Source organism: Caulobacter sp. GW821-FHT12A07 (genome assembly GCF_058807655.1).
In genome coordinates, this window is record NZ_JBXAQX010000004.1 from 1 (window position 1) to 109,971 (window position 109,971).

General features: G+C 69.7%; 109 protein-coding genes and 1 pseudogene (1 of these 110 only partly in view). 55 read left to right on the plus strand and 55 right to left on the minus strand.

The features are described from left to right. The first annotated feature begins 73 nt into the window (after nt 1-73). A complete protein-coding gene (locus AC1RRS_RS09450; protein WP_492854941.1) occupies nt 74-562 on the plus strand; it encodes a MerR family transcriptional regulator in 489 nt (162 codons plus the stop codon). A gap of 159 nt (nt 563-721) precedes the next feature. Here the strand turns inward: AC1RRS_RS09450 and AC1RRS_RS09455 are convergent, their stop codons facing one another. Then, on the minus strand, nt 722-1,900 hold the full coding sequence (locus AC1RRS_RS09455) for a vWA domain-containing protein (RefSeq protein ID WP_492854942.1): 1,179 nt from the start codon (nt 1,898-1,900) through the stop codon (nt 722-724). A 150-nt stretch (nt 1,901-2,050) separates the two neighbouring features. Here AC1RRS_RS09455 and AC1RRS_RS09460 point away from each other — a divergent pair, with 150 nt between their 5' ends. After that, the gene (locus AC1RRS_RS09460; protein WP_492854943.1) at nt 2,051-3,496 is read left to right on the plus strand and encodes an MFS transporter; all 1,446 of its coding nucleotides are present in this window, start codon (nt 2,051-2,053) and stop codon (nt 3,494-3,496) included. A 141-nt stretch (nt 3,497-3,637) separates the two neighbouring features. Here AC1RRS_RS09460 and AC1RRS_RS09465 read toward each other — a convergent pair whose 3' ends face one another. The 7 genes from AC1RRS_RS09465 to AC1RRS_RS09495 form a co-directional block, all read right to left on the minus strand. Then, nucleotides 3,638-4,699 carry a Leu/Phe/Val dehydrogenase gene (locus AC1RRS_RS09465; RefSeq protein WP_492854944.1) on the minus strand — a complete coding sequence of 354 codons (1,062 nt, stop codon included), beginning with the start codon at nt 4,697-4,699 and terminating at the stop codon, nt 3,638-3,640. 134 nt (nt 4,700-4,833) lie between these two features. Further along, on the minus strand, nt 4,834-5,868 hold the full coding sequence (locus AC1RRS_RS09470; RefSeq protein ID WP_492854945.1) for an alpha/beta hydrolase: 1,035 nt from the start codon (nt 5,866-5,868) through the stop codon (nt 4,834-4,836). Further along, complete coding sequence (locus tag AC1RRS_RS09475) at nt 5,865-6,449, minus strand: uracil-DNA glycosylase family protein (RefSeq protein ID WP_492854946.1); 585 nt, start codon at nt 6,447-6,449, stop codon at nt 5,865-5,867. The genes AC1RRS_RS09470 and AC1RRS_RS09475 overlap by 4 nt, the downstream gene beginning before the upstream one ends. A 48-nt stretch (nt 6,450-6,497) precedes the next feature. Then, nucleotides 6,498-6,881 (minus strand): hypothetical protein, encoded by a 384-nt coding sequence (locus tag AC1RRS_RS09480; RefSeq protein ID WP_492854947.1) that lies wholly within the window; start codon nt 6,879-6,881, stop codon nt 6,498-6,500. Between the two features lie 63 nt (nt 6,882-6,944). Continuing rightward, the gene (locus AC1RRS_RS09485; protein ID WP_492854948.1) at nt 6,945-7,601 is read right to left on the minus strand and encodes a glutathione S-transferase family protein; all 657 of its coding nucleotides are present in this window, start codon (nt 7,599-7,601) and stop codon (nt 6,945-6,947) included. Nucleotides 7,602-7,701: 100 nt separating this feature from the next. Further along, entirely contained in the window at nt 7,702-8,004 is a 303-nt protein-coding gene (locus tag AC1RRS_RS09490; protein ID WP_492854949.1) for a DUF3253 domain-containing protein, read from the minus strand. Next, nucleotides 8,001-8,855, minus strand: a complete 855-nt coding sequence (locus AC1RRS_RS09495; RefSeq protein WP_492854951.1) for a DUF1444 domain-containing protein — start codon at nt 8,853-8,855, stop codon at nt 8,001-8,003. Before AC1RRS_RS09495 ends, AC1RRS_RS09490 begins: the two co-directional genes overlap by 4 nt. A gap of 131 nt (nt 8,856-8,986) precedes the next feature. On the opposite strand from AC1RRS_RS09495, the gene AC1RRS_RS09500 reads away from it, so the two are divergent. Then, nucleotides 8,987-9,445 (plus strand): PaaI family thioesterase, encoded by a 459-nt coding sequence (locus tag AC1RRS_RS09500; RefSeq protein WP_487291669.1) that lies wholly within the window; start codon nt 8,987-8,989, stop codon nt 9,443-9,445. Here the strand turns inward: AC1RRS_RS09500 and phaH are convergent. The 3 genes from phaH to rlmJ form a co-directional block, all read right to left on the minus strand. Then, a complete protein-coding gene (phaH, locus tag AC1RRS_RS09505; protein WP_492854952.1) occupies nt 9,442-10,173 on the minus strand; it encodes a phasin PhaH in 732 nt (243 codons plus the stop codon). The genes AC1RRS_RS09500 and phaH overlap by 4 nt on opposite strands. 90 nt (nt 10,174-10,263) lie before the next feature. Continuing rightward, on the minus strand, nt 10,264-11,538 hold the full coding sequence (gene chrA / locus AC1RRS_RS09510) for a chromate efflux transporter (protein WP_492854953.1): 1,275 nt from the start codon (nt 11,536-11,538) through the stop codon (nt 10,264-10,266). Between the two features lie 4 nt (nt 11,539-11,542). Next, entirely contained in the window at nt 11,543-12,367 is an 825-nt protein-coding gene (rlmJ, locus tag AC1RRS_RS09515) for a 23S rRNA (adenine(2030)-N(6))-methyltransferase RlmJ (protein ID WP_492854954.1), read from the minus strand. A gap of 105 nt (nt 12,368-12,472) precedes the next feature. On the opposite strand from rlmJ, the gene AC1RRS_RS09520 reads away from it, so the two are divergent. Continuing rightward, nucleotides 12,473-13,480, plus strand: a complete 1,008-nt coding sequence (locus AC1RRS_RS09520) for a DNA topoisomerase IB (protein ID WP_492854955.1) — start codon at nt 12,473-12,475, stop codon at nt 13,478-13,480. A 175-nt stretch (nt 13,481-13,655) separates the two neighbouring features. On the opposite strand, the gene AC1RRS_RS09525 is transcribed toward AC1RRS_RS09520, so the two are convergent. Then, a complete protein-coding gene (locus AC1RRS_RS09525; protein ID WP_492854956.1) occupies nt 13,656-14,633 on the minus strand; it encodes a helix-turn-helix transcriptional regulator in 978 nt (325 codons plus the stop codon). A 75-nt stretch (nt 14,634-14,708) separates the two neighbouring features. On the opposite strand from AC1RRS_RS09525, the gene AC1RRS_RS09530 reads away from it, so the two are divergent. Next, nucleotides 14,709-15,053 carry a hypothetical protein gene (locus AC1RRS_RS09530; protein WP_492854957.1) on the plus strand — a complete coding sequence of 115 codons (345 nt, stop codon included), beginning with the start codon at nt 14,709-14,711 and terminating at the stop codon, nt 15,051-15,053. A gap of 318 nt (nt 15,054-15,371) precedes the next feature. Beyond that, entirely contained in the window at nt 15,372-16,193 is an 822-nt protein-coding gene (locus AC1RRS_RS09535) for a flagellin (RefSeq protein ID WP_487287583.1), read from the plus strand. Nucleotides 16,194-16,256: 63 nt separating this feature from the next. Here the strand turns inward: AC1RRS_RS09535 and AC1RRS_RS09540 are convergent, their stop codons facing one another. The 12 genes from AC1RRS_RS09540 to AC1RRS_RS09595 all read right to left on the minus strand — a co-directional run bounded on the left by AC1RRS_RS09540 (nt 16,257) and on the right by AC1RRS_RS09595 (nt 29,727). Next, nucleotides 16,257-16,820, minus strand: a complete 564-nt coding sequence (locus AC1RRS_RS09540) for a GNAT family N-acetyltransferase (protein ID WP_492854959.1) — start codon at nt 16,818-16,820, stop codon at nt 16,257-16,259. 181 nt (nt 16,821-17,001) lie between these two features. After that, complete coding sequence (locus AC1RRS_RS09545; RefSeq protein WP_492854960.1) at nt 17,002-17,991, minus strand: hypothetical protein; 990 nt, start codon at nt 17,989-17,991, stop codon at nt 17,002-17,004. Nucleotides 17,992-18,064: 73 nt separating this feature from the next. Further along, the gene (locus tag AC1RRS_RS09550; protein ID WP_492854961.1) at nt 18,065-18,439 is read right to left on the minus strand and encodes a Rieske (2Fe-2S) protein; all 375 of its coding nucleotides are present in this window, start codon (nt 18,437-18,439) and stop codon (nt 18,065-18,067) included. Next, nucleotides 18,436-19,440, minus strand: coding sequence for a fumarylacetoacetate hydrolase family protein (locus AC1RRS_RS09555; RefSeq protein WP_492854962.1), 1,005 nt, complete (start codon nt 19,438-19,440; stop codon nt 18,436-18,438). The genes AC1RRS_RS09550 and AC1RRS_RS09555 overlap by 4 nt, the downstream gene beginning before the upstream one ends. A gap of 25 nt (nt 19,441-19,465) precedes the next feature. Beyond that, nucleotides 19,466-20,743, minus strand: a complete 1,278-nt coding sequence (gene hmgA, locus AC1RRS_RS09560; RefSeq protein ID WP_492854963.1) for a homogentisate 1,2-dioxygenase — start codon at nt 20,741-20,743, stop codon at nt 19,466-19,468. Nucleotides 20,744-20,886: 143 nt separating this feature from the next. Beyond that, nucleotides 20,887-21,948 carry a 4-hydroxyphenylpyruvate dioxygenase gene (gene hppD / locus AC1RRS_RS09565; RefSeq protein WP_492854964.1) on the minus strand — a complete coding sequence of 354 codons (1,062 nt, stop codon included), beginning with the start codon at nt 21,946-21,948 and terminating at the stop codon, nt 20,887-20,889. 29 nt (nt 21,949-21,977) lie between these two features. Further along, nucleotides 21,978-23,093 (minus strand): histidinol-phosphate transaminase, encoded by a 1,116-nt coding sequence (gene hisC / locus AC1RRS_RS09570; protein ID WP_492854966.1) that lies wholly within the window; start codon nt 23,091-23,093, stop codon nt 21,978-21,980. 293 nt (nt 23,094-23,386) lie between these two features. After that, entirely contained in the window at nt 23,387-23,857 is a 471-nt protein-coding gene (locus AC1RRS_RS09575) for an Lrp/AsnC family transcriptional regulator (protein ID WP_487287592.1), read from the minus strand. A 302-nt stretch (nt 23,858-24,159) separates the two neighbouring features. Continuing rightward, entirely contained in the window at nt 24,160-25,704 is a 1,545-nt protein-coding gene (ftsZ, locus tag AC1RRS_RS09580) for a cell division protein FtsZ (RefSeq protein ID WP_492854967.1), read from the minus strand. 362 nt (nt 25,705-26,066) lie between these two features. Further along, the gene (locus tag AC1RRS_RS09585) at nt 26,067-27,374 is read right to left on the minus strand and encodes a hypothetical protein (protein ID WP_492854968.1); all 1,308 of its coding nucleotides are present in this window, start codon (nt 27,372-27,374) and stop codon (nt 26,067-26,069) included. 85 nt (nt 27,375-27,459) lie between these two features. Continuing rightward, nucleotides 27,460-28,785 (minus strand): cell division protein FtsA, encoded by a 1,326-nt coding sequence (gene ftsA / locus AC1RRS_RS09590; protein WP_487287594.1) that lies wholly within the window; start codon nt 28,783-28,785, stop codon nt 27,460-27,462. Between the two features lie 33 nt (nt 28,786-28,818). Continuing rightward, nucleotides 28,819-29,727: a cell division protein FtsQ/DivIB gene (locus tag AC1RRS_RS09595; RefSeq protein WP_492854969.1), complete on the minus strand. Its 909-nt coding sequence runs from the start codon at nt 29,725-29,727 to the stop codon at nt 28,819-28,821. A 424-nt stretch (nt 29,728-30,151) separates the two neighbouring features. Here AC1RRS_RS09595 and AC1RRS_RS09600 point away from each other — a divergent pair. Then, nucleotides 30,152-30,220: pseudogene (locus AC1RRS_RS09600) on the plus strand (hypothetical protein); the annotation flags it as partial. 90 nt (nt 30,221-30,310) lie between these two features. On the opposite strand, the gene AC1RRS_RS09605 reads toward AC1RRS_RS09600, so the two are convergent. Beyond that, entirely contained in the window at nt 30,311-31,720 is a 1,410-nt protein-coding gene (locus tag AC1RRS_RS09605) for a M20/M25/M40 family metallo-hydrolase (protein ID WP_492855299.1), read from the minus strand. A gap of 119 nt (nt 31,721-31,839) precedes the next feature. Beyond that, on the minus strand, nt 31,840-32,922 hold the full coding sequence (locus AC1RRS_RS09610; RefSeq protein ID WP_492854970.1) for a serine hydrolase domain-containing protein: 1,083 nt from the start codon (nt 32,920-32,922) through the stop codon (nt 31,840-31,842). Between the two features lie 148 nt (nt 32,923-33,070). On the opposite strand from AC1RRS_RS09610, the gene AC1RRS_RS09615 reads away from it, so the two are divergent. The 12 genes from AC1RRS_RS09615 (at nt 33,071) to spt (ending at nt 44,704) form a co-directional block, all read left to right on the plus strand. Then, nucleotides 33,071-33,736 (plus strand): TetR/AcrR family transcriptional regulator, encoded by a 666-nt coding sequence (locus AC1RRS_RS09615; protein ID WP_110118109.1) that lies wholly within the window; start codon nt 33,071-33,073, stop codon nt 33,734-33,736. A 199-nt stretch (nt 33,737-33,935) separates the two neighbouring features. After that, entirely contained in the window at nt 33,936-35,210 is a 1,275-nt protein-coding gene (locus AC1RRS_RS09620; RefSeq protein ID WP_492854971.1) for a D-arabinono-1,4-lactone oxidase, read from the plus strand. 10 nt (nt 35,211-35,220) lie between these two features. Beyond that, nucleotides 35,221-36,369: a DSD1 family PLP-dependent enzyme gene (locus AC1RRS_RS09625; protein ID WP_492854972.1), complete on the plus strand. Its 1,149-nt coding sequence runs from the start codon at nt 35,221-35,223 to the stop codon at nt 36,367-36,369. A gap of 44 nt (nt 36,370-36,413) precedes the next feature. Beyond that, nucleotides 36,414-36,608, plus strand: a complete 195-nt coding sequence (locus AC1RRS_RS09630) for a hypothetical protein (RefSeq protein WP_110118113.1) — start codon at nt 36,414-36,416, stop codon at nt 36,606-36,608. 68 nt (nt 36,609-36,676) lie between these two features. Next, entirely contained in the window at nt 36,677-37,216 is a 540-nt protein-coding gene (locus AC1RRS_RS09635; protein ID WP_492854973.1) for a hypothetical protein, read from the plus strand. Between the two features lie 101 nt (nt 37,217-37,317). Next, nucleotides 37,318-37,926 carry an LPS export ABC transporter periplasmic protein LptC gene (gene lptC, locus AC1RRS_RS09640; RefSeq protein ID WP_492854974.1) on the plus strand — a complete coding sequence of 203 codons (609 nt, stop codon included), beginning with the start codon at nt 37,318-37,320 and terminating at the stop codon, nt 37,924-37,926. A 12-nt stretch (nt 37,927-37,938) separates the two neighbouring features. Then, nucleotides 37,939-39,093, plus strand: coding sequence for a CDP-glycerol glycerophosphotransferase family protein (locus AC1RRS_RS09645; protein WP_492854975.1), 1,155 nt, complete (start codon nt 37,939-37,941; stop codon nt 39,091-39,093). Beyond that, on the plus strand, nt 39,090-40,487 hold the full coding sequence (locus tag AC1RRS_RS09650; protein WP_492854977.1) for a lipopolysaccharide biosynthesis protein: 1,398 nt from the start codon (nt 39,090-39,092) through the stop codon (nt 40,485-40,487). Before AC1RRS_RS09645 ends, AC1RRS_RS09650 begins: the two co-directional genes overlap by 4 nt. Next, nucleotides 40,484-42,196 (plus strand): fatty acyl-AMP ligase, encoded by a 1,713-nt coding sequence (locus tag AC1RRS_RS09655; protein WP_492854978.1) that lies wholly within the window; start codon nt 40,484-40,486, stop codon nt 42,194-42,196. Before AC1RRS_RS09650 ends, AC1RRS_RS09655 begins: the two co-directional genes overlap by 4 nt. A 1-nt stretch (nt 42,197) precedes the next feature. Continuing rightward, complete coding sequence (locus AC1RRS_RS09660) at nt 42,198-43,154, plus strand: NAD-dependent epimerase/dehydratase family protein (RefSeq protein WP_492854979.1); 957 nt, start codon at nt 42,198-42,200, stop codon at nt 43,152-43,154. Between the two features lie 80 nt (nt 43,155-43,234). After that, nucleotides 43,235-43,486 carry an acyl carrier protein gene (locus AC1RRS_RS09665; protein WP_198575767.1) on the plus strand — a complete coding sequence of 84 codons (252 nt, stop codon included), beginning with the start codon at nt 43,235-43,237 and terminating at the stop codon, nt 43,484-43,486. A 3-nt stretch (nt 43,487-43,489) separates the two neighbouring features. Next, nucleotides 43,490-44,704 carry a serine palmitoyltransferase gene (spt, locus tag AC1RRS_RS09670; RefSeq protein WP_110118121.1) on the plus strand — a complete coding sequence of 405 codons (1,215 nt, stop codon included), beginning with the start codon at nt 43,490-43,492 and terminating at the stop codon, nt 44,702-44,704. A 187-nt stretch (nt 44,705-44,891) separates the two neighbouring features. On the opposite strand, the gene AC1RRS_RS09675 is transcribed toward spt, so the two are convergent. The 6 genes from AC1RRS_RS09675 to AC1RRS_RS09700 all read right to left on the minus strand — a co-directional run bounded on the left by AC1RRS_RS09675 (nt 44,892) and on the right by AC1RRS_RS09700 (nt 50,247). Then, complete coding sequence (locus AC1RRS_RS09675) at nt 44,892-46,106, minus strand: MFS transporter (RefSeq protein ID WP_492854980.1); 1,215 nt, start codon at nt 46,104-46,106, stop codon at nt 44,892-44,894. A 134-nt stretch (nt 46,107-46,240) separates the two neighbouring features. Beyond that, nucleotides 46,241-46,582: an endonuclease domain-containing protein gene (locus AC1RRS_RS09680; RefSeq protein WP_492854981.1), complete on the minus strand. Its 342-nt coding sequence runs from the start codon at nt 46,580-46,582 to the stop codon at nt 46,241-46,243. 203 nt (nt 46,583-46,785) lie between these two features. Then, the gene (locus AC1RRS_RS09685) at nt 46,786-47,331 is read right to left on the minus strand and encodes a helix-turn-helix domain-containing protein (RefSeq protein ID WP_492854982.1); all 546 of its coding nucleotides are present in this window, start codon (nt 47,329-47,331) and stop codon (nt 46,786-46,788) included. A 32-nt stretch (nt 47,332-47,363) separates the two neighbouring features. Then, nucleotides 47,364-48,290, minus strand: coding sequence for a hypothetical protein (locus AC1RRS_RS09690; RefSeq protein ID WP_492854983.1), 927 nt, complete (start codon nt 48,288-48,290; stop codon nt 47,364-47,366). Further along, on the minus strand, nt 48,287-49,198 hold the full coding sequence (locus AC1RRS_RS09695; RefSeq protein WP_492854984.1) for a diacylglycerol/lipid kinase family protein: 912 nt from the start codon (nt 49,196-49,198) through the stop codon (nt 48,287-48,289). Before AC1RRS_RS09695 ends, AC1RRS_RS09690 begins: the two co-directional genes overlap by 4 nt. Beyond that, complete coding sequence (locus AC1RRS_RS09700; RefSeq protein WP_492855301.1) at nt 49,198-50,247, minus strand: CDP-alcohol phosphatidyltransferase family protein; 1,050 nt, start codon at nt 50,245-50,247, stop codon at nt 49,198-49,200. The genes AC1RRS_RS09695 and AC1RRS_RS09700 overlap by 1 nt, the downstream gene beginning before the upstream one ends. A gap of 150 nt (nt 50,248-50,397) precedes the next feature. Here AC1RRS_RS09700 and AC1RRS_RS09705 point away from each other — a divergent pair, with 150 nt between their 5' ends. Further along, nucleotides 50,398-51,285 carry a metallophosphoesterase family protein gene (locus AC1RRS_RS09705; RefSeq protein WP_492854985.1) on the plus strand — a complete coding sequence of 296 codons (888 nt, stop codon included), beginning with the start codon at nt 50,398-50,400 and terminating at the stop codon, nt 51,283-51,285. Nucleotides 51,286-51,325: 40 nt separating this feature from the next. On the opposite strand, the gene AC1RRS_RS09710 is transcribed toward AC1RRS_RS09705, so the two are convergent. Beyond that, nucleotides 51,326-51,811: a DUF2141 domain-containing protein gene (locus tag AC1RRS_RS09710; RefSeq protein ID WP_492854986.1), complete on the minus strand. Its 486-nt coding sequence runs from the start codon at nt 51,809-51,811 to the stop codon at nt 51,326-51,328. 72 nt (nt 51,812-51,883) lie between these two features. Between AC1RRS_RS09710 and AC1RRS_RS09715 the strand changes: the two genes are divergently transcribed. The 6 genes from AC1RRS_RS09715 (at nt 51,884) to AC1RRS_RS09740 (ending at nt 57,621) form a co-directional block, all read left to right on the plus strand. Then, nucleotides 51,884-52,321, plus strand: a complete 438-nt coding sequence (locus AC1RRS_RS09715; protein WP_492854987.1) for an HIT family protein — start codon at nt 51,884-51,886, stop codon at nt 52,319-52,321. A gap of 32 nt (nt 52,322-52,353) precedes the next feature. Further along, entirely contained in the window at nt 52,354-53,547 is a 1,194-nt protein-coding gene (locus tag AC1RRS_RS09720) for an LptF/LptG family permease (RefSeq protein ID WP_492855302.1), read from the plus strand. Next, nucleotides 53,544-54,605, plus strand: a complete 1,062-nt coding sequence (locus AC1RRS_RS09725) for an LptF/LptG family permease (RefSeq protein WP_487287614.1) — start codon at nt 53,544-53,546, stop codon at nt 54,603-54,605. The genes AC1RRS_RS09720 and AC1RRS_RS09725 overlap by 4 nt, the downstream gene beginning before the upstream one ends. Further along, nucleotides 54,605-55,759, plus strand: a complete 1,155-nt coding sequence (gene bcerS, locus AC1RRS_RS09730) for a ceramide synthase (RefSeq protein ID WP_492854988.1) — start codon at nt 54,605-54,607, stop codon at nt 55,757-55,759. The genes AC1RRS_RS09725 and bcerS overlap by 1 nt, the downstream gene beginning before the upstream one ends. Then, nucleotides 55,663-56,517 (plus strand): NTP transferase domain-containing protein, encoded by an 855-nt coding sequence (locus tag AC1RRS_RS09735; RefSeq protein WP_492854989.1) that lies wholly within the window; start codon nt 55,663-55,665, stop codon nt 56,515-56,517. The genes bcerS and AC1RRS_RS09735 overlap by 97 nt, the downstream gene beginning before the upstream one ends. A gap of 183 nt (nt 56,518-56,700) precedes the next feature. Beyond that, nucleotides 56,701-57,621, plus strand: a complete 921-nt coding sequence (locus tag AC1RRS_RS09740) for a phosphodiester glycosidase family protein (protein ID WP_492854991.1) — start codon at nt 56,701-56,703, stop codon at nt 57,619-57,621. A gap of 12 nt (nt 57,622-57,633) precedes the next feature. Here the strand turns inward: AC1RRS_RS09740 and AC1RRS_RS09745 are convergent, their stop codons facing one another. The 7 genes from AC1RRS_RS09745 to AC1RRS_RS09775 all read right to left on the minus strand — a co-directional run bounded on the left by AC1RRS_RS09745 (nt 57,634) and on the right by AC1RRS_RS09775 (nt 65,224). Next, a complete protein-coding gene (locus AC1RRS_RS09745) occupies nt 57,634-58,077 on the minus strand; it encodes a hypothetical protein (RefSeq protein ID WP_492854992.1) in 444 nt (147 codons plus the stop codon). 147 nt (nt 58,078-58,224) lie between these two features. Then, complete coding sequence (locus AC1RRS_RS09750) at nt 58,225-58,986, minus strand: phosphocholine cytidylyltransferase family protein (protein WP_492854993.1); 762 nt, start codon at nt 58,984-58,986, stop codon at nt 58,225-58,227. A gap of 338 nt (nt 58,987-59,324) precedes the next feature. Further along, nucleotides 59,325-60,143 (minus strand): DJ-1/PfpI family protein, encoded by an 819-nt coding sequence (locus AC1RRS_RS09755; protein ID WP_487287620.1) that lies wholly within the window; start codon nt 60,141-60,143, stop codon nt 59,325-59,327. Further along, nucleotides 60,140-60,553, minus strand: coding sequence for a hypothetical protein (locus tag AC1RRS_RS09760; protein WP_110118139.1), 414 nt, complete (start codon nt 60,551-60,553; stop codon nt 60,140-60,142). Before AC1RRS_RS09760 ends, AC1RRS_RS09755 begins: the two co-directional genes overlap by 4 nt. Nucleotides 60,554-60,596: 43 nt before the next feature. Continuing rightward, nucleotides 60,597-62,315 (minus strand): tyrosinase family protein, encoded by a 1,719-nt coding sequence (locus tag AC1RRS_RS09765; protein ID WP_492854994.1) that lies wholly within the window; start codon nt 62,313-62,315, stop codon nt 60,597-60,599. A gap of 77 nt (nt 62,316-62,392) precedes the next feature. Next, a complete protein-coding gene (locus AC1RRS_RS09770) occupies nt 62,393-64,429 on the minus strand; it encodes a multicopper oxidase family protein (RefSeq protein ID WP_492854995.1) in 2,037 nt (678 codons plus the stop codon). A gap of 174 nt (nt 64,430-64,603) precedes the next feature. Beyond that, entirely contained in the window at nt 64,604-65,224 is a 621-nt protein-coding gene (locus AC1RRS_RS09775; protein ID WP_492854996.1) for a TIGR02466 family protein, read from the minus strand. 22 nt (nt 65,225-65,246) lie between these two features. Between AC1RRS_RS09775 and AC1RRS_RS09780 the strand changes: the two genes are divergently transcribed. From AC1RRS_RS09780 to AC1RRS_RS09800, 5 genes are all read left to right on the plus strand, one after another. Further along, entirely contained in the window at nt 65,247-65,606 is a 360-nt protein-coding gene (locus AC1RRS_RS09780; protein WP_492854997.1) for a hypothetical protein, read from the plus strand. 3 nt (nt 65,607-65,609) lie between these two features. Continuing rightward, complete coding sequence (locus AC1RRS_RS09785) at nt 65,610-65,891, plus strand: type II toxin-antitoxin system RelE/ParE family toxin (protein WP_492854998.1); 282 nt, start codon at nt 65,610-65,612, stop codon at nt 65,889-65,891. 19 nt (nt 65,892-65,910) lie between these two features. After that, a complete protein-coding gene (gene uvrC, locus AC1RRS_RS09790) occupies nt 65,911-67,821 on the plus strand; it encodes an excinuclease ABC subunit UvrC (protein WP_492855303.1) in 1,911 nt (636 codons plus the stop codon). Between the two features lie 158 nt (nt 67,822-67,979). Then, nucleotides 67,980-69,332: a lipocalin-like domain-containing protein gene (locus AC1RRS_RS09795; RefSeq protein WP_492854999.1), complete on the plus strand. Its 1,353-nt coding sequence runs from the start codon at nt 67,980-67,982 to the stop codon at nt 69,330-69,332. Between the two features lie 49 nt (nt 69,333-69,381). Then, the gene (locus tag AC1RRS_RS09800) at nt 69,382-70,497 is read left to right on the plus strand and encodes a hypothetical protein (RefSeq protein ID WP_492855000.1); all 1,116 of its coding nucleotides are present in this window, start codon (nt 69,382-69,384) and stop codon (nt 70,495-70,497) included. A 180-nt stretch (nt 70,498-70,677) separates the two neighbouring features. Here AC1RRS_RS09800 and AC1RRS_RS09805 read toward each other — a convergent pair whose 3' ends face one another. From AC1RRS_RS09805 to AC1RRS_RS09815, 3 genes are all read right to left on the minus strand, one after another. Then, complete coding sequence (locus AC1RRS_RS09805; RefSeq protein WP_492855001.1) at nt 70,678-72,354, minus strand: sensor histidine kinase; 1,677 nt, start codon at nt 72,352-72,354, stop codon at nt 70,678-70,680. Between the two features lie 147 nt (nt 72,355-72,501). Next, nucleotides 72,502-73,779: an MFS transporter gene (locus tag AC1RRS_RS09810; protein WP_492855002.1), complete on the minus strand. Its 1,278-nt coding sequence runs from the start codon at nt 73,777-73,779 to the stop codon at nt 72,502-72,504. A 177-nt stretch (nt 73,780-73,956) separates the two neighbouring features. Continuing rightward, nucleotides 73,957-74,700 carry an SDR family NAD(P)-dependent oxidoreductase gene (locus AC1RRS_RS09815; protein ID WP_492855003.1) on the minus strand — a complete coding sequence of 248 codons (744 nt, stop codon included), beginning with the start codon at nt 74,698-74,700 and terminating at the stop codon, nt 73,957-73,959. Between the two features lie 129 nt (nt 74,701-74,829). Here AC1RRS_RS09815 and pgsA point away from each other — a divergent pair, with 129 nt between their 5' ends. Beyond that, nucleotides 74,830-75,447, plus strand: a complete 618-nt coding sequence (gene pgsA / locus AC1RRS_RS09820; protein WP_492855004.1) for a CDP-diacylglycerol--glycerol-3-phosphate 3-phosphatidyltransferase — start codon at nt 74,830-74,832, stop codon at nt 75,445-75,447. A 77-nt stretch (nt 75,448-75,524) separates the two neighbouring features. Further along, nucleotides 75,525-76,616, plus strand: a complete 1,092-nt coding sequence (locus AC1RRS_RS09825) for an alpha/beta hydrolase-fold protein (RefSeq protein WP_492855005.1) — start codon at nt 75,525-75,527, stop codon at nt 76,614-76,616. Nucleotides 76,617-76,620: 4 nt separating this feature from the next. Here AC1RRS_RS09825 and AC1RRS_RS09830 read toward each other — a convergent pair whose 3' ends face one another. Together AC1RRS_RS09830 and AC1RRS_RS09835 are read right to left on the minus strand one after the other, a co-directional pair. After that, nucleotides 76,621-76,767 (minus strand): hypothetical protein, encoded by a 147-nt coding sequence (locus AC1RRS_RS09830; RefSeq protein ID WP_199228314.1) that lies wholly within the window; start codon nt 76,765-76,767, stop codon nt 76,621-76,623. Between the two features lie 145 nt (nt 76,768-76,912). Further along, complete coding sequence (locus AC1RRS_RS09835) at nt 76,913-77,113, minus strand: hypothetical protein (RefSeq protein WP_110118154.1); 201 nt, start codon at nt 77,111-77,113, stop codon at nt 76,913-76,915. Between the two features lie 277 nt (nt 77,114-77,390). Here AC1RRS_RS09835 and AC1RRS_RS09840 point away from each other — a divergent pair, with 277 nt between their 5' ends. Together AC1RRS_RS09840 and AC1RRS_RS09845 are read left to right on the plus strand one after the other, a co-directional pair. Then, nucleotides 77,391-77,600 (plus strand): cold-shock protein, encoded by a 210-nt coding sequence (locus tag AC1RRS_RS09840; RefSeq protein WP_110118155.1) that lies wholly within the window; start codon nt 77,391-77,393, stop codon nt 77,598-77,600. A gap of 158 nt (nt 77,601-77,758) precedes the next feature. Further along, nucleotides 77,759-78,937 carry a patatin-like phospholipase family protein gene (locus AC1RRS_RS09845; protein ID WP_492855007.1) on the plus strand — a complete coding sequence of 393 codons (1,179 nt, stop codon included), beginning with the start codon at nt 77,759-77,761 and terminating at the stop codon, nt 78,935-78,937. Here the strand turns inward: AC1RRS_RS09845 and AC1RRS_RS09850 are convergent. After that, entirely contained in the window at nt 78,934-79,692 is a 759-nt protein-coding gene (locus AC1RRS_RS09850) for a LytTR family DNA-binding domain-containing protein (protein WP_492855008.1), read from the minus strand. The genes AC1RRS_RS09845 and AC1RRS_RS09850 overlap by 4 nt on opposite strands. A 118-nt stretch (nt 79,693-79,810) precedes the next feature. Here AC1RRS_RS09850 and AC1RRS_RS09855 point away from each other — a divergent pair, with 118 nt between their 5' ends. From AC1RRS_RS09855 to AC1RRS_RS09885, 7 genes are all read left to right on the plus strand, one after another. Further along, nucleotides 79,811-80,431 (plus strand): DUF2306 domain-containing protein, encoded by a 621-nt coding sequence (locus tag AC1RRS_RS09855; RefSeq protein WP_492855009.1) that lies wholly within the window; start codon nt 79,811-79,813, stop codon nt 80,429-80,431. Nucleotides 80,432-80,632: 201 nt separating this feature from the next. Continuing rightward, entirely contained in the window at nt 80,633-81,397 is a 765-nt protein-coding gene (locus AC1RRS_RS09860) for a ribonuclease E inhibitor RraB (protein ID WP_492855010.1), read from the plus strand. A gap of 2 nt (nt 81,398-81,399) precedes the next feature. Continuing rightward, complete coding sequence (gene carB / locus AC1RRS_RS09865) at nt 81,400-84,696, plus strand: carbamoyl-phosphate synthase large subunit (protein ID WP_492855011.1); 3,297 nt, start codon at nt 81,400-81,402, stop codon at nt 84,694-84,696. 217 nt (nt 84,697-84,913) lie between these two features. Continuing rightward, nucleotides 84,914-85,546 carry a hypothetical protein gene (locus tag AC1RRS_RS09870; protein WP_492855012.1) on the plus strand — a complete coding sequence of 211 codons (633 nt, stop codon included), beginning with the start codon at nt 84,914-84,916 and terminating at the stop codon, nt 85,544-85,546. Between the two features lie 233 nt (nt 85,547-85,779). Next, nucleotides 85,780-86,229 carry a hypothetical protein gene (locus AC1RRS_RS09875; protein WP_492855013.1) on the plus strand — a complete coding sequence of 150 codons (450 nt, stop codon included), beginning with the start codon at nt 85,780-85,782 and terminating at the stop codon, nt 86,227-86,229. Then, nucleotides 86,226-86,507 (plus strand): DUF1294 domain-containing protein, encoded by a 282-nt coding sequence (locus AC1RRS_RS09880; RefSeq protein ID WP_233245151.1) that lies wholly within the window; start codon nt 86,226-86,228, stop codon nt 86,505-86,507. Before AC1RRS_RS09875 ends, AC1RRS_RS09880 begins: the two co-directional genes overlap by 4 nt. 57 nt (nt 86,508-86,564) lie before the next feature. After that, on the plus strand, nt 86,565-87,668 hold the full coding sequence (locus tag AC1RRS_RS09885; protein WP_492855014.1) for an HPP family protein: 1,104 nt from the start codon (nt 86,565-86,567) through the stop codon (nt 87,666-87,668). 181 nt (nt 87,669-87,849) lie between these two features. Here AC1RRS_RS09885 and AC1RRS_RS09890 read toward each other — a convergent pair whose 3' ends face one another. After that, on the minus strand, nt 87,850-90,063 hold the full coding sequence (locus AC1RRS_RS09890) for a methyl-accepting chemotaxis protein (protein ID WP_492855015.1): 2,214 nt from the start codon (nt 90,061-90,063) through the stop codon (nt 87,850-87,852). 114 nt (nt 90,064-90,177) lie between these two features. Here AC1RRS_RS09890 and AC1RRS_RS09895 point away from each other — a divergent pair, with 114 nt between their 5' ends. The 5 genes from AC1RRS_RS09895 to AC1RRS_RS09915 all read left to right on the plus strand — a co-directional run bounded on the left by AC1RRS_RS09895 (nt 90,178) and on the right by AC1RRS_RS09915 (nt 94,698). Further along, nucleotides 90,178-90,843 carry a glutathione S-transferase gene (locus AC1RRS_RS09895; protein WP_487287641.1) on the plus strand — a complete coding sequence of 222 codons (666 nt, stop codon included), beginning with the start codon at nt 90,178-90,180 and terminating at the stop codon, nt 90,841-90,843. A gap of 243 nt (nt 90,844-91,086) precedes the next feature. Further along, nucleotides 91,087-91,350: a hypothetical protein gene (locus AC1RRS_RS09900; protein WP_492855016.1), complete on the plus strand. Its 264-nt coding sequence runs from the start codon at nt 91,087-91,089 to the stop codon at nt 91,348-91,350. Beyond that, the gene (locus AC1RRS_RS09905; protein ID WP_492855017.1) at nt 91,347-92,960 is read left to right on the plus strand and encodes a methyl-accepting chemotaxis protein; all 1,614 of its coding nucleotides are present in this window, start codon (nt 91,347-91,349) and stop codon (nt 92,958-92,960) included. The genes AC1RRS_RS09900 and AC1RRS_RS09905 overlap by 4 nt, the downstream gene beginning before the upstream one ends. Before the next feature lie 165 nt (nt 92,961-93,125). Continuing rightward, nucleotides 93,126-93,599, plus strand: a complete 474-nt coding sequence (greA, locus tag AC1RRS_RS09910) for a transcription elongation factor GreA (RefSeq protein ID WP_110121313.1) — start codon at nt 93,126-93,128, stop codon at nt 93,597-93,599. 97 nt (nt 93,600-93,696) lie between these two features. Beyond that, nucleotides 93,697-94,698 carry a mitochondrial fission ELM1 family protein gene (locus AC1RRS_RS09915; RefSeq protein WP_492855019.1) on the plus strand — a complete coding sequence of 334 codons (1,002 nt, stop codon included), beginning with the start codon at nt 93,697-93,699 and terminating at the stop codon, nt 94,696-94,698. A 320-nt stretch (nt 94,699-95,018) separates the two neighbouring features. On the opposite strand, the gene AC1RRS_RS09920 is transcribed toward AC1RRS_RS09915, so the two are convergent. Genes AC1RRS_RS09920 through AC1RRS_RS09940 form a run of 5 tightly spaced genes read right to left on the minus strand, consistent with a single transcriptional unit; the run spans nt 95,019 to nt 97,549 of the window. Next, nucleotides 95,019-95,501, minus strand: a complete 483-nt coding sequence (locus AC1RRS_RS09920) for a hypothetical protein (protein ID WP_492855021.1) — start codon at nt 95,499-95,501, stop codon at nt 95,019-95,021. Between the two features lie 13 nt (nt 95,502-95,514). Next, nucleotides 95,515-96,570, minus strand: a complete 1,056-nt coding sequence (pseI, locus tag AC1RRS_RS09925) for a pseudaminic acid synthase (protein ID WP_492855022.1) — start codon at nt 96,568-96,570, stop codon at nt 95,515-95,517. A 54-nt stretch (nt 96,571-96,624) separates the two neighbouring features. Next, on the minus strand, nt 96,625-96,957 hold the full coding sequence (locus tag AC1RRS_RS09930; RefSeq protein ID WP_492855023.1) for a glycine zipper domain-containing protein: 333 nt from the start codon (nt 96,955-96,957) through the stop codon (nt 96,625-96,627). 17 nt (nt 96,958-96,974) lie between these two features. Next, the gene (locus AC1RRS_RS09935) at nt 96,975-97,307 is read right to left on the minus strand and encodes a DUF5615 family PIN-like protein (protein WP_492855024.1); all 333 of its coding nucleotides are present in this window, start codon (nt 97,305-97,307) and stop codon (nt 96,975-96,977) included. Next, nucleotides 97,304-97,549 carry a DUF433 domain-containing protein gene (locus AC1RRS_RS09940; RefSeq protein ID WP_492855025.1) on the minus strand — a complete coding sequence of 82 codons (246 nt, stop codon included), beginning with the start codon at nt 97,547-97,549 and terminating at the stop codon, nt 97,304-97,306. Before AC1RRS_RS09940 ends, AC1RRS_RS09935 begins: the two co-directional genes overlap by 4 nt. 27 nt (nt 97,550-97,576) lie before the next feature. Between AC1RRS_RS09940 and trxB the strand changes: the two genes are divergently transcribed. After that, nucleotides 97,577-98,584 carry a thioredoxin-disulfide reductase gene (trxB, locus tag AC1RRS_RS09945; protein ID WP_492855026.1) on the plus strand — a complete coding sequence of 336 codons (1,008 nt, stop codon included), beginning with the start codon at nt 97,577-97,579 and terminating at the stop codon, nt 98,582-98,584. Between the two features lie 199 nt (nt 98,585-98,783). Here the strand turns inward: trxB and AC1RRS_RS09950 are convergent, their stop codons facing one another. Then, nucleotides 98,784-100,013, minus strand: coding sequence for a cell wall hydrolase (locus tag AC1RRS_RS09950; RefSeq protein ID WP_492855027.1), 1,230 nt, complete (start codon nt 100,011-100,013; stop codon nt 98,784-98,786). Between the two features lie 15 nt (nt 100,014-100,028). Continuing rightward, complete coding sequence (locus tag AC1RRS_RS09955; protein ID WP_487287652.1) at nt 100,029-100,505, minus strand: Dps family protein; 477 nt, start codon at nt 100,503-100,505, stop codon at nt 100,029-100,031. Nucleotides 100,506-100,703: 198 nt separating this feature from the next. Between AC1RRS_RS09955 and AC1RRS_RS09960 the strand changes: the two genes are divergently transcribed. From AC1RRS_RS09960 to AC1RRS_RS09985, 6 genes are all read left to right on the plus strand, one after another. After that, nucleotides 100,704-102,977 (plus strand): hybrid sensor histidine kinase/response regulator, encoded by a 2,274-nt coding sequence (locus tag AC1RRS_RS09960; protein WP_487287653.1) that lies wholly within the window; start codon nt 100,704-100,706, stop codon nt 102,975-102,977. A 216-nt stretch (nt 102,978-103,193) separates the two neighbouring features. Then, the gene (gene nadA / locus AC1RRS_RS09965) at nt 103,194-104,279 is read left to right on the plus strand and encodes a quinolinate synthase NadA (protein ID WP_492855028.1); all 1,086 of its coding nucleotides are present in this window, start codon (nt 103,194-103,196) and stop codon (nt 104,277-104,279) included. A 159-nt stretch (nt 104,280-104,438) separates the two neighbouring features. Further along, nucleotides 104,439-105,965 (plus strand): L-aspartate oxidase, encoded by a 1,527-nt coding sequence (locus AC1RRS_RS09970; RefSeq protein ID WP_492855029.1) that lies wholly within the window; start codon nt 104,439-104,441, stop codon nt 105,963-105,965. A 29-nt stretch (nt 105,966-105,994) separates the two neighbouring features. Then, nucleotides 105,995-106,621, plus strand: a complete 627-nt coding sequence (locus tag AC1RRS_RS09975) for a Uma2 family endonuclease (protein ID WP_492855030.1) — start codon at nt 105,995-105,997, stop codon at nt 106,619-106,621. A 14-nt stretch (nt 106,622-106,635) separates the two neighbouring features. Continuing rightward, nucleotides 106,636-107,478 carry a carboxylating nicotinate-nucleotide diphosphorylase gene (gene nadC / locus AC1RRS_RS09980; RefSeq protein ID WP_492855304.1) on the plus strand — a complete coding sequence of 281 codons (843 nt, stop codon included), beginning with the start codon at nt 106,636-106,638 and terminating at the stop codon, nt 107,476-107,478. A 35-nt stretch (nt 107,479-107,513) separates the two neighbouring features. Beyond that, complete coding sequence (locus AC1RRS_RS09985) at nt 107,514-108,110, plus strand: hypothetical protein (RefSeq protein ID WP_492855031.1); 597 nt, start codon at nt 107,514-107,516, stop codon at nt 108,108-108,110. A gap of 221 nt (nt 108,111-108,331) precedes the next feature. On the opposite strand, the gene AC1RRS_RS09990 is transcribed toward AC1RRS_RS09985, so the two are convergent. After that, nucleotides 108,332-109,450 carry an acyltransferase family protein gene (locus AC1RRS_RS09990; protein ID WP_492855032.1) on the minus strand — a complete coding sequence of 373 codons (1,119 nt, stop codon included), beginning with the start codon at nt 109,448-109,450 and terminating at the stop codon, nt 108,332-108,334. Nucleotides 109,451-109,642: 192 nt separating this feature from the next. Here AC1RRS_RS09990 and ygiD point away from each other — a divergent pair, with 192 nt between their 5' ends. After that, on the plus strand, nt 109,643-109,971 hold the 5' end (the start) of the coding sequence (ygiD, locus tag AC1RRS_RS09995) for a 4,5-DOPA-extradiol-dioxygenase (RefSeq protein WP_492855033.1). The gene runs 442 nt beyond the window's last position; the window shows 329 of its 771 coding nt (coding positions 1-329); it begins with the start codon at nt 109,643-109,645; its stop codon lies off the right edge, out of view.

Below are 109,971 nucleotides of genomic sequence, written 5' to 3' on the forward strand. Positions count from 1 at the left end.
ACGCCACGGTGAAAGCCGTCAACGCCAAGGCCGGCGATCCCGTCGCCGCCGACCAGGTGCTGGTGGAGTTCGGATGAACCTCCACGACCTCTCCATCCCCGGCCCGCGGACAAAGGCGGCCATCGCCCTGGCCGAGCGCCGCCGCCGCGCCCAGACGAGCCTTCGCAAGGGAGTTCCGATGCCTTCGATACCCCATGGCGGCGTCCACACCGCCGTCGCTCAACCCGCCCCGCGCTTCACCGTGCGCGCCTCGGAGATCCCGATCGGCGTCGTCGCCGAGCAGTTGGGCCTGACCCTGCGGGCCATCCGCCACTACGAGGAGATGGGCCTGATCGCCTGCGGCCGCGGGCCGAAGAACGTCCGCACCCTGGGCCAGGCGGCGCGCGTCCGGCTGGCCGCCATCGCCGACCTCAAGGCCCTGGGCCTGCCGATCTCGGAGATCGCCGAACTGCTGGGCGAGGACGGGGCGTGCCCGGACAGGCTGAAGGCGCGGCTGCGGGCGCAGCTGGAGGCGCTGGACGCGCGCCGGACGGCGATCGCGGGGTATTTGTCGGGGCTGTGAGATCGGGAAACCTCCCCCCGTGGGGGAGGCGGCCGAAGGCCGGTGGGGGGACGTTTTCAACCGCCGCCGAACTGGCCGATCAATCAGCCACTCCCCCCTCCGTCGGCTTCGCCGACACCTCCCCCACAGGGGGAGGTTCCTTCAAGTTGGGCTTCGCCTCTAGCCCCGCACCAGTTCCCGCATGGCCTTGTCCAGCCCGTCGATGGTCAGCGGGAACATGCGCTCGTTCATCAGCTGCTTCATGACGCCGATCGACTGGGTGTAGTCCCAGTGGCGCTCGGGGGTAGGATTGAGCCAGATGCAGCTCTGGTAGATGTCGGTGACCCGGCTCATCCAGATGGCGCCGGGCTCCTCGTTCCAGTGCTCGACGCTGCCGCCCGGGTAGGTGATCTCGTAGGGGCTCATGGTGGCGTCGCCGACGAAGATCACCTTGTAGTCGGCCGGGAACTTGTGGAGCACCTCCCAGGTCGGGACCTTCTCGGTGTGCCGGCGCTTGTTGTCCTTCCACACGCCCTCGTAGAGGCAGTTGTGGAAGTAGTAGAACTCCAGGTTCTTGAACTCGGTCTTGGCGGCGGAAAACAGCTCCTCGCAGAGCTTGATGTGGCCGTCCATCGAGCCGCCGATGTCGAAGAAGATCAGCACCTTGATGGCGTTGCGGCGCTCGGGGCGCAGCTGGATGTCGAGATAGCCCTTCTCGGCCGTGCCGCGGATGGTGCCGGGCAGGTCCAGCTCCTCGGCCGCGCCCGTGCGGGCGAACTTGCGCAGACGGCGCAGCGCCACCTTGATGTTGCGGGTGCCCAGTTCGACGCTGTCGTCGAGGTTCTTGTACTCGCGCTTGTCCCAGACCTTCACGGCCCGGCCGTGACGGCCCTTGTCCTGGCCGATGCGCACGCCTTCGGGATTGTAGCCATTGTTGCCGAAGGGACTGGTGCCGCCCGAGCCGATCCACTTGTTGCCGCCCTGATGGCGTTCCTTCTGCTCGGCCAGGCGCTCGCGCAGGGTTTCCATCAGCTTCTCGAAGCCGCCCAGGGCCTCGATCTGGGCCTTCTCCTCGTCGGTGAGGAACTTCTCGGTCAGGGCCTTCAGCCACTCCTCCGGAATGTCGGCCGTGATCCCCTCGCCCACCGTCTCCAGCCCCTTGAAGACGTGGCCGAACACGCGGTCGAACTTGTCGAGGTTCTTCTCGTCCTTCACCAGGCTGGCGCGCGACAGGTAGTAGAAGTCGTCGATCGAGCGGTCGATGACGCCCTTGTCGAGGGCCTCCATCAGCAGGAGGTATTCGCGCAAGCTGACCGGCACCTTGGCCTGGCGCAGCTCGGAGAAGAAGCGAAGGAACATCGGCCGGGTCTCGGGGAGTCTCTGGGGAGGTCTCGAACGTCTGTTTGGCAGAATGAAGCCTCGAGGCGTTCGGCGCAACGGCGACCTCCGGGGACCGAAGTTATCCACTCTTTCCTTGAGCCGGCCGCCGGCCGGGCGTAACTGGCGCCCGTGTCCGATCTCGCCTCAGATCCGCGCCCGGCGCCCTCCCTCGAAACCGAAGCGCCCGATCCATCCCCCTGGACCACCCGGCTCGTATCCCTGGCCGTCGCCAGCGCGCTGCTGATGGAGTTCATCGACTCCACGGCGCTGTCGACCGCCCTGCCGCGCCTGGCCCAGGCCTTCTCGGCCGATCCTATCCACCTGAAGCTGGCGCTGACCTCCTACATTCTCGCCCTGGCGGTGTTCACCCCGGCCAGCGGCTGGGCGGCCCAGCGCTATGGGGCGCGGCGGGTGTTCCTGCTGGCCATGCTGGTGTTCCTGGGCGGCTCGGCCCTGTGCGGCCTGTCGCAGAGCCTGGCCCAGCTGGTCGGCGCGCGGGTGATCCAGGGCATAGGCGGGGCGATGATGACGCCGGTGGCGCGGCTGATCGTCGTCAGCTCCACGCCCAAGGACAAGCTGATCAGCGCCATGGGCTGGTTCACCATGCCGGCCATGATCGGGCCGCTGATCGGACCGCCGATCGCCGGCTTCGTGCTGTCGATCGCCGACTGGCCGTGGATCTTCTACCTGAACCTGCCGATCGGTCTGGTCGGGGCGATCGCCGTCCGCCGCTTCGTGCCCAAGGGCGCGCCCGACCGCGAGGCCGGCCGCTTCGACACCCCCGGCTTCATCATGAGCGCCATCGCGCTGTCGGGCCTGATCGGCCTGGCCGAGACCGCCGGCCTGCCGCTGCTGCCCCCGCCGTTGCAACTGGCCCTGCTGGTCGTGTCGCTGGGCGCGGGCTGGCTCTATCTGCGGCGCTGCAAGGTGGTGAGCCGCCCGATCCTGGACCTGACCCTGCTGCGTTTCCCGACCTACCGGGCCAGCCTGCTGGGCGGCGCCTTCGTGCGGCTGGGCATCGGGGCCAGCCCGTTCCTGATGCCGCTGCTCTTGCAGGTCGCCCTGGGCTGGAGCCCGCTGAAGGCCAGCGCCGTGACCATCGCCACCGGGGCCGGCGTGCTGGTGGCCCGGCCGTTCGCCAGCGCCCTGCTCAAGCGCTACGGCTTCCGCTCGGCCCTGGCGGTGTTCGTCGTCGCCACGGCGATCATGACGGCCGTCCCGGGCCTCTTCACCGCCTCGACGCCGATGTGGCTGATGATCGGCCTGCTGCTGGTGGGCGGCTTCGCGCGGTCCAGCCAGTTCATCGCCGCCAACACCATCGCCTATGCCGACGTGCCCCAGCCGCGCGTGGCGGCGGCCTCGACCCTGGCGGCGGTCAGCCAGCAGGTCGGCCTGGCCCTGGGCGTCAGCTTCGGTGGTTTGATGCTGCACCTGACCCGCGACGTCGGCGCCGGCGGCCTGACGCCCGCCAGCTTCACCCTGCCGTTCGCGGCGATCGGGCTGGTGACCCTGCTGGCCCTGCCGGTCTATCTGCGGCTGGACAAGGACGCGGGCGCGAGCCTGAGCGGGCGGTAGAGAACCTCCCCCCGTGGGGGAGGCGGCCGAAGGCCGGTGGGGGGCCGTTTTCAGCCGCCGAAAAGGTGGTCTATCTGGCGATCACTCCCCCCACCGATCGCTTCGCGATCACCTCCCCCACAGGGGTAGGTTCCTTCAGGATCAGGGACGCGCCGCCGAAATCCGCGCGCGGGCGATCTCGTCGGCGACGAGGTTGGCGGGGCGGCCCTCGGCCTTGGACTGGTCGAGCACCTCGGCCAAGGTCAGGGCCAGGCGGTCGAGCTTGGTCGCCACCCAGGCCGGGTCGAAGGCGCCGCCGGCTTCCAGGGCGCGGATCTCGGCGGCGACGTTGATGATGCCGCCGCCGTTGATGACGTAGTCCGGGGCGTAGAGGATGCCGCGGTCGAACACGGTCTGGCCGATCAGGGCGTCGGCCAGCTGGTTGTTGGCGCCGCCGGCGATGACCTTGACCTTCAGGCGCGGCAGGGTCGTCGCCGAGATGGCGCCGCCCAGCGCGCACGGCGCGAACACGTCGGCCTCGACGTCGAAGATGGCGTCGGTCGAGACGATCTGCGCGCCCGTCTTGGCCGCCACCTCATTGAGGGCGACCTGGTTGACGTCGGCAATGATCAGTTGCGCGCCGGCGGCGTGCAGCTTCTCGGCCAGGTAGGCGCCGACATGGCCGACGCCCTGGATGGCCACCTTCACGCCCTTGAGGTCGCGGCCCAGGGCGCGCTCGACGCACAGGCGCACGCCGCGAAACACGCCCTCGGCGGTGACCGGCGAGGGATCGCCCGAGGCGGCCGCGTGGCCTTCCAGGCCGGCGACGTAGCGGGTGGTCTTGCGGGTGTTTTCCAGGTCGGCCGGCGAGACGCCGACGTCCTCGGCCGTCCAGTAGCTGCCGCCCAGGCTGTCGACCGCGCGGCCGAAGGCCTCGAACAGTTCAGGCGTCTTCTGGCTGCGGCTGTCGCCGATGATCACGGCCTTGCCGCCGCCGAAGTCGAGGTCGGCCATGGCGTTCTTGTAGGACATGCCGCGCGACAGGCGCAGGGCGTCGGTCAGGGCCGCTTCGCTGCTGGCGTAGTCCCACATGCGGCAGCCGCCGGCGGCGGGGCCGCGCGCGGTCGAGTGGACGGCGATGATCGACTTGAGGCCCGTCTTCTCGTCGTAGAACGAATGGACGCCTTCGTGTCCCTCGAAATCGGGGAGATCGAACAAGGTCATGCCGTGCCTCAGCCTGAAAACAGTGCGCCGGGATGTACGCCCCAACGACCGTCGCCGCAAGGATCACTTCATCGGCCTTTTGTCACATAGGCCGATGATCGTTCTTTTCGCACTGCAATACGCCGGACGTTCAACTAGCGTCCGGCCGGAACACCCTGAACTTTGACGATATTCGGCGCGGTCGGCGCGCCCGGGATCGGCGGCGCGCCCGACGGCAGGTCGGCCTGCGGGTCCTTGAGGAACGCCGCCGCGTCGCGCCAGACGACTTCCGCCTGCTTGTCGACCAGAAGAAGATGGTAGCCGTTGGCGTAGAACGCCGAACGATCGTCAGGCTTCAGCCGGCGGGCGGCCTGCTGCGTAGGCTCGTCGGGGATGATCTCGTCGTGCTCGCCGTAGAAGTAGGCGACCGGGACCTTCACCTTGCCCAGCGACGCCCAGGCCCGCTCCATCAACCCGACCAGGCCGTAGAGGGTGTCGGACCGCGCGCCCCAGATCATCAGCGGGTCGCGGCCCATGCGGCGCAGCTCGTCGATATTGTCGGTGGGCTGGACCTTGGAGACCAGCCATTCGGGCGGCTTGACCACCCAGCTGCGGGCGGTGTGGGCGGTGATCCACAGGCTGGTCTTGTAGGGCAGAGGCTGGTTCGACCAGCCCCAGACGGCGGGAGCGAACAGCAGGAGCGAGTCCGCCGCCGGCGGGTTGTCGGTCGCCATGGCGGCGATGGCCAGGCCCCCTCCCATGCTGACCCCGGCCAGCGAGACCTTGGCCTCGGGATGGGCCTCGCGCACCAAGGCGACCAGGGTGCGGACGTCCTCGATCATCAGATCGCTCGAGGCCCAGACGCCCCGGGCGGGCGAGCGGCCAAAACCGCGCAGGTCCAGCGCGTAGGTGGCGATCCCCTGCTGGGCCCACCACGGCGCGGCCAGGTGATAGGCGTTGGAATAGTCGTTCATGCCGTGCAGGCCGACAACCACATGGGTCGGCGCGCCGCCCTCAGGCAGCCAGCGCTTGATGCCCAGCTTGGCGCCGTCGAAGCTGACCAGCCAGTCGTCTTCCAGGCGGGCGCCGCGCAGGCCCAGCGGGGCGAGGTCCGGGCGCTGGGTGATGGGGGCGCAGGCGGCGGCGAGGCCGGCGGCCCCGACGGTGAGGAGGAGGCTCCGGCGGTTCATGGGGCCAACATGCCCGCGACACGGCGGCGAAGATAGGGCGTCACCTCGTCCTCGAACCAGGGATTGCGCTTGAGCCAGGCGGTGTTGCGCCACGACGGGTGCGGCAGGGGCAGAACGCCGTACCCGACGTATTCGCTCCAGGCGGCGACCGTCTCGGTCATGGTCGGCTTCATGGCGTCGCCCAGCGCCCAGGCCTGGGCGTAGCCGCCGACCAGCAGGGTCAGCTCGACCTTGGGCAGCAGGGCCAGCAGGTCCTTGCGCCACAGCTCGGCGCAACGCGGCGGCGGCGGATAGTCTCCGCCCTTGGGATTGGTGCCGGGAAAGCAGAAGGCCATGGCCGCGACGCCGATCTCGGGCCGGCCGTAGAAGGCGCCACGGTCGATCCCCATCCAGTCGCGCAGGCGGTTTCCGGACGGATCGTTGAACGGCAGGCCGGTCTCGTGCACCAGCCGCCCCGGCGCCTGGCCGCAGATCAGCAGGCGCGTCCCCTCGCCCACCCGCACCACCGGCCGGGGTTCGGGCAGGTCGCCGACGCAGGCCCGGCAGGCGCGGATCTCGGAAAGCAGGGCGTCGAGCGACATGGTCCCGCAGTTAGGCGGCCGCCGGTCCCGCGCCAAGGGCGTGCGGCCTTACGACCTGGCCACCGGAAAGTGGAAAGGCACAGCGATGAGCTTGCCGGGCGCGTCGAGAGCAAGGGCTGTATCGAGCCGCAAGACGAGTGCGAGCGGACCAGAGGCCGGGTTGTTGCTCGCGTCGCAGGTGACCTCGAAAGCCTCCTGGGCCGTCGCCCCGAACAGCGAGCCATGCTCCCAGAGCTGGGTCAGAAAATTCGTCGCCTGGGCCTTAGCCTCGACCATCATCGCGTCCGACAGCGGCTGGGTCGCCGTCCAGGCCAGCATGAGCTTGAAGTTGGCCTCGATCACCCGCAGCAGGCGCAGGCGATCCTGCGGGCCGGCCGCCAAAGAGAGCGCCTCCTCGTCGGTGAGGAGGTCGGGTGGCGACGGGTTGGTCATGACGGCTGGCTCTCCCCGCGCTTGCCGCTCAATCTCCGCTGGCAAGCGCGGCTTGGCAAGCGGTCAGGCCGCGGTCGGGGCCGCGAACATGGCCAGCAGGCCCTCTTCCCTGGCGATCAGCTCGGCGAACGACGGCCGGGCCAGGATCGCGTCGGTATAGGCCTTGGTGCGCGGCCAGCGCGACAGGTCCAGCCCCAGGTGGCGCAGGTTGGCGAAGGGGCTGGCAACGGCGATGTCGGCCAGGGTCAGGCGATCCTCCAGCAGGAAGCCGCCGACGTCGGGCACGATGGTCTCCAGATAGTCGAGCACCGGCGGCAGCTCTTCGGCCTGCGCCTTGGCGGCGATCGCCTCGTCGCCAAGCTTGCGCATGAAGCGCGGAGCGACGATGCGGTTGAAGAAGATCTTGCCGCCGGCCGCCACCAGGATGGTGTCGGCGTACTCCTCGAACCACACCGCCCGGGCGCGAGCGCGCGGCTCGGCCGGGATCAGGTTGGGCTCCGGATGCAGGGCTTCGAGATAGGTGATGATCGCCGTGGAGTCCGAGATGCGGAAGTCGCCGTCCTGGAAGGCCGGGATCTTCCGGAACGGGCTGCACTCGGCGAAGTCGGGATCGAGGGTCCCGGGCGGCGACACCCGGTTCTCGAGCACGAGACCCTTCTCGGCCCCGAAGGCCAGGGTCTTGCGCACATAGGGGGAAAGCGACGAACCGAAGACGATCATGACGAACCTCCCGATGTATTTGAGAGGCTCATAGGTTCATCGATCCAGTTGCATTTCAAGACCCACTCGCCGACGTCGTCGGGGCGGGTCCTGAAGCAGCTCAGGCCTCGGCGTCGTCGGCCCCGTCGTCGGCCACATCGGGGAAGCTGGTCGGATCGCCTTCCAGCGGCAGGCGCAGGCGATAGACGCCCCGGAACTTCTCGGGATTGACCGGCTTGTTGTGGCGCAGGATGACGATCTTGCCTTCCTTGGCCAGTTCGACGGCGTCGGTGCGGACGTGGCCGAGCAGCCGCTGCCAGCGCTCGGGCTGAATGGCCTTGGCCACCGACATCGGGTCGATGGACTTGCCGGCCGGCAGATCAGCCAGTTGCGAAAGGATGGTGTCTTGGATCGGGGTGGTCATTTGCTCGGCTCTAGCACCGACCAGTTTCCGTGGCGATAAAGGAAAACGCTCGTCGAGAAGACCTCGGGCTCGCCCTGATTGGCCTTCACGAACTTCACGAAGCGCGAAAGCCGCGCCGGATCGGCGGTGTCGGCGATCAGAAGGACGTTGCGCTGCAGGAAGACGACGGCGGCCTCGTCCTTGATCTGGATGCCCTGCGCGGCCCAGCGTTCGGGCATCGACACCAGGTTCAGCGCCAGGCTGGCGCCGTCGGTGACGAACCAGACGCCGGGCTCCATCGACTCGACCTCCAGGGGCCCGATCTTCTCGCCGGTGTTCTTGCGCGCGGCGGCCCAGGCGTCGGCGGTCTCGATCCTGGCCTTGGTCAGATCGTCCTTGGTGGCCAGACGGAAGCTCTCGCTCTCGTCGACAGCCACGACCTCGATGAAGTCGCCGACCAGCGGCCTGTAGACCAGTTCGGCGCCCGGCATCGCCTGGAGGTATTCGACGGGCCGGATCAGCACGACCAGCTTGTCGCGTTCCAGCGCGGCCTTCTCGCCGCTCGAGGCCATGACCCGCGCCAGCTGCCCGATGATCGTGTCCAGATCCCCGGGCGCATTGCGATAGCGGCCGTAGGCGTTGTCGAGGAACAGCGACATGCCGTCGTCGTCCTTGACGGCCTTGGCCTGGCGGATCTTCAGACTGTCCTCGCCGACCAGCTCGATGCGAAGCGTGGGATCGACCTTGAGCAGCGCCGCCCGCACCTCCAGCTGGAACTCCGACATCGGCATGATCATCGGCGCGTCCTGCGCGCACGCCGAAGTCGCCAGGATCATCGCCGCCAGACCGGCCGCGATCGCTCCACCCCACATTGCCACCCCTCTCGCTGAAGGCGAAGACCCTGCCCTAGTTCGCGTGATGCGGCCAGACGCCGACTTGCTTCGGCGTCCGCCGGGGTCTTAGCTGAACAGCAAAACAACGAGAAAGTACGGGAGCGCAGGGCATGGACGGCGGCAACGAGATCGTCAGCGGGCCGATGCTGGTCGAGGACGGCGAGTGGGCGGGCTGGCGCACCTGGACGGGCCAGGACCCCTTCGAGGACACGGCCGGGCCGTTCTATTTCCGCGAGGAGGACGGCAAGGTGCGCTGCGCGTTCCGGGCCGAGCCACGCCACATGAACGGCGGCGGCTTCATGCACGGCGGCTGCATGCTGACCTTCGCCGACTTCTCGCTGTTCGCCATCGCCTGGCGCGAGCTGGACAACGCCAAGGCCGTGACCGTGTCGCTGAACGGCGACTTCGTCGGCCCGGCCAAGCCAGGCGACCTGATCGAAGCGACCGGCGAGGTGATCCGCGCCGGCGGCTCGATGATCTTCGTGCGCGGCCTGCTCAGCACCGGCGGCCAGCCGATGTTGAGCTTCTCAGGCGTGATCAAGAAGATCTGGACGATGGGCGGCGCCTAGCCGCCCGTCGAGCCCGCGCCCTCGGCCAGACGCTTGGCCTGGGCGACCCAGGCGTCGCGCTCGGCGCGGCCCTTGAGGCTGAGCAGCTTGTCGAAGCTTTCCAGCTCGTCGGCGCTCCAGTCGGCGATCTGACGGAAGCGGGTGACGCCCAGCTCGGCCAGCGAGGCGGCCAGCTTGGGGCCGATGCCGACCAGCAGGGTCAGGTCGTCGGCGACGTCCTTGGCGGAGGCCACGACCTTGGAGGCGACGTCGTTGGCGGGCGCGACGACCTCTTCGACGACCGTCTCGACCGGCTCGGCGATCGCCTCGACCACAGGTTCGGGCGCCGTTTCGACCACGGCCTCGACCACCTCGACCGAGGCTTCGGCGAGCGCGGCGGGGACCTCGGCGGCGGTCTCGACGATTTCGGCCGTGGCGGCGGCGACCGTCTCGACGATCGGCTCGACCTCGGCGACGGCGGCCTCGACCACTTCGGCGGGCGTGGCGATCAGGGCCGGGGCCGGCTCGTCGAGCACGCCGCGCGACACCGGTTCGGGCGCCAGGGCGATCAGGGCCTCGATATTGACGGCTTCACGCCATCGGTTGGACCACCACCACCAGGCGGCGCCGGCGACGGCCGCGCCGCCGAACACAGCCCACAGGGGCGATGCGGCCCCGATGAGGAGGTTCGGCGCCGACGGTGTTTCGGGACTCTCGGAAGACAGGGGCAGGAAGGACGAGGAAGCCATGGCCGTTCACTCCGTCGATCGCGATTGTGCGGCGCAGCATAACACAGAACGCCGGTTCGCAAGCGCAAAAATGCTGACCTTAAGTAACCTTCAGAACAAAGCCGAACAGGCCAGGCCCGCCAGCGTCATCACCCCCACCAGGGCTAGGATCGGCAGCCGCAGGGCGAAGGTCAGGCCGCAGGCGAGGACGGTCAGGCCCAGCGCGACGGGATCGAGGCTGAAGAGGTCGGGCAGCGTGGTGCGGAACGGCCCCCAGGCGGCCTCGTTCCCGCTGCGAAACAGCAAGTGAACGGCGAACCACAGCGCCAGGCTGGCGATCACCCCGACCACCGCCGCCCCCACCCACGACAGGGCCGCCGCGGCGCGAGCGTGGGCGCGCAGGCGCTCGACGAAGGGTCCGCCGGCGAAGATCCACAGGAACGACGGGGCGAAGGTCGCCCAGGCCGCCATCAGCCCGCCGGCGATCGCGGCCGGCCAGGCCAGGGCCGGATCGGCGTCGCGCCAGGCGGCCACGAAGCCGACGAAGACGAAGGTCAGCACCAGCGGTCCCGGCGTGGTTTCGGCCAGACCCAGGCCGTCGAGCATCTGGTTGGGCGTCAGCCAGTTCAGTTCGCCCGCCACCTGGCCGACATAGGCCAGGGCCGCATAGGCCCCGCCGAAACTGACCACCGCCAGGCCGCTGAACACCGCCCCGATCTGGGCCAGGGCGGAGCGCGGAGCCAGGGCGAAGGCCAGGGCCACCGGCGCCAGCCAGACGGCGAGGCAGATCAGGGCCGCCCTCCCCGCGCCCTTCAGCGGCGCATGCTCCGCCGAGGCGTCGAAAGCGGCGTCGCGCGCGCCGAAGAACCAGCCCGCCAGACCGGCGACGAGAATGACCAGCGGGAACGGCGCGATGGTGAAGCTCAGCGCCAGGAAGGCCAGGACGGCGGCGATCTTGCCCGCCCGCCCCCGCGCCGCCCGGCCGGCCATCCGGATCAGGGCCTGCAGCACCAGGGCGACCACCGCCGCCTTCAGTCCCAGCAGGGCCGGCGCGGCCCAAGTCGCCTGGCCATGGACGACATAGAGCGCCGACAGCGCCAGCATCGCCGCCAGACCCGGCAGCACGAACAGCAGCCCCGCCGCCAGGCCGCCGCGCACGCCGTGCAGCCGCCAGCCCAGCCAGGTCGCCAGTTGCTGGGCCTCGGGCCCCGGCAGCAGCATGCAGAAACTCAAGGCATGGGCGAAGCGGTCCTCGTCGACCCAGCCGCGCTTCTCGACCACCTCGCGGTGCAGCAGGGCGATCTGCCCGGCCGGCCCGCCAAAGCCCAGGCAGCCGACCTTCAGCCAGACGGCGCAGGCCTGACGGAGGCTGGGGGCCTGGCTCACGCGGTCAGGCGCGCCAGACGCGGGCGGCCGCGCCCGCATCGCCCAGGCGCTGCGCCAGGAAGGTCGTGATCTCGCGGACCTGCGGCTCGATCGCCGCCGGGGCGTCGACCAACACCATGGCGCTGCCGTTCATCTTCATCGGGTCTCTCAGAGGCCGCAGGCGGAGCTCGGCGACTAGCGCGTCGTCCGTGACGTTTTCTAGCGCGCGGATGAAGGCGTCGAAGGTCTCCAGGTCCTTCAGCGGGGTCCAGATCGCCAGCACGGCGGCCGGATCGACCTTGCGCACCGCCCGCACCGTGGCCACGCACTGGGCATAGTCGTCGGGCCGCTCGAACGGCGGGTCGATCAGCACGAAGGTCCGCCCGCCCCGCCCGGCCCGGGCCTCGGCGGTGGCGTAGCCGTCGGCCTGCAGGGCCTGGGCGAAGGCGTAGGGGCCCAGCACCTTGCGCAACTGGTCGAAGTCGTCGTCGCGCAGTTCGCAGGCGGCGTAGCGGTCGCCCCGGCGCAGGGCGCGGGCGATCAGCAGCGGCGAGCCGGGATAGAGCGGCGCCTCGGCGTCGCCGACGTTCAGCTCCTCGACCGCCTTAAGCAGCGGCGCGAACGGCGCGGGGGCGTCGCCCTCGGCCAGCAGGCGGCCGATGCCGGCGGCGGCTTCCTTGGACTTCTGGGCCATGTCGCCGCGCAGGTCATAGGCCCCGGCGCCGGCGTGGGTGTCGATCACCGCCAGCGGCGACTCGTCGGCGGTCAGGCCCGCGAGCAGGGCCAGCAGGATCGCGTGCTTCTGCAGGTCGGCGAAATTGCCGGCGTGGAAGGCGTGGCGGTAGTTCATCGAAGCTCCCCGGAACGGACGAACCGTCTACCACGTTGGCCGGGATTGGGTTGGGAGCGAACGCATGACCCGGCATTTTTCCGTCTTCGGCGCGCGGTGAGCGCCATGGCCCGCGACACCAGCGAGACGCCCGCCGCCGAAAAGACCCTGCTGGCCTATGTCAACGACCAGGAGCAGGGCCTGACCCGCCTGGGCGAGCCCGGCCGGTTCTCCTACGCCGACGCAGACGGCCGGACGGTGAAGGACGAGGCGACGCTGGAGCGCATCCGCGCCCTGGTCATCCCGCCGGCCTGGACCAGCGTGTGGATCTGTCCCGACCCCAACGGCCACATCCAGGCGGTCGGCCGCGACCAGAAGGGGCGCAAGCAGTATCGCTATCACCCCGACTGGCGGGCCGACCGCGACGCCCGCAAGTACGAGCGCATGGCCGCCTTCGGCCGCGCCCTGCCCCGCCTGCGAAAGCGGGTCGACGCCGACCTCGCCCGCCGCGGCCTGCCGCGCGAGAAGGTGCTGGCCGCCGTCGTGCGCCTCTTGGAACTGACCCTGATCCGGGTCGGCAACGACGAGTACGCCAAGACCAACAAGAGCTTTGGCCTCACCACCATGCAGAAGCGCCACCTGAAGCTGGCCGGCGGCGGGGCGGTGTTCGAGTTCAAGGGCAAGAGCGGCAAGGTGCACCACACGGGTTTCCGCGACCGGCGCCTCGCCCGCATCGTCGCCGCCTGCCAGGAACTGCGCGGCCAGCGCCTGTTCCAGTATCTCGACGAGGATGGCCAGCGCCGCTCGATCGAGAGCCACGACGTCAACGACTACATCCGCGCCGTGGCCGGCGAGGACTTCTCGGCCAAGGACTTCCGCACCTGGTACGGCTCGCTGGCGGCGCTGGAGGCGCTGAGCCTGCAACCGGAGCCGGCGACGAAGACCGAGGCGAAGAAGGCGCTGAACCTCTGCATCAAGGCGGTGGCCGGCCTGCTGGGCAACACCCCGGCCGTCTGCCGGGCGGCCTATATCCACCCCCGCGTGCTGGAGGCCTTCGAGACCAGCGCCCTGCCGAAACGGCGGGCGAGTTCGGCGCGGGCGCGGGAGCTGGCGTTGCTGAGGCTGGTGGCCTGAATCTCCTTCTCCCCTTGCGGGAGAAGGTGGCGGCGAAGCCGTCGGATGAGGGGTCTCTCAGATGGGAGACGCTCCGCCCGGCCTGACCGCTGCACGCGGTGTTGAGGTCTGAGAGACCCCTCACCCGATCTCGCTCCGCGAGGCCACCCTCTCCCGCAAGGGGAGAGGGATCACGCTACCGATGCGCCGCCAGCGCCTTCTCCAACTCCCGGACCATGATCGTCTTCAGATCCTCCGGCGAGACGATCTCGACCGCGTCGCCCCAGGTGAAGAGGTGCCAGGCCAGTTCCAGCATGCCGCTGGCCCGGAAGCGCACGGTCACAGCGCCGTCCTCGCCCTGCTCCACCACCTGGTTGGAGTGGAAGCGCCAGCGCAGGGCGTCTTCCGCCCGTTCAGGGCTGATGCGCAGGACCACGTCCTCGATGTCGCCGTGATAGATGCCGAAGCTCTCGTCGGCGAAGGCCTGCAGCGAGAAGTCGGCCGGCGGCGAGGCCGGCTTGTCCAGCGCCTGGACGTCGCTCATCCGGTCGAGGCGGAAGGTGCGCGGCCGGGGGCTGCTTCCCTCCAGCGAGACCAGATAGTTGCTGCGGCCAAACAGGATGCCCAGCGGCGTCACCGTGCGGGTGCGCCCCGGCTGACTGCCGCCGTCATAGCGGAACGACAGGGCCGTCAGCCCCTTCACCGCCGAGCGGATCTGCGCCAGCACGTTCTGGTCCTCGTGCGGACGCGGGCCGGCGTGGACGGCGATGGTCTCGGCCTGGACCAGGGCCTCGACGTCGGGCGCCACGCGCCGGCGGGCCGAGCCCTTCAGCGCCGACAACAGCTTGCCCTCCAGGGCGTACAGCGCCGCGGCCCGGCCATGGGCGCCGGCCGTCTGGTTGGAGTCCGCCGCCGTGCGCAGGGCCGCCAGTTCCTCGGCGGTCGGGGTCTGGAACAGGCTGTCCAGGCCCGAGGGGATGCGGAAGCGGCGGGTCGGCGGGTCCTCGATCGACTCCATCTGCGGGAAGGCCGCCCAGACCGCGTCGCGCATGCGTTCGGCCGTACGCCGCCCCACCTCCATGGCCTGGGCCATCTCGTCGAGCGTCAACCCTTCGGAGGAACTGGCCAGCCGGCGGGCCAGGTCGAGCAGCTTCGTCGCCTTCTCATGTCTCATCCCGGTTCATTACGACCGTTTTTGACGCAACGCACGTGGAAAAGGAGTCATCGCAATTCGTTCGGAGAAACCGACATGAGCCGCCTCGCCTGCCAGCCCTGGCACGTTCGCCCGGTCAGCGCCGCGATGATCTCGGCCGTGCTGGCCTTCGCCGACATCCACCGCGACATGGGCGCGGGCCGCACCCTGATGCGGCTGAGCCCCGAGCGCGCGGCCAAGGCCGACGTCATCCTGCTGCTGGGCGCCGACGCCGAGCGGGCCACGGACCTGGGCCTGGTGTGGAACGACCGCGAGGACCAGCTGATGCGGGTGGTCGACGACGCGGCCCTGCGCGAGACGAGGCTGGCGGCCTGGGAAGAGGCCTTCGACCTGTTCGAGGCCGAAGAGCCGGCGCTTGAACCGGCCCGCCTCTGCGCGTGACTCTAGCGCCGGCCGCAAACGCCAAGAGAGCTTGAATCTTCGCGCGCGAGAGCCCGGCCCGACACTTGGGCTTCGCGCCCTTCGCCAAGTCTCCAGAGTCCAGTCGCGGGTCGCCAAGAGTCTCCAGGACTCAGGCCTAGAGGACTGGCGATTCAGTCGCGCGGCTGCGTCAATCTAAGTTAACGGAAGCTTACAATGAACGCGCCGGTAACCGCGACATTTTCACTCAATGATAACGAGATTACGAAATATTGCAGGAGGGCAAAACGCCCTCCGGGGTCAAAATGACGCCGGACACCTCAAGAAGGAGTCTTCGTTATGGCGCTGAACAGCGTGAACACGAACTCGGGCGCGATGATCGCCCTGCAAAATCTGAACTCGACCAACAGCGACCTTCAGATCACTCAACAGCGCATCAACACCGGCAAGAAGATCGGTAGCGCCAAGGACAACGGCGCCATCTGGGCGACCGCCAAGAACCAGTCGGCCACCGCCTCGTCGATCAACGCCGTGAAGGACTCGCTGCAACGCGGCCAGTCCACCATCGACGTCGCCCTGGCCGCCGGCGACACCGTCACCGACCTCCTGGGCAAGATGAAGGAAAAGGCCCTGGCCGCTTCCGACACCTCGCTGAACACCGCTTCGTTCAACGCCCTGAAGTCGGACTTCAACTCGCTGCGCGACCAGATCACCAAGGCCGTCAGCAACGCCAAGTTCAACGGCGCCAGCATCATCGACGGCAAGACCGCCAAGCTGACCTATCTGGCCAACTCGGACGGTTCGGGCATCACGGTGAACTCCAAGACCCTGTCGCTGGCCGGCATCGGCCTCAGCGCCGGTACGTCGTTCACCGACGCGGCCGCGGCCAAGACGATGATCTCGACCATCGACACCGCCCTGCAGACGGCCACCAACAAGCTGGCCTCGCTGGGCACCAGCTCGACGGGCCTCGACACCCACCTGACCTTCGTCGGCAAGCTGCAAGACAGCCTCGACGCCGGCGTGGGCAACCTGGTCGACGCCGACCTGGCCAAGGAAAGCGCCAAGCTCCAAGCTCTGCAGACCAAGCAGCAGTTGGGCATCCAGGCGCTCTCTATCGCCAACCAGTCGTCGAGCTCGATCCTGAGCCTGTTCCGCTAAGCGGAACCGACGACCGCGACTACGAGGGGCGGGCCGAAAGGTCCGCCCCTTTTTCGTGGGCGCTCAGCGCGCCGGCGCCGGCTCCAGCGCCTTGCCCATGCGGGCCAGCGGCACGTCGTAGCCCTTGGAGGTCGGGGCCGTGAACGGCTCGATCAGCGTATAGCCGCAGGCCTCGTACAGCGGCACGCCGCCCATGGTCGCGGCCATCTCGGCGCGGGAGAAGCCCTCGCCCGCCGCCGCCCGCTCGCAGGCCGCCAGGATCATCCGGCCGACGCCTTTCCGGGTGTGGTCGGGGTGGGTGTACATGGCCCGCACCCGCGCCGCGTCGCGCGCCGGGTCCAGCATGGCCGCGTCGCGCCCGGCCGAATGGTCGCCGCCGAACAGGGTGGCCCGCCGGCTCCAGCCGCCGCAACCGGCGATCGCCTCCCCGTCCTGGACGACGAAATAGGTGCCGTCGGCGATCAGCTGGCTGTCCAGCCCCATCACCTCGAACGACGCGGCCACGCCCTCGGGCGGCAGGAACGGCGTCAGCAGCTCGGCGATCGCCGCGTTCATCAGCACGGTCAGGGCGGGGATGTCCTCGGGCGTGGCGAGGCGAAGCGTCAGGCTGGTCATGTCGTCCGACATAAACGCCCCTCCCCCGCGGCGCGACGGCAGGCTCGAAAACTTTTTTCCGAAAAAGTTCATGACAACGTTGTCACGACGTCAGGAAGCGGCTATAGAGGTCTCAGCCCTTCTGGGCGTTTCCTCCCAATGACTTGGCCGCCTTCTTCTCCTGGAGGGCGGCTTTTCTTTTGGGCGAAGGCCCTCAGGGCACGCCGAGCAGCGGCTTCAGCGCCGCCACGGCGATCGGCACGGCCACCTTCTCGGCCACGCTCAAGGCCCACTTCCCCGCGCCCTTCAAAGCTTTCAGCGCGCCCTTCTCGTCGCCCTGCTGGGCCGCGGCCTGGGCGGTCGCCACCGCGCCGATCGCCACGTCCTCCTCCGCCGTCCCGGCCGCCTGGGCCTTCATTTCCGCGCGCAGCTTATTGAGATCCTGCGCCAGGGCCGCCAAGTCGAGACCCGCGCCCTGCTGGATATGGATGTCGCCGGTGGTCGCCCCCGCCCCCACCAGGACCGAGTTGTCGCCCGTCGAGTAGGTATGCTGCTGCCTCTGATCGACCATGACCGAAATCTCCCTGACCACCATCGACTGCGGCCGCCCGTCCCTCAGCATCTCGACCAGTCCCGCCCGGCCGCTGAGGCCCAGGATGCGGTTGGTGAAGGTGGTGAGGTCGGACAGGTCGCGTTTGATCTGCCGGGCCGCCTCGCCGGCGATCTCGCGCAGCGCCTCCAGGTCGGCCGGCCCCTTCACCGTGTCCAGGGTCTGCGACAGCCGCCAGAGCTCGTCGCGGATCATCATGACGATCCGGCTTTCACGGTCGTTGATCAGGTTGAACAGGCCGGCCCACTGGCCGCTGTCGCCCGGGCCGACCATGGCCTGCAATTCGTTTTCATAGACGTCCTTGAGCGTCCGCAGACGGCTGCAGATCTCCTCGGCGTCGCGATAGTGGCTGATTTCCAGGATCTGCTCGGCCCGGCGCTGGAAGTCGCGGATCTCGCCGGCCGACAGCGCGTCGTCGCCGACATATTTCACGTCGATCAGCAGGGCCAGGACGTCGCGATAGGCCTGATCGACGACATGGGCGACCTTGGTCAGGAAGGCCAGGATCCGGGCCGAGACCACGGGCGGCTGGTTCTGCACCGCCTCGAGGGCCACGCCTTCGAGATCATCGACAATCCCCGAAAGTCCGCCCATGCCCGTCTCCCGATCGCGGGCCACGAAACCACCGACGACGGGGCAAATCAATCCAGACTTGTCTTTCCGGAATTTACGCGGTCAGCAGGTGCCCGTCGTCCACCCGCACCGGCCACGGCGTCAGGCGCGCGCCGGCGCAGGGGCCGCCGAGGCAGGCGCCGTCCTCGACGGAGAACACCGCGCCGTGCCAGGAGCAGGCGATCATGCCGCCGTCAGGCGTGAGATACTGGTCCAGCGCCTGGGCCAGCGGCAGGCCGGCGTGCGGGCAGCGGTCGACATAGCCGAACGCCGCCTCGCCCCGCCGCACCACGAAACCATGGAAGCGGTTGGCCCCGATCTGCAGGACGTAATTGCGGGCCGCCCCGTCGGCGATCAGGTCGAGCGGGCCGAGATTGACCCCGGCCGGCGTCGACCAGACCCTTCCGACGGTTGCGACCTCTTCTGTCAAACCCGCTCGACCTGCTGCTCGATGGCGCCGAAGATGGTGTGCCCCTTGGCGTCCTTCATCTCGATGCGCACGGTGTCGTCGCCCAGCAGGAACGGCGTCTTGGCCGAGCCATGCAGGATGGTCTCGACGGTGCGCAGTTCGGCCAGGCAGGAGTAGCCGAGACCGCCCTCGGCGATCGGCTTGCCGGGCCCGCCGTCGGCGTCGCGATTGGAAACCGTGCCCGAGCCGACGATCGTGCCGGCGCTCAGGGCGCGGGTCTTGGCCGCGTGGGCCACCAGGGTTCCGAAGTCGAAGGTCATGTCGACGCCGGCGTCGGCCGTGCCGAAGTCCTTGCCGTTCAGCTCGATCAGCAGCGCGCCCGACAGCTTGCCGTCGCTCCAGCCCGGCAGGGCGTCGGGCGACACCGCCACCGGCGAGAAGGCGCTGGCGGGCTTGGACTGCACGAAGCCGAAGCCCTTGCCGAGCTCGGCCGGGATCAGGTTGCGCAAGCTGACGTCGTTGCACAGCATCACCAGGCGGATGGCCGCCAGGGCCTCCTCGCGACTGGCGCCCAGCGGCACGTCGCCGACGATCACGGCGATCTCGCCTTCCAGGTCGCAGCCCCAGGCCGCGTCGGCCAGCGGAATGGTGTCGCGGGGGGCCAGGAAGCCGTCCGACGCGCCCTGGTACATCAGGGGATCGGTCCAGAAGCTCTCGGGCATCTCGGCCCCACGGGCCTGGCGCACCAGTTGCACGTGATTGACGTAGGCGCTGCCGTCCAGCCACTGGAAGGCGCGCGGCAGGGGGCTGAGGGCGTCGTGTTCGTGGAAGCGATCCTTGGGCACGCCGCCGTGCTCCAGGCTCTCGGCCAGCCCGCGCAGCAGCGGCTCGCAGCGTTCCCAGTCGTCGAGCGCGGCCTGCAGCGTCGGCGCGATCGTCCCGGCGTCGGTGCACCAGGCGACATCGTTCGACACCACGACCAGCCGGCCGTCGCGGCCGCCCTTCAGAGACGCGAGCTTCATTCGGCGCTTCCTCTCATTGTTCTGGTTACGGCAGGCGGGCCTTGGGGAACCCGTCCCAGCACGCATCATAGTCGGCCTGAAGCGCGCGATGCTCCAGCGCGAACTTCGTCGGCGCGATCACCCAGCGGCTCTCGAACATGAAGGCCAGGGTGTTGTCGATCTTGTGCGGCCCCAGTTCGGCGTCGGTGGCCTTGCGATGGCTGGCCACGTCGGGGCCGTGATCGCTCATGCAGTTGTGCAAGCTCGCCCCGCCGGGGGCGAAACCGCCCTCCTTGGCGTCGTAGGCGCCGTGCACCAGGCCCATGAACTCGCTCATCACGTTGCGGTGGAACCAGGGCGGGCGGAAGGTGTGCTCGGCCACCATCCAGCGCGGCGGGAAGATCACGAAGTCGACATTGGCCGTCCCCGGCGTGTCGCTGGGCGAGGTCAGCACCGTGAAGATCGACGGGTCGGGGTGATCGTAGCTGACCGTGTTGATGGTGTTGAAGCGCGCCAGGTCATAGCGATAGGGGGCGAGGTTGCCGTGCCAGGCCACCACGTCCAGCGGGCTGTGATCCCACTCGGCGGCCCACAGCGCGCCCTGGAACTTCTGGATCACCTGGGTGGGCGCATCGACGTCCTCGAACGCGGCCACCGGGGTCTCGAAGTCGCGCGGATTGGCCAGGCCGTTGGAGCCGATCGGCCCCAGCTCCGGCAGGCGCAGGGCCGCGCCGAAGTTCTCGCAGACATAGCCGCGCGAGGGCCCGGAAAGCTCGACCCGGAAGCGCACGCCGCGCGGGATGACGGCGATCTGGCCTGGACCGGCCTTCAGGCGCCCCATCTCGGTGACCAGGGTCAGCACGCCCTGCTGCGGCACGATCAGCAGCTCGCCGTCGGCGTCGTAGAACACCCGGTCCTTCATCGAGACGTTGGCCAGGTAGAGGTGAACGCCCATGCCGGCCTGGGCCGCGACGTCGCCATTGCCGGCGAGGGTGACGAGGCCGTCGACGAAGTCGGTGGGCTCGGCGGGGATCTCGATCGGGTCCCAGCGCAGGCGGTTGGGCGTGACGGGCGCGTCGAAGGCGCTGGTCAGGCGCGGCTGGGCGTAGGGCTTGTAGGGTCCGTGCCCGGCGCTGGGCCGCAGGCGGTAGAGCCAGCTTCTGCGGTTCTCGTGCCGGGGCGCGGTGAAGGCCGTGCCGGAGAGCTGCTCGGCATAGAGGCCGAACGGAACATGCTGCGGCGAGTTCTGCCCCACTGGCAGGGCGCCGACCACGGCCTCGGTGGCGAAGTGGGCGCCGAAGCCGGTCTGGTAGCGGAGGTCCATGCGTTTTCCCGTGCCTTTGCCAGCACTTTTTGTCTCGTCATCCCGGACGCCTCGAAGAGGCTATCCGGGACCCAGGGGCGGTGCGCACGGCCCCTGGGTCCCGGCTCTACGCTACGCTTCGGCCGGGATGACGAAAGATATTTTTACGCGTCGACCGTGATCACGCCGCGACGGATCTGGTCGAGCTCGATGCTCTCGAACAGGGCCTGGAAGTTGCCGTTGCCGAAGCCCTCGTTGCCCTTGCGCTGGATGATCTCGAAGAAGATCGGGCCGAACAGGTTCTCGGTGAAGATCTGCAGCAGCAGGCCCTCGTCGCCGACGGCGCCGTCGATCAGGATGCGGTTCTTGCGCAGGCGCTCCAGGTCCTCGCCATGGCCGGGCACGCGCTTGTCGACCAGCTCATAATAGGTCTCGATGGTGTCCTGCAGCTTGACGCCCCGGGCGCGCAGCTTCTCGACCGTGCCGTAGATGTCGGCCGTGGTCAGGGCCAGATGCTGGATGCCCTCGCCGTTGTACTGGCGGATGAACTCCTCGATCTGGCTCTTGTCGTCCTGGCTCTCGTTAAGCGGGATGCGGATGGCCTTGTCGGGCGCGATCATCGCCTGGCTGAACAGGCCCGTGGCCTGACCCTTGATGTCGAAGTACTTCTGCTCCTCGAAGCCGAAGACCTGATTGTAGAAGGTCGACCAGGTGCGCATCTGGCCGCGCTTGACGTTGTGGGTCAGGTGGTCGAGCAGATCGAGGCCCACCGAATTGGCCGCTTCAGCCTCGGCCGCGCCGGGAACCGGGGTCCAGGCGTCATAGATCGAGCCCTCGCCTTCCACCAGATAGAGCAAGCTGCCGCCGATGCCTTCCAGCACCTTGGCGCCGTCGCCCAGCACCGAGCGGCTGGCGTCGGCGGCCTTGGCGCCGCGCGTCAGGGCGTCGGCGAAGGCCTGCTCTGCGTCATCGACGCGGAAGGCCATGCCGTTGGCCGACGGGCCGTGGGCCTGGCGGAAGTCGGCGACCTGGCCGGCGGCCTCCTCGTTGACCAGCAGGTTGATGCGGCCCTGCTTGTAGCGGGTCACGGCCTTGGTCGGATGGGTCGCGGCGGGCACGAAGCCCAGTTGCTCGATGATCGCCTTCATCGCCGCCGGATCAGGACTGGTGAATTCGACGAACTCGAAGCCATTGAGGCCGAGGGGGTTGTCGGTCGTGACGGGCATGCGGGCCTCCCTAAGGCTCGTGATGTTTCTTACGGGACCAGCGCGGCCGGCAGGCCGGCGATCAGGCGGTCGTTGTCGGCCGGCCGGCCGATGGTGATGCGCACCCAGCCGCCCTTGACGGGCGTCGGGCGGACGATGAGCCCTTCGTGCAACAAACGCATGGCGGTGGCTTCGGGGCCGGCCGGCGTGCGCAGGAAGACGAAATTGGCTTCCGAGCGGGTGTGTTCGACGCCCATCTCGTCCAGCGCCGCCTCGACACGAGCGCGCTCGGACAGGGTCAGGGCGACGGTCGAGGCCAGGTGCTCGTGGTCGTCCCAGGCGGCCAGGGCGGCGGCCTGGCTGACGGCGGTGACGTTGAACGGCGGGCGCAGGCGGTCGAGATAGGCGATCAGCTCTTCGCTGGACGCGACGCCATAGCCCACCCGCATGCCGGCCAGGCCATAGGCCTTGGAGAAGGTGCGCGCGGCGATCCACGGACCGCCCCAGGCCTCGAGCACGGCCAGCATGTCGTAGGCCTCGAAATATTCGCGATAGGCCTCGTCGACGAACACCAGGGTGGTCTTCGGCGTGGCGGCCAGCACCGTCTCGACGGCTTCCTTGGAGAGGGCGTTGCCGGTCGGGTTGTTGGGCGTGCAGAGGATCAGGAGCTTGGGCCCCTTGGCGGCCGCGGCGGCGACCGCCGGGACGTCGAGGTCGAAATTGGCCAGGCGCGGCACGTCGACGATCCTGGCCTCTGCGCAGCGGGCGAAGATGTCGTAGGCCGGGAAGGTCGGCGAGGAGAGCAGGATCTCATCGCCCGGCGCCAGCACGGCGCGGAACACGTAGTCGATCAGGGCCTCGGAGCCCGGCGACACCAGGATCCGGTTCGACGAGACGGAGAGGCGCTGGCCGATGGCTGCGCGCAGGGTCTCGCAATAGGGGTCGGGATAGATCTGCGGCTCGGCCACGGCGGCCATCACCGCGTCGGCGACCCTGGGGCTGGCGCCCAGCAGGTTCTCGTTGCTGGCCAGCTTGGCGAAGTCGGAGAGGCCGGTGCGCCGCCCGGCCTCGGCCAGGGTCATGCCGGCCTTGTAGGCGACGACGCCGTCGAGCGCGGCGCGCATGGGCGTCTGAGGCGCTTGGGGCTTGCGATCGAGAACCAGCATGACGGCCGCTCCGGGAGTCGGGGATACGGACGTCAGGATAGGTCAGGCACGGAGACGCGTTGTGGCGATTATGACCGGTGATATGGTCATATGGGTCACTTTATGACCTAAAAATCTCACTGCCCCCTCTCCCCTTGCGGGAGAGGGTGGCCCGCGAAGCGGGTCGGGTGAGGGGTCTCTCAAACCTCAAAGCTGCGAGCAGCGGTCAAGCCGGGTGGGGCGTCTCATGTTTGAGAGACCCCTCATCCGTCGGCCTTCGGCCGCCACCTTCTCCCGCAAGGGGAGAAGGATTCTCAGTCCAGATAGTCCAGCGGCAAGGCGGTGGAATCCTTGATCGTCTCCAGCACGAAGCTCGACTGGATGTCCTTGACCGCCGGCATCTTCAGCAGGCGCTTCATGGTGAACTCGGCATAGGCGTCTAGATTGGGAGCCACCACCCGCAGCAGGTAGTCGTAGCTGCCGGTCATGGCGTGGCAGCCCACCACCAGCGGCTCGCGCAGTATGGCCTCCTTGAAGGCCTCAGCGGCGGTCTCGTTGTGGCGGTCGACGGCGACCTCGACATAGGCCAGCAGGTCCAGCCTGGCCTTGCGGCGATCCAGCACCGCCACATAGCCGCTGATCAGGCCGGCGGCCTCCAACTGCTTGACCCGGCGCAGGCACGGACTGGGCGACAAGCCGACGCGCTCGGCCAGCTCGACGTTCGTGACCCCGCTGTCGCGCTGCAGGACGTCGAGGATCTTCTTGTCGGTGCGGGTGAGCTTCATCGTGACCGGATCAGGTGATTTGCCGGCAGTATATGACGCAACCCCCTCGTCCTGAAGGGGGAGCTGATCCGCCTTCGCTCCTCCCTCGCTTTAGCGGGGGAGGTGGCGCGCTGCGGATACGCAGCGTGACGGAGGGGGCGACGGCCGGCACTGAGCCCAGTCTCGCCCCCTCCACCGCTTCGCGGTCCCCCTCCCCCGCAAGCGGGGGAGGAGCAGACAGCAAAACGCCCGGGCCAGAGGACCCGGGCGCTTCGACTTACGCGGTACGCTTACTGTTACGCTTACTGGTACTAACTCGGTGTTCAGTTGGCCAGGCGGCGCAGGAACGACGGGATCTCCAGATCCTCGCCGTCGTCGGCCTGGGGCTCGATCGGCTGCAGTTGCGGGCGAACCGAGCTGGTCTGGCGCGCCTGGGGCTGCGGGGCCGGCTCGTAGCGTTGCTGGCGACCGCCGCCGAACAGGCTCATCCAGCCGCCGCTCTTCTGCTGACGGCGATCCTCGTAATGATCGCTGTACAGCGGCTCGTCATCGGCTTCGGCGACCATCGGGTCGACGATGCGGGTGACGCGCGGCGCGGGGGCCGGCTCATAGATCGGTTCCGGCTCGTAGGCGGCTTCCGGCTGGGCGTAGAGGTCGGCCTGGGCCTGGACCGGCTGCGGGGCCGGCTCGTAGGCGGGCTCCGGATAGGCCGAGGTCGGGCGCTCGATCGGACGGGCCTCGTAGCGCGAACCCGGGCGGATTTCCGGCTGGGCCGGAGCCTGGGCGACCGGCTGCGGGATCGGGGCGGGAGCCGGCTGCGGCGCGGGACGCGAGGTCTCGGCGAGCAGCGGCGGAGCCTGGACGTTGCGGGCGACGGGCTTGGGCTCGATCTGCTGGATCGAGGCGCCGTCCATGCCGGTGGCGACCACCGACACGCGGATCACGCCGTCCAGCGACGGATCGAAGGCCGCGCCGAAGATGATGTTGGCTTCCGCGTCGACCTGGTCCGAGATCGCGTTGGCGGCCTCGTCCACTTCGAGCAGGGTCATGTCCATGCCGCCGGTCACGTTGACCAGCACGGCCTTGGCGCCCTTCAGCGACACTTCGTCGAGCAGCGGGTTGGCGATGGCGTTCTGAGCGGCCATCAGGGCGCGGTCTTCGCCGGTGCCCTCGCCGGTGCCCATCATCGCCTTGCCCATCTCGGTCATGACCGTGCGGACGTCGGCGAAGTCGAGGTTGATCAGGCCCGGCAGGACCATCAGGTCGGTGATCGAGCGGACGCCCGAGTGCAGCACCTGGTCGGCCATGCCGAAGGCTTCGGCGAAGGTCGTGCGTTCGTTGGCGACGCGGAACAGGTTCTGGTTCGGAATGACGATCAGGGTGTCGACGTAGCGTTGCAGCTCCTGGATGCCGGCGTCGGCCAGGCGCATCCGGTGGCGGCCTTCGAAGTGGAAGGGCTTGGTCACCACGCCGACGGTCAGGATTCCGCGTTCGCGGGCGCACTTGGCGATGATCGGGGCCGCGCCGGTGCCGGTGCCGCCGCCCATGCCGGCGGTGATGAACACCATGTGAGCGCCTTCCAGGTGCTCGCCGATCTCGGGGAAGCTTTCCTCGGCGGCGCTCATGCCCACTTCGGGGTGCGCGCCGGCGCCCAGGCCCTGCGTGACCTGCACGCCGAGTTGGATGCGACGGTCGGTCTTGGCGAACTGGAGCTGCTGAGCGTCCGTGTTGGCGACGACGAACTCGACACCCTCGAGGCCCGCCTCGATCATGTTGTTTACGGCGTTGCCGCCCGCGCCGCCGACGCCGAAGACCACGATGCGCGGCTTCAGCTCAGTGGTGCGCGGCGCCGAAAGTGAAATAGCCATGGGGACCCTCGCGTCCTTACGCCGAATTCGTCAAATGAACCGACCGCAAGTCGGTAACGCCTCGACGATCGGGTTAACAGAACAACCACCATCGTTAACTGGCGGTTAAAGCCATAATCTGAGTCGGCTGCAGGTCGATCCCGCTTACAGGGAAAAAAGCGAGTTATCCAAAGGAATTGCTTGGAACTCCTTGGTTTCCAAGCTGGGCCGAAACCCCTGTGCGACGGAACGCCGCGAGCCGTTTTTTCCGGTCAAACCCGTTGGATTCGGGGGCGCGAAACTACACTGTTCGGCCTTTCAGGCACTTAGAAAGTTAAGCGACAGGGTTAATTCACCTGTCGGGTGATTTGGCTGGACGCCCTTCACCGGTAAAGCTCACGGGCAAGATCGGCGGGCAGGACGCGGCCGTAGCGCTCCACGGCCGCCTTCACGTCGGGACGGGCGAAGAGCGCCGCCCTCGCCTTCCGATATTCGACGTCGCGGCGACCATATACGGCCGTCGCCGGCCACAGGTTCGCGGCCGTGATCGCACCGCTTCTGGCCTCCGGATCGCGCAAGGTCGCTATCAACCGGGCAGCGACGTCGTCCTCCGGCGCGCCGCAGTCGAGGGCGACCGTCCAGACTTCGATGCCCGAGGGCGCGCCTGCTCCGTCGGCGCAGACGCGGTAGAGGGCTAGGTCGCTCAGGTTGGCGGGGTCCGTGTCGCCAATGGCCAGTTCCGCGTCCAACAGCCGGCGAACGTCGGCGGATCGATCCGCGCGCAACAGCGCCGGGACGAGCACCATCAAGGCCGTGCGACGATACGACCCCGCGCGTTCTTCACGCCAGTCGGCCGTCGCGGCGTCGTAGGCCGCGAGCGCGGCGTCGATCCGTCCCATCTCCACGAGATGGACCACTAGCCACTGCCGAGCGTACCAGCCATGGCCGTCATAGCGAAAAAGAGCCTCGCCCACCTCGGCCGTCTCCAACTCGACCTGGCGGCGGGCGATGGCCACGGCGTCCTCGTCGCGCCCAGCGTTCACCGCCCTCGCGAAGTGGTCGAACCAGTCAGCGTCCGCCGGCAACGGCGCCGGCCGCCGGTCGCGGAGCGCGATCGACAGCGCCTCGGGCGACTTCCATAGAGGTTCGTAACGCCGATCCATCTGGATAGATGGCAGCAAGGCCTGCGGATCGCCGCCGAAGGCCGCGCGCCCCTCCTCTACACGCCCGGCCGCGAAGAGCGTCAGGGCGTGCGTCGAAAGCAGCGGCCGCGCCATGCCCTTGGGCGCCAGCACCACCATGATCTGATCCAGTATTCGAGCGGCCACCGGCCCGCCGCCCGGAGCATCGGCGACCAAAATCCCGTATCGCCGTCCCAAGACGTAGAGCATGGCGTCACCGATCGCCGGCTCGGCCGCGACCAGTCGCCGCCCGTGCCGCTCAGCCAGTTCCAACTGCCCCGCCCGCGCCGCGCAGGCGCCGGCCGCGACGGCGACCCAGGCTTCGGTGTCGGTATCGGTGCGCGAGGCCAAGGCCTTGGCTCCGATCGCCTCGTAGCCGGTGCAATCGCCGCGCAGAGAGGCCCTGTAGAAGGCTTGAGCGGGGGTCTGCTCTGGCGCCTGCTCAGGTATCTGCGCCCATGCGCTCGTGGCCACGGCGCAGACCAGCGCAACCACCGCAAAAATCCGCATCGAACGCCCCCTAACCGAGGCGTCCGTTGTGGCAAGCGGCCGCGACCGGCGCAACCGGCGAGCGGCGTCGCGATGCGGGAAAAGCCTAGAGGTTGTCGCGCAGCCAGGCGGCGGCCTTGGCCACCGGCGAGGCGTTGGGGTCCATCGGGCGCTTGCGCACCTGGCCGCCGGTCAGGGCCTTGGGCGAGACCACCTCGCGCGGACCGAAAGCGGCGCGGTGCAGCACGCCGGCGGCGGCGCAGAAAGCCGGACCCGAGGCGGCGTCGGCCAGATGCGGCACCCGGCGCGGACGGCCCAGGCGGACCGGACGGTCGAACACCCGCACGGCCACTTCGCGCACGCCGGCCAGCTGGCTGGCGCCGCCGGTCAGGACGATGCCCGCGCCCGGTTCCACGGGCGCGCCCGAGGCCTTCAGGCGCTCGCGCAGCAGTTCCAGCGTCTCTTCGACGCGCGGCTGGATGATGCCCTTCAGCAGGCTCCGAGGAGCGATGACGGGGCCAGCGCCCGGATCGTCGCCGCGCGGCGGGGCCTCGATCATCTCGCGGTCCTCGTTGGCCGAGGCGATGGCGCTGCCGTGCAGGGTCTTGATGCGCTCGGCGCCGGCGACCGAGGTCTGCAGGCCGCGGGCGATGTCCTGCGTCACGTGCCCGCCGCCGACGGCCAGGCTGTCGACGTGGCACAGGGCGCCGTTGTTGAACACCGCCACCGAGGTCGAGCCGCCGCCCATGTCGATGCAGACGGCGCCCAGGTCCATCTCGTCCTCTTCCAGGGCCGCCAGGGCCGAGGCGAAGGGCGCGGCGACCACGCCTTCGAACGACAGGTGGGCCCGCTCGACGCAGTGGGCCAGGGTGTGGAAGATGTTCTCGTTGACCGAGACGACCAGCAGCTCCAGGCCCAGCGCGCGGCCGAACATGGCGCGCGGATCCCGGATGCCCTTCTGGCCGTCCACCGACCAGGCGATCGGCAGCAGGTGGATGGGCTTGCGGCCCGGCAGGCGAACCTGGGCCAGGGCCGAGGAAATGGCACGCGACAGATCACCGTCGGCGATCGGACGGGCGCCCAGCGAAACCTGGGTGTGGACGCGGTGGCTGGCCAGCTGGCCGCCGGCGGTGCAGACGCTGACGCCCTGGACGTTGACGCCGGCCACGGTCTCGGCGCGCTCCACGGCTTGCGCGATCGCCTGGGCGGCCTCGTCCAGATTGACGATCGCCCCGCCGCGCACGCCGCGCGACTGCACGTAGCCGACACCGGCGGTCGTCAGGGTGCGGTTGTCGCGATGAATGCCGTCGCCCTTCATGATGAAGCACGTGACCTTCGACGCGCCCAGGTCCACGGCCGCGACCGCGGGCTGACGCACGAGCGTCGCCTTCAGGCCGTCACGGGCCTGTCTCCGGTCCTCAAGTCGCGACATGGTCAGGGTCACCTCAGTCCATCACTTTTGTTCTTAAGCCCCGTTGGCCACCGGCTGCCCGGGCAGCACGGAGTCACGGGGCCGGATCGCCACCATCTCGGGATCGCGCAGGTCGATGCGCGCGAAGCCGAGATCGAGGATGCGTTGCCGCTGGTCCAGTTGATCCAATTGAATCAACGCGGATTCTTCGTCAATGGCCGGCAGCTGGATCAGGGATCCATCTTTCAGCCGCAGGTCCCAGCGGCGGTCGTCGACGCGCACCAGCGCTTCCAGACGATCGCGCAGGCGCGGCCGGGCGTTGACCGCCGGCAGGATGTTGCCCGCGGCCTGGTCGGCGCCCTGCCCCACCACCAGCGGCAGGTGCGGGAAGCGCGCGGCGTCGGCCTCGCGGATGATGCGGCCCTCGGCGTCGATCACCTTCAGGCGGCCCGAGTGCTGCCACACGGCCAGGGCCGGGCGCTCCTCGACGGCGATCATCACGGTGTCGGGCAGCAGGCGGACCACCTTGGCCGACTTCACCCAGCCCACGGCCTCGACGCGGGCCTTGAGATCGACGAGGTCCATGCCCAGCGTCGGCTGGTCTTGGTAGAGGCCGGTGGCCTTGAGAATGTCGGCCTGGGCGGTGGCCGAGGCGCCGGTGACGTGGACGGTCTTCAGCTTGAAGCCGAGATTGGCGAACTCGCTGTCGACGCCGCCCACCATCGCCTCGCCCAGACGCTGGGCGCGGTGGCCGGTGGCCAGGGTGACGACAAGCGCCAGCGCAAGCGCGCCGCTGGCGACGCTCAGGGCCAGGCTCGGCGAGACGCCCACCCCGCCGCGCGCGGCGTGCAGCTTCCCCGCCGGCTGCTGTTGCTGAGCCGGGCGAGCCTTGTTCGGACTTGCGGGCGCTTCGGCCCGGGGGCGCGCTGGCTTGCGCGGTCCCCCCCGCACTGCCGCGGGCATAAGCGTCCTCCACCATCAGACACTAGAGAAAAAGGAACCCTTCGGCGCCGCGCCGGACCCGACCGTCGTTCGACGACGGGGGCAGGTTCGGACGAAGCGCCTATGGAGGCGTAGAAAGGCCCGAAGGTCGTTAATGTCGTCATAACGAAGGGGCCGCCGTATTACGGTCCGGCAACCAAGACGTGCGCCATTTCGGCACGGTCGTTAACCCTGCCGCGCCCTTGCGGCGCCAGGGTTTGCGGCGGTTTTTCCTTGCTCGGGCAAGGCCTGGCGCAAGCTATGCCGCGGCGCCGCAAATCTGTGGATGAGCACATAAAGTATGAACGGCCGCGCGCTTCGCGACCTTTTGACTCACCCGTCGGTCGCGGCGACGCGCCGCACGCGCGGGGAGTGTCTGGATATTGGGACCTCCTCACCCGTCATCGGCCGAAGCGCAGCGTAGAGCCGGGACCCAGGGGCCGCCGCACTGCGTCGGCGGCCCCTGGGTCCCGGGCGCTTGGTCGATCCTCCGAGCCCAGTCCCCTGGGTCCCGGATAGCCGCTGCGCGGCTTCCGGGATGACGGTGGAGGGTAGGTTGGAGAGGCTAGTGCCCCGCCGGAGCCGCCGGCGCAGCCGCGCTGAGCGCGCGGAAGTCGATGTCGCTGTCGGCCACCAGGTAGACGAAGCTCGTCCAGGCGGCGACGTTCTGGGCCAGCTGGATCGGGTCCACCTTGTCCAGGGTGTCGTCGGCGGTGTGGTGGTAGTCGAAGTAGCGGCTGGCGTCCTGGTTCAGGGCGATCACCGGCACGCCGGCGCCCTCGATGCCGCTGATGTCGGCCCCGCCGTGGGCGGCCGGTGCCCTGTCGAAATAGACCTTCAGCGGGCTCAGCACCTGGAAGGCCGCCTTCATGGCCGGGTGGCCCTCGGCGCCCTTGGGCAGTTGCAGGCTGTAGATGCGGTCGGCGCCGGTGTCGCTTTCGCCGGCCAGGACCAGCTTTTCGATATTGGCCTTGTTGGCGGCCAGGAAGGCCTCCGACGAGCCGCCGCTCTCCTCCGAGCCCCACATCACCACGCGGATGGTGCGCTTGGGATGCTTGGGCAGATCGCCGATCAGCTTGGCGGCGGCCGTGGTGATGGCGATGCCCGCCGCGTCGTCGAAGGCGCCGGTGCCGACGTCCCAGCTGTCGAGGTGGCCGCCGATGACGATCACCTCATCGGGCTTTTCCGAGCCCTTGATGTCGGCCGAGATGTTCCAGGCCACGTCGCCGGCGTCGAGGCTGGAGGCCAGCTTCAGCTTGATGCGCAGCGGGCCCTTCTTGGCCAGGCGCTCCAGCTGCTCGGCCTCGGGCACGCCCAGGGCGGCGGCCGGGATGGTGATCACGTCGGGGCCGTTGGTGGTGACGCCGGTGTGCGGCACGGTCGAGCTGGAGGTCGAGATCGAGCGGATCAGCAGGGCCACGGCCCCGCGCTTGGCGGCCTCGACCGGACCCGAGCGACGCGAGATTCCGGCGATCCCGTAGCCGGCGCCGTCCTGGGCGCGGACCATCGGTTGGGTGATGACGACGATCTTGCCCTTGATGGCGCTTTCCGGCGCGGCGATCATCTCGGCGTAGGTGGTGAACAGCGCCACCTCGGCCTCGACGCCCTCGGCGGGCGTCGGGATGGTGCGGCCCAGACCGACGATCGACAGCTTCAGCGGATAGGGCGCGACCAGCTCGGCGCTCTCCTCGCCGCGGGTCCAGGACGGCTTGGCGAAGGTGTCGACCTTGATGTTGGTGAAGCCGAGGGCCTTGAACTTGGCGACGCTCCAGTCCTTGGCGCGCTCCATGCCCGGCGAGCCGACGAGGCGCGGGCCGATGGTGGTGGTCAGGTCCTCGGTGATGTCCCAGGCCAGCCGGTCGGTCAGGGCCTTGTCGCGCAGCGCCTCGGCGGTCTTGACGTCTTGAGCGTGAGCGGCGCCCGCCAGCAGGGCGGAGGCGGCGACGGCGGTCAGCAGGCTGCGGAACATGAGCAGGATTCTCCCCTAAGGCGGGCTTTTCATAGCACTGCTCTTCGACCCGAGAACCCCGCCCCGCGCCCACTTTTGTCAGCAGCGTGCAGGAGGCGCGAAAATCGCCCTACCCAGGCCCCAAGTCAGATTCTGGGAGCCGCCCCGAACAGCTTGTCGGCGAAGAGGTCCAGCGCCTTCTGCGACAGGTCGGTGTTGTTGAGGATCACCACCGTGTCGCCGGTGTCGAGCCGGTGGCCCAGCACCGAGCGGAAGCCGGCCGTGCGTCCGGTCTCCCAGGCCGCCAGCTTCACCTGACCGTCGATGGTCAGGGTCCGCGTCCGGCCACCCAGGGTGTAGTCCTGCTCGGGCACGCGGATCGTGGTCAGGGCCTTGCGCGAGGCCTCGCTGAGGAACGGCGTGTCGAAGACCACGTGGGCGGCGACCAGCAGATCGTCGACCGTGCTGAAATAGCCGCCGCTGGCCGCCATCACCGACAGCCGCGGATTGGTCCGGGGGGCCAGCGGCGGGCCGGCGTAGTAGGAGCGCGCCACGCCGGGATCGGTATCGATCATGCCGGCCTGGGTGTGGCGCATCTTCAGCGGGTCGGTCGTCAGCTCCCGCACCACCGCCTGGAACGGCTTGCCGGTCGCCGCCTCGACGATGGCCGAGACGATGAACCAGTTGACCGGGTGGTAGTCGAACTTCGTCCCCGGCGGGAACAGCGGGTCGCCCTGGCCGAACAACTTCACGGCCTGCGCCGGCGTGACCTCGCGCTTGAGGATCTCGGGATCGGCCTTCAGCATGGTCATGAAGGTGTTGGGAATGCCGCTGGTGTTGGACAGCAGGTGGGCCAGGGTCACGGTCTTGCCGGTGTCGGGCCGCTGGTCGGGCAGCCAGGTCGCGATCGGGGCGTCGAGCGACAGCTTGCCCTGCTCGACCAGCCTCAGCACGGCGATGGTGGTCAGCCACTTCGAGATCGAGGCGACGCAATAGATGGTGTCGCGCGTGGCGGGCTTGTTCGCCTCGATGTCGGCCGAGCCGAAGGCGCGGACGTAGGACGGCTTGCCCTTGCGCCCGATCATCACCACGCCCTGAAACTTCTGCTCGGCGACGAAGGCGTCGACGATCGGGTTGGCAGGCCCGAGCTGAGCCGGCGACGCAAAAGAAAGGCCGGGAGCGGCGCACAGCGCCCCGGCGGCGGCGAACAGACCGCGACGATCGATCATGCAACTAACCCCACGAAATCGCCGCCCCCAGCGATGGCGCGACCCTGGCGCACGCCGCGGGCGAAGTCCCGTTAAGCTTTGGCAATGAGCGAACATTGGCATTCGACGAGAAGCGCTCTAGGTCTGGTCGGGACTTCAGGAGACCTCGATGCCCAAGCCGACGGCCGAGACGGCCGCCGCCGACATCCCCCTCGACGCCAAGCTGCGGCCGACCCAGGCCCGCGCGCAGGACACCTACGAGGTCGTCCTGGCCACGGCCGGCGAACTGCTGGTCGAGTCCGGCTTCGAGCAGCTGACCACCAACGCCATCTGCAAGCGCGCGGGCCTGACCCCGCCGGCGCTCTATCGCTACTTCCCCAACAAGTACGCGATCCTCAAGGAGCTGGGCGACCGGCTGATGCGCCTGCAGGACGAGGCGGTGTTCGAGTGGATGGCGGCCGGCGGCCTGGAGGGCGACACTCCGGCTGAGCGCGTGGGGAAAGTGGCCGACCTGCTGACCGGCGTCATCGACATGACCCGCGCCTTCCCCGGCGGGGCGGCCATCGGCCGGGCCCTGCGCGCGGTGCCGATGCTGCAGCAGCTCCGTTTTGCTTCACGCGACATGGTCGCCGGCCAGTTCGCCGAGGTTTTGGCCGCGCGCTTCCCCACCGTGCCGGCCGCCCGCATCGGGGTGGCCACCCGGATGATGGTCGAACTGACCTACGCCGCCACCGAGATGGCCGTCGAGGAGCCCGAGCAGGACGCCGGCGCCCTGTCGCAGGAGATCGGCCGGCTGTTCGACCGGTATTTCGAGACGTTCGATTTGGCGCTTTGACAATCTCCTCCCCCGCTTGCGGGGGAGGGGGACCGCGAAGCGGTGGAGGGGGCGAGACTGGGCTCAGCGCCGGCCGTCGCCCCCTCCGTCACGCTGCGTATCCGCAGCGCGCCACCTCCCCCGCTAAAGCGAGGGAGGAGTAGACTTGCAATAACGATAGTTTTTACTATCGTCAGTCCATCGCAGCGGGGGAACGCCGATGGAGGGCTGGAAGAACTGGTCGGGCAGCGTCACGGCGACGCCCAGCAGGATCGCCCGACCGAGGACGATCGAGGAGCTTTCCACCCTGGTGACCCAGGCCGGCAAGGTCCGCGTCACCGGGGCCGGCCACTCGTTCATGCCGCTGTGCCAGACCGACGACCTGCTGCTGAACCTGTCCGAGCTGGAAGGCGCGGTCGAGATCGCGCCTGATCGCAAGACCGTCTGGGCCCCGGCCGGCTGGAGCCTCAAGCGCCTGACCGCCGCCCTGTGGGCCGAGGGCCTGTCGCTGATCAATCAGGGCGACATCAATCCCCAATCCCTGGCCGGCGCCGTCTCGACCGGCACCCACGGCACGGGCGCGGCGCTGGGCAGCCTGGCCACCCAGGCCTGCGGCTTTCGCCTGCTGACCGCCGACGGCCGTCTCGTGGAATGCAGCCCCGACCTCGAGCCCGAGCTCTACCAGGCCCAGCGCCTGTCGCTGGGCCTGCTGGGCGTCGCCGTCGCCATCCGCATCAACGTCGTCCCGGCCTATCATCTTGAGGAGCGGATCAGCCGCCTGCCCCTGGCCGAAGTGATCGAGCGCTTCGACGAGCTGGTCGCCGCCACCCGGCACATGGAGTTCTGGGTCTTCCCCTACAGCGACCAGGTGATCTTCAAGACCCTGCACCCGGTACCGGCCGAGGCCGCCGACGAGAAGCCCGGCAAGGGCGGCGAAGGCGACGAGGCGATCTTCAAGGCCGTCTGCGACCTCTGCGCCGCCGCCCCGGCCCTGACTGGACCGATGCAGCGCCTGCTGATGAAGCTGGCCGGCGCGCCCAGCCGCCGCTCGGCCCCGGCCTATGAAATCTTCCCCTCCGAGCGGAACGTCCGCTTCGAGGAGATGGAATACGAGATGCCGCGCGAGACCGGCCTGCCGACCCTGAAGGCGGCGATCGCCCATATCCGCAAGCGCCGCCTGCCGATCACCTTCCCGTTCGAGTTCCGCCTCGTGGCCGGCGACGATATCTGGCTGAGCCCCTTCAACATCGGCCCCGGCGCCTCGATCTCGTTCCACCAGTACGCCAGGATGGACTGGAAGCCGGCCTTCGCCGAGGTCGAGCCGGTGCTGGCCAGCGGCGGCGGCCGGCCGCACTGGGCCAAGCGCCACAGCTTGACCCCCGCCGACGTCCACCGGCTCTATCCCCGCGCGGCCGACTTCCTGCGCGTGCGCCAGGCCTGGGACCCGACCGCCAAGTTCGCCAACGCCCACATGACCCAGCTGTTCGGTATTTAAGGGACCATCGATGACGGATATCGCCCTGCACGCCGATCTGGTCGGCCAACAAGGCTCGCGCGAGCAGCTGAACACGCCTGTCCTGGTGCTCGACCGCGCCGCGCTCACGGCCAACATCGCGACCATGGCCGCCTTCGCCGCGAGCAAGGACCTGAAACTTCGCCCGCACGCCAAGACCCACAAGAGCGCCGACATCGCCCGGCTCCAGATCGAGGCCGGGGCCGTGGGCCTGTGCTGCGCCAAGATCGGCGAGGCCGAAGCCCTGGCGGCGCAGGGTGTGACCGAAGGCCTGCTGATCACCTCGCCCGTCGTCTCGGCGCCGGCCATCGCCCGCCTGGCGGCCCTCAACCTTGCGACCACCGGCCTCAAGGTCGTCGCCGACCATCCCGACAACGTCGCCGCCCTGGGCGCGGCGGCCGCCGCGGCCGGCAAGTCGCTGGAGGTGGTCATCGACCTCGACCCGGGCATCCACCGCACGGGCGTCGCCTCCCCCGAAGCCGCCGTGGCGCTGTTCGAGGCCATCCAGGCGCAGCCCGCCCTCACCTACGCCGGCCTGCAGTGCTATTGCGGCGTCCAGCAGCACATCGAGGCCTTCGACCTGCGCAAGGCGGCCCTGGAGGATCGCGGGGCCTATATCCGCGAGGTCATCGCCGCCCTGACCGCCGCCGGCGGCGCGCCGCCGATCGTCAGCGGCTCGGGCACCGGCTCGCACCGCATCGACGCCGAGCTTTCGATCTTCACCGAGCTGCAGGTCGGCTCCTACGTCTTCATGGACGACCAGTACCTGGCCTGCGACCTGGCGGGCGAAGGCGCGGAAGCCAGCCCCTACCAGCGCTCGCTGGTCATCGACGCCCGGGTGGTCAGCGCCAACAGCCCGGGCATGGTCACGGTCGACGCCGGCTTCAAGTCGATGTCCACCGACGCCGATCCGCCCCAGGTCGTGGCCGGCGCGCCGGAAGGCTCGCGCTACTTCTTCATGGGCGACGAGCACGGGGCCCTCGTGCCGATGTCGGGCTCGCCCCCGCCGCTGGGCGCGCGGGTCACCCTGGCCGTGCCGCACTGCGACCCGACCGTGAACCTCTACGACGCCTATCACGTGGTCGAGGGCGGAACGCTGGTGGCGATCTGGCCGGTCACGGCGCGCGGGCGCTCGCGCTGACCCGCGAGCGAGGCTAAGCTCCGGCGACGCCGGAGGTTGAGCCCATGTACGACGCCCCGATCCTCGATCGCCAGGAGCAGACCGCCGTCGCCGAGTTCGAGGCCGGCCCGCTGCGCTACCGGGCCGAGGTCCGGGTCACCCCGGCGGGCATCCTGGCCGTCGGGGCGCTGCTGACCGGCATGCTGCTGTCGTCGGCGGCGATCGTCTGGGCGGCCAAACGTCACCTTTCGCGGCGCTAGCGCCGACATAGGCGAACGCCGCGATCGATCCATGGTGGAGTTTGCAGGACCGGTGTAGGCAGGCGTGCATGTGCCACTTCATCACCCTGGTCGCACCCACCGACGACGTCGCCGCCTTGCAGGCGGTCATGAAACGGCATGGCCGCGGGGCCGCGCCGGTCGACAACGCGTCCATCCGCAAGGTGCTGGGCGACGACGACCGCCAGTTCCTGACGACGCGCAGCCACTGTGATTGCGGAACCGTCCTGGCCTCCGGTCCGGACGATCCCGACGCGGCCGAAGAGGGCTTCGCCAAGGAAGCCGAGCGCCTGAAGCGCAAGGGCTGGTCGGCCGCGAAGATCGCGCGGGCCATGGAGGGCCGGCGCAAGGCCGAAGCCCGGCCGGACGATCGCGCCCCCGACAGCATCGACCTCTGGGCGGCCGTGCTGCGCGACCTGGGCGAGGAACTGAAGCTTCCCCATGCCGGGCTGGTGGTCAGGCTCTATTCGGGCTCGATCGAGGCCGAAACCTTCGACGCCCGGCGCCGCGAGGCGTCGGCGGGCGCGCCCCTGAACGAGACCCTGGCGTCCATGCGGCAGGACGAGGTGACCGTCTTCCGGCTGAAGTGAACCTCCGCCCGCCTTCGACGCGAACCTTTGTCCAGAAAAACCCCTTTGGCCTGCGGCGCGTTGAAGACTATCCATGGCGTCCGTTCTGGATCGTCCGCCGCATGACCACCGCCGCCCTCTCGACCGCCGCCAAGAAGCCCCGCCGCAACCGGCGTCGGCCTTCCGCGCGCTGGACGCGGGCGGGCCTCTTGGTATTCGCCGTCGGGGTCAGCGTCGCCGTGATCGGCCAGACGACGTATCGGATGATCGACGCCCGCAACGCCACCAAGGCCGCGACCGCCGCGCCGCTGGCCATGGACAATCCGCGCTTCACCGGCGCCATGCGCGACGGCCGCGCCTTCCTGATCACCGCCCGCCGCGCCGAGCGCGACGCGGTCGATCCCAACAAGGTCAAGCTGGTCGATCCGACCCTGGTGCGCGGCTACGGCCAGCCCGACGCCACCCGGGTGACCTCGAAGGACGGCGTCTACCAGGAAGCCCAGAACCTGCTGGTGCTGACCAAGGACGTGAAGATCGACAACGGCCAGGGCTACCAGTTCGCCTCGCAGGAGGCCCGTATCGACACCAAGACCGGCGAGGCCGTGGGCGGCGCGCCGATCGCCGGGGCCGGGCCGCAGGGCAATGTCCGCGCCGACAGCTACAGCGTCAGCGACAAGGGCGACCGCGTGGTCTTCAAGGGTCGCGTCCGCACCCGCGTCCAGACCCAGTAGGCTCCGCACGTCATGACCGGCCTCGGACTCCTGGACCGCGCCCGCGCGACCCGCATCTGCTTCCTCTACATCGCCCAGCCGCACCAAGTCTGGCACAGCCTGTCGACCGCCGTGGCCCTGGCGCGCGGCTGGCCGCAGATCCAGGTCGAGATCGCCGCGACTTCGGCCGGCCACCTCGACTACATACAGGGCATGCTCGACGGGCTGGGCGGCGCGCCGGTCACCCTGCGCCTGCTGCCGCCGGCCTGGCTGCGCAGGCTGTCGAAGAACGCGCCGCCGCCCAAGGCCCTGATGCTGGCCCTGAACGCCGCGCGCCTGTCCAGCTACGACGCCGTGGTCACGCCCGAGCGCACCACGGCCATGCTGCGCAAGCTGGGCGTGCGGCGCACGGCGCTCGTCTACACCCAGCACGGCGCCGGCGATCGCGGCGGGCCGTTCGAGCCGCGCCTGCGGGCCTTCGACCTGGTCATGGCCGCCGGCCCCAAGCAGCGCGACCGGATGGTCGACGAGGGGTGGGTGCGCCCCGAAGCCTGCGCCATGGTCGGCTATCCGAAGTTCGACCTCGTGGACGCCCTGCCGCCCAGCGCCGTCCCGGCTTTCGAAAAGCCGCTGCCGACCGTGGTCTACAACCCGCACTTCCACGAGACCCTGGGCTCGTGGCCGGCCTTCGGCCTGTCGATCCTGGAGCAGTTCGCCGCCGACGAGCGGTTCAACCTGATCTTCGCGCCCCACGTCCGCCTGTTCGAGACCGCCTCGGAGGCCGACCACCGCGCCGTCGCCCGCTTCACAGGGCATCCGCGCATCCACATCGACCTCGGCGGCCCGGCGGCCTTCGACATGACCTACACGCGCTCGGCCGATCTCTATCTCGGCGACGCCTCCAGCCAGGTCTACGAGTTCCTGCGCACGCCCAAGCCGTGCCTGTTCCTCAACCCCGCCCACGCCGACTGGAAGGGCGATGAGAGCTTCCATCACTGGCGCTACGGCCCCGTGCTGGAGACCGCCGACAGTATCTGCGACGCGACCGCCGCCGCCTTCGCCGGCCATGGCGGCTATCTGGACGCCCAGACGACCGGCGTCGCCGAGACCTTCGACCTGACCGACGAGGCCTCGTCGCTGCGCGCCGCCCGCGCCATCGTCGACCGTCTGGCCGCTCTCGACCGATGAGCCCGCAAAAGGCCAATCCCCTGGCCCGCGTGCTGGCCAACGCCGGCGCCCTGCTCGGCGGCCGGGGGGTCAACGCCGTGGTCGGCCTGGCCTACATGGCGCTGGCCGGACGGAGCCTGGGCCTGGCCCTGTTCGGCGCCCTGACCCTGATCAACGCCTTCGCCCAGACCCTGGGCGACATGGCCAAGTTCCAGTCCTGGCAGACCGTCGTGCAGTATGGCGCGAAACCCCTGCTCGACGGCGACAAGACCACCTTCCAGCAGGTGCTGCGGTTCGCCCTGGTGCTCGACCTCGTCGGCGCGCTTGTCGGCGTCACCCTGGGAGTCGGCGGCGCCCTGCTGTTCAGCCGCTGGCTGGGCTGGTCGCAGGACCTGGCTCCGGCGGCGGCGCTCTATTGCCTGTCGATCGCCGCCATGACCTCGGCGACAGCGGTGGGCCTGCTGCGCCTGTTCGACCGCTTCAAGGTGCTGGCCGGCGAGCAGGCGATCTCCTCGACCGTGCGCCTGATCGGCTGCGCGATCGCCGCCGCCCTGCATGCGCCCGTCGAGGGTTTCCTGCTGGCCTGGGCGGCGGGCACGGTCGCCTCCTTCACCTACGTCGCCGCCGTCGCGGTGTGGAGCCTGCACGGGCGCGGCCTGCTGCAGGGCTTCTCGCTCCGGGGACCGCTCGGCGAAGGCCTGCCGGGCGTCTGGCGCTTCGCCTGGGCGACCAATTTCAGCAGCACCATCGACGTCGGCTTCACCCACGTCCTGACCCTGGCGGTCGGCGCCCTGGTCGGACCCGGTCCGGCGGCGCTGTGGCGCGTGGGCCGGCAGGTGGCCGACGGCATGGCCAAGCCCGCCCGCCTGATGCTGCCGGCCCTGCATCCCGAGTTCGCCAAGCTGCGCGCGCAAAAGAACGACGCGGCCATGCTGCGCCTGGCCCGCCAGATCGGCCTGATCGGCGGCGGGGTGGCCGGCCTGCTGCTGCTGGTCTGCCTGGTCGCCGGCCAGTGGCTGCTGACCATCGTCATGGGCGCGGAGTTCGCCCCCGCCGCCGGCATCATGACCTGGCAGGTGGCCGCCGCCGCCATCGGCGTCATGGCCCTGCCGATCGAGCCGATGCTGGTGTCGATGCGCGCGGCCGGCGCGGCCCTGCGCGTGCGGATCGTCGTCAGCGTCGCCTACCTCCTGGCGCTCGCCCCGCTGCTGAAGACCTTCGGCCTGACGGGGGCCGGCGCGGCCCTGGTCCTGGCCATGGCCGGCATGGCGCTGGGCATGTTCATCACCCTCAGATCGAAGCTCCGACAGGAAGCCGCCGCCGAGCGCGAGGCCGAAATCCTCGCCGCGAGCGCCCCCGCGCGCGAACAGGCTTGCGTGGAACCCCGGAACGAGCGCAAAGGCGATCCGCAATGACTACGCCCACCGCTTCCGGCCGGACCGTTCGGTTCGCCGACTTTCCGACCCTGACCGCCGCCCTGGATTTCGCCGCGACCGGCGAGACCGGGATCAACCTGCATTCGCTGCGTGGCGAACTGGTCGAGGCCCTGTCCTACGCCCGCCTGCGCGAGCAATCCCTCGAGCTCGCCCGCCGCCTGTTGGCGCTTGGGGCCAAGGTCGGCGACAGCGTGGCCCTGATCGCCGAGACCGACGGCGACTTCGTGCGCGCCTTCTTCGCCTGCCAGTACGCCGGCCTGGTGCCAGCGCCCCTGCCTCTGCCCGCGCCGCTGGGCGGCCGCGAGGCCTATATCGAGCAGATCGCCCGCATGTGCGCTTCGGCCCATGCTAAGATCCTGATCGGCCCGGCCGGCATGGCCGAGTGGCTGAAGGACATCGGCGCGGCCGGCGATCTGGCCTTTTCCGGTTCGCTGGCTCAGTTGCCGGAAGACGCCAGCGCGGCCCTGCCCGACATCACGCCCGAGCATCCGTGCTACCTGCAGTTCTCGTCGGGCAGCACCCGCTTCCCGACCGGCGTGCTGGTGACGCACAAGGCCCTGATGGCCAACGCCGTGGCCATCACCCGCGACGGCCTGCAGGTGAAGCCGGAAGACCGCGCCGTCTCGTGGCTGCCGCTCTATCACGACATGGGCCTGATCGGCTTCCTGCTCAGCCCGCTCACCAGCCAGATGAGCGTCGACCTCTTGCCCACCGGCGCCTTCGTGCGCCGGCCGCTGCTGTGGCTCGACCTGATCAGCCGCAACGGCGGCACCATCGCCTACAGCCCGACCTTCGGCTACGAGCTCTGCGCCCGTCGCGCCGAGGCCGCCTCGATCGAGCACCTGAACCTGTCGCGCTGGCGCAGCGCGGGCCTGGGCGGCGACATGATCCGCACGGCCCCGGTCGAGGCCTTCGCCGAGCGCTTCGCGTCCGTCGGCTTCTCCGAGAAAGCCTATGTCGCCAGCTACGGCATGGCCGAGGCCACCCTGGCGCTTTCCATGGCTCCGCTGGGCCAGGGCCTGAAGCTCGAGATCCTCGACATCGAACGGCTGGAGCGCGACGACCTGGCCGTGACCGTCGGAAGCGACGCCCCGCGCGCCCGCGCCTTCGCCCGCTGCGGCCCGGCCCTGCCCGACCACGAGCTGGAAGTGCGCGACGCCGACGGCGCGGTGCTGGCCGAGCGCCAGGTGGGCCGCATCTTTGCGCGCGGCCCCAGCCTGATGGGCGGCTATTTCGAGCAGCCGGAAGAGACCGCCCGCGTGCTGGCGCCCGACGGCTGGCTCGACACCGGCGACATCGGCTTCCTGGTCGAGGGCGAGATCGTCATCACCGGCCGCGCCAAGGACCTGATCATCCTCAACGGCCGCAACATCTGGCCGCAGGACCTGGAGTGGACCGCCGAGCGCGAGATCCCCGGCCTGCGCAGCGGCGACGTGGCCGCCTTCTCCGTCCCCGGCGACGCCGAGGAGGAAGAGATCGTCACCATCCTGGTCCAGGCCCGCGGCGGCGACGCCGAGACCCGCGCGGCCCTGGTCGAGAACGTGGCCGGGGTGCTGCGCGCCCGCCACGGCGTCGAGACCCAGGTCAAGCTGGTCGGCGCCCACGCCCTGCCCCAGACCTCGTCGGGCAAGCTCAGCCGCTCCAAGGCCAAGGCCGCCTACCTGGCCGGCGCCTACGAGCGCGCCTGAGGTGGCCAAGGCCGGAAATCGCGTCGTCGCCGTCACCGGCGCGACCGGCTTTCTCGGCCAGCACCTGATCCGGGCCCTTGCCGAGCGAGGCTACGTCCCGCGCATCCTGTCGCGCCGCGACCCGGTCTCGCCGTTCTGGCGCGGGATCGAGCCGCAGGTGGTGCTGGGCGACCTCGGCGGTACCGAAGCCCTGAAGCGCCTCTGCGACGGCGCCGGCGCGGTGATCCACGCCGCGGGCCTGATCAAGGCCGCCTCTCGCGCAGGGTTCGACAAGGTCAATGTGGCCGGCGCGGTCGCGGTGGCCGAGGCGGCCCGTGACGCCGGCGCCCGACTGGTGCTGATCTCCAGCCTCGCCGCCCGCGAGCCGCAACTCTCCGACTACGCCGCCAGCAAGCGGGCCGGCGAAGAGGCGGTTCTGAGCGCCCTGCCCTGCGCCCTGATCGTCCGGCCGCCGGCCATCTACGGCCCCGGCGACCGCGAGACCCTGGGCCTGTTCGCCGCCGCGGGGAAAAGCCGCCTGCTGCCGGTGCTGTCGCCCGCCTCGCGCGTGGCCATGATCCACGTGCACGACGCCGCGACCCAGATCCTCGACCTGCTGGAAGGCGATCGCACGGGCCTGGCCTCGATCTGCGACGACCGTCCCGACGGCTATGGCTGGAGCGAGATCATGGCCGCCGCCGCGACCGCCGTCGGCGCGCCCCGCCCGCATCTCTTCCGCATCCCCGACGCGGTCATTCACGCCGCCGGAGCGGTCGCCGATGTGGCGAGCCAGTTCTCAAAGCAACCCACGGTGTTCGGTTCTGGCAAGGCGCGCGAACTGTCGCACCTCGATTGGGCCTTTTTGACCGATCCGTCCCTTGCGCCCTCGTCGAGTCGACACGATGTTGCCGCCGGCTTCGGCGATACGGTGACCTGGTATCGCCTTCACGGCTGGTTGCCGAAAAAATACAGCGACTAGTTCAATTGTGGCAGATATCTGACATGGACGCTGTTACGGTACGGTGACAGTGCTTGTGTCGGGGGCGACTGGCGTTTGGCATGGATACAGTGACGGATCTTAGTTTGCGTGAGATCGGCCTGGCCGCGAGCAAGGTGCTCGGCCGGACCGTCGAGGTGACCCACGACACCCATATCGGCCGCGACCTCGCCGTGGATTCGCTGGCCCTGATGAATATCGTGATGGAGCTAGAAGACACCTTCGACATCTCCATCCCCCTCGATCGCCTCGCCTCGGTGGAGACCACCGGCGACCTCTCCAAACTGATCAACGATCTCCGAACCAAGGCTTGACCGATGGGTCTGTTCGACAAGCATCTGGCCTATCGCGACGCGTACAAGGCCATCCAGCAGGCGGGCGCCGACCCGTTCACCGTCCGCTTCGACGCCGTGGTCTCGCCCACTGAAGGCGTGGTCGACGGTCGTCCCACGATCCTGCTGGGCACCAACAACTATCTGGGCCTGACCTTCGACGAGAAGGCGATCGCCGCCTCGGTAAAGGCGGTGCAGGAACGCGGCACCGGCACCACCGGTTCCCGCATCGCCAACGGCAGCTTCGAGGCCCACGTGGCCCTGGAGACAGCGCTGGCCAAGTTCTACGGCCGCAAACACGCCATGGTGTTCACCACCGGCTACCAGGCCAATCTCGGCGTGCTGTCCACGCTCGTGGGCCGTGGCGACCACCTGATCCTCGACGCCGACAGCCACGCCTCGATCTATGACGGCTCGCGCCTGGGCCACGCCGAGGTCATCCGCTTCCGCCACAACGATCCGGAAGACCTGGCCAAGCGCCTGCGTCGCCTGAAGGACGTGCCCGGCGAGCGCCTGATCGTCGTCGAAGGCATCTATTCGATGATCGGCGACACCGCGCCGCTCAAGGAAATCGCCGCAATCAAGCGCGAGATGGGCGGCTACCTGCTGGTGGACGAAGCCCACTCGATGGGCGTGCTCGGCGCCACCGGCCGGGGCCTGGCCGAGGCCGCGGGCGTGGAAGACGACGTCGACTTCATCGTCGGCACCTTCTCCAAGAGCCTGGGCGCCATCGGCGGCTTCTGCGTCTCCAGCCTCGACGACTTCGAGGTCATGCGGGTGATCTGCCGCCCGTACATGTTCACCGCCTCGCTGCCCCCGGCCGTGGTCGCCTCGACCCTGGTGGCCCTGGAGCAGATGATCGCCAAGCCGCAGCTGCGCGAACAGCTCAACAGCAACGCCTGCCGCCTCTATGACGGCCTCAACGCCCTGGGCTTCGTCACCGGCCCGGCCGCCAGCCCGATCGTCGCGGCCACCATGCCCGACGTCGAGCGCGCCATCGCCATGTGGAACGGCCTGCTGCAATCGGGCGTCTATCTGAACCTCGCCCTGCCGCCGGCCACGCCCGACAGCCGCCCGCTGCTGCGCGCCAGCATCAGCGCCGCCCACACCCACGAGCAGATCGACCAGGTCCTCAAGGTGTTCGCCGAAGTCGGCGCGGCGCTGGGCGTCATCGACGGCCAGAAGCGCGCTACGGCCTGAGGCTCGGCGACAAGCTGAAAAGACGAAAGCCCCGGTCGCAAGGCCGGGGCTTTTTCTTTGCTCAGATGCTCCCCCTTTGGGGGAGCTGTCGCGGAGCGACTGAGGGGGTCTTCACCGCCGGCGCCGCCCCCTCCGGCCCTCTGGGCCACCTCCCCCAGAGGGGGAGGATCTGAACCCGCAACCCGCGTCAGGTCCGCTGGGGCGCCAAGTCCCCTTCGGCCTCTGAGCTCGCCCGCCCCATCCGCTCGGCCGCCAGCAGCGCCGCCAGCATGGCCACAGCCAGCACGGCGACGCAGACGCCCAGGCCCTGCCAGCCCCAGCGGCCGACGACCAGGCCGCCCAGCGGCGGGCCGATCAGGGCCCCGCCGGCCCCGAACTGGGTCAGCAGGCCGTTGGCGGAGGCGATCCTCGGATCGTCCGGAGCGTCGGCGCCGGCCAGGCTGGGCAGGCGGGCGAACACCATCGGCGAGGCGACCCCGCCGAGCAGCAAAGCCAGGCCCGCGACGACCGACACGGCGACCGCTCCGCGACCGACCACCGCCGGGTGGAAGACGAACACCGCCACGGCCGCCGCCGCCAGCAGCGCCGGAATCACGGTGGCCGTCACCGCCCGGCGCGGATCCACGCCCGCCGCGTGCAGGATGCGCATGGCGATGGCCGAGGCCGGCAGGGCGGTCAGCGAGACCAGAGCCGTGGCCAGGCTGGCGCCCGACAGGCTCGCGCCGACCCGCTCGGTCAGGAAGCTGGGCAGCAGCATGGTCAGGGCGCAGACGAAGACGGTGAAGAGGCCGAAACCGAAGGTCAGCATCACGGCGGCCGGGGCCGGCCAGGTCATGCGCGCCTCGCTGCGCCCGCCCCGCGCCTGGCGAGCGGCGGCCACCAGGCCCAGGCCGCACAGCACCGCCCACAGCAGCAGCGCGCCCTTCGGACTGGTCGCGGCGACAGCCAGGCCCGTGACGCCGCTGCCGGCGGCGACGCCGACCGGCACGAAGGTGCTCCACAGCACCAGCGCCGGGCCGCGAATGCGCTCGGGCGCGATGGCGACGATCATGGTCGGAGCGGCGATCACCACCAGCACATAACCGACGCCCTCGACCGCCCGGGCCGAAAACAGCACGCCGGCGTTCGGCGCGAAAGCCTCGACGATGCTGCAGACCAGCAGGATGGCCAAGCCGCTGACCAGGAACCGCCGTCCGCCGAACCGGCCCAGCGCCAGGCCCGCGGCGATGCCGAACACCGCCCCGCCGATCTCCAGCAGCGACACCAGCAGGCCCGCCTGAGCCAGCGACAGGTGGAAGGTCTCGCGCAGCACCGGCGCCAGCACGGCGATCTTGGGCAGTTGCGCGGCGGCCAGCACTCCGATGAGCCAGAGCGCGATGATGTTCAGCCATGTACGGATCATGGCCGCCCCTCTAGGGCGCCCCGTCGCGCGAGGACACGTAAAACTTATGCGCGGGACGGATGGCCGCAAACTAATTCCCTCTCTCTTAGAGAGAGGGAGGGGCCCGCCGCCGAAGGCGGTGGGAGGGTGAGTGGTTACGGCCTGGCCGATCGGAGCGCGGCCAGGATATCCTCGGCGGTCCCGCCGGGATCGGTCAGCACCTGCTCGCTGCGAAACCTCAGGACGACGTACCCAAGCTGCTCCAACGTGGTGGTGCGATACTCGTCGTAGTCTTCGCGGCCCTCATGAGCGGCGCCGTCGAGCTCCACGATCAGCTTGCCCGCCTCGCAGACGAAGTCCGCGAAATAGCGGTCGATCGCAATCTGCCGCATGAATTTGAAGCCTGAGAGGCGGCGGTTACGGACGAGCGCCCAGAGCGTCTTTTCCGCCAGGGTCTGTCGCTGGCGAAGGCGGCGAGCGTAGGCGGTCCGGTCCATAACCGAGCCTGGGCATGCCCCCTACAGCACTAGCAATCATAGGAATTGAGATTTTTCTGCTGGCGGCGAAACCACTCACCCTCCCACCGCTTCGCGGCGGGCCCCTCCCTCTCTCTAAGAGAGAGGGATCATCGGGCGGATCACGCCTTCCTTCCCGGCTTCGGGGCGACAATGACGACAATTGGAGGAGCTTGCGCCTTCCCCTACCCGACCGTCGTCGCCAGCCGGCCGGTGCGGCCGTCAGACAGCGGCACGGTCTCCCACTGCAGCAGGCCCGGCCGGATCGGGATGTCGTCGTGGCCGTTCGACCCCGTCTCGAACCGCAGCTGCTGATAAGGCCGCTCGAACCAGCCGCCGTCGGCCAGGCCGCCCTGGGCCGCGACGACGCCAGGGCTGGCGAAGCGCCACAGCGAGGTTCCCAGCATCTCGGACGCGTCCACCGCCCAGGTCGCCGCCCGGGGCCGCGAGACCGCCAGCAACTGGTGGGTGGCGTCGCAGACCAGGTGCACCGGCAGGGTCGAGGTCTCGACCAGCCGCTTGAGCGCCGCGTCGCCGCGATGGTCGGCCTGGGCGGCGATCAGGGCGACGATGCGCTCGCGATGGGCCTCGTCCGGTTCCTGCGCCCCGCTCTCCCAGCGCGATACGGTCGCCTGCGACACCGCCAGCAGCTCGGCCAGATGGCCCTGCTTGACGGCGTTGAGGCGCCGGAACCTGCGCAGGGCCCGGCCGACGGGAAGGTCGTGCAGCATGGCGCCAAGGTAACGCCGCGTCCGCGCGGAGGCTAGCCGCCCCGCGACCGCCGCCACTTCCACAGGCGCAGCAGCACGCCCGGCGCGGCCAGCACCGGATGACGCTCGCGCCAAGGGGTCAGCTCGACCTTGAAGCCGGTGTGGCGCTCGATCTTCCAGGCGGCGTAGCGGGCCGCGCCCTGGAAGGTGAAGGCCGCCTTGACCAGGCGGGCAACGTTCAGCGGCTTGCCGAGGCCCCGCCGCAGCCGCCAGGCGCTCTTCAGCCGCTTGCGCTCGATGGCCGACATCTCCGGGACCGGCAGCCCCTCGCCGTCCAAGCGGCCGTCGTCGGCCCAGCAGGCCGGCAGCAGGCGCTGGTAGTGGCCGGGGTCGAAGGCCAGGATCGAGGCTTCGCGGCCGGACTTCTCGACCCGGAACTCGGCGGCGTAGGTCTCCTGGAACAGCGCCGTCCAATAGGCTTCCGGCGCGCCCTCCTCGGGGCCCAGGGCCGTGGCGAAGCGGGCGGCGGTGCGGGCGGCGCGGCGCACGGCCTCGATCACGGTCTCGCGGGCGGCGGCGTCCACCGCCCAGACCAGGCCCGAGGGCTGCACGAAGCGGGTCCACAGGGTGGTGTCGATCCCCCGGCCCTTCACGGCCTGGGCGAAGCGCGACAGGGTCATGGAGGCGACCTTGGCCCGCAGGATGACGCCCCCATGGCCTAGATCGTGCTCGAGCTCGTGATAGCTGACGTCGGGCCAGAGGATGCGGGTGGCGAGGCCCCGCAGGCCGCGCGGCGGCCGCTGCGTCAGGACATAGAAGTCCAGCACGCCCGACAGGTCGCCGGTGCGCAGGATCGAGCCGTAGAACAGCACCGCCTGGGCGCTGGGGAACACCGTCGTCAGATGCTCGGCGAAGGCGCGGATCGGCGCGGGGATCGGCTGGTCCAACTCGGCCTCGACCAGCGGCCGGACGGCGCTCATCCGACCACGAACCGCAGCGGCGCGCCCAGGGCCACGGCGATCTTGCCGCCCTCGAACACCTCGCCGTCGAGCACGAAGTCGAACTGCCCCGAAGCGTACAGCGCCGCCGGGTCGCGGCGGCGATAACCGCGCGCCTCAAGGGTCGGCTTGGGCTTGCCCGACAGCACGGTCGGCAGCATGCGCAGCAGGCGCCTGGGGGGCGCATCGACGTCCAGCACCTTCAGCCCCTCGCGCGGCGGGCCGAAGGGCTTGAGGCCGAACGGAAGGCGCTTCAGCGCCGTGGCCAGCAGCACGAAGCGCTCTCCGGCCGGCTGGGCCTCGCCATCAATGGCCACCTTGACCGCCACGCCCTGACGCCACTGGTCGCGCGCCCCGCCGAACAGGGCGCCGATCGCGGCCCCCGCCAGGGTCACCGCCACCGACAGGCTCTGGAACACGCCCATGCGGTTGACGCGCTTGGACAGGGCCGTGGCCCGCACCAGGGCGCCCAGGCCGAAGAAGAAGCCCCGCAGCGGCGGACGGCCGTCGGCGAAGCGCACCTCCAGCGGGGCGCGGATCTTGACCCGTGGTTCGGGCTGGGCGGCGGCCGCCAGGGCCTCTTCCAGCCGCCAGTCGCGCGGCGCGCCCAGGTCGATGGCCAGCACGTTGGTCTTGCCCGAGGGCACCACCGCCAGCATCGGCATGTCGTCGCCGAAGGTCGCCGGCGTCAGGCCCAGCACGTCGCGCACGGTGCCGTCGCCGCCGTCGATGACCAGCAGGTCGATCTTCTCGTCGGCGAAGCGGGCCAGTTCCTCGGACAGCGCCTCGCGCGTCGCCGGCTCGACCACGCGCACGCCCTCGGGCGTCGGCGCATGCACCCGCCCCTGGTTGGCGTGGCTGCGCGGGTTGCGGACGACGCCGACGCGCATCACCGCGACAGCCAGCTCTGGATCGAGCCCTTCGGGGCGGCGAAGCCCTGCAGGATCTGGACGGCGTGGACGACGAAGCAGATTGCCGTCCAGGCGGCCACCAGCACGAAACCGATGTCAGGACGGCCGACCAGGGCGGTGGCGGTCAGCAGGATCAGGTTGGGATTGCGACGGGCGGTGATCAGCCGGAAGAAGCTGTCGAACGGCCGCCAGGCGTGCATCTCCAGCTTGAAGAGGGACAGGAAGATCCCCTCCTCCACCCGCTGGGCCACGTAGCCGCCGACGACGATGGCCAGCAGCCAAGGCGCGTACGGCATCGACAGACCGACGGCGAACACCCCGACATACCAGGCCCACCACCAGAACGGCGGGTGCACCAGGTCGATGCCGTGGTCGAAGACGTTGCCCCACTTGGACGAGGTCAGGGTCACCCGCGCCAGCTTGCCGTCGACCGTGTCGAGGAAGGTCATGATCCAGGCGCAGACCAGGCCCCAGCCGAACTGGCCGCGCCAGAACAGCACGAAGGCGGCGATGGTCAGCAGGAAGCCGATGAAGGTCACCTGGTTGGGCGTCATCTTCGCCAGGGCGCACCAGCGGGTGACGATCCGCGCCGGGGTCGGCCAGACGTACTTGGTGACCAGGTCGGTGACGCCCTTGTACGAGCCCTGGAACAGGCGCTTCTCGACCGCGCGGACGGTGTCCTTGTCCAGGCGCTCCAGCACCGGCGGCTCGCGCTTGCGCAGGGCGCTGTTGTAGGCCGAGCCCACTTCCAGCGCGGTCAGGCGCACGAAGCGCGGATCGACGCTCGCGGGATCACCGCCGGCCGCCAGGGCCGCGACGGCGGCTTCCGCCACCTCGGCCGGGGCGTTGATCGCCACAGCCGCGCCGGCCTCGTCGACCAGCACCGCCCAGGGCCGTCCGGCCAGGGCCTTGATCAGCGACTCGTCGAACACCCAGCCGGCGTGGACGGCGACCGTGTCACCTTCTCCAGCGCCCTCGGAAAGGCCGATCCGTCGATAGATGCGCGACAGCCGCTCGCCCGAGGTCATGCCCCAGATGCGTCCCTGGCTCTCGCCCACCGTCACGGCGCGCGAACCTGCCGGATTGATTTCACCCGTCACCGGAACTTAAACCCCTTGAAAGCCGAGGCGATTGATAAGCAGCTTCGTCGCAATCCGCCACAATCGCACCGGCCGCTCTTGTCGATATTCCGCCTCGCCCATCTTTCCGACCCTCACCTGCCGCCGCCGCCGGGCGCCTTTCGGCTGCGCGACCTCGCCTCCAAGCGCCTGCTGAGCCGGATCGCCTGGCGCCGCAAGCGCAAGGTCCACCGCCCCGAGGTGCTGGCCGCCCTGGTCGCCGACCTGCAGGCCCACGCCCCCGACCATGTGGCGATCACCGGCGATTTGACCAACTTCGCCTCACAAGCCGAGGTCGACGCCGCGACGCGCTGGCTGCGAACCCTGGGCCCGGCCGAGACCGTCACCGTCAGCCCCGGCAACCACGACGCCCTGGTCGGCGAGCGCGCGCAAGGCCGCTTCGCCCCCTGGACCGCCTGGCTGGGCGACGACGAGGAGCCCGCCTTCCCGCAGGTGCGGCTGCGCGGACCCTTGGCCCTGTTCAACCTGTGCTCGGCCGTGCCGACCGCCCCGCACCTGGCCACCGGCCGCCTGGGCGCTCAGCAGCTGGAAAAGCTCGACGCCCTGCTGGCCGACCCGGCCTATGGCGACCGCTTCAAGGTGGTGCTGCTGCACCATCCGCCCAACGCCGGGGCGGTGTCGTCGCGCAAGGCGCTGGAGGATCAGGCCGACCTGCGCGCCGTGCTAGCCCGCCGCGGCGCCGACCTCGTCCTGCACGGCCACGCCCACGAGTCGCTGACCGCGACCGTGCCCGGTCCGGGCGGCAAGGCGATCCCGGTGCTGGGCGTGCCGTCGGCCTCGGCCTGGAGCGGCGGCCACTCGCCGGCCCGCTGGCACGCGCTGGAGATCGAGGAGCGCGACGGCGGGTTTTCGCTGCGGGTCGTGGCGCGCGGGCTCGATCCGGAGACCGGCGGGATTCGGGAGCTGGGGCGGTATTCGGTGGCCTGAGCGAAAAGACCCTCCCCCTGAAGGGGGAGGATCTGAACCCCTACTTCCCGTAGCGCATCCGCACCCGGATCGTGTTGTCGCCCGACTTCACGTTGATCCGCGCCGAATCGAACGACGGCACGCCGAAGCGCGACGGGGCGTCGTTGGAGAAGCCGTAGCCCTCGGTCGGCACGCCCACGGCGTTGCGGTCGAAGTCCTTGTTGCCGTTGCTGTCGTGATAGACCGCCACCGCATAGATGTCGGCCTTGGGCAGATTGAAACAGGCCTCGGTGGTCGGCGCGCTGGCCGGCACCCGCAGGCGCAGCAGCTTGCCGCGCGGGGCCAGGAACCGGCTGGGATCGGACGGATAGATCGTCACCGTCACCAGCCCCGAGTCGGACTTCAGCTTTCCGACCTCGACCGTCAGCCGAACGCCCGTGTCGCGTCCGACGCAGTCCTGCTTCGCCGTCGCCGGCGCCGCCATTCCCAGCACGCCCAGCAGCGTCCCTAGCGCCGCCAAGCCTGGAAGAACGGTTCGTGCTTCCATGTAAAACGTCGTGTCCCTATTGTCGCCGCGTCGCGATCCGCGTCCGGACTCGCCCGCAGTATCGGTTGCCGTATGCCCAATCCCACAGCCCTCGCGTTCGGCTATCCCCGCTCGAAAGTCGCGGAGACCGATCGCTGGCTGGTCTTGGTCCGTCCCAAGCAGCCGACTTTCGGGTCTCTCGTCCTCGTATGCAAGGAACCCGCTCACGCCTTTTCGGAGTTGAGCCCCGAAGCCTTCGCCGACATGCAGACGGCGATCGCCGGGATCGAACGCGTTTTGAAGGCCAAGGTTGCGTACGAGAAGATCAACTACCTGATGCTGATGATGGTCGACCGCGACGTCCATTTCCACGTGCTTCCCCGCTACGAGGGCGCGCGCGAACACGAGGGGCTAAGCTTCCCCGACGCCGGCTGGCCGGCCGCTCCGGCCCTGGGAACGGCCGTCGCGCTGGACGACGACGCCGTCGTTCGCCTGGCCCGGGACTTCGCCGAGGCGTGGGTCGCCGCGTGAGCCGCAAGAGGAAGAAACCCGATCCGCGACGGTTGACGGTCCTTGGCCTGATCGACCGCTATCTGCTGCGCCTGCTGTTCTGGCCGCTGGTCGGGTGCCTGGGCCTGACCGTCGTCGCCCTGCTGCTGGAGCGCGTGCTGCGCCTGCTCGACCTCTTGTCGCAGAGCAGCGCCCGCTTCGACTACGTCACCCAGCTGGCCCTCAACCTGGTGCCGCACTATCTGGGCCTGGCCCTGCCGGTGGCCTTCTTCGTGGCGCTGTTCATCGTCATCAGCAAGCTGTCGGACGGCTCGGAGATCGACGCCCTGCTGGCCGGTGGACAATCCCTCGAACGTGTCGCCGCGCCCTTCGTCTGCATCGGCCTGGCGCTCAGCGTCTTCAGCATCGCCGTGTTCGGCTACGTCCAGCCCTACAGCCGCTACGCCTATCGCGCCGTCATGCACGCGGCCGTCAACGCCGGCTGGAACGGCCGCCTCTCCGGCGGGGCCTTCATCGACGACGACGGCTCGCTGATGACGGCCGACAGCGCCGATCTGGCCGGCCAGACCCTGACCCGCGTCTTCATCCGCCGCCCCGACGCGGCCGGCCACGAAGAGCTGATCACCGCCGCCAGCGCCACCCTGCAGGTCGCCGCCGACGGCAAGACCGTGACCATGCGCCTGAGGTCGGGTCGCCGCATCGGCAGCGACGCGCGCGGCAACTACCGCAGCCTGGCCTTCGACGACCTGACCACCCAGGCCCCGCTGAAGGCCGCCGCCGGCCTGCTGCGCGCCAGAGGCGGCGACGAACGCGAGCTGACCCTGATCGAACTGACCCGCCAGGCCAATTCGCCCAACCCGGTCGTGCCCAAGGCCACCCTGTGGGCCGAGTTCTACGGCCGCCTGGCCCGCGCGGCCTTCCTGCCGTTCCTGCCGCTGCTGGCCTTCCCGCTGGGCCTGGCCGCCAAGCGCGGCAACCGCGCCCCAGGCCTGCTGCTGGCCGGGGTGCTGTTGCTGGCCTTCCAGCACAGCCTGCTGCTGGGCCAGAGCCTGGCCGAGTCCGGCCGCCTCGCCCCCATTCCCGCCGTCGGCGCGCCGTTCCTGGTGTTCACCGGCCTGGCCGTCTGGCTGTTCGTCGGCAGCCGCACGCGGCCCGGCGACACGCCGATCTCGCGCCTCGTCCTGGCCATGAGCGCCTGGTTCCGCCGCGTGCTGAGAGCCTTCCAGCGCAAGGAGCGCGCCGCATGAAGCTGCCGCTCTACGTCCTGCGCACCGTGGCCACCCGGGTGCTCGGCGCCATCCTGATCCTGATGGCCATCCTGCAGATCCTCGACCTGCTGGAGGTCACCACCGACATCCTCGATCGCGGCCTGGGCGTGGCCGGGGTGTTCTACTACGCCGCCCTGCGCGCCCCGCGCCTGTTCGAGCAGGTCGCGCCCCTGGGCGTGCTGGCCGGCGGCCTGTTCGCCTTCTCGCAGCTGGCCCGCGAGAACGCCGTCGTCGCCATGCGCGCCAGCGGCATCTCGGGCTATCGCATCGTGCTGATGGCCGTGCCGGTGGCGATCGCCGTCCTGTCGCTCGACGCCCTGTGCGCCCAGGTGATCTCGCCGCGCACCGACCCGACGCTCAGCGCCTGGTGGGCCGCCACCACCCCGGTCGCCGAGCGCAAGCCCCCCACCGCCCGCACCTTCCGCGCCGGCGAGGACCTGGTCACCGCCAAGGAAGCCCTGGCCGACGGCGCGGAGCTGCGCGACCTGACCATCTATCGCCGCGACAAGTCCGGCGCCCTGACCGAGCGGGTCGTGGCCCCCGTCGCCAGCTTCCAGAAGGGCGCCTGGCGGCTGGAAAAGCCCGTCACCACCCGCTTCATCGGCGATCGCGTGGAACCCATGGTCGCCGCCTCGGCCACCTGGCCCACCGCCCTGCGCCCCGCCGACGTCCAGGCCCTGTTCGCCGACGCCCCCGCCCCGTCGGCCGCCTCGGCCCGCCGGGCGCTGGAGAACGGCGGCTCTGACCGACCGCAGAGCTTCTACGCCACCCGCCTGCAGACGGCCTTCTCCGGACCGCTGGCGGCCCTGGTCATGCTGCTGCTCAGCGCCCCTGTCGCCTGGGCCAATTTCCGCAGCGGCCAGGGCGCGATCCTGCTGACCTCGGGCCTGGCCGCCGGCCTCGTCTACCTCGTAGCCGACGGCTTGCTGTCGGCGCTTGGCGAGTCCGGCTCGCTGTCGCCGATCCTGGCCGCCTGGGCCGCCCCCGCCGTCTTCGCCGCCCTCGCGGTGCGCGCCTTCGTATCCCTGGAGGGATGATGCCTTTCGATTCCGCGGCCGAGGCGATCTCGGTCCTGCCCGTGCGCACGCCCGAGGAGCTGAAGCGCTTCATCGCCCTGCCCGCGCGCCTCAACGCCAAGGATCCCAACTGGATCGCGCCGCTGTTCCTGGAGCGGACCGAGGCCCTGTCGCCCAAGACCAACCCGTTCTTCGCCCACGCCCAGGTGCAGCTGTTCCTGGCCGTGCGCGGCGGGCGCGACGTCGGCCGGATCAGCGCCCAGATCGACGAACTGACGCCGCAGAAGATCCCCGGCCGCCTCGACGGCCACTTCGGCCTGATCGCCGCCGAGGACGACGCCGACGTCTTCGCCGCCCTGTTCGCGGCCGCCGAGTCCTGGCTGCGCGAGCGCGGCCGCACCCACGTGCTGGGTCCGTTCAACCTGTCGATCAACGAGGAGGTCGGCCTGCTGGTCGACGGCTTCGACACCCCGCCTATGGTGATGATGGGCCATGATCCGGCCTATGCCGGCCGCCGCGTCGAGCAGCAGGGCTACGCCAAGGCCAAGGACGTCTACGCCTATTACGCCCCGATGCACGTCGACCTGCCGCCGGCCGTACGCCGCCGCGCCGAGCGCCCGCCGGCCGACGGCGTCGTGCTGCGCCAGCTGGACATGAGCCGCTACGACGAGGAGGTCGCCACCCTGACCGACATCCTCAACGACGCCTGGAAGGACAACTGGGGCTTCACTCCCACCACCGAGGCCGAGACCGCCCAGCTGGCCAAGGCCCTCAAGGCCGTGATCGACAAGCGCCTGACCTGGTTCGCCGAGATCGACGGCGAGGCCGCCGGGTTCCTGGTGTTCCTGCCCAACGTCAACGAGGCCATCCGCGACCTGGGCGGCAAGCTGCTGCCGTTCGGCTGGGCCAAGCTGCTGTGGCGGCTGAAGGTCAAGCGCGTGAAGTCTGCCCGCATCCCGCTGATGGGCGTGAAGCGCAAGTTCGCCGAGGGCATCCGCGGCCGCATGCTGCCGTTCCAGATGATGCACGCCGGCCGCACCTCGGCGCTGGCGCTGGGCTACGAGCGCTTCGAGATCTCGTGGGTGCTGGAAGAGAACATGCCCATGCGCCGTATCGCCGAGGCCATCAGCTCGGAGATCTACAAGACCTATCGCGTCTACGAGAAGGCGCTGTGATCCAGGGGTTCAAGGCGCTCGTCCTGGCCGGCTCGCGGCCGGGCGAGATCGACAGCGCCGCGGCCTATGCCGGCGTCTCGCACAAGGGCCTGATCACGCTGGAGGGGCGCACCCTGCTCGACCGGGTCCTGGGCGCGGTGCAGGCGGCGGGCGCGCAGGCGGTCGGCGTCTCGACCTCCGACGCGGCCATCGTCTCGGCCCTGCCGGCCGGCGTCACCGCCATCGCCGCCTCGACCGAAGGTCCCAGCCAGAGCGTGCGCGAGGGCGCGGAGACCCTGGGCTTCCCGCTGCTGATCACCACGGTCGACCACGCGCTGCTCAAGCCCGAGTGGATCACCCAGTTCCTGGCCGACGCCCCGGAAGGCGCCGACGTCGCCCTGATGCTGGCCCCGGAAGAGCGCGTCCGCGCCGCCGCGCCGGACACTCAGCGCACCTATCTGAAGTTCCGCGACGGCCGGTTCTCGGGCTGCAACCTGTTCCTGTTCCGCAGCGAGGCCGCCCTGCCCGCCATCGCCCTGTGGCGCCGCGTCGAGCAGAACCGCAAGCAGCCCTGGAAGATCGCCGCCATGCTCGGTCCCGGCCTGCTGGTCCGCTACCTGCTGGGCCTGCTGACCCTCGACGAAGCCATAGCCCGCCTCGGCGCCCTGGCCGGCGTCAAGGCCGCCGCCGTCCGCGCCCAGGACGGCCTGGCCGCCGTGGACGTCGACAAGCCGACGGACCTCGACTTGGTGCGTAGGATCGTCGGCGAGACGGCCTAGCGCCACTCGCAGCGGCCAGGCTTTCGCACCCGTAAACCAACGTCTGTGGCTTGGACGTCACCTCTCGGAGAAACGCGGCCGACGGCCTTTGCAAGCCACCGCCACGCCCCCTATCTGCCGGTCGAACGCCGCCGTCGCCCACCCGACGGCGGCGGCCTGTTTTCCGATTTCAAAGTCCTGCCCGTGTTCCGATCCGTTCTCCGCGCCGCCGCTATCGGCGGTCTTCTGCTGCTGTCCGCCTGCGCCAGCGTCCATATCCCCGCCACGCCGCAGACGGCCTTCGGCCGCAGCGAGACCAGCACCCTCTCCGAAGGCGTCACCTACTGGAGCGAGACGCGCGAGAATCCGCTGCGGCAGGTGTTCCACGTCGTGCGGCTGGACCTGGCCAATCCGAAGGTGCAGCTGTTCGTCTCGCCGCCCAATGACGGGGCCGGCCAGTACCACGCCCGCACCACGTCCGACTTCGTGACCGCCTCGGGCGCCCTACTGGCCATCAACGCCAGCTATTTCACGCCCTTCAAGCCCGGCGCGCGCGGCGGCGACGACTTCGCGCCCCACGCCGGTGAACACGTCGATCCGGTCGGCAAGGTGATCGTCGCCGGCGCCGTCGTCGCCCCGCCCGAAGTCCCCGAGCTCGATCCGCGCGTCAACGCCATCCTCTGCATCCACCCGTCGTTCGTCGAGATCCGCTCGGGTCACACCTGCCGCTGGGACGTGATCGACGCGGTCGCCGCCGGGCCAGTGCTGCTGGTCGACGGGGCCGAGCAGTCGTTCAAGCACGCCGGGCCGAAATACGCCGCCGACCGCCATCCGCGCACCGCCCTGGGTGTCGCGGCCGACGGCCGCACCGGCTGGCTGGTGGTGGTCGACGGCCGCCAGACCGTGATCAGCGAGGGCGCGACCCTGGCCGAACTGACCGCCTTCTTCCGCGACCTCGGCGCGGCCGACGCCATCAACCTGGACGGCGGCGGCTCGACCACCCTGGCCGTGGACGACGGCTTTGGCCGTCCGCGCGTGCTGAACTCGCCGATCCACACCGGCGTGCCCGGCCGCGAACGACCGGTGGCCAACCAGCTGGGCGTGCGGGTGCTGGACGCCCGCTAGGGCCTTGGCGCTTTACGCCCGCGGCGACAGGAAGCTGGCCGCCACGTTGCTGAGCGGCCCCGGCCAGTCGCCGAACACGATCGAGCCCGAGAGCGGGTCGGTAGACACCGACGGGAAACACAGGTTCAGCCTGAACTGCAGCAGCTCGTCGCTGGTGCTCTGGGCCATGATCGACAGCGGAAAGCCGATGGCCGGAGCGTTATCGTAGATGAACAGCAGCCCGGTGAACGGCGAGATCACCGGCGCGGCCGGATTGGGGAACGACAGCGTCCCCGTCACCGGGAGCACCTCGCACCGCGCGGTGGATGCGGCCTCCAGCGAGGCGCAGCCGGCCGTCAGCAGGTCGGCCTTCTCGTCGGCGACGACCAGGGCCAGTTCATAGTCGAAGCCCACCTGGCCGTCGGCCAGGATGTCGGGCTTGTAGACCGTCAGCTTGAAGGTGGTGGCGTCGGACATGGCGCTTCCTCGATCCATGGTCGCGCGATGATTTCGCGCAACCTATGATCGCATTGACGCATGACACATTCTTTGGAGGAACGACTAACGCCGCCCCTGGGGAGCTGATCGCGCGCCTGCCGAAAGAGCAGGCGCCGCCTCGTCGTTTCAGGCTGGCGTCGCCTCGGCCGCGGCCCAGGCTTCCGCCAACTCGCGGTTCTTCGGCAGGTCCTCGGGAAAGTCCATCTCGGCCCAGTCCAGGCCCTCGATCGAGCGCACGGCCACGGCGTCGTGGGCGCGGGCGATCTGGTCGATGGCCGACAGGTACCAGCGGCGCAGGCCCTCGGGCGTGCGCAGGGCGCGCTCGACGATGTCGGTGAACAGCGCCGCGCCCTCGGGCTCGAAGCGCAGGAAGCCGATCGACTCGGCGTCGTAGGTGGTGATGGTCTTGCCGATCTCGCGCAGGGCCTCGCCGTCGGTTCGCACCTTCATGTCGTCGGCGTCGTAGCCGCCGGCCTTGCGGTCGATGGTGACGGTGATCGGCGCCGACGGGGCCGACAGCAGGCGCTCGGCGATGGCCGGCTCGAACAGGGTGTCGCCATTCAGCAGCAGGAACGAGCCCTGCATCTCGGCGCGCGCCATCCACACCGAGGCCAGGTTGTCGCTGACGCTGTAGAACGGATTGAACAGGGTGCGCACGGTCAGGCCCGGCAGGCGCAGCTTGGCCAGCTCGGCCTCGACCAGGTCGGCGGCGAAGCCGGTGACCACCACCACCTCGGCGACGCCGGCGCGGTGCAGGTGGCGGATCTGCCATTCCAGGACCGAGCGGCCCGACAGCTCGACCAGGCACTTGGGCCGGGTGTCGGTCAGCGGCGACAGGCGCTTGCCCTGCCCGGCGCTGAGGATGATGGCTTTGACCGGCGACTGCATGCGGGAAACTCGAACGCGCCGCGCGAGGCGGCGAAGGCGGAACGAAAAGGGCGAGGAAGCGACTCGAAGCGAGCCTTATCAGCGCAAATTGGGCGCGACCATAGCCGCGGCAAGGCCCGACGTCCCGCAAAAGGCCGATTTGCGACAATGTGCGCCTGTGGGCGCGGCGCAGGTTCGGTGACCGAGACCGAGCGGACAGTTTGAAATCCGTACATCCCCGCGCAGGCGGGGACCCAAGCTGACGTCCAGGATGCGGCGCGGCCGTGGTCTCCCCGCCACCTCGGCTTGGATCCCCGCCTGCGCGGGGATGCTCGGAGGAGGTTAAGCCTCAGGCTCTGTTACGCCTCGACCGTCGCCCCGACCTTCGCCGCCGCCGTCGGATGCAGCCGCTTTTCGATGGCCGCGTCGATGCTGGCGCGGAAATCCGTCATGCCGGCGTTGACCGGCTCGTAGACGGCGTAGTCGACCGAGCACGGATCGCCCCCCGGGAACGGCGGATCGGGATGGTACTGGATCGACAGCTGAACCTTCTGGGTGGCCAGGGCGGCCTTGTCGGCCGCGTCCGGCCCGCCGGCCAGGTCGGTCACGATCGTCTGGACCATGAACAGCGACTCATCGACCGTCGACGAGATGCCCCCGCCAGTGACGCGGTTGCGGTCCTTCACCCAGCGCGGGCAGCCGTTGACCACCGTCACGTCGGGGAACAGCTTCAGGCAGTCGATGAAGGCCCAGTGGGTGGTCGCCCGATAGCCGTCCAGCAGCCCCGCCGAGGCCAGGATCAGCCCGCCGGTGCAGACCGAAACGACATAGGTCGCCGTCTTGGCCCGCTCGACCAGGAAGGCCAGCAGGTCCTTGTCGCCGATCGTCTCCTGCAGGCCGTTGCCGCCGCCCGGCACGAACAGCATGTCGAGATGGGGGCATGAGCAGAAGTCGTATTCCGCCACCACCTTCAGCGGACCCGAGGTCTGGATCGGCTGGGTGGTGGCGGCCACCACCGCCACCTGGCTGGTCCGGCCGATCACCGAGGCGTCGAAGAAGGCGAACACCTCGTGCGGACCCGAGACGTCAAGGATGTCGACGCCCGGATAGAGCACGATGCCCACCGTGAACGGCGGCAGGTCGGGCTGCGGCGGGGCCGCCAGTCGCGCATCGCTCACTGGAACACCGCGATGAACGAGGCCACCACCCCGGCCGGCTCGCCGTTGTGCGGCTTGGCGCGCACCACCGTGCCCACCAGCGACGGAACCTGATCCACGCCGTCGGGCCAGGTGTAGCCCGGCCAGCAGTGATAGTCGTACTCCCAGCCGGCGGTCGGCGTGCCGTCACGGCCGTAGCCGTTGATGACCAGGGTCTCCGGCCCCGTCCCCTCGCGCAGGATGTGGCCCTTGAGGTCCAGCACGTAGCCGCCGCCCATGTCGAGCGTGCCGACGATCGAGCACCATTCCGGGCTCTCGAACGTGAACACGCCCTCGCCCCAGATCAGGCTGAGCGCGGTCTGGGCGTTGCCGTCCACCAGCTCGGGATTGTTCAGGTAGCTGCGATAGGTCCACTTGCCGTCGAACGTCATCGGGATCCTCCCTTGCTGAAGCGCTTCATCACTGGGCGTGCGCTCACTGTGCGTGGACCACGATGTCCAGCACCTGCGGCGTGGCCGTGGTCGCGCCGCCGTCGGCGTGATGGGCGTGCGGCCCGGCGGCCGACAGCATCGGCTTGCCGGCCAGACGCACCAGGCGAATGCTCAGCCCCGTCGGCGCGGCGGCGGCCACGCCCGGTCCCTTGGCCTTGGCCAGGTTGGCCAGCGGCTGCGACAGCGGCACCGTGAAGCTGACCGGCCGCGTCACCAGGTGACGGCCGAACATCGACAGGGTGGTGACGAAGCCCGGCGAGTCGACGCCCACCGCCTGGCCCTCGGGCGTGTTGATCACCACCGCCAGGTCGTTGGCGTGCTCGAACGGCGGCAGGTCCACGGTGATCGTGGCCAGCAGGTGCGTCCCACCCGGCTTGGCCGCGTCGGCCAGCAGCGCGGCCGGCAGGGTCACGTCGCCCGCCGCCAGGCTGCTCGGACCGGGGGCCTTCAGCTTGGCGGCGTACTTGGTCGCCGGCGCCGGCTTGCCGGCCTTCAGTTTGGTGGTTCCCGCCGGCGGCACGACGTTCTCGCCCGAGCCGGGCTGGTAGTCGTAGTCGAAGGAACCGATGGTCTCGTAGGCCGCGGCCGTGGCCTTGACCCCGGTCACCGGATTGCCGTCGGCGTCGTGGAAGAACAGGAAGGGCTCGGCCCGCCACTTGGCCAGATCGCCCTTGCCGTTGATGTAGCTGGGATTGTCGTCCGGCAGGGTCGGATAGCCGTAGCCCTGCTGCTTGCGCGTCCAGACGTCCCAGATGCGGTCGATGTTGGCGTGGTGCAGGAAGAACAGCGGGTCCACCGGCGACAGGTTCGACTGCATGAAGCCGTCGCCATAGGTCGTGTTGCCGTCCTTGTCGGTCCAGATGCCGCCGACGCAGTTGTGCACCTTGTTGTGCGGCTGGCCCTCCATCACCCCGAAGCCGGTGATGCTGCTGTGGAATTGCGACTTGGGGCTGGCGAAGCCGATGAAGTCGCGTGGCGACAGGGCGTTGTCGAGCATCCAGGGCGAGACCGCCCGGTTGGTGACGCCGTCGAAGCCCGGGTTCTGCGGGGTGGAGCCGCGCGCATTGGGCGGCGCGAAGAACATCGGCCCGCCCTTGGGCCCGATGTCGAACAGCAGGTCGGCCGGGAAGCGCAGGCCACGGATCAGCAGCTGCCCGTTCTGCGCCGGGGTCAGGTTGTTCCAGAACGTCTCCAGCACCGGCCCATAGGCCTTGTTGAAGGCGTCCAGGCTCTGGATGTAGGCGGCGTCGTTGGGATTGAGCACGCCCTCGAACATCTGCGCCGGCACCTTGGGGTCGGCGGTCCAGTCCCAGTAGGGGAAGGCGAAGTCGGGATCGCCGCTGATCTTGCGCACGGCCTGCTCGAACAGGCCGACATAGCCGCGGTGCCAGACCACGAACCACCAGTTGCCGTGCGGGCAGTCGACCGTGTGGGTCAGGGCGTGGTTGTACCAGTTGTTGGGATCGTCCGGCGGCAGGGCCAGCATGATCTTGATGGCCTTGGCGTAGCTGGCCAGGGCCTTCTGGCCCTGCGGGCTGCTGACGTTCCAGCGGCGCCAGCGGGCCTTGGTCGGGGCGGCCGGCTGGGCCTGGCCCTGCCCCGCCGCCAGCAAACCGAACGCGGCCGCCGCGCCGCTCGCCATCAGGGCGCGGCGCGAGGGCAGCAGGGACGAATACGGACCGGCCGCGGGATCGTGGGTCATGGAAGGGCTCTCGGATTTTGATGACGAACGACGGCCTCCGGCGCGCTCATCGCGCCGGAGGCCGGAAGGCTCGAAACTCAGTGGTGGCCGTGCGAGACGCCGCCGGCGCCGTCGGGCAGCACGATCTGGACGTTCTGCATCATGCCCTGGTCCTCGTGGTCGAGGATGTGGCAGTGCAGGACGTACTCGCCGATGTAGCGCTGGTAGCGGGTGCGCACGATCAGGGTGTAGGGCAGATAGGGTCCGTTCTCGACCTTCTGGGCGCTCTTGACCCACAGGGTGTCCTTCCAGACGCCCTTCAGGCCAGGATACTGCGGATCCACGCCGTCGAGGCCGAAGTCGTCGACCGCCCCGGGCTCGCTGACGTCCTTGCCGGTCGGATCCAGGATCTTGACGATCTGGAACGGGTTCACGTGGATGTGGAACGGGTGGCTGACGAATTCCGAGCGCAACTCCCACTCCTGGGCCGTGCCCAGCACCAGGGTGCGGTCGATGCGGTCGGGCGCGTAGGGCCGCGGCGCGTAGTCTTGCGAGCCGACCTCGAACTGCACCGGCATGTTGGTGTTCTGGCCGGGAATGGCGATGTTGAAGAGCACCTTCTCGGTCTTGGAGCCCTTGATCTCGGCGTCGGTGATCGTCGGGTGCGGCACGAAGCGGGTCAGCTTCAGCCCGTCCTTGAGGTCGGCCACGACGCTGGCGCGCACGTCGGTCGGCATCTGGGTGCTTGCCGCAGCGACCAGCTCGGCGGTGACGAAGGCCGGGATGTCCTTGACCTCCTTGCCCGGCGCGACGGCGACCTTGCCCAGCAGGCGGGTGCCGACAGCCTCGCCATTGACCGTGCCGGCGGTCGAGGTCTGCGCGTCGAGCATGCAGTAGTTCCCCGCCTTGGGGAAAACCACCAGCAGGTCGTTGCGGTAGCCCGGCTGCAGGGTGACGACCGTGGTCTTGCGGGCCTGGGCGTCGGTCAGGCCGTCGTCGGCGACGATGTAGACCGGAACCGGCTCGCCGATGCAGTAGGTCTTCTGGAACTTGGGACCGTCGGCGGCGGCCAGGCGGTCCAGGGCCGCGGCGCCGCCGTCGGCCATCTTCACGAACTGCAGCGAGATAGTGTCGCGCACCCCGGCGTGGATCATCCGCCAGCGGGCCAGTTCGCCCTGCTTGGCCGGCAGGGTGGCCAGCACCTGGCCGTTGATGCTGGTGTAGCGGCCCGACTGCCCCCAGCTGCCCGGCCCGAAGCCGTTGCCGTTGGCGTCGCTGTAGAACTCGATGACGCCGGTGTCGCCCGGGTCGCAGACCCACTCGATCACATTGCCCTGGGCGTCGGTCTTGACCTTGATGTTGCCGCTGGCGTCGAGGCAGGCGTACTGGATCTGCTGGAACACCAGCAGCTTCTCGGGGATCGGCGCCGAGCCCTTGTAGAGCAGGGTGTCGAGGTCGCCGTTGGTCTTTGGGGTCGGCTTGCGGTCGCCCTTGATGACCAGGGCCCCGGCCATGCCGCTGGAGACCTGCAGCGCCGTCGAGCCATGGCGGTGGGTGTGGTACCAGAAGGTGCCGGCCGGATGGTCGCGCGGGATGTTGTATTCGTACTCGAACTGCACCCCGGGATTGATCGACAGCAGCACGTTGTCGCTGTTGCCGGTCGGGCTGACCCACAGGCCATGGCTGTGCAGGTTGGTGCCGTTGTAGCAGTGCGGCACGTTGATCAGCCAGTTGGGATCGGTGCAGCTGGGATCGGCCGGCAGCTTGTTGTCCAGCGCCACCCGCACCGTGTCGCCGGGCCGCACCTGGATGGTCGGCGCCACATAGGGCGTGGTCGCCGAGACGTCGGTGCCGTTGTAGCTGCGCAGGTGGACCTTGTCGTTGCGCCCGTTGGCCGGATTGTAGAGCTGGCCGTCGGTGTAGACGACGTTGAGGTTCAGCCGCCGGTCGCCGGTCTCGGCCGTGCTGGCCGGGGCGATGACATAGCTCTTGTCCTTCGAGGCGGTGCCGGTCAGGGCCAGCGGCTCGGGCGGCTTGGCCGCGCCCAGTTCCTTCGAGGGAAGCGGCGCGCCCAGCACCCGCGGATCATCGACGACCCGGTCCTGCGCCGCCGCGCTCGCGGCCTGCAACGCCATGACGGCTAACGCCGCCCCCGTCGCCAGCGCCAGACGCCGTCCACGTACAGTCCATCGCCCGTGAGCATAGCCCATCGCAGCCTCCCCGATCCTTCAACCCCTAGGAGAACTGTACTCTTGCGCCGATAAACTTGAAGTCACAATTTTTGTGCGCTTTCGCACAGGTTTAGAAGCCTAGCGCCAGGCGTAGTTGAAGCTGATGCTGATCCTCTGTTCCTCGGCCTGGTTGGGCGTCACCTCGTGCCGCAGCCAGCTTTCCCACATCAGGATCGTGCCGGGCTCGGGCTGCACATAGACGAAGGGCTGCAAGGTCTCTGGCGCGTCGTCCTGGCGAGTCGGCGCGGCCATCATCATCGGCAGGCGCGGGTCCTCGAACTTCAGCGCCGAGGCGCCGGCCGGAATGGTCACGTAGACCGTGCCGGAGATCACGCTGTGGGGATGGATATGGCCGGTGTGCTGGCCGCCCGGATCGAGGATGTTGATCCAGAAGCTGTCCATCACCAGCTTGCCGCCGGCCAGGTCGAAGCGCAGCGCCTTGGCGAAGGCGGCGGCGTGCTTGTCGAGCTTCTTCTTGAGGTCGGCGAACAGGCTGTCGCGCTGCGGCAGGTCGTCGAGCGAGGCGTAGGAGGTGTAGCCCAGATAGCCCTTGCGCTCGGCCCAGGCCTGGCCGGCCTCGTCGTCCTCGGCCACGGCGATGCAGGCGTCGTGCAGCTCGTCGATGAAGGTCTCGAAGTCCTTCTCGCCGGCGAGGCTGGCTTCATAGAGCGGGGTGACGAAGAGAGAGCGGGTGGTCATGGGGCGGGTCATAGCGCCCCTCGTGATTGACGACAAACCACGAATGGAACATCATGAGAACATGACAGACGGCGCATTCATCCTGAAGATCGACGCGGCGCGCGCCGGGCGCCTTCGGGTCCTCGCCGAGGCGGCCGGTCAGAGCGTCGAAGAATATGCGCTCGATGTTCTGTGGCGCGCTGTCGAACGGCCTGGCGTCGAAGAGGCCGAAGCCCCGTGGACCGGGGCGCCGGCTCGCATCACTCAAGACAACGGCTTTGGCGAGGACGCTGAGGCCTATGCCGACGAACTGGATCGCATCGCCGAGGAAGCGCTTAGAACCGGCGGCGTTCCCTGGGAGCAGGTGCAGGCGCGTCTGCGGAACTTCGGCCAACCCCGCTGACTCGTGCGCCGGATCGTATTCACCGAGCCTGCCAATATCGACGTCAACAGGCTTGAAGCTTGGCTCATCGAGCGTGGCTTACCCTACGCGCGCGGCCTTGGTTTGGAATTGGAAGCCGCAATCAGCGGACTGATCGACTTTCCAGAGCGCGGCTCCGCCAGTCGTACGGGCCGCTATCGCGAGCACTACGTGACCTTCCATTCGAACCAGTACGTTGTCCAATATCAGGTCCACGGCGACGCGGTCGTGATCCTGCGCATCCGACACAGCCTCGAACGTCGCTGAACCCACCGGACTCGCCTATATCTGCCTCGTGACCGACACCACCACCGACACCGACGCCTCCCCTCGCCTCGCCGGCGCCGCCCTGATCAAGGACGAGGTGACGCGCCTGCCCGATGCGCCGGGCGTCTATCGCATGATCGGCGACGGCGGCGAGGTGCTGTACGTCGGCAAGGCCAAGAGCCTTAAGAAGCGCGTGGTGCAGTACGCGCAAGGCCGCTTCCACACCAACCGCATCGCCCACATGGTCGACGCCACGCGGGCCATGGAGTTCGTCACCACCCGGACCGAAGCCGACGCCCTGCTGCTCGAGATCAACCTGATCAAGCAGCTGAAGCCGCGCTTCAACGTGCTGCTGCGCGACGACAAGAGCTTCCCAGAGATCCTCATCCGCCGCGACCACGACGCCGCCCAGCTTCGCAAGCACCGCGGCGCCCACACGATCAAGGGCGACTATTTCGGCCCCTTCGCCAGCGCCTGGGCGGTGAACCGCACGCTCAACACCCTGCAGAAGGCGTTCCTGCTGCGCTCGTGCAGCGACAGCGTCTACGAGACGCGCGACCGGCCCTGCATGCTGCACCAGATCAAGCGCTGCGCCGCCCCCTGCACGGGCCTGGTCAGCCTGGAGGACTACGGCGCCCTGGTCGACCAGGCCGAGGCTTTCCTGAGAGGGAAGTCCCGCGCGGTCATGGCGACCATGGCCAAGGAGATGGAGGCCGCCGCCGAGGACCTGGAGTTCGAGCGCGCCGCCCGCCTGCGCGACCGCATCCGCGCCCTGGCCGCCGTCGCCCAGGAGAGCCAGATCAATCCCGAGACCGTCGACGAGGCCGACGTCGTCGCCCTGCATGTCGAGGGCGGCCAGGCCTGCGTGCAGGTGTTCTTCTTCCGGGCCGGTCAGAACTGGGGCAACCACGCCTACTTCCCGCGGATCACCGGCGCTGCGGAAGACGAGGAGGAAGGCGCCACCGAGGAGCAGCGGATCATCACCGCCTTCCTGGGCCAGTTCTACGACGACAAGCCGATCCCGCGCCTGATCCTGGCCAACGTCCAGCCGGCCGAGGTCGAGCTGCTGAGCGAGGCCTTCGCCCTGAAGAGCGGCCGCAAGGTCGAGATCGCCGTGCCCAAGCGCGGCGAGAAGGCCGACCTGGTCGGCCACGCCCTGACCAACGCCAAGGAGGCCCTGGGCCGCCGGATGGCCGAGGGCAGCGCCCAGACCAAGCTGCTGGCCGGCGTGGCCGAGGCCTTCAAGCTGGACGCCCCGCCCGAGCGGATCGAGGTCTACGACAACAGCCACATCCAGGGCACCAACGCCGTGGGCGGCATGATCGTGGCCGGGCCGGAAGGCTTCATGAAGGGCCAGTACCGCAAGTTCAACATCAAGAGCACCGAGCTCACGCCCGGCGACGACTACGGCATGATGAAGGAGGTGCTGAAGCGCCGCTTCGCCCGCCTGGTCAAGGAAGAGGAAGAAGGCGACGACGCCAACCGTCCCGACCTGGTGCTGGTCGACGGCGGCCAGGGCCAGCTCGACGCGGCGCTGGAGATCATGGCCGACCTGGGCGTCGACGACATCCCGGTGGTCGGCGTCGCCAAGGGGCCGGACCGCGACGCGGGGCTGGAGCGCTTCTTCATCCCCGGCCAGACGCCGTTCATGCTCGAGCCCAAGTCGCCGGTTCTGTACTACCTCCAGCGCCTGCGCGACGAGGCCCACCGCTTCGCCATCGGGGCCCACCGCACCCGCCGCAGCATGGACCTGAAGAAGAACCCGCTCGACGAGATCGAGGGCGTCGGTCCCGGCCGCAAGAAGGCCCTGCTGCACGCCTTCGGTTCGGCCAAGGGCGTCGGCCGGGCCAGCGTCGAGGACCTCGTGAAGGTCGACGGCGTCAGCCAGGCCCTGGCCGAACGCATCCACGCCTTCTTCCGCAAGAGCTGACCACCTCTCCCCCCAAATCGGCGCCCAAAACGACCCGGGGCGGCGATTGACAACGCCGTTAGGTGAACGCAACCTCCGGCCGCTCTGGACATGTCTGCAACCTGACATGCGGCGCGCGCCGGGCGCGCCGCCCGGAGACGCCTGGGGAAAACATCGCCATGACCATTCTGCCGTTCCTGCGGGGCCGAGGCCTCGCGCGCCCGCTCGCCGACGCCTGCGCCGACACCGCCGCGCCGGCGCCGGTCCCGCGCTCGAAGTCGGTGATCCACCTGCCCGCCGACCACTACCTGCACCGCGACGCGCCGACCGAGTGGTGGTGGCACATCGGCACGCTTAAGGCCGGCGACCGGGTGTTCGGCTTCGAGATCAACGCCGCCTCGTTCCCGGGCCGCGCGCCGGCGTTCGGCTTCTCGCAGATCATGCTGACCGACGTGCAGAACCAGAAGCACTACCAGGCCACCACGGTCTACAACACGCCCGCCGGCTACGACCCGGCGACCTGGGCCGAGCACGACGTCGCCCGTGACTGGCACGTGGGCCTGGGCAAGGCCGGCAGCCTGTTCACCGCCGTTAAGGTGACCAATCCCGGCTCCGGCTACGATCCGGCCCACACGGTGGTGACGGTGTCGGGCGGCGGCGGCTCGCAGGCCGTGGCCTATCCGGTGATCGTGGGCGGCATGATCGCCTCGATCCAGGTCGCCAACCTCGGCCGCGGCTACACCTCGCTTCCCGACATCACCATCAGCGACCCCAGCGGCGCCGGCTCGGGCGCCACGGCCAAGGCCCTGCACACCTTCATCACCATGGACGCGGCCTGGGGCGATCCGACCCAGAACATGGCCGTGGTCACCAAGCTGACCGACGACGCCACGGGCACTGAAGTGGTGTTCGACCTGACCATGTCGCAGAAAGGCGATCCCTTCCTGGTCTGGGGCACGGGCGTCAGCCAGGTCCTGCCGCCGGCCTGGGGCTCGCACCTGCAGACGGGCAACTACTACTACTCGCTGACCAACGTCGCCGCCGCCGGCACGATCACCATCGACGGCGAGGTCTTCGAAGTCACGGGCAAGACCTGGATGGACCACGAGTACGGCTTCTTCGGCTCGGCGGCCAATCCGGTGAAGTGGCTGCTGCAGAACGCCCAGCTCGACAACGGCTGGACCCTGTCGAACCACTACGTGCTGTACGGCCCCAACAAGAAGCCCAACCCGGGCGAGCCCGTGCCCTGCGAAGTCACCCTGCAGGACCCGGACGGCCAGATGTACCTGGTGTCGGGCGTCATGATCGCCGACCGCCCCTGGATCAGCCCGCACTCGAAGACCCAGTACTATCTCGACTACCAGCTCGACATCGCCGGCTTCGACGCGGTGCTGAACTTCAAGGCCCTGGTTCCCGACCAGGAGTTCCCGCTCCTGCCCGCCGGCTCGATCTACGAAGGCATCGCCTCCGCCGAAGGGACCTTCCAGGGCAAGCCGACCTCCGGGACGGGCTGGATCGAACAGGCGCTCTGAACCTTCACCAGGGATGACGAACCCATGGCTGCAAGCTTAGCTTGCAGCCATGTCCCTGGCCGAATCCACCGCTGCCCCGCCACACCGCTCCTGCTGGACGCACCAGGGCAATCACGACTGGACCGGCACGGGTCCGAGCGGCGAGACCCTGGGCTTTTGCGGCTCGCGCTCGGGCCTGTTCGACGGCCAGCGCAACAGCATGCGGCTTTCCAACACCCTGTCGGCCTATCGCCGGGGCCTGCGCCACAGCAGGCTGTTCGCCGAGACCGGTTACGACCGCCTGGCCAAGCGCATCGGCTACGCCGCCGAACACCAGACCGGCGACCCCGACTTCGACGGCCGCGTCTATCTGGGAACCGACGACCCAGGCCTGGCCGACATCCTCCGCGCCCAACCCGCCTTGCGCGCCGCCGTCATCGCCCTGCTCGACGCCGGGGCCAAGACCATCGCCATCGACAAGACCGGCGTCCAGGCGACCATGACCGGCGGCCTGCGCCCGGACGATCCCGAGGGCGAGCACGACCTGGTCGCCGCCGGCGACGCGATCAGCGCCGTCGCCTCGCTGTGGCCCGAACGTCCCGCCCCAGGACCGACCGCGGGCGCGGTCTTCCAGTCCATCGGCCTGGGCTGGGCCGCCCTGGTGCTGGCGGCCGTTCCGATCGCCGCCTGGAAGAGCGAGACCGTCACCGCCCGCCAGATCGAGACCTACGCCCAGATCGACTGGCTGGGCCTTGGCGTATGGCTGGGGGTCGCGTTCGTCCCCTTCCTGCTGGCGGGCCTGCGCCGACCGGCCGCCCATCGCACGCTGCTGACCCTCGGGCTGGTCGCCCTGGTGCTGACCCCGTTCAGCACGGATCTGCTGCAGCTACGCGCCAACCGGTGGCTGACGCGGTCGGAAGCGGACGTCCCCGCCGCCCTGACCGAGCTGCGCTACGATCACGACGACCCCAACCCCACGGACTACGAGGCGACTGTCACCGTCGCCGATCGTCCGTCCGACTGGGTCCTGACCAAGCAGGAAGGCGACCTGGCCCGCCAGGGCAGCCTGTGCGTCGCCGGCGTCGTCGCCACCGGCTTGCGCGACCTACGCTACGTCAAGCGCGTGCGCACCTGGGAATGCCCCGGCCAGGGGCCGCTGGAGGAGCCGTACGTTCCCGAGCCTTAAAGCGGTCAGCACCCAGGAACGCGCTGATTTTCACCGAGCATCCCCGCGAAGGCGGGGATCCAAGCCGAGTTCGGGGATGATCCACGGCCTCATCTCGTCCTGAAAGTCAGCTTGGATCCCCGCCTTCGCGGGGAACGTCGGATCTAGGATGCGGCAATCGGACGACGGGCGCCCCGAGCCCTAAAAATCGTTCTTCCAGCGCTGCATCGCAGCCAGCGGCAGCCAGGCCTCGAACGCCAGGCCCTCGGGGCGGAAGTCGAAGCGCGAGCGCCCCTTCAGTTCGCGCTGGGTCAGGTTTTCGATCAGCCGCGCGCCGAAACCGAAGGTCGCCGGCTCGCTGACCATCGGCCCGCCGGTCTCGGTCCAGGTCAGGCGCAGCTGCCGCGCCGCCTCGTCCAGGCTCCAGCGCAGGGCCACGCGGCCCTCGGGCGCCGACAGGCCACCGTACTTGGCGCTGTTGGTGGCCAGTTCGTGCAGCACCATAGACAGCGACACGGCCACGTGCGGGCTCAGCGTCACGCTCGGCCCCTCGGCGTCGATGCGGTCGCCATGGGCCCGCACGCAGATCGCCACCACGTCGGTCAGGTCGGCCTCGGTCCAGCCGGTGCGGGTGAGCAAGTCGTGGGCGGCCGAGAACGCCACCAGGCGCTCGGTGAAGATCCGCACCTGCTCGGCGTCGAGCTTGGCGAAGGTCTGGCGGGCCAGCGACTGCACCGTGGCCAGGTTGTTCTTCACCCGGTGGTTCAGCTCGTTGATCATCACCGCCTGACGGGCCTCGCGCGCCTCCAGTTCATGGGAAGCCGCGACCAGGGCCTCGCGCACGGCGGCGATCTCGGCCAGGCCGTCGCCCCGTCCGGGACCCAGCGGCCGCCCCTCCCCGATCGTCGCGGCGTCCTCGACCAGGTCGGCGACCTCGCGATTGATGCGGTTGGCGAAGAACAGCGCCAGGCCGATGCCCAGCAGCAGCAGCAGCGGGAACACCGCCGCAGTCCCCAGCGCCACCGAGACGCCGCTGCGGGACATCTCGTCGCGCGGAATGGCCACCACCAGGGTCCAGCCCGTCCGCGGCGAGCGGGTGTAGGCCACGTGGGTCTTCACCTTCTCCAGCGAGACGCTCTTGCTGATGCCCTCGCTGGCCCGGGCCAGGTTGCGGGCCATGTCGGGAGAGGCCGTCGCCCCCATCCAGCGCTCGTTGCGCACCGAGCGGGCGATCACCTTGCGTTGGTTGTCGAGGATCGTCGCCACCCAACGGTCGGGCGCGCGCTGCTGGCGGAACACCGAGGTGAAGCTGGAGGCCTCGACCACATAGGCCACGACGAAGGGCTCGCCCTTGATGTCCACCGGCGCGCCCACCGTCACCACGTAGCGCTTGGCCAGCGCCCCCATGCGCAGGTCCGAGACGACGGTGCGGCCCTCGTCGCGGGCGCGGACCATGTAGTCGGGCGGCGGGGTCCTGGGCAGGGACGCGCCCCATGGAACCAGCGTGTTGACCATCTGCTGGCCGTCGGGCCGCGTGACCACGATCCAGCCGGGCCGGTTGGCGGTCGTGCGCTTGGCGCGGGCGTGAAAGCTCTTCCAGTCGGCGTTCAGCAGGGCCTGGTCGGTGGCCAGGGTCTCGGCGACGGCGACGCCCTCGGCCACCTGGCGGTCGACCGCCCCCGACAGCGCCCGGGCCGTCGCCATCAACTGCTCGTCGAGCTGGTCGCGGCTCTGGCTGTTGGCGCGCTCCAGCAGCAGGGCGGTGGCGACCAGGGCCGGCGCCAGCAGGCTGACGGTCAGCAGCACCAGCAGCCCGCGGACCGAGCCGCGCAGCCCGCGCCGCCGGGACGCGGGCGTATCGGAGGAAGCTGGGGCCATGGGAGGGTTTACGCGACGACTGACCGAAGGTTGCCGGGCGCCTTGTGGATCAACCCGCCCGTCACCGCCATGATCGTCTCCCGCCCAGTCCCGGATGACGCGACCTTACGCGATGCGTCAGCCCTGTCATCCGGTAAGCGATCGGCGTTATTCGGCGCGGCGCGGCTTCAGCAGGACGAGGGCGACGAAGCTGATCCCGGCGGCGACCGCCAGATAGATCCCTACCGGAACCAGGCCACCCTTCGCGGCCAGGGCCGTGGCGGCCATCGGCGTCAGGCCGCCGCCGATGATGCCGCCGACGTTGAAGGCCATCGAGGCGCCGGTGTAGCGCACCCGGGCCGGGAACAGCTCGGGCAGCCACGAGCCCAGCGGGCCGTAGACGAAGCCCATGGCGAACAGGGCCAGCGACAGGAAGGCGCAGATCAGGGCCAGCGAGCCGGCCCCCATCATCACCGGCAGCAGCGCCCCGGCGGCCACGGTCATGGCGCAGCCGGCCATCAGCACCCGGCGCGACGACGAGGCGTCCGACCAGTAGCCCGAGACGACGATGCCGCCGGCCATGAACAGGATGGCGAACAGCTGCACGCCCAGGAACAGCTGGCGGTCGTAGCCCAGGGTCTTGGCCCCGTAACCGAGCGCGAAGGCGGTGCTCAGGTAGAACAGGGCGAAGCAGCAGACCACGGCGAAGGTGCCGCCCAGGGTCTCTTTCCAGTGGCGCTTCAGCAGCTCGGCCAGCGGCACGGCCGGCGGCGGCTCGTGGGCCAGGGCGGCGGCGAAGGCCGGGGTCTCGGTCAGCTTCAGACGCACCCACAGGCCCAGGCCCACCAGCACGGCGCTGGCCAGGAACGGCAGGCGCCAGCCCCAGGCCTCGAACTGTTCGGGGCTCAGCAGCAGGCCCAGGATCAGGAAGAGGCCGTTGGCGGCGATGAAGCCGACCGGCGCGCCCAGCTGCGGGAACATGCCGAAGCGGGCCTTCCAGCCGGGAGGCGCGTTCTCGACGGCGAGAAGCGCCGCCCCGCCCCACTCGCCGCCCAGGCCGAAGCCCTGGCCGAAGCGCAGCAGGCACAGCAGGGCCGGCGCCAGCCAGCCGGCCATCTGGTAGGTCGGCAGGAAGGCGATCAGCAGGGTCGAGCCGCCCATCAGCATCAGCGACGCCACCAGGGTCGACTTGCGGCCGATGCGGTCGCCGAAGTGTCCGAAGGCGATCGCCCCGACCGGCCGGGCGAAGAACGCCACCGCCAGGCTGGCGTAGGAGGCCAGCAGCTGCATCGACGGCGAGTGCGACGGGAAGAACAGCGGCCCGAACACCAGCGAGGCGGCCGTGGCGTAGATGTAGAAGTCGTAGAACTCCACCGCCGTGCCCACCAGGCTGGCCAGCAGCACGCGGCGGGAGGAATTGGCGGTCGGGTCGGCGCTGGCGGTCATGGCGTCCTCGGGAACTTGACCACGGCTTGGCTTCCGCAGACCGCCACGTCAACCACGCAGCGGATAAAAATCACCCGACGCTCTGGAGAATTACCCCGATATCGATGCGTTTTCTTCGCGCGATCGCCCGTTCAGGAAGAGACTTGCCCCGCCGCGCGAACGGCGGGGCCGATCCCGTCAGCGGGCCGAGAAGCCGCCGTCCACCAGATGGTAGCTGCCGGTGATGAACGAGGCGCGGTCCGACAGCAGGAAGCAGGTCAGGGCCGAAACCTCCTCCGAGCGGCCAAGGCGGCCGATCGGGTGCAGGGCCACCAGGCCGGCCATGGCCGCATCGTCCATCGAGGCGCGCACGGCCGGGGTGTCGATGAAGCCCGGGCCGACGGCGTTGATGCGCACGCCCTGGCCGGAATATTCGATGGCGGTCGTCTTGGTCATGCCGACCAGGGCGTGCTTGGCGGCGACATAGGGACCCGAACCGGCCCAGCCGTGGCTGCCGAGGATCGAGGCCATGTTGACGATCGAGCCGCCGCCCGAGGCGAGCATCGCCGGGATCTGGTACTTCATCGAATAGAGGACGCTGTGCAGGTCGACGTCGATCACCCGCTTCCAGGCGTCGATCGGATAATCGGCCGTGGGCGCGCTGGGGCCGCCGATGCCGGCGTTGTTCACCGCCAGGTGCAGGCCGCCATAGGTGTCGACCGCGAACCTGACCATGGCCTCGACCTGCGCCGGATCGCCGACATCGACCTTGAAGGCGGTCGCCGAACCGACCTGCGCCGCCAGGGCCTCCGCGCCTTCGAGATTGAAGTCGGCGATCACCACCTTGGCGCCGCCGGCCGCCAGTTCGCGCACCACCGCCTCGCCGATGCCCGAGGCGCCGCCGGTGACGATGGCCACCTTGTTCGCGAATTCCGTGCTCATCAGGGACTACTCCACTTACTGTTACACTGTACGCCCCCGACCTCCTATCTGGGGACGGCCTCCCGCGAGCGCCACCATGTCATGCATGCGCCATAGCCCTCCGCCGCGCTCATGCGTTAGAACGGCGCCATGAAAGCCCTGCCCAACATCCTGACCTCCGCTCGCCTGGTCATCGCGCTGTTCATGTTCGTCGCCCTGGCGGCCGCCGCGGGCGGCGTGCCGTGGCTGAGCGAGCAGCTGACCGCCGACCAGCAGTTCTCGCTGCAGCGCTGGGCGTTCTGGGCGTTCGTGGTGGCGGCGGTGACCGACTTCTTCGACGGCTGGCTGGCCCGCAAGCTCGACGCCGTCACCATCTGGGGCGCGATCCTCGACCCGATCGGCGACAAGATCCTGGTGTGCGGCGCCCTGCTGGGCCTGATGGCGCCGGGTCCCAATCCGCTGGTCATCCTGCCGGCCGGCCTGATCCTGTTCCGCGAATTCGCCGTCAGCGCCCTGCGCGAGGTCGGCGCCGGCAAGGGGATCAAGCTGCCCGTCACCCTGCTGGCCAAGTGGAAGACCACCCTGCAGCTGGTGGCCATCGGCGCCGAGATGATCATCGTCTCGTGGGGCGCGTTCAACCTGCCGCAGGACCCGGCGATCTTCGAGCCGGTCTCGTGGGCCGCCCACGGCCTGCTGTGGCTGGCCGCCGTGGTCACCCTGATCACCGGCGCCCAGTACTGGGAAGCCGCCCGCAAGGCCCTGACCTGACCCCTAGCCCTGCCGTAAATTCGACACACGCATAGGACGAGCTTTCGCCTTCGACGTTCGATGGCGGGGGCTTGGCTATGCTCGGCTTGCTGTGGCGTGCGGTGTGTGTCGCGTTCCTGCTCGCCGCGCCCATAGCCGCGCGGGCGGAGAGCCGGCTGGTCGACTTCGAGGTCGCCTCGAAACGCTTCGACGGCAATCGGGTCGACGTCTCCCCGACCCGCAAGGCCGTGGCCTATCTTCCCGACGGCTATCAGACCGGAAGCCGGCGCTATCCGGTCGTCTACTTCCTGCCCAACCTGTTCGACGACCACCGCGCGATCTTCGACCGCGACGGCGCCAGGGCCGTGCTCGATCGCGCCGTCGCGCAGGGCAAGGTCCCGCCGCTGATCCTGGTGTCGGCCGACTTCTCCACCCCGACCGGCAGCTCGTTCTACGCGACCTCGCCGGTGACCGGCGACTGGACGGGGTTCCTGGCCAGGGACCTGGTCGCCGCCGTCGACGGGCGCTTTCGCACTCTGCCCCGCCCGGAAGCGCGCGGGTTGCTGGGCGACCGCATGGGCGGCTATGGCGCGATCCGCACGGCCATGCTGGCGCCCGGCGTGTTCGGCGCGGTCTACGCCCTGCACCCGGTCGGCACGGGCGTCGGCCTCCAGACGATGAACTCACGCCCGAACTTCGAGCGCCTTGGGTCCGCCAAGTCCCTGGACGACCTGGGCGACGACGGCTTCTCGCGGGTGTTCCTGGGCATGTACCAAGCCTTCTTGCCCAATCCGGACAGGCCGCCGTTCTATGCGGACTTCCCCGCCAGCGGTCGCGGCGCGAGCCTGGCGACCGATCCCGTCCTGACCGCGAAGCTTCAGAACGCCTTCCTGCTGGACCGTCTTCTGCCCGCCCATGCGGCCAAACTTAAGGCCCTGCGTGGACTGATGTTCGACTGGGGCCGCTTCGACGGCAACGCCGACCACGTGGTCGCCAACCGCGCCTTCGCGGGCCTGCTGGAAGAGCTCGGCGTCGCCAACGAGGCCGAGGAATATCGCGGCTGGTGGGGCGAGCGGCACTGGTCGCGCGGCGGCCGCGTCGAGGACAGGGCCCTGCCCTTCTTCGCCAGAACGCTCGCCTTCGATCCCTCTCCCGCAAGGCCCACAAGCCCCGCAAGGAAAGAAGGGTGAGGGGTCACTCCCCCGCCAGGATCTCTTCTTCGTCGTCTTCTTCAGAGGGGCCGTGCAGCAGCCATTCGCTGTCTGGGCGCTCGTCGCCGCCGGCGCGTTCGGCCATCATCATCAGGGCCAGCCAGCGGGTTCCCGTCATCCGCAACACCATGATCGCCTCCAGGACTCAAGGTCGCTATTGAGAGTGACTCTCAATAGCGACCTGATCAAGGCGATTTCGACGCTTAAGGTTCGCTACCTAGCAACACACGGTCGCCGCCACTTCCCTCTAGAAGCGCGCGGTCGCCGCTTTCCTCTTAGAAGCGCGCCGTAGCCGCGCGACGCGACATCAGCACCTTCTCGCGACGGCGCGAGGCCTCGCGCTCCAGATGGGGCGCAACCTCGGCCGCCTGGCGGCGTTCGTCTGGCGTGCCGCTGACGTCCAGTCGGCGCACATTGCTGAGCAGTTGCGCCAGTTCAGAGTCCTTCAAGGTGGGAATGCGGTCGATCAACGTCATGGTCACGCTCCACTCAAATTCAGCGGTGTTGATAACCACAACGCGCAAAGAGCTTCGAAGGTGACGCTTGCAGGCGAAAAAATAAAATCCCCATATTTCGCTTGCCATCCCCGGCCGCGCATTTTACAGATCACCCATCGAATTCGCTGCCGCTCGATCTGCTACTCCATGCTTCCTTCCAAGGAGCGCCGAGCCAGCCCTCCGACCCTCAACGAAATTGATCGTCGCCGGCACGCGCCTCGCGACGCCCTGAACTATGAACTAAAGGACTACCCAAATGGCTATCGGCACCGTGAAATGGTTCAACGGCACCAAGGGCTTCGGCTTCATCCAGCCGGACGACGGCGGCAACGACGTGTTCGTGCACATCTCGGCCGTTGAGCGCGCCGGTCTGGGCTCGCTGAACGAAGGTCAAAAGGTCAGCTACGAGCTGGAACAAGACCGTCGCAGCGGCAAGATGTCGGCCGGTCAACTGCAGTCGGCGTAAGCCGCTCTGACCTGACGAACTGAGACGGGCCGGCGCAAGCCGGCCCGTTTTGCGTTTACGGCTCCCGTCTTGCACGCCGGCGCCATCCGGTGGACGCAAGCGCCCTCCCCGCCTAGGTTCGCGCGGTGTCTCCAAACCAGTCCGCCCACCCAGTCGCCATGCGTCCGATCCGCCTCCTCGCCGCCGCCCTCGCCCTGCTGGCCCTGACCGCCTGCGGCTCGATCTCGCGCGACGCCTACAAGGCCAGCGACATGGTCGGCCCGCCGCCCACGGGCCTGTCGGACATCCGCTTCAACGCCAGCGACAGCGCCGCCGGCATCCGCTTCGCCGAAGCCGCCCGCAACCGCGCCAAGGGCCAGAAGACCTTCGACGTCCTGGCCCTGTCGGGCGGCGGCTCGAACGGCGCCTACGGGGCCGGCGTGGTCGCCGGCTGGACCAAGACCGGCGAGCGGCCCGAGTTCGACATCGTCACCGGCGTCTCCACCGGCGCCCTCACCGCCCCCTTCGCCTTCCTCGGCCCCACCTGGGACGAGCGGCTGACCGAGGTCTATACCGGCCCGGCCGCCGACCGCATCCTGCAGCCGCGCGGCCTGGGCGTGCTGTTCCACCCCAGCTTCTACGACAGCGGCGCCCTGCGCGGCCTGGTCGAGAAGTACGCCGACGCCAACATGATGCAGGCCGTCGCCGCCGAGCACCGCCGCGGCCGCCGCCTGCTCATCGCCACCACCAATCTCGACACCGAGGAGACGGTGATCTGGGACATGGGCGCCATCGCCTCCAAGGGCGACGAGGCCTCGCGCAAGCTGTTCCAGGACGTGCTGGTCGCCTCGGCCAGCATTCCCGGCGTCTTCCCGCCCGCCCTGATCCAGGTCGAGGGCCAGGGCCGGAGGCTCTCGGAGATGCACGTCGACGGCGGCGTCTCGATCCCGTTCTTCGTCGCGCCCGAGTCCCTGCTGCTGTGGACCGTCGACAAGGGCGAGGCCCGCCCGGGCCGGATCTTCGTCGTGGTCAACGGCCAGGTCGGGGGCGTCTTCGGCTTCACCAAGGGCAGCGCGGCCTCGATCGTCGGCCGTTCATGGCAGACCATGAGCAAGGCCCTGATCCGCACCCACCTGGCCGCCAGCGCCGGCTTCGCCCAGCGCAACGGCGGCCAGCTGTTCTACAGCGCCATTCCGGACGCCGCCGAGGCCGACACCTCGGGCCTCGACTTCGCCGCCGACAACCGCAAGGCCCTGTTCCACATGGGCTACGACCGCGCCGTCGCCGGCTGGGCCTGGAGCCTGGCGGCCCCGCCCGCAGAGGTTCCGGTGGTGAAGGCCCCGGCGGCCAAGCGTTAGACCCAGCCCGCCGCGCGCACCGTCGGCGCATGTCGCCGGCTGACCGGCGCGTTCACGCCGCCCGCCAATAGCAGCTCGCCCGCCCCGCGCCGCCAGCGCACGCCCTCGATCGCCTCGGCCGCCACCCACCAGGACCGGTGCACCTGCAGGCCGTGAACGCCGGCGAGATCCTTCAGGGCGTCGGAAAAGCGCAGGGTCAGCAGTTCCTCGCCCGCATCGGTGTGGACCTTCAGGTAGTGGTCGTGAGCCTCCACCGCGATCAGCCGCGCGCTCCGACGCCGGGCCGACAGGCGGCGACGGAAGGCGGCCTCGGCCTGCGGCAACGGCGGCTCTACCACCACCCGGGTCTCGACCACCCTGCGCGGCGCCCGCCAGACCAGGGCCCGCATGGCCATGACCAGCGCGCTGATCACCCAGACCCGCCACCAGAGCTCGAGCGGCATGTGGACGTCGTCGGCGCCATAGAAGACCTCGATCGACGACACCCAGGCCGTGACCAGCGGCGTCATCAGCAGCGTCACGACGACCAGCCGCTTCCAGAAGCCGCCAAGCCGCCGGCCCAGAGCCTCGTCCACCGCCACGCCGATGACGCCGCCGCCGACGATGCAGGCCAGCCAGTAGGTGATCTTGCCGACCGGGCCGAGGTCGGCCGTGCCCCACGGGGCCAGCACGCCCATGAACAGGCCCAGAGCCGTCAGCAGCGCCAGGTCCGCCGCCAGCCGCCGCCCGATGGGCCAACCGTCGATGGGCGTCATCCTTGCTCCCCGACCTCCCGCGGCGCCGCTCGCGCAGAATGGGCGCCGCTCGCGCAACCCCGGTAGCGCGCTCCGGCTCCCCTCGCAATCTCGGCGCGAACCCGACCGGAGACCATCCTTGCCCCGCGCTCTTTCCCGCACGCTCTGGACGCTTGGCGCCCTGCTCAGCGTCGCCGTCGCCTTCTACGCCTATCGCTACATGGCGCCGGCCGCGCCCGCGCCGCCGGGCGTCCGCGCCAACCCGTTCTTCTCGCCGTTCCTTTTGCTGCACGTGACCGGAGCGGGCGCCGCCCTGCTGGTGGGCCCCTTCCAGTTCCTGGCCGGCCTGCGCGCCCGCCGCCCCGCCCTGCACCGCGCGCTCGGTCGGCTCTATGTCGCCGGCTGCCTGGTGGGCGGGCTCGCGGGCCTCGTCCTGTCGCTCGGCTCGACCGCGGGCCCGATCGCCACTGCGGGCTTCGGCCTGCTCGCGCTCGCCTGGCTGTGGACCACCGTCCAGGCCGTGCGCCACGCGATCGCCCGCCGCATCCCTGAACACCGGGCCTGGATGATCCGCTCCTTCGCCCTGACCTTCGCGGCCGTCACCCTGCGGCTCTACCTGCCATTGGCGGCGATCTCGGGCCTGCCGATGCGCGAGGCCTACCTCGCGATCGCCTTCCTGTGCTGGGTTCCCAACCTGGCGATCGCCGAGCTCTGGCTGCGGCGCCCGTCCTGGGCGCCGGCCTCCACGATCGGGGCCTGACAACGCCCCGAAGCCTCCCGCGCCGGCCGCCTAAGCTTCACAGCTAACAGCGCTTTTCCAGACTCCCCGACTCTGGGGTTGCGCCCGCCTGACTCCCTCTCTAAAGGGGCGGCTTAACCTGCAAGATGGCCGGCAGCGGACGCGCGATGGTGCGCGCCCGTGTCTTCGCGCGAGATCACGATGACGCACCCTCTAGCCAGAATGAAGCGAGGCCTGATCGGCGCGCTGTTTCTGGCTATGAGCGCCTGCGGCCAGGCCTCGCACGCCCAGTCGTTCCAGCACTTCAGCGACGAACTGATCCTCTATCTCCGTGACGGCGAGACCGATCACGGATCGATCGTGGTCTTCGACACGGCCGCCAAGACCTCGTCCGACCAGACGATCGTCGCCCTGACGCTGGCCTTCGAGGGCAACGTCACGGACTGGGACTATCATACGGCCATCGATGATCGCTTCGGCGAGATCCTCAAGGACGCGCCGTCGCGGCTCGCCGCCACCCATACCGAGCCCGCCCAGGGCCGCCGCACCTACCTGCTGGTCACCGACGCGCCGGACCGCACGATCGCGGCCCTGAAGGCCATCGCGGCGCCCGCCGGCGTCGCGATCACCGCCGAGCGCCGTCCGGTCTCCGAACTCGCGACCTGGCGGCCCACGCGCCTGGAGGTCCAGGCTTCCGGCGACGACTCGGTGCGCAACTCGCTCGCCCAGCAGGGCGACGACGGGACCAGCGCCCGACCGGTCGACTTCTATTTCTACGAAGGCGACCAGCAAGGCCTGCGCAAGACCGCCAAGGCTTCTGGTTTCAAGACCCGCAAGACCGACGGCAAGCCGGAGGGCAGCATCCTGACCCTCCAGACCGCCGTCGACGCCAAAACGCTCAACTCCCTGAACAGCCGGTTTCTCGACTGGTCGGACCGCTTCCAAGCGGACTACGACGGTTGGGAAACAGTAGTCGTGAAGAAGTAGCCATGCCCAAACGTACCGACCTCTCCTCGATCCTGATCATCGGCGCCGGTCCGATCGTCATCGGTCAAGCCTGCGAGTTCGACTATTCGGGCGTCCAGGCGTGCAAGGCCCTGCGCGCCGAGGGCTACCGCATCATCCTGGTCAACTCGAACCCGGCCACGATCATGACCGATCCGGACGTGGCCGACGCGACCTACATCGAGCCGATCACCCCGGACATGGTCGCCAAGATCATCGAGAAGGAGCGCCCCGACGCCCTCCTCCCGACCATGGGCGGCCAGACGGCCCTCAACACCGCCCTCGCCCTCGAGGAAGCCGGCGTCCTGAAGAAGTTCGGCGTCGAGATGATCGGCGCCAAGGCCGAGGTCATCGACAAGGCCGAGGACCGCCAGAAGTTCCGCGACGCCATGGACAAGCTGGGCCTCGAAAGCCCCAAGTCCAAGGCCGCCCACAACATGGAAGAGGCCCGTGACGGCCTGGCCTTCGTCGGCCTGCCGGCGATCATCCGCCCGTCCTTCACCCTGGCCGGCACCGGCGGCGGCATCGCCTACAATCTCGAGGAATTCGAAGAGATCGTCGCCCGCGGCCTCGACCTGTCGCCGACCACCGAGGTGCTCATCGAAGAGAGCGTCCTGGGCTGGAAGGAATACGAGATGGAAGTGGTCCGCGACACGGCGGACAACTGCATCATCGTCTGCTCGATCGAGAACATCGACCCGATGGGCGTCCACACCGGCGACAGCATCACCGTCGCCCCGGCCCTGACCCTGACGGACAAGGAATACCAGTGGATGCGCGCGGCCTCGATCGCCGTGCTGCGCGAGATCGGCGTCGAGACCGGCGGCTCGAACGTCCAGTTCGCGCTGAACCCGGCCGACGGCCGCATGGTCGTCATCGAGATGAACCCGCGCGTGTCGCGCTCTTCGGCCCTGGCGTCGAAGGCCACCGGCTTCCCGATCGCCAAGGTCGCCGCCCGCCTGGCCGTCGGCTACACGCTCGACGAACTGAAGAACGACATCACCGGCGGCGCGACCCCGGCCTCGTTCGAACCGTCGATCGACTACGTCGTCACCAAGATCCCGCGCTTCGCCTTCGAGAAGTACCCGGGTTCGGAGCCGCTGCTGACCACCGCCATGAAGTCGGTCGGCGAAGTGATGGCCATCGGCCGCACCTTCAAGGAAAGCGTCCAGAAGGCCCTGCGCGGCCTGGAGACGGGCCTGAACGGCTTCGACGAGGTGGAAATCCACGGCGCCGAGGATCCGGACACCGGCAAGGCCGCGGTCATCCGCGCCCTGGGCGTGCCCACCCCCGACCGCCTGCGCGTCATCGCCCAGGCCTTCCGCCACGGCCTGACCGTGGAAGAGGTCAACGCAGCCTGTTCCTATGAACCCTGGTTCCTGCGCCAGATCGCCGAGATCGTCCGCCAGGAAGGCCTGGTCCGCGCCGGCGGCCTGCCCAAGGACGCCCAGGGCTTCCGCGCCCTCAAGGCCCAGGGCTTCTCCGACGCCCGCCTGGCCAAGCTGACCGCCTCGAACGAAAAGGCCGTCCGCGCCGCCCGCCAGGGCCTGAACGTCCGCCCGGTCTTCAAGCGCATCGACAGCTGCGCCGGTGAGTTCCTGGCCACCACGCCCTACATGTACTCGACCTACGAGTTCGGCGCCCTGGGCCAGGTTCCCGAGTGCGAGAGCGAGCCGTCGGGCGCCAAGAAGGCCGTCATCCTCGGCGGCGGCCCCAACCGCATCGGCCAGGGCATCGAGTTCGACTACTGCTGCTGCCACGCCGCCTTCGCGCTCGACCAGATCGGCGTGGAGTCGATCATGGTCAACTGCAACCCCGAGACCGTCTCGACCGACTACGACACCTCCGACCGCCTGTACTTCGAGCCGCTGACGGCCGAGGACGTGCTGGAACTGCTGCATGTCGAGATGAGCAAGGGCGAGCTGGCCGGCGTCATCGTCCAGTTCGGCGGCCAGACCCCGCTGAAGCTGGCCCACGCCCTGGAAGAGGCCGGCGTGCCGATCCTGGGCACCAGCCCCGACGCCATCGACCTGGCCGAGGACCGCGAGCGCTTCCAGCAACTGCTGAACGGCCTGAACATCGCCCAGCCGGAAAACGCCATCGCCCGCACTTGGGACGAGGCCCGCGCCGAAGGCGACAAGATCGGCTTCCCGTTCGTGATGCGTCCGTCCTACGTGCTGGGCGGCCGCGGCATGGAGATCATCCGCGACCACGAGCAACTCGAGCGCTACATCGCCAACACCGGCGAGATCTCGTTCGAGCACCCGATCCTGCTCGACCACTATCTGAGCCGCGCCACCGAGGTTGACGTCGACGCCCTGTGCGACGGCGAGAGCGTGTTCGTGGCCGGCGTGCTGGAGCACATCGAGGAAGCCGGCGTCCACTCGGGCGACTCGGCCTGCTCGATGCCCCCCTTCTCGCTGAAGGCCGAGACCGTCGAAGAACTGAAGCGCCAGACCGTGCAGATGGCCCTGGCCCTCAACGTGCGCGGCCTGATGAACGTGCAGTTCGCCATCGAGGAGCCGCACGGCGACAACCCGCGCATCTACGTGCTGGAAGTGAACCCGCGCGCCTCGCGCACCGTACCGTTCGTGGCCAAGACGATTGGGCAACCTGTCGCCGCCATCGCCGCCAAGCTGATGGCCGGCGCCAAGCTTGCCGAGTTCGGCCTGAAGGACGAGCCCTACGACCACATCGCGGTCAAGGAAGCGGTCTTCCCGTTCGCCCGCTTCGCCGGCGTCGACACTATCCTCGGCCCGGAAATGCGCTCGACCGGCGAGGTCATGGGCCTGGACTGGATCCGTGAAGGCGAAACGGGCCTGGGCCCCGCCTTCGCCCGCGCCTTCGCCAAGAGCCAGCTGGGCGGCGGCGTCACCCTGCCGACCTCGGGCACGGCGTTCGTGTCGGTCAAGGAAAGCGACCGCCCCTGGATCGTCGAGCCGGTGAAGCTGCTGCAGGCGGCCGGTTTCAAGGTCATCTCCACCGTCGGCACCCGCGGCTATCTCGCCGAGCAGGGCGTCGAGGTCGAGCTGGTCAAGAAGGTGCTGGAAGGCCGCCCGAACATCGTCGACGTGATGAAGAACGGCGGCGTGCAGCTGGTGTTCAACACCACCGAAGGCAAGCAGGCCCTGGAAGACAGCTTCGACATCCGCCGCACGGCCCTGATGATGAAGGTGCCCTACTACACCACCAGCGCCGGCGCCCTGGCCGCCGCCCAGGCCATCTCCTCGGCCCCGGCCAAGGCCCTGGAAGTGCGCCCGCTGCAAAGCTACGCGTCGTAAGACGCCCCGAGCTTTCGAGACAGGAAGGCCGCCCGGAGCGATCCGGGCGGCCTTTTTCGTTTGGTCTCCACGGGGGCGGCTTCAACATACGCGCCCCGCGAGAAACTTCACCGCGAACACACGCATCCCGCTTGCCTGCCTGGACACCGGTGTCTTAGCATCGAGGAACAACGGTCGCCGAACCATCACGATGGCGGCCGACAAGGGGGAAACGACCATGTTCTTCGCCTGGGGGCATCAGGGCCAACGACGCGTGTTCGCCAACGCCGGCGCATTCCAGTGCAGTCACTGCGAGAAGGAACAGCCCAGCACCGTCGTCCTGGACTATACGGTCCGGCACCTGTGGTTCCTGTTCCGCTGGACCACCGACAAGGTCTGGCGCAGCGTCTGCGAGACCTGCGGCAACATCCATCGCCTGCAAAACCCCAAGACCTTCGAGGCGGGACTCTCCAAGCCGCCGATCCCGTTCATCGATCGTCGCGGCTGGCTGGTGGGCCTGGGCGGCGCCGGCGCCCTGGTCGTGCTGCTCGGCGTCAACGCCGCGGTCGACGACAAGAACAACCTGACCTATCTGCACGCGCCCCACGTCGACGACGTCTATACGATGGATTTCGGGCGAGACAGCCGCAACACCGAGTGCCCCGACTGCCAGTACGGCGCGGCCGTGGTCAGCGCGGTCAACGCCGAGGGCGTCTACATCCATCCCAGCAAGAAGATCTACAACCGCTCGTCCGACGTCCCCTGGGGCGCCAGCCCCTCCGACTACGTCGCCGGCGAGACCTACTTCATCTCCAACGCCCAGCTGCTCGACATGCACCAGAAGGGCAAGCTGATGGACGTGCGGCGGTAAAGCCCGTCCCTCTCCCCTTGCGGGAGAGGGTGGCCTCCGAAGGAGGTCGGGTGAGGGGTCTCTCAGAAATCAAAGCTGAGTACAGCGGTCAGGCTGGGTGAGGCGTTCGACTTCTGAGAAACCCCTCATCCGTCGGCCTTCGGCCGCCACCTTCTCCCGCAAGGGGAGAAGGATCATGCCTAGCCTCGCTCGCCCGCCTCCCCTACAGACGGGTTCCACCCTGATCCGTCGCCATGACCGCCTACGCCACCGCCGAAATCGCCCGCCTGGCCGAGCGCCTGCTCGACCGCAGCCTGCCCAAGGAAGAGTGGACCCACGCGGCCCACCTGACCGCGACGCTGCGCCTCGTGCGCACCCGCGACGCGGGCCTTGAGCGTGACCTGCCGGGCATCATCCGCGCCTATAACGAAGCCGTCGGCGGGGTGAACGACGACACCAGCGGCTATCACGAGACCATCACCCAGGCCTATCTCGCCGCCATCCGCGCCTTCGCCGCCGCCCTGCCGGCCGATGCGGACGACGCCGAGGCCGCCGCCCGCCTGCTGGCCACGCCGCTGGGCGACAAGGCCTGGCCGCTGGGCTTCTGGTCGCGCGAGCGCCTGTTCAGCGTCGCCGCCCGCCGCGGCTGGGTCGAACCCGACCTCGCGCCCCTCGACCACGCCCCGCCGGAACAGGTGCGGTGACCTTCATCGTCGTCCTGGCCCTGCTGGCGGCCAACCTCTTCTGCTTCATGCTGTTCGCCCACGACAAGGCCGCCGCCGTCGAGGGCGACCGCCGCGTGCCCGAGCGGGTGCTGCTGCTGTCGGCCTGCCTGGGGGCTGCGCCCGGCGCGCTGCTGGCCCAGCGCTGGCTGCGCCACAAGACCCGCAAGCAGCCGTTCGGCGCCTGGCTGGCCCTGATCGTCTTCGCCCAGGCCTGCATCGTCGCCGGCCTGGTCGCCCTGGCCTTCCAGCGCGGCTGAGCCGCCGGCCAGCGATTTTCGGCGCCATCGTCGGCCCGCATCGCCTATCAAACCCTGATGACCGCGCTGACCACCGATCGCCTGCTGACCCTGCTTCGCGGCAAGACCCCGATCCGACCGGCCGACGCGCTGAAGGGCGGCGGCGGCGCCCTGCTGGGCCTGCTGTTCGCCGGAGTGCTGGGACGCTTCGCCGTCGGCGGCGGCGACTGGCTGCATCCGCTGCTGGTGGCGCCGATCGGGGCCTCGGCCGTGCTGGTCTTCGCCGTGCCCGCCAGCCCCCTGGCCCAGCCGCGCGGCGTGATCGGCGGCAATGTCGTCTCGGCGCTGATCGGCATCACCGTGGCCCTGCTGCTGCCGGCCCAGCCGCTGCTCGCCGCGCCCCTGGCCGTGGGTCTGGCCATCGCCGCCATGGTGCTGCTGGGCTGCCTGCACCCGCCCGGCGGCGCGGTGGCCCTGATCACCGTCATCGGCGGACCGGCCGTGACCAAGGCCGGCTATCTCTTCGCCCTCAATCCGGTGGCGGTGGACTCGATCCTGCTGGTCCTGGCCGGCATGGCCTACAACCGCGCGGTCGGCCGCTCCTATCCGCACAAGGCCCCGGCCCCGCCGGCCAGCCCGCACGGCACCGCCGATCCGGCCCCCGCCTCGCGCATCGGCTACAGCACCGGCGACCTCGACAAGGCCCTGGCCCGCTACGGCGAACTGCTCGACGTCAGCCGCGAAGACCTCGACGCCCTGTTCCGCGAGGTCGAGATCGAGGCCCACCAGCGCCTGCACTCGCAGATCCGCTGCGGCGACGTGATGTCCCGCGACGTCATCCGGCTCGACCGCGCCCAGTCGGCCGAAAGCGCCCTGGCCTTCCTGCAGAGCCACGACCTGCGCGTCGCCCCGGTCGTGGACGAGGAGGGCCGCGTCATCGGCATGGCCCGCCGCGCCGAACTCCAGGCCAACCGCCGCCGCACCGTCGAGGCCGCCCTCGACCCCTTCGTCCACCGCGTGCGCGAAGGCACCCCGATCGCCGCCCTGCTGCCGATCCTCTCCAGCGGCCAGACCCACGAGGCCATGGTCGTCGACCGCGACCGCAAGCTGGTGGGCGTGATCACCCAGACGGATTTGATCGCGGTGCTCTACCGCGCCCACATCGTCGAGAGCGTGATTTAGCCCGCTCCCCCCTATCCGCCCGTCATTCCCGCCCTTGTGGCGGGAAACCCTGGTTCCGCCCGCATGGAAAGCGCCAGCGGCGTGCACAGCACGCCGCCCCATCCGCCCTTGCGGCTGACAGAGGGGTTCCCGCCACAAGGGCGGGAATGACGGGAGTAAGGGAAAGGCGAAGGCTCGAAGCCTAAGCCGCCGCCCGACGCCGCCCCGCCGACCGTCCCAGCCGGAACCGCCCCACCAGGGCCTCCAGCCGCGCGCCCTGCCCCGCCAGCGCCTGGTCGGCGACGCGGGCCTGGTCGACCATGACCAGGTTCTCCTGGGTGAAGCGCTCCATCTCGGCGACCTCGGCGTTGACCGCCGACAGGCCCTGCGCCTGCTCGCGCACCGACGAGGCGATGCGGGTGGCGGCCGCGTCGATGCCGGCCATGCGTCCGGCCACGCCGTGCAGGGCCGAGCCGGTGCGCTCCACGAGGCCGACGCCCGCTTCGACCCGTACGGCCGAGGCGCCGATCAGGGTCTTGATCTCCTTGGCCGAGCCGGCCGAGCGCTGGGCCAGGGCCCGCACTTCCTGGGCCACGACGGCGAAGCCACGACCGGCGTCGCCGGCCCGGGCGGCTTCCACGCCCGCGTTCAGGGCCAGAAGGTTGGTCTGGAAGGCGATCTCGTCGATCAGGCCGACGATGTCGCCGATCTGGCGGGCGGAGGCGTCGATCTCGCCCATGGTGGCGGTGGCCTGGGTGACCACCGCGCCGCCCTGGTCGGCCTCGGCGCGGGCGGCGGCGACCAGGCGGCGGGTCTCGTCGGCCCCGCCGGCCGCCTCGCCCACGGCCTGGGTGATCTCGTTCAAGGAGCCCGCGGCCCGCTCGATGCCGGCGGCCTGGCGCTCGGTGCGGCCGGCCAGCTCGCCCGAGGCGCGGCTGAGCGCGGTCGTGGCCTCGCCGATGGCGGCGCTGGCCTCGGCGATCTCGCCGATCGCCTGCTCCAGGCTCTCGACGGCGGTGTTGAAGTCGCGGCGCAGCGGCTCGTAGACCTCGGCGAACGGACCGGGGATGCGACGGCCCAGATCGCCCTCGGCCACGGCGGCCAGGGCCTCGCCCACCTGGCGGACCACGTCGGTCTGCTCGTCGATCGACAGGGTCAGGGCCGCGGCCCGGTCGCGGTCGGCGTCGGCGGCGCGGCGCAGGCCTTCCTGCTCCTCGCGCATGGCCTGGGCGCGGGCCAGCTCCTGCCGCAGCGTGTCGAGCGCGCGGGCGATGGCCCCGATCTCGTCGGCGCGGGCGGCCTCGGCCACCGGCTGGTCGTAGCGGTGCTCGGCCAGCACGCCCACGGCGCCGCGCAGGGCCAGCAGCGGCTGGGCGATCAGCCGGCGCGAGGCCAGGGCCAGCACGCCCAAGGCGCAGAGCAGCAGCACCAGGCCGCCGATCGCCAGGCCCATGGCCAGCTTGCGGGCCGGCGCCAGCAGGGCGTCCTCGGTGACGTCCACCACCATGGCCCAGGTCGCGCCCGAGGCCAAGCGCACCGGCGCCACCAGCCGCTCGGCCCGCTGGCCCTTGATCTTCACGCCCTCGATCACCGTCGGACCGCCGCCCGCGATCACCGCCTTGATCGTATCGAGCCCGGGATCGGAATAGGCCTTCATCCGCAGGTCCGCCTCGGGGTGCGACACCCACAGGCCGCCCGGCGAGACCAGCATGGCCCGGCCGTCGTCGAACGGCTTCAGGGCGGTCAGGCGATTTGCGATATCGTCCAGGGCCAGGTCCGCGCCCATGACGCCCACGGTCTTGCCGTCGACGATCACCGGATAGGTGACCGAGGTCATCAGCAGCATCTTGGTCTCGCCGCCGTCGGTGATGTTGTCGCGATAGGGCTCCAGGATCGCCGGCCGGCCGCTGGCGGCGCTGGTCGTGTAGAAGTCCTCGCCGAACTCGGCGTCCTCGCCCTGCTCCAGGCTCAGGCTGTCGCCGTTCTTCACCCAGTAGCCGATGAACCGCCCCTGCGGGGTCGAGCCCAGGTCGGCGCGGCCGACGAAGGCGGCGTCGTCGCCCAGGGCGCCGGGGGCGAACATCAGCCAGGCGCCCAGTTCGGTGCGCGAGGCGCTGGCGATCGGCTTCAGCTGGGCCAGGTACACCGCGCGATCGCGCTGGCCGGCCTGGTAGCTGGCCGCGAACAGGCCCGCCGACGAGCGCACGACCGCGTCGGCGTCGTCGAGGTCGTTCTTGATCTCCTGGGCGGTCTGGGCGGTGACGCTGGCGGCGTAGCGCTGGGCCAGGCTTTTGACCGCCTTGCCGCTTTGCCACGAGATCAGCAGCGAGCCGGCGATCAGCAGCACGCCCAGGGCGGCGCCGCCTGCGGCCATCAGCTTGCCGGCCAGAGACAGCCGACCGAACGTCTTACGCATACTCATCAGGTCCCCCGACTCGACTTGAGGGCGAACAAGACGCGGTAAACCTTGCCGAACGCTGAATGGCCAGCCATCGTCCGGACCCTTAAGCAGAAGGCAGGGAAAGCCCGAATGGTCGTCGTCCACCACCTGAACAACTCGCGCAGCCAGCGCGTCCTCTGGCTGCTGGAGGAGCTGGGCGTCCCCTACGAGGTCAAGCGCTACGAGCGGAACCTGCAGACCATGCTGGCCCCGCCCGAGCTGCGGGCCATCCATCCACTGGGCAAGTCGCCGGTGATCACCGACGGCGACAAGACCATCGCCGAGACCGGCGCGATCATCGAATACATCCTCGACACCTACGGGAACGGCCGGCTGATCCCGGCGGCGGGAACCCCGGAACGCCTGCGCTATACCTACTGGCTGCACTATGCCGAGGGCTCGGCCATGACGCCGCTGCTGCTGAAGCTGGTGTTCAGCGCCCTGCCCGCCCGCTCGCCCGGCCTGCTCAAGCCCCTGGTCAAGGCCATCGCCGGCAAGGCCCAGTCCGGCTTCGTCGATCCGCAGCTGAAGGCCCATATCGACTACTGGGACGCCGAACTGGCCAAGTCCGAGTGGTTCGCCGGCTCGGACTTCACCGCCGCCGACGTGATGATGAGCTTCCCGCTGGAGGCCGCCGCCTCGCGCGCCGGTGCCAATTCGCGCCCCCGGGTGAAGGCCTTCCTCGAGCGCATCCACGCCCGCCCGGCCTATCGCACCGCCCTGGAACGCGGCGGCGAATACGCCTACGCCGATTGAGCGAGGGGAACGCAACTCACGGTCAAGCTCATCGCCTGCGACATGGCGACGCTCGACCGTGATCTTAAGACTTCGATCACCGTGATCGCGCAAAAGATCGCCCCCTGACGTGCGCGATCCAGGCGCGCCTTGCCCCGGAGATCGAGGTTGTCCCTGCAGCGTGTTCGAACCTGGCGTGATCTGCTTCACGCCCTGGGTCGAACACTGGCCGCAACCTGCGCGATTGTTCTGACGCTTCTGGCGGTGACGTTGTCCAGCGCCTCGCCGCGCGATCCGGGCCGCGTCGCCGCCGTCTTCCCGCCCTGGTGGTCGGCCGCCCACGCCGCCGGCGCGGCGACCACGGCCGGCGACATCGCCGGCGCGGGGTCCGTGCCCTTCATCCTGATCCTGCGCGGCGATCCCGCCACCCTGGGTCAGCGCCTGCGCGCCGCCGGCGCGATCGTCCTTCTCGATCCCGAGGCCGCCGGCGTCTGCGCCGCAAGGTCCGTTCTGGAGCCCCGCCCATGAGCTCGAAGACCTCGAACCTCGACGTCCAGCGCCGCCTCGGCGGCCGCCTGATCCTGACCCTGACGTCGGTGATGGCCCCGATCGTCATCGGCGCCCGCTTCCTGGTCGGCGAGCACGTGCTCGGCATCGCCATCGCGGCGGTGATGACCGCCGCCCTGGCGGCCGGCGCGGTCCTGCAACGCGGGGAAACCCAGACGGGCCGCATCCTGTCGGGCGTGGCGCTGATGGCCCAGGTCTCGCTGCTGGTCGCCGCCCTCGACGGCCACGCCTGGCAGATCGACATGCACATGGCCTATTTCGCGGCCCTGGCCCTGCTGGTCGTCTATTGCGACTGGACCGTCATCGCCGCCGCGGCCGCCACCGTCGCCGTGCACCACCTTTCTCTCAGCTACCTGCTGCCCGCCGCCGTCTTCCCGGGCTCGGCAAGCCTGGGCCGCGTGCTGGTCCACGCCGTCATCCTGGTCGTCGAGGCCGGGGCCCTGATCATGGCCACCCAGGGCCTGCACCGCGTCATCGGCCTGGCCGAGCGCGCCCGCGCCAAGGCCGAGGAGGCCATGCAGGAGGCCCGCGAGGCCGACGCCGCCGCCGACCACGCCCGCCGCTCGGAAGAGGAAGGCCGCGTCGCCCACGCCGCCGTCCAGGCCGCCGCCGAGCGCCAGCGCGCCGACATGGTCGACGCCCTCGCCCAGAGCCTGTCGCGCCTGGCCAAGGGCGACCTGTCGGTCCGCCTGATCGAGCAGTTCTCCGAGTCCTACGAGCAGCTGCGCGCCGACTTCAACCAGGCGGCCGTCAAGCTGGCCGACGCCCTGGCCGTCATCGACGAGCGCGCCGGCGGCGTGCGCCGCGGCTCCGACCAGATCGCCGACGCCGCCTCGAACCTGTCGCGCCGCACCGAGCAGCAGGCCGCCAACCTGGCCGAGACCGCCAGCGCCATGGACGAGATCACCGCCACCGTCGGGCAGACGGCCGACGGCGCCCGCAAGGCCGCCGCCGTCGTGGCCCGGGCCCGCGACGACGCCCGCCGCTCGGGCGAGGTGGTCGGCGAGGCCGTCGACGCCATGGGCGCGATCGAGACCTCGGCCACCCAGATCTCGCGGATCATCGGCGTCATCGACGAGATCGCCTTCCAGACCAACCTGCTGGCCCTGAACGCCGGCGTCGAAGCCGCCCGCGCGGGCGAGGCCGGCAAGGGCTTCGCCGTGGTCGCTTCCGAGGTGCGGGGCCTGGCCCAGCGCTCGGCCGAGGCCGCCAAGGAGATCAAGCAGCTGATCACCACCTCGACCCGTCAGGTCGGCGAAGGCGTCGAGCTGGTCGGCCGCACGGGCGAGGCCCTGGAGCGCATCGTTTCGCAGATCGCCGAGATCGACGGCCTGGTTTCCGAGATCGCCGCCAGCGCCCAACACCAGGCCCAGGGCCTGACCCAGGTCAACACCGCGGTGAACCAGATGGACCAGGTGCTGCAGCAGAACGCGGGCCTGGTGGAGGAGACCGCCGCGGCCACCCACGCCCTCAACGACGACGCCGGCGAGCTGGCCCGTCTGGTCGGCCAGTTCCAGCTGCCCGGCGACCGCCGCCTGGCCTCGCGGCCCGGCGCGCTGAAGCGGGCCTGACGGGAGTCTGCAGGGGAAGAAGGACCGCCAGCTTGGCCGCGCGCGTCGCCCGACGCGTGAGACTTGCTTATCCAGAATGCGGCGCCTATCCTCTCAGCCCCCGGTCGCGTGCGCCAGCGACTAGGAGTCTTCCTCCCCTTACGGCGAACCGAGCTAAAATCCGCAATGGAAAAAGTGCCGATGACCGTCTTGGGTTATCAAACCCTCGACGAAGAACTGAAGCGTTTGAAGACGATTGAACGGCCCGCCGTGATCGCCGCGATCGCCGAAGCGCGATCGCATGGCGACCTCTCGGAAAATGCCGAATACCACGCCGCCAAGGAACGCCAGGGCTGGATCGAGGGCCAGATCGCCGAGATCGAGGACAAGATCGCCCGCGCCCAGGTCATCGACGTCTCCAAGCTCTCCGGCGCTCAGGTGAAGTTCGGTGCCACGGTCAGCGTGGTCGACGAGGACACCGAAGAAGAAGCCCGCTACCAGATCGTGGGCGACCACGAAGCCGACGTGAAGTCGGGCCGCATCTCGCTGAGCTCGCCGCTGTCGCGCGCCATGATCGGCAAGGAAGTGGGCGAAGTCGTCGAGGTCAACACCCCCGGCGGCGTTAAGGCCTACGAGATCCTCAAGGTCGAGTGGGTCTAGGGCTTAGCCCTAACCCCGCCATGAAGTTCGGCCAATCGCCGTGGATCCGCCCTTTCGAAGGCGGGTCCGCGGCGTTCGCCGTTTGAGGGCTGGACTGATGAGCGCGAGCGAAAAGCCTCGTCCTGAACCGCTGACCATCTGGGCCGTCTCCGACGGTCGCGCCGGCATCGAGGCCCAGGCCGTGGGCCTGGCCGAGGCGATCGCGCGCCAGCGTCCTGCGAAGATCGTGGTCAAGCGCGTGTCCTGGAAGGGCCGCACCGGCCGCCTGCCCTGGTGGCTGGCCTGGCTGCCCAAGCGCTGGATCACCCCCGAAAGCGAGATCACCGCGCCCTGGCCCGACCTGTGGGTCGCCGCCGGTCGCGCGACCCTGCCCCTCTCGATCCGGTTGAAGAAATGGTCGGCCGGCAAGACCTATGTCGTGCAGATCCAGGACCCGCGCGTCCCGGCCCAGATGTTCGACCTGGTCATCCCGCCCAAGCACGACCGGCTGACCGGCGACAACGTGATCCCGATCACCGGCTCGCCGCACCGCGTCAGCCAGGCGCGCCTCGACGCCGAGTACGAGAAGTTCAAGGACGCCATCAAGGCCCTGCCCCGCCCGCGCGTCGCCGTGCTGCTGGGCGGCAAGTCCAAGGCCTTCGACCTGTCGGTCGAGCGCGCCGCCCAGATGGCCCACGAGATCCAGCTGCCGCTGGAGCAGGAAGGCGGCAGCCTGCTGCTGACCTTCTCGCGCCGCACGCCCGAGCCGGCCCGCGCCCTCCTGGCCGCCCGCCTGCGCGACCTTCCCGGCATCATCTGGGATGGGGACGGCCCCAATCCCTATTTCGCCTTCCTGGCGGCGGCCGACTACATCCTCGTCACCGAGGACTCGACCAACATGGCCACCGAGGCCGCCTCGACCGGCAAGCCGGTGTTCATCCTCAAGATGGAAGGCCACAGCCTGAAGTTCCGCCTCTTCCACGAGGAACTGGAACGCCAGGGCGCGGCCCGCCCCTATGGCGGCGCCTTCCACGGCTGGACCTACGACCCGGTCGACGAGACCGGCCGCGCGGCGACCGAGGTGCTGGCGCGGATGGACGCGGCGCGGGCGAAGGACTGAGAGCGATCCGCGTTCAGCGGCATGGCCCCTTTTATCCGAGCGTCCCCGCGAAGGCGGGGATCCAAGCGGACTTTCGGGACCCGGCTCGGCCGTCGATTATCCGCCAGCTCGGCTTGGGTCCCCGCCTTCACGGGGAAGACGGGTTCTGAGCGTATGAGGGCCTTCGTTGCCCGACGGCATTTGGCCCACTACCTTTTGCGCAAGGTGGAGGACTAGCGATGGACCCTCTCGTCTCGATGTCCCTGATGATGCTGCTGGGTGGCGCGCTGTCGTTCGGCGTCTATTGGGCCTTCCAGAAGTTCGACCGTCGCTGACCGCGATCAGCGGTCGTCCTGCACGAAGACGTAGCGGCCGAAGGCCTCGAGGATCGCCTCGGGATCGGCGTCCAGCCCGTCCAGCACGATCATCGGCTCGGCGATGAGCGTCGGCTGTCCCGTGGGCCGCAGCGAGATCCGCAGCCGAGTGTGATCCACATACCTGCCGCTATACGCCTCGAGCCGCGCGGCGGCGACGCGGCCCCACGGCAGGTATCCGCCTCGCGCCAGCCAAAGCCCCCGCCAGCGCACGCCGTCCTCGTACAGGGCCAGCGCGCCCTTTTTGTCCAGGGCCGCGCCGATCACATAGGCCCCCACGAAGACGCCGAACGCGGCGGCCAACGTATAGGCGGGCGCCGCCATGCGGGGATCGAACAGCCCGAAGACCGCCCCCAGGGTGGCGAAGGCCAGCGGCACAGTCCCGGTCTTCACGAGCAGACGACGCGGCGAGCGCCGGACGACGAGCGTGCTGGAAACCTTGTCGGTCATGCCTGGGCTGGCCTCAGCCCACCATGTCCCAGGCCAGCGGCTCGCCGCGGCTCAGCGCGCGGGCGGCGGGGCGGCCCAGCACCTTGTCGAGGTCGGCCGGCGGCAGGCCGATGCCCGGGCGCACCGAGCGGACGTTGTCGCGGCTCAGGATCGCGCCGGCCGGTACGTCGGCGGTGACGTAGAGCGAGCGGCGGTACTGCAGGTTGGCCTGCTCGGAGCCCAGCACGTCGTAGTGCGCGCGGCCCAGCGCGGCCCAAGCGTTCTTGGTGTCGTTCACGAGCGCCCGGAACTCGGCCGGCTCCAGGCTGAAGGCCGAGTCCGGCCCGCCGTCGGCGCGGGCCAGGGTGAAGTGCTTCTCGATGGCGGCCGCGCCCACCGACACCGCCGCCACCGAGGCGGCCGTGCCCGGCGTGTGGTCCGACAGGCCGATCGGACAGCCGAAGCGCGCGGCCATGTCGGCCACGGTCCGGACGTTGGCGTCGGCGAAGGTGGCGGGATAGCTCGACACGCAGTGCAGCAGCAGCACCCCCGCCGCCCCGGCTTCCAGGGCGGTGTTCCGGGCGGTCTCGATCTCGGCCAGGTTGGCCATGCCGGTCGAGATGATCAGCGGCTTGCCCTTGGCCGCCGCGTAGCGGATCAGCGGCAGGTCCACCGCCTCGAACGAGGCGATCTTGTAGGCGGGGGCGTCGAGCCCGGCCAGCAGGTCGACCGCCGTCTCGTCGAACGGGCTGGAGAAGATCGTCACGCCCCGCTTCCTGGCGCGCTCGAAGATCGCCGCGTGCCATTCGAAAGGCGTCTGGGCCTCCTGATAGAGCTCATAGAGGCTGCGGCCGTCCCACAGGCCGCCGTTGATCTTGAACTCGGGCCGGTCGACGTCGAGCGTGATGGTGTCGGCGGTGTAGGTCTGGATCTTGATCGCGTCGCAGCCGGTGTCGGCGGCCGCGTCGACCATCGAAAGGCAGCGGTCGAGGCTGCCGTTGTGGTTCCCCGACAGCTCGCAGATCACATAGGGCGGATGGTCGGCGCCGATCCTGCGGCCGGCGATCTCGATTTCGGGCGAAGCGGTCATGGGCGAACTCACGCGTGTCCCCGCCATATTAACCCTGAAATCGTGGACGAGGCGTCAATCCCCGCCACCGCCCCCGCCGTCACCACCGCCGCAGCTTCCCCCGTCCGACGAACCGCCATCGGATGAGGATCCGCAGTCCGACGCGTTCGACGAAGAGTCCGAGGTCGAGGAACCGCCATCGGAATACGTCGACGAGGACGCGTCGCCCCCGTCGCCGCCCTTGCCGGGCTTCGCCCCGGCCGGCTTGGCCGCCTCCAGCGCCGTGCCCAGGCCCGCCCCGATGGCGACGCCGATCGCGATGCCCATGGCGATGTTGTTAGTCGCCACGCCGAGCGCGACCCCGATCGCCGTCCCGGCCCCGATGCCGATCGTCAATCCGCCCTTCATGGCTCCCCCTTCAATTCTCAGCGACCAATCTCGATGACGGCCGCATCTCCCGCCAGAGCCTGCCGAAGCTCACTCAAGGCGCTTCCCATTCGCGCCAGAAGAACCTCGCGGCTCATATTTCCAAACCGAACCCACAGCACCCTGGCGCGCGGCGTCCTGTGCCGCGACCATTCGACGAAGTCGCGGTCCTTGGTGACGATGACGTAGCCCTTGCTCAAGGCGAGGTCCCAGATTTCGCCGTCGGACGCGGACAGCAGTCCAAGTTCCGCCAAGTGATCCGCCGACAAGCCTTGGTCGCGCAGCCACTCGGCCAAGGCCTGTGGAAGCTGGGCGTCGACCAGAAGCTTCAAGCGGCGACGACGGCGGTGTCGGCGACCGCGGCGGCGGCGTAGGCCAGCGCCGCACGGATGTCGTCCGGTTCCAGGTAAGGGTACTCTTGGAGCACCTCGGCGGAGGTCATGCCGGCCGCCAGCATCTCCAGAACATCCTGCACCCGCACACGCAGACCGCGGATGCAGGGACGGCCTCCGGCCTTGCCGGGTTCGATCGTGATGCGTTCCAGCAGCGGGTTCATGGCGTCAATGTAGCGCACGAGCGGAATCGCGCCTAGATATCCGCCATGTCCACCACCGCTCCTCGCCACACGCGCTGCCTGATCATCGGTTCGGGCCCCGCCGGCTACACCGCCGCCATCTACGCCGCCCGCGCGCTGCTCAAGCCCGTGCTCATCGCCGGCATCCAGCCGGGCGGCCAGCTGACCATCACGACCGACGTCGAGAACTATCCGGGCTTCGCCGACGTCATCCAGGGTCCCTGGCTGATGGACCAGATGCGCGCCCAGGCCGAGCACGTGGGCACCGAGCTGGTCAACGACATCGTGCTGTCGGTCGACCTTTCCAAGCGTCCGTTCACGGTGAAGACCGACAGCGGCCAGGACTGGATCGCCGAGACGATCATCATCGCCACCGGCGCCCAGGCCAAGTGGCTGGGCCTGGAGAGCGAAAGCAAGTTCCAGGGCTTCGGCGTGTCGGCCTGCGCCACCTGCGACGGCTTCTTCTATCGCAACAAGGAGGTCGTGGTGGTCGGCGGCGGCAATACGGCCGTCGAAGAGGCCCTGTTCCTCACCAGCTTCGCCAGCAAGGTCACCCTGGTGCACCGCAAGGACGAATTGCGCGCCGAGAAGATCCTGCAGGAGCGCCTGCTGGCCCACCCGAAGATCGAGGTGGTCTGGGACAGCGCCATCGACGAGGTCCTGGGCGACAGCGATCCGGCCGGCGTCACCGGCGTTCGCCTGAAGAACGTCAAGACCGGCGCGACCACCGAGCTGAAGACCGACGGCGTGTTCATCGCCATCGGCCACGCCCCGTCGTCGGAGCTGTTCAAGGGCCAGCTGGAAACCGGCCCGGGCGGCTATCTGAAGGTCAAGCCGGGCACGGCCTCGACCGCCATCGAAGGCGTCTACGCCGCCGGCGACGTCACCGACGACGTCTACCGCCAGGCCGTCACGGCCGCCGGCATGGGCTGCATGGCCGCCCTGGAAGCCGTCCGCTTCCTGGCCGAGGAAGACCACAAGAAGGCTCACCACCCGATCAGCCACAAAGAGGCCAACGAGATCGGGGCCTGGTGACGAAGAGCCGCTCCGAAAGGGGCGGCTTTTTCTTTGATCGGTCGGAGTGCGAGGACCTCGCTAAAGGAACCTCCCCCTCTGGGGGAGGCGATCGCGTAGCGATCGGTGGGGGGAGTGATTGCGAACCCCGCCAACGCCTCGAAAGCTGAAACCGTCCCCCCACCGGCCTTCGGCCGCCTCCCCCACGGGGGGAGGTTCCTCAATTATCCAGCGGGTTCAGCAGGTTCGGCGCTCTCGGCTTCGGCTTGGGCGGTGGGGGCGGAGGCGCGGCCACCACCGGCGGCGGCGCGGGTTTGGCCGCGGCTTGGGCCTGGACCTCGGGCATGGCCTCCAGGGCCTTGTTGATCCGGGCGATCTCCTCGGGCGTGGCGATGCGGCGGCCGGCCACCGTGCCCTCGACCTTCAGCCGCTCGCCGCCCGGCGCGGCGACGTCGGGGATGACGACGATGCGGGCGTCCTTCAGGGCGGCCGCCGGCGCGGGCCCGCCCAAGGTCTGCGATAGCGTCTGGGCCAGCACCTCGGGCGGCGCGGCCTCCAGGGTGCGGGGATCGGCGCCCATCAGGGTGTCGGCCGAGATCTTGGTCTCGCCGCCGGCGTAGCGCCCCTTGAACGCCGCCAGCGTCCCCGCCGGGCCGGTCCAGCGATAGAAGATGTGCGTGCCCACCTGGCGCAGCTTGACCAGGGTCGGCGCCCAGTACGGCGAGACGTAGTCGGCGTGGTAGTGGGTGGCCACGCCCACATCCTTCATCACGAAGCCCGACAGCGCCCGCCGCGCCACGGCCTCGGCCTGGTTCCACAGAGCGGGCGACACCGCCCGCTCCAGCGAGCCGTCGCAGGTGAAGCTGAACTGGCAGCCCGTGCTCCGCAGCGAGCCCTCGTAGATCACCCCGCAGATCGACTTGGGATAGCCGGGATGGCGCAGGCGGTTGAGCACGGTCTGGGCCACGGCCGCCTGGCCGTCCGCCGGCTCGAAGCCGGCCTCGAAATAGACCGCCTGCGAAAGGCAGTGCAGCGCTCTGGCCCGCTCCTCGCCCGAGGCCTTCAGCACGAAGGGCCGGGCCGCCTCGATCGGCAGGGGCGCGGGCAGGCGGTAGGCGTTGATGCGGCGGGCGTCCTCGAAGTCGGGAACCGTGTCGCCCAGGGTCGGGATGGTGGCGATCTCGATCACCTCCCAGCCCTTCACCCGTCCCCAATAGTCCTTGCGCGGCCTGGGATCATGCCGCCGGGCCAGGGCCAGCATGGCCGGATCCATGTCGGCGACGTAGCGGGCGAGCCCCGCGTCCGACAGCGTGCCGGCCTGGCTCGCCACGCCCGCGGCGCGGCCATGCTGGCGCGGCAGGTGATAGGCGGTGGCGCACGCAGAAAGGCCGCCGACGGCGATCAGCGCCGCGGCGGCCTTCAGGTCCCGTTGTCGTCGGATGGACGGCACGCGGGTGCGTTCGGACTACTTGCTCAGGGTCGAGCGCAGCATCCAGGCGTGCTTTTCGTGGGCCGCCAGGCGCTGGGTGTAGAGATCGGCGGTGGCTTCGTCGCCGGCCTCTTCAGCCGCCGGGAAGGCCGCGCGCAGGGTGGCGATGACCGTCTCGTTGTCGGCCAGGAGTTCCTTGATCATGGCCTCCCAGTCCTTCTCGCCGTCGCCGTCCTTGATGCTGGAGAGGTTGCCGAAGGCGCCGTAGCCCTGCGGGGCCAGTTCGCCCAGGGCGCGAATGCGCTCGGCGATCAGGTCCAGAGCGGCCCACTCTTCGTTGTATTGGCCTTCCAGCAGGATGTGCAGCGACTGGAAATAAGGACCGCGGACATTCCAGTGATAGCCGTGCGTCTTGAGGTAGAGCGCATAGCTGTCAGCCAGGACCTTGTTCAGTCCCTGCGCGATGTCCGCGCGTTGCTTGGCCGAAATGCCGATGTTCGGAGCGGTCGCCATTCATGATCTCCCGTGTTGCGTGTCCTAGGTAAGCGTGTCCATGCTCATGGCAAGCCCGCTTCTGAGCGCGAAGCAAGAATGAACAAAAACGATCCGCTCCCCCAGGCGTCGAAGCCTCGCCGTTCGACATCCGCCCTGCTAAGCGCCTGGCTCATACCCGAGGTTCCCCCGCCCTTCTGGCGCGCGGCGACGGCCGCCGTGGTGGCGACGCTGACGGCCCTGGGCATGCGCTTCGCCTTGCTGGGTCCCGACCAGGCGATCGGCGCCACCCAGGCCTTCTTCCCGGCCATGGTGCTGGTCACGCTGTACGCCGGCTGGCGCTGGGGCGTGGCGCCGCTGGTCTGCGGCGGGCTGCTGGGCTGGTGGCTGTGGGCCGGTCGCTACGGCGAGCCCCTGAGCGAGGCGGAATCGGCCTCGCTGGTCCTCTATCTGATCTCGGCCGCGGCCACGACGGCCGTGGCTCACGGCCTGCGCGAGGCCGTGGCGCACCTGGGCGAGGCCCGGCGACGGCAGGTGCAGGCCGAGGCCCGGCTCGACGTCACCCAGGCTGCCGCCGGGGTCGGTCCCTGGGAGTGGGACGTCGCCAGCGGCGCCCTGCATCTCTCCCCCGCCGCCCGCCGCAACCTGCGCCTGCCGCTGGACGGCCCGCTGAGCTTCGACGACGTCGCCGGCGCCGTGCATCCCGACGACCGCCCCAAGGTGCGCGAGCAGATCCGCCAGGCCATCAAGAGCGGGCCGATCTACGAGGTCGAGTACCGGCTGACCGACAGCCAGGAGGGCGAGCGCTGGATCCACGGCCGCGGCCAGATCGAGCGCGACTCCGCCGGCCGGGCCGTGCGGGTGCTGGGCGTCAATTTCGACGTCACCAAGCGCCGCCAGGCCGAGGAAGGCCTGCGCGAGAGCGAGGCCCGCTTCCGGGCGCTTGCCGACAGCGCCCCGGCCCTGATGTGGATCACCGGCCAGGGCGGGGCCCGCGACTTCGTCAACGCCGCTTACGTGGACTTCGCCGGCGCCGACTACCGCGCCGCCCTCACCCTCGACTGGCGCACCCGCATCCATCCCGAGGACCTGCCGTCCATCCTCAAGTCGCAACTCGCCGGCGAGACCTCGCGAAAGCCGTTCAGCCTGGAGGCCCGCTACCGGCGGCCCGACGGCGAGTGGCGCTGGCTCAAATCGTTCTCCCAGCCGCGCTACGGCCCCGGCGGCGCCTTCGCCGGCTTCATCGGCATCGCCTTCGACGTCAGCGAGGCCAAGGAGGCCGAGGCCCAGCTGACCGGCATGAACGAGCTGCTGGCCGACAAGGTCGACACCGCCCTGGCCGAGCGAGACCTGGCCCAGGCCGCCCTCAGCCAGTCGCAGAAGCTGGAGGCCATCGGCCAGCTGACCGGCGGGGTGGCACACGACTTCAACAACCTGCTGACCGTGGTGATCGGCGCCCTGGACGTGGTGCAGCGGCATCCGGACGACGCCCGCCGGCGCGACAAGATGGTCGACGCGGCCCTGTCGGCCGCCCGGCGCGGCGAGAAGCTGACCCAGCACCTGCTGGCCTTCGCCCGCCGCCAGCCGCTCAATCCGCAGGTCTGCCGCGTCGACCGGGTGATCGCCGAGAGCGAGGCCCTGCTGCGGCGGGCCGTCGGCGAGGTGCTGCCGCTGAAGCTCAGCCTCGGCTCGGGCACCCGCACCGCCCTGATCGACTCCGGCCAGTTCGAGGCCGCCCTGCTCAACCTCGTGGTCAACGCCCGCGACGCCAGCCCGCCCGGCGGGACCATCGTCGTGGAGTCCGGTCCCGAGACCCTGGCCAAGACCCGCGGCGAGCTGAAGCCGGGCGCCTATCTGCGCGTCTCGGTGTGCGACGAGGGCGCCGGCATGGACGCCGACACTATCGCCCGCGCCTTCGAGCCGTTCTTCACCACCAAGGCCTCGGGCAAGGGCACGGGCCTTGGCCTGTCGCAGGTCTACGGCTTCGTGCGCCAGAGCGGCGGCGAGGTCGAGATCGCCTCCAAGCCCGGCAAGGGCACGACGGTGTCGATGCTGCTGCCGGCCAGCCACGAGGGGGCGATCCTGCAGGACGCCCCGGTCGCCGCCCCCGCCCCGCGCCCCGGCGTCGAGGTGCTGCTGGCCGAGGACGATTCCGAGGTCGGCGACCTGGTCGAGGCCATGCTGACGGAGCTGGGCCACCACGTGCGCCGGGCCGGCGACGCCGACGAGGCCCTGAGCGTGGCCCGCGCCCACCCCGAGCTTGGCCTGCTGGTCACCGACGTGATGATGCCGGGCGACAAGAGCGGCGTGGACCTGGCGTCCATCCTCTCGGCCGAGCGTCCGGACCTGCCGATCCTGCTGAGTTCGGGCTACACCGGCCAGGAGCTGGCCCAGGCTCGCGCCACGCCCTGGCCCCTGCTGCGCAAGCCCTACGCCCTCGACGCCCTGATCCGGGCCATCGACCAGGCGTTCGAGGCCCGCCGCATGCACTGAGCCCCCGAGGGACTTTGGGGCCACCCGCGGCTTAATCGTACGGTCGCGTACGATTTTTCGTCCGCATGCTTTGCATCTTCGGAACGAGCGGCTATATGTGGATAGCCCCTTATGCTCAATTTCAGCATAAGTCGCGACGCCGGACGGATCCGCAACTCGGTCTCGGCGTTTTTTGAGGCCCAGGAAATGCTCACTTTGAGCATAAGAGAGGACGACATGGCCGACGGTTTCGCGCCCCTCGCCTTCACCGCCGACATCGAGGCGGAGACCGCCGCCGTCTGGGACAAGGTCAAGCACCATGTCACCCCGATGGAATGGCGCCTGCACGCGCCGCTGATCGTCGAGATCAACAGGCTGAAGCGCGAGAAGAACGCCGCCATCCTGGCCCACAACTACATGACGCCGGACATCTTCCACGGCGTGGGCGACTTCGTCGGCGACAGCCTGGCCCTGGCCAAGGAGGCCGCCAAGAGCGACGCCAAGATCATCGTCCAGGCCGGCGTGCACTTCATGGCCGAGACCAGCAAGGTCCTGAGCCCTGAGAAGAAGATCCTGATCCCCGACCTGCTGGCCGGCTGCAGCCTGGCCTCGTCGATCACGGGCGCCGACGTGCGGCTGATCAAGCAGCGCCATCCGGGCGTGCCGGTGGTCACCTACGTCAACACCACCGCCGACGTGAAGGCCGAGACCGACATCTGCTGCACCAGCGCCAACGCCGTTCAGGTGGTCGAGTGGGCCGCCAAGGAATGGGGGACCGACAAGGTCATCCTGATCCCTGACGAGTTCCTGGCCCGCAACGTCGCCCGCCAGACGGACGTCAAGATCATCGCCTGGGCCGGCCACTGCGAGGTGCACAAGCGCTTCACCGTGCAGGACATCGCCGACATGCGCGCGGCCTGGCCCGGCGCCGAGGTGCTGGCCCACCCCGAATGCCCGGCCGAGATCCTCGAGGCCTCGGACTTCGCCGGCTCGACCGCCGCGATGAACGACTACGTGGCGGCCCGCAAGCCCGCCCAGGTGGTGCTGATCACCGAGTGCTCGATGGCCAGCAACGTCCAGGCCGAAAGCCCCGGGACCCAGTTCATCGGCCCCTGCAACATGTGCCCGCACATGAAGCGGATCACCCTGCAGAACATCTACGACGCCCTGGTCCACGAGCAGTACGAGGTGACGGTGGACGCCGACATCCTCGACCGCGCCCGCCAGGCCGTGCAGCGGATGATCGACCTGCCCCCGCCCGCCGCCCCGGCCCGCTACGACCTCGTCAAGGCGCGCCACCACGTGGACGTGGAGCTGATCTAAAAGCCCCCTTCCCCCTTGATGGGGGAAGGGTTGGGGATGGGGGTGGCGCGGCCTGTCCGCTGCAACGCCCGTCCTTCGTCTTTCTCGGATGGCCGAACCGCCGTGTTCACCCCATCCCCGGCCCTTCCCCCATCAAGGGGGAAGGGAGTGGAGTATGAGATGGTCGACCGCATCGCCTTCGACGGCCCCGTCATCCTCGGGGCGGGCCTCGCCGGCCTCACCGCTGCGCTGGCCGCGAAGACGGCCCTGGTGCTGTCGCCGACGCCGCTGGCCACCGGCTGCTCCAGCGCCTGGGCGCAGGGGGGGCTGGCCGCCGCCCTGGCCGGCGACGACACGCCGTCGCTGCACGCCGCCGACACCATCGCCGCCGGCGCCGGCCTGTGCGACGGCGACGCCGTGGCGCTGCTGACCCGCGAAGGCCCCGCCGCCGTCCGCGCCCTGGCGGCGCTCGGCGCCCCCTTCGACCGCAAAGCCGACGGCGACTTCGTGCTAAGCCTGGAAGCCGCACACTCCAAGGCCCGCGTCGCCCGCGTCGGCGGCGACGGGGCCGGGGCCGCGATCATGGCCGCCGTCATCGCCACGGTGCGCGCCACGCCGACCATCGAGATCCGCGAGAACGCCCGTGCCCGCCGCCTCCTCCAGGACGCCGCCGGCCGCGTGGTCGGGGTGCTTGCCGAAATCGACGGCGCGCTCGTGGAAGTCCGCGCCAAGGCCGTGATCCTGGCCACCGGCGGCGTCGGCGGCCTCTACGCCGTCACCACCACGCCGACCCAGGTGCGCGGCGAGGGCCTGGGCCTGGCCGCCCTGGCCGGCGCCGAGATCGCCGACCCTGAGTTCGTGCAGTTCCACCCCACGGCCATCGACATCGGCCGCGATCCCGCGCCCCTGGCCACCGAGGCCCTGCGCGGCGAAGGCTCGATCCTGCGCAACACCGATGGCCGCGCCTTCATGGCCGACTATCACCCGGCCAAGGAGCTGGCGCCCCGCGACGTGGTGGCCCGCGCCATCCACGCCGAGCGCGCGGCCGGTCGCGGCGCCTTCCTCGACGCCACGACGGCGGTCGGCGCCCACTTCCCGCACGAGTTCCCGGCCGTGTTCGAGGCCTGCCAGAGCGCCGGCGTCGATCCTCGCCGCGAGATGATCCCGGTCACGCCGGCCGTGCACTACCACATGGGCGGGGTGGCCACCGATCTCGACGGCCGCGCCAGCCTGCCCGGCCTCTACGCCGCCGGCGAATGCGCCTCCACCGGCGTGCAGGGCGCCAACCGCCTGGCCTCCAACAGCCTGCTGGAAGCGGCCGTGTTCGGCGCCCGCGCCGGCCGCGCCGCGGCGGCCGAGGCCCCAAACGGGACTCAAGCCGGCGGCGAGCCGGTGTCGCTCGCGCCCCTGCCCGACCTGCCGGACGAGGCCTTCCAGACCCTGCGCCGCGCCATGAGCCGCGACGCCGGCGTCATCCGCGACGCCGAGGGCCTGGCCCGCCTGCAAGCCGAGGTCGCCGCCCTGGAGGCCGCTCACGGCCCCTGCCCGCCCCTGGTCGCCGTCCGCCTGATCGTCGACGCCGCCCTGGCCCGCCAGGAAAGCCGCGGCGGCCACTACCGTTCGGACTTCCCCGAAAAGGCCGATCCCGTCCGCACCTTCGTCACCCTCGACCCCATCCAGGCCGGTTTGCGCCACGCCGCGGAATAGTGGTACGTAAGGAGAACGGAGACGCGACCATGAGCACGCCGTTCGGTCCATCTGACAGCTCGTTCGACGGCGCTGCCGACGGCCTCGCCGAGCAGGGCGTGACCGAGTTCCTGCTGACCGTCGACGACCTGGAGACCATGGTCCGGGCCGGCGTCTTCGATCGCGACGATGCGACCCGCGTGGAACTCGAAGACGGAAGGCTGGTGCGGATGTCGCCGGAATCGATGCCTCACGCCCGAACCGCCGCTCGCTTGTCCCTTGCGCTCAATATGGCCCTCGCCCGGCTCGACCTGACCGACCGCTACGAAGTGCTCAACGGCGGTACCATCCGCGTTTCCAACCTCTCTGCCTTCACCCCAGACGGCGCGGTCATCGCCCGCAACGCCGAAGGTTTCTTCATGCGCTCCGATCAGGCCTTCCTGGTCATCGAAGCCTCGTTCTCGACCCTCAAGCGCGACCTAGGTCTAAAGAGCCGCGCCTACGCCGCCGCCGGGATCGCCGAGTACTGGGTGATCGACGTCAAGCAGGCCCAGCTTCACGTCTTCCGCCGCCCGTTCGAAGGCGACTGGACCGAGCGCCTGCTCCTGACCGCCGACGACAGCGTCTCGCCGCTGTTCGCCCCCGACGCCGACATTGCCCTGAAGAGCGTATTTTGACCGCCTTGCCCCGTATCGAGCCGCTGCCCGACCTTCTCGTCCGCCCCATCGTCGATCTGTCCCTGGCTGAGGATCTGGGCCGGGCCGGCGACATCACGGGCCTGGCCTGCATCGACGCCGACGCCCGGCTGTCGGTGGTCTTCGCCAGCCGCCAGGACGGCCGCGTCTCGGGTCTGGCCTGCGCCCGCCTGGCCCTCTTCGCCCTCGATCCGACCGCGACCTTCGAGGTCGTCACGCCCGACGGCGCCGACGCCGCGCCCGGCACGGTGCTGGCCCGCGCCGAGGGGAACGCCCGGGCCGTGCTGGCTGCCGAGCGTACAGGGCTGAACCTGCTGGGCCGTCTGTCGGGCATCGCCACCCTGACCCGGGCCTATGTGCGCCTCGTCGAGGGCACGGGGGCCACCATCGTCGACACCCGCAAGACCACGCCGGGCCTGCGCGCCCTGGAGAAGTACGCCGTGCGCTGCGGCGGCGGGGTCAACCACCGCTTCGGCCTCGACGACGCCATCCTGATCAAGGACAACCACGTCGCCGCCTGCGGCGGGGTCGGCGAAGCCGTCCGTCGCGCCCGCGCCTTCGCCGGTCACCTGGTGAAAGTGGAAGTCGAGGTCGATGGCCTCGACCAGCTGGAAGACGCCCTCAAGCATGGCCCCGACGTCGTCATGCTCGACAACTTCAGCCTCGACGACCTGAAGACCGCCGTCGCCCTGGCCAGGGGCCGCGCGGTGCTGGAGGCCTCGGGCGGCGTCAACCTGACCACCGTCCGCGCCATCGCCGAAACCGGCGTGGACGTCATCAGCGTCGGCGCCCTGACCCACTCCGCGCCAGTGCTGGATATCGGTCTGGACGCGGCTTAGCGTCCACAGCATGAGGTTGGCTTGGGGGAGCCCGGATGCAGATCACGTTCTTTGCTACCGATCTCGATCGCATACGTCTCGGACAATGGTTTATCGAAACGCCAGGCATTGTTTTGTTCGAAACCCACTCTCGACCTGACCTGCCAAATCGCTGGTTCAGGACAGCGGATGATCTGGCCCAGTTGACCACCGAACACGGCGTGAGTTTTTCGGCTTGGCTGGAGTTCACCGGTGCACCGCTTCACACTGAGCAGGTGGTCTTCAACGCCACTACTCAGAGAAAGCTCAGCGCGAAAGGGCGAACCGTTTTGTCCAGTCTCGCGACGATCCAGGTTCACCGCAACAACGATCAGAATGGATGTCTGGCCAGCTCCTCAATCAGTTGGTGGAGCGATAAAGGTGCTCGCCAACGCTCAATCAGTTCTCCTGAATCGCTCGATGAGACCGACTGGAAGGCGTTAGAGAGGTTGGGCGGTCGGCTTCGACGCCATCTGAACAAGACGGCTCCGGCGAAGCTGAGATCTTATCCCGTCTTGGGCGATGCATTCGACCGCTGGCGCAGCGGCCAGCAGGCGCTGTGGAATTGGGGTGACCCCTGCGCCTACCCTTCTGAAATCGTCACCATTCGATAGATACGCCGTCCGCCCCTTTTCCTGCCCGGCAGACGCGCTGGATATCGGGCCTGGACGAACCCCATTTCCTCCCGTCATTCCCGCCCTTGTGGCGGGAACCCCTGGTTCCGCTCGCAGGTAAATGCGCAAGCGGACTGCTCAGCAGTCCGCCTCACCCGTCCTTGCGGCTGACAGAGAGTTTCCCGCCACAAGGGCGGGAATGACGGGAAGTGGAGAGAGGTCTACCGCCCCCGCACCCACGGCATGATCCGGTCCTGCACCGGCTGGTCGATGAAGGTGTGGAACACCCAGGCAGCCCCGATGGCCAGCGGGAAGCCGGCGATCCACATCAGCCATTGCCAGCCGATGCCGATCGGCACGCTGTCGATCAGCTTGTGCACGGCGCTCCAGTAGATCACGCCGACCAGGATGTGGGTGATGAACAGGGCGAAGGAGAGCTTGGCGCCCTCCTCGATCCAGGCCTGGGGATGCTTCACCGGCAGACGGCCGGCGCCGAGGATGATGGCGGCCAGGCACACCAGGCTGGGCAGGTCGAAGCGGCCGATCAGTTGCAGGATCACCAGGCCCGCGCAGCCCAGGGTCAGCAGGATCTTGGCGGCCTTCTCCGTCGGCCAGTTCAGCTCGACCGCCCGCGCCAGGCAAAGGCCCAGCAGGAACAGCGGCAGGGCCCGCAGCACGCCGATGCGCAAGGGCAGATCCGACAGGCCGATCGACACTTCGGAGAAGCCGAAGCCGTTGGTCTGGCGCGAGGCCACGTCGAAGGCGACGACCACGGCGGCGGCCAGCACGATCGGCAGCCACGGCCGTCGGGTCAGGTTGGCGGCGCGCCAGAACCACGGGAACAGGGCGTAGCAGACGATCAGCGCCGACAGCGACCAGCTGGGCAGGTTCCAGCCGTCGCTGTTGAAGCCCCAGGCGTGCATCAGCATCGCCTGCAGCGGCAGCTGGTCCCAGGCGAAGCGCGAGGGCTTGTGGGCGTCGGTGCCGATGACGTTGAGGGCGAAGACCAGCCCCGCCATGGCCGCCAGCACCATCAGGTGCCCCGGCCAGACCCGCGCCGCGCGGCGCAGCCAGAACTGGAAATGGGTGATGCGGCCCGAGATCGCCGAGGGCCCGTAGGCGCGGCCCAGCACGTAGCCCGACAGCATCAGGAAGAAGTCCGTGGCCAGATAGCCGCGCGCGAACACCGGGTGGAAGCGCTCGATGCGCAGCGGGCTCTCGGCGCCGAAGTGGTAGACCACGATCAGCAGGGCGGCGACCAGGCGCAGAAGGTCCAGCGCGCCGCCGCGGGTGGCCGGACGGGGGGCGTGGACGACGGGTGACGCGACTGGTGGCGCCACGGGGGCGACTCTGGGGGCGGCGCCGGCCGGGGGGACCGACTCCGAGGATGACGACGGACTGCTCACGCCCGTGGCCTTAACAAAGCCGAGCCCCGGGGGGAAGCGGCGGAAGGTCGCGCTGGGCCATGCTTGACCACCGACGCGCGAGCCCCCATCTGTAACTGCATAAGTATCTAATTGGACTTCGCCGCCATGACCCGCATGCCCGCCCTCTTCATCGGCCACGGCTCACCGATGAACGCCATCGAGGACAACGCCTGGAGCCGCGCCTGGGCGCAGCTGGGCCGCGACCTCCCCCGCCCCAAGGCGGTGCTGATGGTCAGCGCCCACTGGGAGACCATGGGCGGCACGGCGCTGAGCGCTTCGGAGCGTCCGGAAACCATCCATGACTTCGGCGGCTTCCCCCAGGCGCTGTTCGACGTGCAGTACCGTGCGCCGGGCGATCCGGCCCTGGCCGCCCGCGCCGCCGAACTGCTGTCGCCCCAGCGCACCGTGCAGCACCCGACCCGCGGCCTCGACCA

What these genes read in the sequence shown, in the direction of transcription:
- AC1RRS_RS09450 (WP_492854941.1), top strand. Translation starts at nt 74, where the DNA reads ATGAACCTCCACGACCTCTCCATCCCCGGCCCGCGGACAAAGGCGGCC.
- AC1RRS_RS09455 (WP_492854942.1), bottom strand. Translation starts at nt 1,900, where the DNA reads ATGTTCCTTCGCTTCTTCTCCGAGCTGCGCCAGGCCAAGGTGCCGGTC.
- AC1RRS_RS09465 (WP_492854944.1), bottom strand. Translation starts at nt 4,699, where the DNA reads ATGACCTTGTTCGATCTCCCCGATTTCGAGGGACACGAAGGCGTCCAT.
- AC1RRS_RS09470 (WP_492854945.1), bottom strand. Translation starts at nt 5,868, where the DNA reads ATGAACCGCCGGAGCCTCCTCCTCACCGTCGGGGCCGCCGGCCTCGCC.
- AC1RRS_RS09475 (WP_492854946.1), bottom strand. Translation starts at nt 6,449, where the DNA reads ATGTCGCTCGACGCCCTGCTTTCCGAGATCCGCGCCTGCCGGGCCTGC.
- AC1RRS_RS09480 (WP_492854947.1), bottom strand. Translation starts at nt 6,881, where the DNA reads ATGACCAACCCGTCGCCACCCGACCTCCTCACCGACGAGGAGGCGCTC.
- AC1RRS_RS09485 (WP_492854948.1), bottom strand. Translation starts at nt 7,601, where the DNA reads ATGATCGTCTTCGGTTCGTCGCTTTCCCCCTATGTGCGCAAGACCCTG.
- AC1RRS_RS09490 (WP_492854949.1), bottom strand. Translation starts at nt 8,004, where the DNA reads ATGACCACCCCGATCCAAGACACCATCCTTTCGCAACTGGCTGATCTG.
- AC1RRS_RS09495 (WP_492854951.1), bottom strand. Translation starts at nt 8,855, where the DNA reads ATGTGGGGTGGAGCGATCGCGGCCGGTCTGGCGGCGATGATCCTGGCG.
- AC1RRS_RS09500 (WP_487291669.1), top strand. Translation starts at nt 8,987, where the DNA reads ATGGACGGCGGCAACGAGATCGTCAGCGGGCCGATGCTGGTCGAGGAC.
- phaH (WP_492854952.1), bottom strand. Translation starts at nt 10,173, where the DNA reads ATGGCTTCCTCGTCCTTCCTGCCCCTGTCTTCCGAGAGTCCCGAAACA.
- rlmJ (WP_492854954.1), bottom strand. Translation starts at nt 12,367, where the DNA reads ATGAACTACCGCCACGCCTTCCACGCCGGCAATTTCGCCGACCTGCAG.
- AC1RRS_RS09520 (WP_492854955.1), top strand. Translation starts at nt 12,473, where the DNA reads ATGGCCCGCGACACCAGCGAGACGCCCGCCGCCGAAAAGACCCTGCTG.
- AC1RRS_RS09525 (WP_492854956.1), bottom strand. Translation starts at nt 14,633, where the DNA reads ATGAGACATGAGAAGGCGACGAAGCTGCTCGACCTGGCCCGCCGGCTG.
- AC1RRS_RS09530 (WP_492854957.1), top strand. Translation starts at nt 14,709, where the DNA reads ATGAGCCGCCTCGCCTGCCAGCCCTGGCACGTTCGCCCGGTCAGCGCC.
- AC1RRS_RS09535 (WP_487287583.1), top strand. Translation starts at nt 15,372, where the DNA reads ATGGCGCTGAACAGCGTGAACACGAACTCGGGCGCGATGATCGCCCTG.
- AC1RRS_RS09540 (WP_492854959.1), bottom strand. Translation starts at nt 16,820, where the DNA reads ATGTCGGACGACATGACCAGCCTGACGCTTCGCCTCGCCACGCCCGAG.
- AC1RRS_RS09545 (WP_492854960.1), bottom strand. Translation starts at nt 17,991, where the DNA reads ATGGGCGGACTTTCGGGGATTGTCGATGATCTCGAAGGCGTGGCCCTC.
- AC1RRS_RS09555 (WP_492854962.1), bottom strand. Translation starts at nt 19,440, where the DNA reads ATGAAGCTCGCGTCTCTGAAGGGCGGCCGCGACGGCCGGCTGGTCGTG.
- hmgA (WP_492854963.1), bottom strand. Translation starts at nt 20,743, where the DNA reads ATGGACCTCCGCTACCAGACCGGCTTCGGCGCCCACTTCGCCACCGAG.
- hppD (WP_492854964.1), bottom strand. Translation starts at nt 21,948, where the DNA reads ATGCCCGTCACGACCGACAACCCCCTCGGCCTCAATGGCTTCGAGTTC.
- hisC (WP_492854966.1), bottom strand. Translation starts at nt 23,093, where the DNA reads ATGCTGGTTCTCGATCGCAAGCCCCAAGCGCCTCAGACGCCCATGCGC.
- AC1RRS_RS09575 (WP_487287592.1), bottom strand. Translation starts at nt 23,857, where the DNA reads ATGAAGCTCACCCGCACCGACAAGAAGATCCTCGACGTCCTGCAGCGC.
- ftsZ (WP_492854967.1), bottom strand. Translation starts at nt 25,704, where the DNA reads ATGGCTATTTCACTTTCGGCGCCGCGCACCACTGAGCTGAAGCCGCGC.
- AC1RRS_RS09585 (WP_492854968.1), bottom strand. Translation starts at nt 27,374, where the DNA reads ATGCGGATTTTTGCGGTGGTTGCGCTGGTCTGCGCCGTGGCCACGAGC.
- ftsA (WP_487287594.1), bottom strand. Translation starts at nt 28,785, where the DNA reads ATGTCGCGACTTGAGGACCGGAGACAGGCCCGTGACGGCCTGAAGGCG.
- AC1RRS_RS09595 (WP_492854969.1), bottom strand. Translation starts at nt 29,727, where the DNA reads ATGCCCGCGGCAGTGCGGGGGGGACCGCGCAAGCCAGCGCGCCCCCGG.
- AC1RRS_RS09610 (WP_492854970.1), bottom strand. Translation starts at nt 32,922, where the DNA reads ATGATCGATCGTCGCGGTCTGTTCGCCGCCGCCGGGGCGCTGTGCGCC.
- AC1RRS_RS09615 (WP_110118109.1), top strand. Translation starts at nt 33,071, where the DNA reads ATGCCCAAGCCGACGGCCGAGACGGCCGCCGCCGACATCCCCCTCGAC.
- AC1RRS_RS09620 (WP_492854971.1), top strand. Translation starts at nt 33,936, where the DNA reads ATGGAGGGCTGGAAGAACTGGTCGGGCAGCGTCACGGCGACGCCCAGC.
- AC1RRS_RS09625 (WP_492854972.1), top strand. Translation starts at nt 35,221, where the DNA reads ATGACGGATATCGCCCTGCACGCCGATCTGGTCGGCCAACAAGGCTCG.
- AC1RRS_RS09630 (WP_110118113.1), top strand. Translation starts at nt 36,414, where the DNA reads ATGTACGACGCCCCGATCCTCGATCGCCAGGAGCAGACCGCCGTCGCC.
- AC1RRS_RS09635 (WP_492854973.1), top strand. Translation starts at nt 36,677, where the DNA reads ATGTGCCACTTCATCACCCTGGTCGCACCCACCGACGACGTCGCCGCC.
- lptC (WP_492854974.1), top strand. Translation starts at nt 37,318, where the DNA reads ATGACCACCGCCGCCCTCTCGACCGCCGCCAAGAAGCCCCGCCGCAAC.
- AC1RRS_RS09645 (WP_492854975.1), top strand. Translation starts at nt 37,939, where the DNA reads ATGACCGGCCTCGGACTCCTGGACCGCGCCCGCGCGACCCGCATCTGC.
- AC1RRS_RS09650 (WP_492854977.1), top strand. Translation starts at nt 39,090, where the DNA reads ATGAGCCCGCAAAAGGCCAATCCCCTGGCCCGCGTGCTGGCCAACGCC.
- AC1RRS_RS09655 (WP_492854978.1), top strand. Translation starts at nt 40,484, where the DNA reads ATGACTACGCCCACCGCTTCCGGCCGGACCGTTCGGTTCGCCGACTTT.
- AC1RRS_RS09665 (WP_198575767.1), top strand. Translation starts at nt 43,235, where the DNA reads ATGGATACAGTGACGGATCTTAGTTTGCGTGAGATCGGCCTGGCCGCG.
- spt (WP_110118121.1), top strand. Translation starts at nt 43,490, where the DNA reads ATGGGTCTGTTCGACAAGCATCTGGCCTATCGCGACGCGTACAAGGCC.
- AC1RRS_RS09675 (WP_492854980.1), bottom strand. Translation starts at nt 46,106, where the DNA reads ATGATCCGTACATGGCTGAACATCATCGCGCTCTGGCTCATCGGAGTG.
- AC1RRS_RS09680 (WP_492854981.1), bottom strand. Translation starts at nt 46,582, where the DNA reads ATGGACCGGACCGCCTACGCTCGCCGCCTTCGCCAGCGACAGACCCTG.
- AC1RRS_RS09685 (WP_492854982.1), bottom strand. Translation starts at nt 47,331, where the DNA reads ATGCTGCACGACCTTCCCGTCGGCCGGGCCCTGCGCAGGTTCCGGCGC.
- AC1RRS_RS09690 (WP_492854983.1), bottom strand. Translation starts at nt 48,290, where the DNA reads ATGAGCGCCGTCCGGCCGCTGGTCGAGGCCGAGTTGGACCAGCCGATC.
- AC1RRS_RS09695 (WP_492854984.1), bottom strand. Translation starts at nt 49,198, where the DNA reads ATGCGCGTCGGCGTCGTCCGCAACCCGCGCAGCCACGCCAACCAGGGG.
- AC1RRS_RS09700 (WP_492855301.1), bottom strand. Translation starts at nt 50,247, where the DNA reads ATGACCTCGGGCGAGCGGCTGTCGCGCATCTATCGACGGATCGGCCTT.
- AC1RRS_RS09710 (WP_492854986.1), bottom strand. Translation starts at nt 51,811, where the DNA reads ATGGAAGCACGAACCGTTCTTCCAGGCTTGGCGGCGCTAGGGACGCTG.
- AC1RRS_RS09715 (WP_492854987.1), top strand. Translation starts at nt 51,884, where the DNA reads ATGCCCAATCCCACAGCCCTCGCGTTCGGCTATCCCCGCTCGAAAGTC.
- AC1RRS_RS09725 (WP_487287614.1), top strand. Translation starts at nt 53,544, where the DNA reads ATGAAGCTGCCGCTCTACGTCCTGCGCACCGTGGCCACCCGGGTGCTC.
- bcerS (WP_492854988.1), top strand. Translation starts at nt 54,605, where the DNA reads ATGCCTTTCGATTCCGCGGCCGAGGCGATCTCGGTCCTGCCCGTGCGC.
- AC1RRS_RS09745 (WP_492854992.1), bottom strand. Translation starts at nt 58,077, where the DNA reads ATGTCCGACGCCACCACCTTCAAGCTGACGGTCTACAAGCCCGACATC.
- AC1RRS_RS09750 (WP_492854993.1), bottom strand. Translation starts at nt 58,986, where the DNA reads ATGCAGTCGCCGGTCAAAGCCATCATCCTCAGCGCCGGGCAGGGCAAG.
- AC1RRS_RS09760 (WP_110118139.1), bottom strand. Translation starts at nt 60,553, where the DNA reads ATGACGTTCGACGGCAAGTGGACCTATCGCAGCTACCTGAACAATCCC.
- AC1RRS_RS09765 (WP_492854994.1), bottom strand. Translation starts at nt 62,315, where the DNA reads ATGACCCACGATCCCGCGGCCGGTCCGTATTCGTCCCTGCTGCCCTCG.
- AC1RRS_RS09770 (WP_492854995.1), bottom strand. Translation starts at nt 64,429, where the DNA reads ATGGCGTTGCAGGCCGCGAGCGCGGCGGCGCAGGACCGGGTCGTCGAT.
- AC1RRS_RS09775 (WP_492854996.1), bottom strand. Translation starts at nt 65,224, where the DNA reads ATGACCACCCGCTCTCTCTTCGTCACCCCGCTCTATGAAGCCAGCCTC.
- AC1RRS_RS09795 (WP_492854999.1), top strand. Translation starts at nt 67,980, where the DNA reads ATGACCATTCTGCCGTTCCTGCGGGGCCGAGGCCTCGCGCGCCCGCTC.
- AC1RRS_RS09800 (WP_492855000.1), top strand. Translation starts at nt 69,382, where the DNA reads ATGTCCCTGGCCGAATCCACCGCTGCCCCGCCACACCGCTCCTGCTGG.
- AC1RRS_RS09805 (WP_492855001.1), bottom strand. Translation starts at nt 72,354, where the DNA reads ATGGCCCCAGCTTCCTCCGATACGCCCGCGTCCCGGCGGCGCGGGCTG.
- AC1RRS_RS09810 (WP_492855002.1), bottom strand. Translation starts at nt 73,779, where the DNA reads ATGACCGCCAGCGCCGACCCGACCGCCAATTCCTCCCGCCGCGTGCTG.
- AC1RRS_RS09815 (WP_492855003.1), bottom strand. Translation starts at nt 74,700, where the DNA reads ATGAGCACGGAATTCGCGAACAAGGTGGCCATCGTCACCGGCGGCGCC.
- pgsA (WP_492855004.1), top strand. Translation starts at nt 74,830, where the DNA reads ATGAAAGCCCTGCCCAACATCCTGACCTCCGCTCGCCTGGTCATCGCG.
- AC1RRS_RS09825 (WP_492855005.1), top strand. Translation starts at nt 75,525, where the DNA reads ATGCTCGGCTTGCTGTGGCGTGCGGTGTGTGTCGCGTTCCTGCTCGCC.
- AC1RRS_RS09830 (WP_199228314.1), bottom strand. Translation starts at nt 76,767, where the DNA reads ATGGTGTTGCGGATGACGGGAACCCGCTGGCTGGCCCTGATGATGATG.
- AC1RRS_RS09835 (WP_110118154.1), bottom strand. Translation starts at nt 77,113, where the DNA reads ATGACGTTGATCGACCGCATTCCCACCTTGAAGGACTCTGAACTGGCG.
- AC1RRS_RS09840 (WP_110118155.1), top strand. Translation starts at nt 77,391, where the DNA reads ATGGCTATCGGCACCGTGAAATGGTTCAACGGCACCAAGGGCTTCGGC.
- AC1RRS_RS09845 (WP_492855007.1), top strand. Translation starts at nt 77,759, where the DNA reads ATGCGTCCGATCCGCCTCCTCGCCGCCGCCCTCGCCCTGCTGGCCCTG.
- AC1RRS_RS09850 (WP_492855008.1), bottom strand. Translation starts at nt 79,692, where the DNA reads ATGACGCCCATCGACGGTTGGCCCATCGGGCGGCGGCTGGCGGCGGAC.
- AC1RRS_RS09860 (WP_492855010.1), top strand. Translation starts at nt 80,633, where the DNA reads ATGAAGCGAGGCCTGATCGGCGCGCTGTTTCTGGCTATGAGCGCCTGC.
- carB (WP_492855011.1), top strand. Translation starts at nt 81,400, where the DNA reads ATGCCCAAACGTACCGACCTCTCCTCGATCCTGATCATCGGCGCCGGT.
- AC1RRS_RS09870 (WP_492855012.1), top strand. Translation starts at nt 84,914, where the DNA reads ATGTTCTTCGCCTGGGGGCATCAGGGCCAACGACGCGTGTTCGCCAAC.
- AC1RRS_RS09875 (WP_492855013.1), top strand. Translation starts at nt 85,780, where the DNA reads ATGACCGCCTACGCCACCGCCGAAATCGCCCGCCTGGCCGAGCGCCTG.
- AC1RRS_RS09885 (WP_492855014.1), top strand. Translation starts at nt 86,565, where the DNA reads ATGACCGCGCTGACCACCGATCGCCTGCTGACCCTGCTTCGCGGCAAG.
- AC1RRS_RS09890 (WP_492855015.1), bottom strand. Translation starts at nt 90,063, where the DNA reads ATGCGTAAGACGTTCGGTCGGCTGTCTCTGGCCGGCAAGCTGATGGCC.
- AC1RRS_RS09895 (WP_487287641.1), top strand. Translation starts at nt 90,178, where the DNA reads ATGGTCGTCGTCCACCACCTGAACAACTCGCGCAGCCAGCGCGTCCTC.
- AC1RRS_RS09905 (WP_492855017.1), top strand. Translation starts at nt 91,347, where the DNA reads ATGAGCTCGAAGACCTCGAACCTCGACGTCCAGCGCCGCCTCGGCGGC.
- greA (WP_110121313.1), top strand. Translation starts at nt 93,126, where the DNA reads ATGGAAAAAGTGCCGATGACCGTCTTGGGTTATCAAACCCTCGACGAA.
- AC1RRS_RS09915 (WP_492855019.1), top strand. Translation starts at nt 93,697, where the DNA reads ATGAGCGCGAGCGAAAAGCCTCGTCCTGAACCGCTGACCATCTGGGCC.
- AC1RRS_RS09920 (WP_492855021.1), bottom strand. Translation starts at nt 95,501, where the DNA reads ATGACCGACAAGGTTTCCAGCACGCTCGTCGTCCGGCGCTCGCCGCGT.
- pseI (WP_492855022.1), bottom strand. Translation starts at nt 96,570, where the DNA reads ATGACCGCTTCGCCCGAAATCGAGATCGCCGGCCGCAGGATCGGCGCC.
- AC1RRS_RS09930 (WP_492855023.1), bottom strand. Translation starts at nt 96,957, where the DNA reads ATGAAGGGCGGATTGACGATCGGCATCGGGGCCGGGACGGCGATCGGG.
- trxB (WP_492855026.1), top strand. Translation starts at nt 97,577, where the DNA reads ATGTCCACCACCGCTCCTCGCCACACGCGCTGCCTGATCATCGGTTCG.
- AC1RRS_RS09955 (WP_487287652.1), bottom strand. Translation starts at nt 100,505, where the DNA reads ATGGCGACCGCTCCGAACATCGGCATTTCGGCCAAGCAACGCGCGGAC.
- nadA (WP_492855028.1), top strand. Translation starts at nt 103,194, where the DNA reads ATGGCCGACGGTTTCGCGCCCCTCGCCTTCACCGCCGACATCGAGGCG.
- AC1RRS_RS09970 (WP_492855029.1), top strand. Translation starts at nt 104,439, where the DNA reads ATGGTCGACCGCATCGCCTTCGACGGCCCCGTCATCCTCGGGGCGGGC.
- AC1RRS_RS09975 (WP_492855030.1), top strand. Translation starts at nt 105,995, where the DNA reads ATGAGCACGCCGTTCGGTCCATCTGACAGCTCGTTCGACGGCGCTGCC.
- AC1RRS_RS09985 (WP_492855031.1), top strand. Translation starts at nt 107,514, where the DNA reads ATGCAGATCACGTTCTTTGCTACCGATCTCGATCGCATACGTCTCGGA.